Genomic DNA, 115,343 nt, shown 5'->3' with positions numbered 1-115,343 from the left:
GCATCACTTAACAATTTAGGAAACTTGTAAGGCATGTCATAGTCGGCATCATCTCTGGCTGGTAAATCGTGAACTCTACCTGCAAGAACTGGAATGTTCATCGCTACCAATTCTTTAGTCACGTTTTGAGCACCTTGAGCACCAACTAGAACGACTTTTTTTAAACCTTGTTCTTTTACAAATCCTAAAACGTCGCGTATCGCTTTTTCTCCATTCACATGTATATAAGCCGTTGCATTACCTGCAAGCACTGGTTTTAAAGAAGCATACTTTAAATCTTTCTTTCCACTTCCTGTATAAGCACGCGCAGCAGCTAAGAATTGAGTCAATTCATCTACTTCTTTATCGTAGTTTTTACTAGGGATAGTAGGTCCTGGCTCATACCAGCTACCAGATCTTCTAAAAGTTCTAGGCCAGTTGATATGTACACCATCATCCACTCGTACTGCGGCATCTTCCCAGTTCCATGCATCCATTTGCATCACACTACTCTGACCAGAAATACGACCACCACGTGGTACTACTTGCGCAATAAGAACACCATTTGGCCTCATGGTTTCAACCACACGACTCTCTGCATTATATGCAATTAAACTACGTATATGCGGATTATAAGTTCCTATTTCTCTATCATCATCACTCGCTTTTACCGCATCTATTTCTACTAGACCTAACGTTGTATTACAAGCGATTATTCCTGGATAAACATGCAATCCGCTGGCGTTAATGACTTCTCCTTTTGGTTGCATTTTTACAGTTGTAGCATCTGCAACTGTGGTAATTTTACCGTTTTCTATAACGATGACACTATTTTCTATAAGCTCTCCATTACCTATGTGTGCTGTAGCATTCATAATTGTATATGACTTGTTTGCTGCAGGTGCTGGAGTTTGTTGTGCTGCTGCGGTAAATCCTACTACAGCGCATAATATATATATGATTCTTTTCATGATTACCATTCTAGCGTGTTACACTCATAAAGAGTTTTAGTAGATTGTTTTGGCTCTTGTGTTTTGAGCCCTTTATTCTTTGCAGCGATCATCTCATTGATAAGCTGCTGGCGTTCTTCTTTTATGCTTTCGCGAAAGCGTAAATCACGTTCCTTATCAAAAAACACAATCCCATCAATCATAGTAACCTCTGCGGTTGCCGTAACAGATAAAGGATTATCTGACCAAAGAACCAGATCTGCATCTTTTCCTGTTTTAATACTTCCTGTACGATCATCGATATGTAAAAGTTTTGCAGGGTTTAAGGTTACAAATTTCCAAGCATCTTCTTCACTGACGTTTCCATATTTTACTGCTTTTGCCGCTTCTTGATTTAAACGTCTAGACATCTCAGCATCATCTGAATTGATAGCGGTTACAACACCTTGAGAATGCATAATGGCTGCGTTATAAGGTATCGCGTCGTTGACTTCATATTTATAAGCCCACCAATCAGAGAATGTAGATCCACCTACACCATGTTCTTTCATCTTATCGGCCATTTTATAACCTTCTAGAATATGTGTAAATGTATTGATACGGAAACCGTGTTTTTCAGCCACTTTCATTAACATGTTGATTTCTGTCTGCACATAAGAGTGACAAGAAACGAATCGCTCACTTTCAAGAATTTCTAGAATAACTTCCATTTCTTCATCATAGCGGAAGTTCTTTTTTCCTTTAGAATCTGCATATTCTCTTGCACGAGTAAAGTAGTCTTCAAATACTTGTTCTACACCCATACGAGTCTGTGGGAAACGCACACCATTCTGGTAACGCGATTGTTTTACGTTTTCTCCTAATGCAAATTTGATAAACTTGGGACTGTCAGAATAAATCATTTCTTCTGGAGAATAGCCCCATTTCAATTTAATAATCGCACTACGTCCACCTATAGGATTTGCAGAACCATGTAAAAGTTGTGAAGTAGTTACTCCACCAGCAAGATCTCTGTAAATATTTACATCTTCGTGATCTACTACGTCTTCAATAGTAACCTCGGCAGTAGAATTGTGTCCTGCTTCATTGACACCATTATCTATTGCGATGTGACTATGTTCATCTATAATACCGCTAGTTAGGTGTTTTCCTGTAGCATCGATTACTCTAGCGTTACTAGCACTAAGTTTTTTACCTATTTTAGATATTTTCCCATTTTTAACCAGAACATCTGTGTTTTCTAAAATTCCATCTTTCTCATTAGTCCATACAGTAGCGTTGCGATACAGTATAGTCTCTTCTTGAGGTTTTGTAGCACTTCCATAGCTTACATTTGGAAAGGTGAGTGGACCTAAAGTTTTAGTTTCCTTTTTCTTTTCATCCTTTTCTTTTTCATCCTTTTCTTTCTCAACATCTTTAGTTGCGGTAAAAGAAACTTCATTACCATTTGCTAGGTATGCAGTACCTGTCAAACGATCTTCTTTAGATACTTTACTGATCATTCTAGTGAAGGTCTTGTCATCTGCATTTTTTTGAGAAGCGGTAATAGTAATCCAATTACCATCATAAGCGATTTTCCCACCTAATTTAGTACTGTCTATTTTGATACTTACTTTTTTAGCATCTCCAGAGATATCCATTTTATATGTGTCTCCTGCGATAAGAGCCGTGTAAGATCCGTCGATATCTTTACGGTGACGGTCTTTAATCACATGTTTAGAACCTTGAACCCAATTTTCATAAATTTTAGTATCCTTCTCAAATAATGGCCCAGAAGTCATAATAAAGTTAGCGACTTTCCCTTTTTGAAGAGTTCCCACCATATCGCTTACGCCCAAAATCTGTGCAGGTTTTGTGGTTAATGCTGCAAGAGCTTGGTCTGCAGTAAGTCCGTATTCCATTGCCATTTTTAATTTCTCCATCAATTTATCTGGAGTTTTTAATCCTTGACTAGTGATGGCATAATTGATTCCAGCCTGTGATAATAAGTAAGGATTTGCTGGTGCTTGTTTCCATTCACGCATATCAGCTAGATTCACGTACCATTCTTGATATGGATTAGTCACATCATAGGCATCTGGGAAATTTATAGGTAGAATAAGAGAAGCCTTAGTTGCTTTAATATCGTCTATCATTTCATAAGCGTCTGCACCACCTACAATTACAAATTGTTTGCCGACACGATCACCCATTTTATCTACTCGCAATACATTCTTCTTATCACCAGCTTCAATAATTTGAACTAAGTTTTTATTTGCGACTAGAGCTTCAAGAGATAGATCGCGTGTAGCACTATTTCCTTTTGAGTACCAGTCTGCATCAAAATGAGTCTGACGCAATAATGCCAGTGTACCCATTAATGAAGTAGGATAAGATTGTCTAGTTTGAACACTACGTTTTAATGAGAAAAAGCTTCCACTTTCTTCTTTAAGAATTCTCATTCCGTCATCACCGTTATTATTAAGAGCTACTAGCATACCAGAACCGCGAGCAATACCGTCATTCATATGTGTTTGCACTGCACCATAACCAGCATCGATCATTTTTTTAGCTTCTTTCTCGTCATATTTATAGAAGTCTAGGGCATCTTGCTCTGCACGGATGTGGTCATTCCAGTAGTAACCTTGACGACTCTCATCATATTGCTGACCGCTACCTGAAGCACGTTTTGCTTTTTCCATTCCAAAATCTGCATAAGGCTCGATAAAAGATGGGTAGATGTAACTTCCATTTGCATCCTGAATAACTGCTCCTGTAGGAACGGTTATACCGCTTCCTATATTCGATATTTTACCATCCTTAAGGATGATAGTTCCATTATTAATAACGGTACCTGGTTGTGTCACTATAGTTGCATTTGTAATTGCAACTACCACCTCACCACGTGCAGAAATGTCGTCATTATTAGGGAAGTATTCCTGTGCACTGGCCATACCATATACAAGGAATAAGAGTAGTAGAACTCGTTTCATTAATAAAGTTTTTGAAATTAGCTTTTAAAGATAGGTATTCCATTAATCTACAATTCTTAAAAAGTGTTAAGAACTACAGAAAATTCACATCCACTTTTGGTAAATACGAGGATAAAAAATACCCTATATGGGGTATTACCTGCATAATCAATTCCATGTAGTTTTGAAAAACACTTTAAATCAGTTCATTATGAAAAACTTTACTTTAATTATTATGTTTTTGTTCAGCACCTTACTTGTTGCTCAAAACCAATTACTTTCATCTATAGATGAGTATTATGATACAGCGTCCAGCCAGTGGATAAATAGTTCGGGAAATAATTATGCCTACGACAGCAATGGTAATTTAACCTCTGAAGAATATTTGTTTTGGGACACATCTACATCTTTATGGCAACAAAGCTACCAGACTATTTATTCTTATAATGCTAACAGTCTTGCTACGATGGTTTTAGAGCAGAATTACAATAGTACAACCAGTCAGTATGAAGATAGCTATAGGATTACGTATTCTTATAACTCATCAAATCAATTGATTAGTCAGGTTTTTGAAGAATATGTAGGGTCTAATTGGGTACCTAGTGATCGATTTACTGTAACTTATACTAATGGTGTTTTAACTACTGCTATTATAGAGGTTTGGAACGGTTCACAGTACGATCTTGAAGAGCGATTTACTTTGTCTTATAGTGGTTCTAATATCACACAATTTCTAATAGAATACTGGGTAGGTTCTCAATGGGTATTAGGTGAACGCGATTTGATAAATTATAACGGAAGTAATCAACGCACTAATAGAATTTATGAGGAATGGGATGGTACTACTTGGAATGAAACAGATAGAGAAACCTATACCTCAGACACCTTTGGAAATAGAATTTCTACACTATCAACTTTTATAGGTAACCCATCTCAGGATTATAAGATCGATTTGAACTTTGATACTAGTATACAGCTTAGCACATTAGACCATCCTTTTAAAGATAAAACGGGTATCGATTTTATATATGATGAAAGTCCTTATGTCAGTAAAGTATTAACTTCAACAGAGTCTCAATATGACTCTGCAGCTATGATCTTTTCACCTAATTATCGTACTACCTTTAATTATAATAGCACTTTATCAAACAGTGATATAGCATTAGAAACTCTACCATTTAAAGTTTATCCCAATCCAACTAGTGAGTTCGTGTTTATTGAAGGACCAGAATTAATACATACGGTTGAATTATATGACATGATGGGAAGAAAAGTTATGGAATCTACAAATGAAAGAATATCGATTCATCATTTACCTAGCGGATTATATAATTTAATCATCGAAGATATTAATGGATTAAAAAGTGATTTTAAAATTATAAAGAACTAGCCATCTTTACTTTTTAGTATACTGCTTGAATTTTACTATTTATTTGAGCAGTATACTTTATCCATTCACGAGCAACGATACGACATAGCTATAGGTTTTCATCCCATCGGGTTGATTGTTAGCTTTTAAATACTGATTGTAAGTAGCTTGTGATACTTGCTCAATAACATTATCATCATATGGTGCCCAGAAGTCTCTCAGTTCTTGATAGTTTTTTAAAATACCTGGCCTTAGGTGATCTTTTATTTCTTCAAAAGCTTTAGGATCTTTAGTGTATAGATCGTTCAATAAATACTTCAACCCAAAAATGCTTGCGCTATACTGGAAATGTAAATCTTCGTGATTCTGACCAGCTTGAATGGCTACATAGTTAGCCTCATTTTCTTTTGCAAATCCCAATTGATGAGACATCTCATGCAAAATTAACACAGGTGTTTTATAGCAATTGATCCATGCATTAGCTTGAGCTTCTCCAGTAATAGGATTCAGGTATCCGCTATATCCCATATGGGTTAACGGCATGGTGAGTAAGGATTTTTTAATGCTATTTGGTTTTAATTTTTGTTTCAATTGCGGTTGTGGTAACTTTTCAAATCCGCTGGGTGCGATTTTGAATAGTTCTTTTTGTGTTCGATTAAAAGCAACAGGTAAACTATCTACAGGTTGTAGTTGAAGATGTAACTCGTTAGAAAAGTCAGCATATCTGGTAACTGTTTTCTTAAGTTGATCAACGGTATATTCTCGTTCAATGTTTAGTGTCACATTCAGCGGTTGTCGATAATAATTAAATCCCCATAAAACTTGAAAAGTGAATAAGATGATGTTTAATGAAAATAGGAGTTGCGTATAACGCTTCCGCGAAAGCGTAATTAAATCCTTCTTTGATATCCATAACCATCTTAATATCATTACAATTCCTGCGATGTACATCAGGTCACCAAAGGATATTGGAATCCAACCTAATCCAATGCGCATGGCTTTAGAGATATATGGATATATCCCATTACTGTAATATTTTTCAATAAATGATGGGAAATTTCTAAGATTATAATACGTCAGTATTTGTAGAGCCAGAAGACCTATCGCTATTACTACATGACGTTTTCTAGTTCCGAGCATGGTGCTAAGATACTTTTTAAACTTAAAACTAAATTTAAATCAAAACTTAAAATACCTAGTAACCCTACAACCTAAAAACCCAGTACCTAAACAAACCAAAATCTCTACCTTTGCACTCGCAAAACATTTCGTCCCATGAACTACATTCTAGCCGACTTTAATAAACATAAAGCTCTTTTACCTTTTACGTATACTAGACCGACCAGCGCCATACGTTGCGGTATTTTAACCTTAAAAGAAAAATGGGAGCAAAGGCTAAATACTAACGTTAGTCATCTGACAGAAGATTACCTACAGACTAAATATCCACTTACTGAAACTAATGATAACGTCGTTATTGCGGGAAATATCTTTGCGACAAATGAATTATGTGAAGCAATAAACGCACTGAAATTAGGACAAAAACTAATGTATAACGATACCGTTGTAGCTTATCGTGCCACAGCAGTTCATACACCAACCATTGAATTAACACAAGTCCTTTTTGAAGGTGATTGTGATGGGATTGATCATACCTGGGATATTTTCTCAAAAAATGGAAAAGCACTAGAAGCAGATTTTGAGCTGATTACAAAAGGAAGAACAAGCCAGCCTATACCAGATAACGTCCAAGTCATTCATCCAGAGCGTGTTTTTATAGAAGAAGGCGCCGTATTAAATTTTGCAATTCTTAATGCAAGTAGCGGTTCTATCTATATAGGTAAAAATGCTGAGGTGATGGAAGGTAGTATTATACGTGGTGGATTTGCATTATTAGAGCACAGTGCGACTAAATTAGGAACTAAAATTTATGGACCTACAACCGTTGGACCTCATTCTAAAGTTGGCGGCGAGTTAAATAACTCAGTCATCTTTGGGTATAGTAATAAAGGCCACGAAGGATTCTTAGGAAACAGTGTATTAGGCGAGTGGTGCAATATAGGTGCAGACTCTAACACGAGTAATCTCAAAAACAATTATGCTGAGGTGAAACTATGGGACTATGAATCTGGTCGTTTTGCAAAAACTGGTCTTCAATTCTGTGGTCTTATGTTAGGTGATCATTCAAAATGTGGAATCAATACCATGTTCAATACAGGTACTGTTGTAGGCGTGAGCGCTAACATCTATGGTGCAGGATATCCTCGCAATTTTATCCCATCTTTCAATTGGGGTGGACCGCAAGGTAATATGACTTACAAGACTAATAAGGCTTATGAAGTCGCAGACGTGGTGATGAAAAGGCGCGGTCTTACTCTAGAACAGGTAGATATTGATATTTTGGATGTAGTTTTTGAGAAAACTGCCGCTTATAGAAAAGACTAGTTAATCTTTCTATATCTAGACTGGCAAGCCTCTATGCAAAAATAGCTGATATCCATAGTAAGATTATCGATGGTGTAGGAGATAGGCAAGTTAGTAGTGCCGCAATTAGCGTTAATCGTTTTGTCAGTAGTGTTATAAGTACCGTTAGTATTTGTACTGGTCGTTATGGACATATCGCAAACGTCTCCATTTGATGTAAATGTACCATCTGCATTAAAGGTTATAGTTTTGTTACTACTAACCGATTGAAAACTACCACTTCCATCGCCAGGATCAGACAGATTTGCCGTTAATTGCCAGGTTCCTACAATGTCGCTTGTCAAAACATTTCCTGCATCATCGCTAGAGTCGCAACTGATCAAAAGAATTATTCCTATTAGGGTGAAAAGTATTTGTTTCATGGTCTTTTTTATTAAGATGCTACTATTCAAAAATAGTTGCTTTTAACTAGCAAAATACTCAAATCTCTTTTCTTAACTTACGGCTTTAATTCAAGAACATGAAAAGAATTCTATTTATAAGTACTTTAGTTTTGTTTTATTCCGCTTTCGCGAAAGCGCAATCACAATCATCCAAACAAGAATTTAAAGGCTACTATAATTTTACTTACTCAGAAGATAAAGGTAACATACTTCTAGAGGTCAAAGATTTAGATAAGGAGTTTCTATATGTTTATTCATTAAGTACTGGTCTAGGATCTAATGACATAGGTCTCGATAGAGGTAAGTTGGGTGATGGAGTTGTCGTAAAATGGGTGAAAAGTGGTCATAAATTACTACTCATGCAGCCCAACCTTAAATTCAGAGCGAGTAGTGATAATGATAATGAGCGTGCTTCTATCAATCAAGCATTTGCACAGTCGGTTTTATACGGGTTTGAAATAAAATCACAGAAAGATGGTGTTTATACGATTGATATAACGTCGTTTTTAATGCAGGATACATTTGGTGTAGCCGCAACACTCAAACGAAACAAAGAAGGTTCTTATAAGGTAGATAAATCTCGCAGCGCTTTGTGGATGGAAAACACAAAATCTTTCCCTGAAAATAGTGAGTTTGAAGCTATGCTCACTTTTACAGGAACACCGACTGGTCGCAACCTAAGAAGCGTCGCACCAGATGCAAAGTCCATTACGGTTATACAACATCATAGTTTTGTAAAATTACCAGATGCTGGATACGAGCCTCGAGTTTTTCATCCACGTAGTGGTTCTTTTTATGTGAGTTATATGGATTATAGCTCACCGGTTTATGAACCTATTCAAAAGCGTTTTATAACCAGACATCGATTAGAGAAGAAAAATCCTGATGCGGCTATTAGTGAAGTGGTAGAGCCTATTATTTATTATCTAGATCCTGGTACACCAGAACCAGTGCGTAGTGCCTTATTAGATGGAGCTGGCTGGTGGAATACCGCTTTTGAAAGTGCAGGATATAAAAATGCATTCCAAGTAAAAATGTTACCCGATGGCGCAGATCCTATGGATTTGAGATATAATGTCATTCAATGGGTACACCGCAGCACACGTGGATGGAGTTATGGAGCGAGTATCACAGATCCACGAACTGGCGAAATTATCAAAGGCCATGTAAGTCTAGGAAGTTTGCGAATAAGACAAGATTTTATGATCGCTCAAGGTTTACTTAAAGAACCTTTTAAAGAAAATGATGAGAACCACGATAAGATGATGGAACTAGCACTAGCACGTATCAGGCAATTAGGAGCTCATGAGGTAGGTCACACACTAGGATTTGCCCATAATTTTGCAGCTAGTACTAGTGATAGAGCTAGTGTGATGGATTATCCACATCCTAGATTAGAATTAGTTGATGGAGAAATAAGTCTTGATGATGCTTATGATGCAGGAATGGGCGCTTGGGATGATTTAACGGTTCAATATTCTTATGGAAACCCAGATAAGACTCAATCTGAAGAGCAATATTTAAAAGGTGTTATTGATAATGCTACTACTCAAAATTTAAGATTTATATCAGACAGCGATTCTAGAGCTGCTGGTGGCGCACATGCTCAGGCACATCTATGGGATAATGGAAGTCAACCTGGAGCAGAACTAGAGCGTATGCTAGAAATACGTCAAGTAGCGATGAATCAATTTAGTATTGATAACATCAGAACAGGTGAGCCGTTAAGTGTTCTGGAAGATGTTTTTGTGCCCGTTTATTATGGCCATCGTTATCAAGTAGAAGCTACTACAAAATGGATAGGTGGAATGGAATACAACTATGCTACAAAAGGTGATACTGTAGAAATGAGATATCTTTCAAAACAAGAACAAATGAGTGCTTTAAAAGCTCTTTTAAAAACTCTTAAGGTAGAACAATTAATGATACCGACTGATTTACTAGAATTATTTCCGCCTCGTGCTTATGGTTACTACCGTGGTAGAGAAAGTTTTAAAAGTGAAGTAGGCGTGGCATTTGACCCATTGCATGCTGCAGCGAGTAGTGCTGATATGACTTTGAGTTTCTTACTACATCCACAGCGTGTGAATCGAGTGGTTCAAATTAAAGCTATAGAGCAAGATAATCTAGGACTAGAAGAGTTATTAGAAAACATAACCGAAGTAGTTTTTGAAAGTAAAACTGATTCAAATTATCAAAAAACCATTCAGCAGCGCGTTCAAGAACGACTGGTCATGCAATTAATAAACGCTCATGCTAGTTCACGAACTAATGTCGCGGCTAAAGGTGCTATCAGAAATCAATTGTTAACCATCGACAAGAAACTGAAAAAGCTTAAAAATGCCACGGCTCTAGAATTACATTCTCAAATCGAGCAGTATTTTAAAGATCCAACTAAGTTTAAAGTGGTGAATTTACCTAGTTTACCGGATGGTAGTCCGATAGGTTGTGGTGAGTAGGTTTAATTTGTTTTGTTAACTCTCGTCAAATCCAACATATTCACAGCATTAGTTTCTAAACCACTGACTTTCTTGCTGATAAAACGTACACTTTCATCATAGTAAAGAGGAACGATAGGAGCTTCACTAACAATTATAGAATCCATTTTTATATAGAGTTCTTTACGATCTGTAGCGTTAGGCAAGGTGAGTGCTTGCTCGTAGAGCTGGTCGTAAGTTTCATTTTTAAAGTGCGTATAGTTAGGTCCGTTAGGAGAAAAGTTTTTAGAATATCCTAGCGATAAATAATTCTCGGCATCGGGATAATCGGCAATCCAGCTCGAGCGGAAGATATCTAGGTTTCCAGCGCTACGGGCTTGACGTAATGTAGATGGTGGCATAACTTCTACAATCGTTTTCACACCTATTTTTTCAAGTTCTTTCTGAATGAATTCACACAGATCTAGATAATTAGCACCAGTGGTAATCGTAATTTCGGGATTAATGTCACCAGTTTCCGTAATGTATTGTTGTACTAATCGTTGTGCTTCATGGATATCATATTCATATCCTTTTACCACGCCACCAGCTGGTAATCCGGCAGGAATGAGTCCGCTGGTTGCAGGAATACCTATATTGTTGCGCAAGTACTTGATCATCTTCTCTCTGTCAAATCCTTTATTAATCGCCTGTCTAAGCAGTTTGCTTTGCAGTTCTGGTGTGCTGCTGTCTAGGTATAAGCCTAGATATTCTGTGTTTAGAAATGGAGCTTTTACCAAATTTGTTGTGGAAACGTATTTAGCTTTTAAGTCTCCAGTTGTGGTCAGCAATTCATCTTTATAACTAGGATCTATAGCGTTTATAAAATCTAGATTCCCTTGAGCATATTCTAGAAATTCACTTTGTTTATCGCTTTTAAAAGTGATGGCGACCGCTTCTAGGTAAGGTAATGCTTTGCCAGTGCTGTCTTTTTCGTGATAGTTGTTATTCTTACGCAGTACCATTTTTACGTTTTCTTCCCATCGTTTTAAATAGAAAGGTCCAGTTCCCACAGGATTTGAACGGTATTCATTACCGTATTTTTCTACAGCTTCTGGTAGTACCACGCTGCAAAACTTCATGGTTAGTAATCCTAAAAAGGCTGGGAATGGCTTTTTTAAAGTAATTCTTAATTGATGCTCATCAATCGTATTTATTGCAGCAACATTAGACATAACCCAAGCACCAGGAGATGCTACCGCTGGATCTGTTAATCGTTCTAGGGAATATTTAAAATCCTGTGCGGTTACTTGTCTCGCTTTCGCGAAAGCGTCAAAGTCTTGAAAATAAATATCCTCTCTAAGTTGAAAAGTATACACCAGTCCATCTTCACTAATGTACCATTCACTAGCAAGGTCGGGAACTATCTCGAGGTTTTTATCCAGTTTTACTAAACCATTATAAATTAAATTGCAAGCCCATATATTGCGCTGATCTTTTGCAAATGCAGGATCTAGTGTAGTGATGTTTGCATGTTCATTATATCTAAAAACTGTTGTTTCATCAATAGTAATACTAGTATCACCGCAATTGATGAATAGGAGCGACAGTAATAGAAAACAGCAATTTTTAATCATGCTGTAAATATACTTTAACTCTTATTTTTTAATCAATTTTGAGTTACTAAATGAATGAGCGATGCGGCGTCTGGGATATGTAGACTTTCTTCTTCAGAATTTTTGGAATGTTCTTCTGGCTGGCAAGTGATGATATTCCACTGGTTATCTTGATATTCTAACGCGGTTAAATTTTCTACCCAATCACCACTATTAAGGTATAACGTGCTTCCTTTTGTATTAGTGATGACTCGTTTTTGAGGTTGATGTATGTGACCACAAATAACAGCGTCGTAACCATTTTCAATAGCTAAATCTGTAGCAGTTTCTTCAAAATTAGTGATGAATTTAACAGCACCTTTTACTGATTTTTTAATCTTTTTAGATAGTGAATATCTGTCTTTGCCCATTTTAAGTAAAAACCAATTGATCATTTGATTGATTAAAATCAGTAGGTCATAGCCCCAACCACCTAATTTTGCAAGCCACTTACTGTGTTGAATGGATGCGTCAAAAACATCGCCATGAAATATCCATATTTTTTGATGATTCAATTCTAGTACTAGCTTATCCACTAAGGTTATATTCCCTAAAATGGTAGGCGAGAATTTGCGCAACATCTCGTCATGATTACCAGTGATATAAGTGACTACAGTTCCTTTACTGGCCATGTTTATAATGGTTTTTAAAACCTTTAAATGCGACTGCGGGAAATATCTTTTTCTAAACTGCCAGATGTCAATGATATCACCATTTAGGATTAATTGCTCTGGTTTAATGGATTTTAAGTAAGCGTTAAGCTCTCTTGCATGACAACCATAGGTGCCTAGATGGACATCTGATATGACAACTATTTTAACGGGTCTTTTTTTCAAGGCTACTCTGTTTGTTCAAAGAAATTATTTCCTTAGCGATTCTGTATTAACCTAAGATTAAATGATAGTTAGCATTTAAAGATTAATTTATCGCAACAACTCAATAAGGCTAAGAGTATTAACAGATACCTAACGAATACTTCTTATCTTTGCCGGCCTATTTAATTACCTCTATGTCTACAGAAATCGCTACAAAATCTGTTGCTTTTTATACGCTAGGTTGTAAACTCAACTTTAGTGAAACCAGTACTATTGCTCGTAGTTTTGAGCAAGAAGGATTTGAGCGCGTTGATTTTGAAAAACGTGCAGATATCTATGTAATCAATACCTGTAGTGTTACAGAAAATGCAGATAAGCGTTTTAAATCTATCGTTAAGAAAGCACAACAAGTTAATGAAGATGCTTTTACTATTGCTGTAGGTTGCTATGCACAATTAAAGCCAGAAGAATTAGCAGCTGTAGACGGTGTAGATCTCGTTCTAGGAGCTACAGAAAAATTTAAAATTACAGATTATCTTAATCAGCTCAGTAAAGAAGAGCCTACTCAGGTTCATTCTTGTGAGATTGATGAGGCAGACTTTTACGTAGGGTCTTATTCTATAGGCGATCGTACTCGGGCTTTTCTAAAAGTACAAGATGGTTGTGATTATAAATGTACTTATTGTACTATTCCATTAGCTCGTGGTATATCAAGAAGTGATACACTAGAAAACGTGATGGAAAATGCTCGGTTAATATCTGAGCAAGGTATTAAAGAGATCGTGCTTACCGGAGTGAACATAGGAGATTATGGTAAAGGCGAGTTTGGGAATAAAAGACATGAGCACACTTTTCTAGATCTGGTTCACGCACTTGACACAGTCAACGGAATCGAGCGATTGCGTATTTCTTCAATAGAACCTAATCTTTTAAAGAACGAAACCATAGAATTTGTGTCTGGAGCAAATGCTTTTGTACCACACTTTCACATACCGCTACAAGCTGGTAATAACGAGTTGTTGGGTAAGATGAAACGTCGTTATAATCGCGAACTTTATGTAGATCGAGTTACTAAAATTAAAGAAGTCATGCCAGATTGCTGTATAGGTGTGGACGTAATTGTAGGTTTCCCTGGCGAGACTGACGACCATTTTCTAGATACCTATAACTTCTTAAGTAATTTGAATATTTCTTATTTACATGTCTTTACTTATTCTGAGCGTGATAACACTGAAGCTGCTACTATGGAAGGTGTTGTGCCTAAAAAAGTACGTGCAAAGCGTTCAAAGATGTTGCGTGGACTATCTGTAAAGAAACGTCGTGCGTTTTATGAAAGCCAGTTAGGTAAGACTAAAACGGTTCTTTGGGAAGCAGAGAATAAAGAAGGATTTATTCAAGGGTTTACAGAAAACTATGTAAAGGTAAAAACTTACTGGAACCCAGAATTAGTGAATGAACTTCAAACAGTAACGCTAGATGTTATAGATGAAGATGGACTGGTGAGAATCGTTTAGAATCTTTATGACGCTTTCGCGGAAGCGTAAAATCACAGATTTATTTGTTTACTTAAGAATCTTATGTATATTTACATAAGAACTTTAGGTATGTCTACATCACAATTGTATCGAGGAAGTCTCACCACCATAATTCTCAAGTTACTCGAAGAAAATGGAGAAATGTACGGTTATGAAATCACTCAACGAGTTAAAGAATTAACGCAAGGTGATTTAGAAATAAAAGAAGGAGCGCTGTATCCATCATTACATAAAATGGAAGCGGCAGGACATCTTACCGTTACTGCAAAGAAAGTAGATAATCGAGTACGCAAGTATTATGATATCACACCAGCAGGAAAAGAAGAGACCGTTAACAGGCTTGCAGAACTAGATGAGTTTCTAGCAAACATGCAACGTATTATTAATCCTAAACTAAGTTTTGAATGAAATTAAACGACTCTCAAATAGAAGATTTATATGCTTTTACTAGAAAGCACTATGTTGAGTATTATGATTTACAAACAGAGCTTGTGGATCATCTTGCAAATGCAATCGAAGACCAATGGGAATTAAAACCTCATTTATCCTTTGAAGATGCGCTGCAAATAGAGTTTAAGAAATTTGGTGTGTTCGGGTTTATGGAAGTCGTCGAAGAACGACAAAAAGTGCTATCCAAAAAATATTCTAAGTTGATTTGGAAACATTTAAAGGAGTATTTTAAGTTGCCCAAAATCATTCTACTTATAAGTTTGACCGTAGGGTTATACTACCTTATAGAACTGGCTATTGTGGACAGATCTGTATTAACAATTCTACTTGCATTATCCTTGATAGCTTATGTTGTAGATGCCATAATTCATATTAAAATAAATATGGCCAAAAAGAATAGTGGTGAAAAGAAATGGATGTTTGAAGAGATTATACGTCAGTATGGTAGTGGATTGTGGTTGTTTTTTGTTCCTATACAAGGAATCAATATTTTGAACTTAAGTGGTGTCGATTTTGTAGAAAAGAGTCCTGTATTTATTGCGGTCTTCAGTTTTGTTTTTGTTTTATTGCTCATGACTTGCTATATCATACAATTTGAAATTCCTAAAAAGGCAGAGCAGTACCTAGAAGAAACTTATCCAGAGTACAAACTTGTATAATAAAGACTATTGTTAAAGCATAAAAAAAGTCCTTTTCATTTTTTGAAAAGGACTTTTATATATGATAATAAGTTGAACTTAGTTTACAGTGTAAAGAGTCAAATCTTGAGTGGTTAAAACACTTGCACTTTGTGGTACAGGTAGATTAACACCTAATGAAGAAAAATCTTCAAGCATATAGTCTAATTGATTATCAGACTTTACTAGTCCTACATCTTGTGCCCAGTAATTATCTACTACCATGACATCTTGAGCGGCTAATAAAGTAATCGTCTGTGAAATAGGACCTATAGCAATATCAGTAGTGATGTTTACATTAATAATAAGTTGTGAATGTAGTAAATCTGTAAACGTTCCTGCAGGAACTGCAATACTAGATTGATCTGCTAGTTGAACTGTAGAAACTTCATAATTAATATCTAAATCATACCCATCTACCGTTTCTGTAAACGTACCAGAAGTTGTGTAAAGCTCTTCATTATTATTAGCGTTTTGATCATATAATATACCGTCTACGATATCAATAGAGAAATCACCAACACCTTGAAAATCAAAACCGATAGTTCCGTTACCGATTAATTGCCCATTTACAGCAGTTAATTCACCACTTGAAAGTACACCAGTCATTAGCCCAGCAGGAACTGCAGGATTTGCAGTTAGTGTATAATTTGAACCTGAAACAGAACTTACCGTCAGTTCATCACTAGAACTATCAGTTCCAGTAGCAACATCATAAGTCCATGTATTATTGGTTGCTAGTGGTAGATAACTAAAGTTATCATTGCTGCGTCCAGTATCATCACTTTCTGTACAGGAAATGACGGCAACACTAGCAATACAAATCAAAGCAATCTTCTTGAACATTTTTTAATTATTTTGTGGTTGAGAAGGAGCTATAAGAGTATTAGATATCTTCTTTTTTGCAGGCTCTACGATAAGAGGTAATGTATATGTAACTGCTTTAGATTCACCTTTCATAGTTCCTGGAGTCACTTTAGGTAATAAGGAAAAAATCCTTACAACTTCTTCTTTAATATCATCATTAAGAGCTTTAACTTTTACATCTGTAAAATCACCATCTGTAGTAATAGTAAATTGAACAACAACTTGTTGTTTACTCAGTAAACTAGAAGTAATTTTACTATTAAAGTTCTTAGTAATTGCTTCTTGTAATTTAGCCTGGAAACATTCCTTGTCACCATTATCGCAACCAGGATAAGTAGGTGCTTTTTCAATTACTGCATACGATACATCTTTAGCCTCTTGGACTTGAGCTGTAAGAGTAATACTTGAGAATACAGCTATAAAGAATATTATTTTTTTCATGTTATTTATTTATGGGATAAAGATATCATTTTTTGAAGGCTTTACTAGAGATTCAACTTTAAGCAATTATGATTAAGACGAACAGGCTTAATTAATCGTTTAAAAACTAATTTTTTTATTAATCAACAGTAAATCGTATAGGAATAGTATAAGATACAACAGTTTTTTCTCCATTTGTGTATCCAGGTGTTACCTGTGGTAACTGCGCCATAACTCGATGAGCTTCTAGATTTAAAAACTTATTTTTACCAGTAGCCCTAATCTTACTAATATGTCCAGTAGTGTCAATTTCATAATTAACATATGATCTTATAAATCCAGTATTAGAAGTCACTTGGGCAATATCCACATCTATAGTACGTACGATATGTTTTGCAACACCGCGAGACATACATTTGTTCCATGTTTCTTGTGGTAAAGTTTCGCAACCAGGAAACATAGGAGGAACTTCAATTACCTTAATTGCATTTTTAAATTCAGTAGAGTCTTTTAGCCGATTTATTTCGTTTAGTAACGGTGCTTTCTTCTCATTATTAATTAACATTAATTGTCGCGCTTTATTCTTTTCACTAGCACTAGCATCAGTAGCATTAATAATACTTTGATAAATGATGTTTGCTTCTTCTTTTTCACCAGTTACTTGCAATATCATTGCTTTGTAACGCTGTGGAGTATAGTCACCATTATTGAGTTGTAATGCTGTCATATGGTCAATGTTTAGGATAGCGCTAGAGTACTTTTCTCTTCCTATTAATTCTTTGGCATTTTGAAATCGATCACGATATTCTTTATCATCAGATTTTTCTGAATTCTTACCGTTTTGACTCATTCCAGATTTTTGAGAGCCACAAGCGATTGATAATATAATCAGAGCGGTTAGCAGTATCGTTTTTTTCATTGTATGAATTTGAACTCAAAGTTATGAATATGTCTGACTATATTTGCGCATATGGCAGGAAATACATTTGGTACTTTATTTAAACTTACTACTTATGGTGAGTCACACGGTATCGCAATAGGAGGAATTATAGACGGCTGTCCAGCTGGTTTAACACTAGATATGGAAGCTATTCAACGAGATCTGGATAGACGTAAACCAGGTCAAAGCAAAATCGTAACTCAGCGCAAAGAATCTGATACCGTACAGTTTATGTCTGGTATCTTTGAAGGTGTAACCACAGGTACACCTATAGGTTTTCAAATAGTTAATGAGAATCAAAAATCTAAAGATTACTCACATATTAAGGATACGTATAGACCTAGTCATGCAGATAAAGTGTATGATGATAAATACGGTGTGCGCGATTATCGTGGTGGTGGACGCAGTAGTGCTCGAGAAACTGCTAGTAGAGTAGTGGCTGGTGCTATAGCAAAACAGTTATTGAGTTCTTTTAAAATTAATGCTTTTACCAGTAGTGTTGGTGATTTATTTATTGATAAACCATACCAAGACCTTGATTTTAATGAGATTGAAAATAATGCAGTAAGATGTCCTGATTCCGCTTTCGCGAAAGCGTTTGAAGAAAAAATAATGCAAGTAAGAAAGGCAGGAGATACTATAGGCGGAACAATTACTTGTGTGATTCAAAACGTGCCAAGTGGTCTAGGAGAACCTGTGTTTGATAAACTCCATGCAGACCTTGCCAAAGCAATGTTATCCATCAATGCCGTGAAAGGATTTGAATATGGAAGTGGATTTTGTGGCGCTAAAATGAAAGGAAGTGATCATAATGATTTATATAATGAAGATGGTACGACTCAAACTAATTTAAGTGGTGGAATTCAAGGTGGTATTTCTAATGGTATGGATATCTATTTTAGAGTTGCCTTTAAACCAGTAGCCACTTTAATTCAAAATCAAGAAACAATTAATAGAGCTGGTGAAAAAGTGATGATGCAAGGTAAAGGTAGACACGATCCTTGTGTGGTGCCACGAGCTGTACCTATCGTTGAAGCGATGGCCGCACTGGTTATGGCAGATCATTTTTTAAGAGCAAGAACTACAAGATTATAAAATATTATATTCGAACAGAATTAAAAGAATACATGAAGAAACTAGCACTACACTGGCAAATCTTAATAGGAATGGTTCTCGGAATCGTTTTTGGTCTAATTATGACTCAAGTAGATTGGGGAAAAGAATTTGTAGGTGACTGGATCAATCCGTTTGGGACCATATTTGTTAATTTATTGAAACTTATTGCGGTACCATTAATTCTAGCTTCCTTAATCAAAGGAATCTCCGATTTAAAAGACATTGCAAAATTCCGTAATATGGGATTGCGTACGATAGTAATATATATATGTACAACCGTTATCGCAATTTCAGTAGGTCTAGGATTAGTCAATCTATTTGCACCTGGTGATGGTATCTCTAAAGAAACCATTACAAAACTAAGCTCTACCTATGAAGGTAATTCTAATATAGCAGGTAAACTAGCAACTGCTGCTCAGACTAAAGACTCAGGTCCTTTACAAGCGCTAGTAGATATGGTGCCTAGTAATGCAGTCGCAGCAATGTCTAATAATAGTTTAATGCTACAAGTTATTTTCTTCGCGATATTCTTAGGGATATCAATGCTGTTAATAGGAGAGAAGAAGGCAGAGCCTCTAAAAAACTTCTTTGATAGTTTAAATGATGTTGTCTTAAAAATGGTTGATTTGATCATGCTTTTTGCTCCATTTGCAGTATTTGCATTACTAGCAAATGTAGTTGTTAGTGCAGATGATCCAGAGGTATTGCTAGCACTTTTATTTTATGCACTTACTGTAGTAGCTGGGTTGCTTATTATGATTGTAATTTACTGTTTGATATTTGCTCTATATGTAAAAAAATCACCTTTTTGGTTTCTACAAAAAATTGCTCCAGCTCAATTACTAGCTTTTTCAACTAGTTCTAGTGCTGCAACGTTACCAGTAACCATGGAGCGTGTAGAAGAACATATGGGTGTAGAGAAAGAAGTATCCAGTTTTGTTTTACCAGTTGGTGCTACTATCAACATGGATGGTACCAGTTTATATCAAGCTGTAGCAGCTGTTTTCGTTTGTCAGGCTTTAGATATAGATTTAAGCTTCAGTGCTCAATTGACTATTATTTTAACAGCATTATTAGCATCAATAGGTAGTGCAGCAGTTCCTGGTGCAGGAATGGTGATGCTTGTAATTGTACTGGAGTCTATTGATTTTCCTAGTGAATTATTACCAGTAGCTCTTGCATTAATTTTTGCGGTAGATCGACCTTTAGATATGTTGCGAACTACAGTTAATGTGACTGGAGATGCGACAGTAGCCTCTATTGTTGCAAAATCTCTTGGGAAATTCGGTAAACCACATGTAGAGAATTGGGATGATAACCTAGACGATGTAACTTCTTAACGTTATGTTAATAAAAATTTAGGTATTTCACCGATTTGTTAAAGCCAAAATAACAATGAACTGAAACTAAATAGGTACTTTTAAAACACTAAAGCACCTATCTATGAAAGTTTTACGTATATTCCTATTGTGCTTATTTGCATTTAATTACGCCTATTCGCAGGTAGGTATAGGTACGGAAACACCTGACTCTGCAGCAATATTAGATGTACGTTCTGAAATCAGCCCAGGAGTTTATGGTGGATTAAAATTACCGACGCTTACTCTCGCTCAAAGAGCAACTATAACAGCACCAATACCAGATGGTTTAATGATTTACCTGAGCGATGGAAACAATCGTTGTTTGCAGGTTTATGATGGCACACGTAGTCAATGGATGGATTGGTATTGTATGAATGAATTGCCAGAGGTATCACTTGTAGATTTTACAGGTACATTAGAAGTAGATGAAACATTAACGAGTAGCTACACTTACACCGATGGTGAGAATGATACAGAATCTGGAACTTCTTATCAATGGTATCGTGCAGACGATGCAACTGGAACTAATGTTATCGCTATTTCAGGAGCAACCGCAGCTACTTATTTGACCACTATCGCAGATGGTAATTTTTATGTTGCGGTAGGAGTAACTCCTCGAGCAAGTAGTGGAGCTAGTCCAGGTATTGAAGTTTTAAGTCCTTATAGAGAAATAGAATTCAAACAGACAGAAATAGAGTTTGCTATAGCTTCTAGTACTATTCCAGAAGATGATGTGAGGACAATCAATATAAATGTTCTCAATCCTAGTCCGACAGTTGCAACAACTGTTGAAGTGAATATAAATGCTGCCAGTACCGTCGGTGTCTTAGGTACAGATTATGATATCGATAATAACAGTGTAGCGGTCACTGCTTTTCCTTTCACCATAACCATTCCTGCAGGAGCAACAACTGCTAGTTTTGATGTATACGCTTATGCAGATGATAATAACGCTGTAGATGAAATATTACAGTTAGATTTTCAAAACCCTAGTGGCGGAATTAACCCAATTATAGGTACGGTAGGTTCGCATTCAGTAACTTTTATAGATGATGATAGTGCTACTGAAGTTGTTTTTGATTCTATCACCTATTCAGAAGTAGAAAACGGATTAGTAGGTTCTATTAATATCAATATCAATAATCCATCTATGACAACAGCTACCACAGTTGAGGTAGCTCTTAATGCATCATCTACAGCAACTAATGGAGTTGATTATGACACGGATACTATAGGAACAGCACTAGCTTTTCCTATCACAATAACATTTCCTGCTAATACGAGTGCTTCACAACAAATAGATTTCTTCATTACAAATGATCTCATTTCTGAAGGTAACGAAACAATCGTACTTGATTTACAAAACATATCTGGTGGAATAAGTGCCGTTATAGGTACCAATGCATCTACTACATTTACTATAGTAGATGATGAGGTGCCATTAAGTCCTGTATTGTTAGGTATTCAAGATTTTGAAGTAACAGCAGCAACACCGACTTTAAATTATACTGTTAATACACCTGGAGTAATTAGAACTACCAATGGAACTAGTCCTAATACTCCTACATTTATAGATGCTAGAAGCTATGGTGTAATAAATGGAGATGCTGACTTAGATTTTGGTCCTGTTGATAGTTCGGGATATACAGATGCCACTTTAACATTTAGATTAGCAGCATTTTCAGTCAATTCTACCGGGAATGGATTAGATGGAGGCGATTATGTCGATATATATATAAGTGATGATAATGGGGCAACTTATTCTTATGAATTAGAAATAACGGGTAGTGGAAATAGACGTTACGATTTCTCTGCAACAGGTTCTTACAGCCATGTATATGATGGTAATAATACAGCAACAAGCGTGACAACACCAAATGGTTCAATGGGTTATTCTACCATTGAAATAACAGGACTGCCATCTACAGCAAATTTAGTTGTAGGCATAGTTTTATTCAATGATAATGCTAACGAGTTATGGGTAATCGATAATGTAGAAATCTATGGAAATCCATAATATCATGAAATATTTAATTCTACTCTTTCTTATTCTACCTATGATATCCGCTGCACAAGTTGGTATTAATACTGATTTGCCTAATGCAGCAGCGGCTCTAGATATTTATGGTCAGAATACCGTAGGATATGGTGGACTGTCTATACCTCTTGTGACAGAATCTCAGAGAGGTCTAATTACAACTACACTTCAATCTGAAGGAACCATCGTTTTTGTGTCTTATACCAGTGGCGTTCGATGTCTTGAGGTTTATGATGGTTTACAAGACGTCTGGCAAAAAATAAACTGTCTTAATTTAGATCCTATTATATTATACTCAGAGGATTTTGAAAGTTATTCTTCTGGTACTGGAATCAATGGTTCTGGAGATTCAGGAGATTATCCTGCGTCAGTTTCTAAATGGACTTTAAATGATATATACGGCTCACTAGCATCGTCAGATTATGTAGAGACACAATCAGGTGTATTGGAAATTAACGATACTAATGGACCTATTGAACTAGATACTCAATCCATTAACATTAGTGGTTACTCTAATATATCGTTTAGCATTGATTTAAGTGGAACAGGTGAGTTAGAATATAATCCATCTTTACATAGCACTGATGATACTAATACGGTTAACGATTATATAGATGTATCATATTCCATCGATGGCGGCGCATTTGTGACCATTACCGATTTTAATGGTAATGGTACTACTCATCACACATTAATACCTTATTATGTTAGTGGTGGAGCAGGAAGTGCACCTTTCTTCCCAGATGATACCGTAACCCAAACAGGTTTAAGTGGATCTACTCTAGTCATCAGGGTAAGGTTTCAAAACTGGTCTGGAGATGAATTTTTCTATGTTGACAATATCATCGTTACCGGTAATTAAGCTATAGGTTTTTTTAAGCTTAGATACTGCTGTTAAAAAAGCCTTATTATTCTATTACTACTCTGGTTACTATCAGATTTTCTTCTTAGTTTTAAACACTACCAACTAAAAATTAAAACATGAATATTTGTTTCATTATGTATCCGTGGGACGAGATACAACCAGAACACGATTCTACACTAGCAATAATTCATGAATGTGTAAAGCGTGGCCATAAAGTAGCCGTTGCCACACCTGCTAATCTTACCATTAGAGACAGTATTGCATATGCTTTTTCTAGTGTTATTAAGAAGATGGATAAGGTGCCTGCACAATTTAAGTCTTTTTATAAGCAAGTAGAGCTTAAAGAAAAAATGTTACCTCTCGCAGGCTTTGATATTATAATGATGAGAGCAAATCCACCGTTAGATCCGATAGCCTTAAACTTTTTAGACTCTGTTAAGGATGACGTGTTTATTGTTAACGATATAGAAGGACTAAGAGAAGCAAATAACAAATTATATACAGCTTGTTTTGAAGATCCTAATAATGAGATTATTCCAGCAACACATGTTTCAAAAAACAAAGAGTACCTAAAAAGTGTTATAAAAGACAATCCTAAAGAACGTATGATTATGAAACCTCTAAATGGTTTCGGTGGTAGTGGCGTTATTATGATCGAGAAAAATGCAATGCATAATGTAAACTCTTTGCTAGATTTTTATATAGATAATAAAGATGGCACCACTAATTATGTCATTCTTCAAGATTATATAGAAGGAGCAGATCAAGGAGATACACGTATTTTATTACTTAATGGTAAGCCTATAGGAGCTGTTAAGCGTGTGCCTGGAGACGAAGATCATCGCTCAAACATTAGCGCTGGTGGTACTTTTCAACGACATCAATTAACTAAAGCAGAAAAGAATTTATGTAATAAAATAGGCCGTAAACTTGTTAAGGATGGACTTTATTTTGTTGGTATAGATGTTATTAACGGTATGTTAGTAGAGGTAAATGTAATGTCACCAGGTGGTATTACCTATATTAATAAAGTTTCTAAAGTAAAACTTCAATGTAAAGTTGTAGACTTTTTTGAAGAAGTAGTCGGAGAAAAAATACTGGCTTCAGAGAGAAGAGATAAATTAAAAAGCTCTATACGCAATGCTTAAATTAAGTATCACTGAAATGCTCATGAAAATCGAGCGAGAAGAACGATTTCATGCTGTTGCTAGTGATTATTCTTTTTCTATCAAAATAGATAAGTATGTGCCCTTCGTTTGCGCTGCAGTGCATGATGGACATCACTTTAAAAAAGAACTATGGAAGGATTGTTTGCATACAGAATATGACCGCTGGTATGAAGAAGATCCTTGTACTGGTGACATGATTTCTGGATTGCCCATTACGCTCATAGCTCACGATTCTAGATTTGAATATGACTTAAATAGAGACCCGTTAGAGGCTGTTTATGACAGTGCTTGGGGCAAAGAGTTATGGAGAAAACCGCTTTCGCGAAAGCAGAAAGATCAAGCTATATTAAGACATAATAATTTTTATAGAGTGGTACTGTCTTTGATAGTAAAACTAGAAGAAATGTTTGGGTCTACCGTTTTTTATGACGTACACTCCTATAACTGGAAAAGATGGGATCGTAAGGTACCTGTGTTCAACTTAGGAACTAAAAATATAGATCAAGAACGGTTTGTGCATGACATACAGCAATGGAAGGATATATTAGATAAAATAGAATTACCCATTGAGCAAGAGGTTAGTTGTGGTATCAATGATGTTTTTCAAGGAAATGGATATTTTTTAAAATACGTTACGTCTAACTCATTGAATACACTGGTTCTAGCTACTGAAATTGCTAAAGTATATTGTGATGAAGAAACAGGTGTGATATATCCCGATGTGGTCCACGCAGTAAAAGATCAATTTAAATACTATATACAAGCGCACGCGCATAGATTTTATGAAAGACATGAACGTATCGTTTAAAGAAGAAAAGCTTAATCAAGCTGCCATCTATGATATAGATGCTAACGTTCATAGATTAGTACGTAATATAGAGCTGCTGGCCTACATTAATCCCTTAAATATCGCTCAAGAGCGTAAGAACTTCTTTAAAGAAAAATTTAATTACCAACCTGATTTTAAGTATCGTAAGGTAAAATTTAAACCTTATAAACTTCATAGACTATTCTTCTCTCAACGATTAGAACGTATTGAAAATGATCAAATTCAAAGTTTGTATAAAGATATTATATACACATATAGTGGTCTTGTACAATGCATTGAGACGATTAAAGAGCCAGGAAACAAATTTTATTTTAATAGTCTAAGATTCTTTGGAACGCCTACAGAAAAGATGGTAGATAATGCAAAGTTTATCTTGCATCATCAGGTGCCTGTTTCTGAAAAGGCCTTATTTGAAAAAACGTTATCTACTGAGGATGCGATTGAATATTTTAAAAACTTCAGAGACCAATACGGATTTGATTTTTCCATAAAAACTAGTACAGCGATGAGCGCTGCTGCTATGGTTTCTAACAACGAGCAAAGCTTATATCTCAAGAAAAATCAAAAATTTTCGCATCACGATCTTGAATTATTAGGTCATCATGAAATAGGAGTACACCTTGTCACAACATTTAATGCACTGGAACAACCGCTGAAAGTGTTTAGTAACGGTTTTCCTAATAATGTAGAAACTCAAGAAGGGCTTGCGGTCATGTCAGAATATTTAAGTGGTAATCTCACTATGACTCGATTACGTGAACTAGCATATCGAGTGATTGCGGTAGATTCTCTTACCAAAGGTTACTCTTTTGCAGATACCTTTGACCTTATACATAATCAATATAAGTTACATAAAGAAAAAGCTTTTAATATCACCTTACGCGTGCATCGTGGTGGTGGTTTTACTAAAGATGCCTTATACTTATCGGGTCTTAAGAAAATATATGATCTGTACAAAGGTGGAAACTCACTAGATCATTTGATGATGGGAAAATGCTCACTAGAGTATGCTCCAGTAGTTAATGAGTTGTTGAATCAAGGACTAGCCATACCATCAAAATATAAATCCCTATCCCTGCAATTAGAGCCTGTCATTGATCCAACCATTGATTTTATTTTAAAAAATCTTAAATAATGAGATATCTCATACTGCTTTTTACATGTTTTTGCTTTTTAATAGCTCAATCTCAAAAGAAAGTTCCTGTAAACTTAACCTTTGAGTATACAGATACACTTACTGTTAACGAATTTGTCTGGGTAGGACAACCAGGATTAGATTATGATGGTATCTCTCTAGAGGCTATGGAAAATGGCTATATACCCTATAAAAGTTTTCAATATTTAAACTGGCTGAATCATAAAGTCCAGTTACATCTAGAAGAGGAAGATACTTTTACCATTGTATTAGGTCAGGATTTTGATGAGTATAGTTTCTATTATGCAGGTGAGGTAGGAGCTATTAAAAACAATTATATTTTAGATAGAGTTCGATTATTACAAGAATTAGAAACAGATGCCTCTTTTCAAAAGTCAAATAGAGTACAGGCAAAGTTGTTATTAGAACAGAAGAAGGACAGTATGCTATCCATAGCAGGATCCTTAGGGCTTACAGATTCTTTTATAAAGGATGAAAAGAAATATTGGAAGTATTATATCAATTACCACTACGTTTTTCATGATGTACTACGTAATGAAGACTTAGATTTTACATCACTAGACATATCTGATTTTCCTGAAATGGATTATGACAATCAAGAAGATCATTTTAATTATAGAGATTATTTAAAATTAAGCCTGGCTTACCATTATCTAAAAATTAATTCGCTGCAGGATTATGATAGTATGAAAGATGCAGTAAAAGATATTGATTCACGGGTTCTTAAATTTAGTTTAATATCTACTTGGGCTGATCAGATTTATAAAAGAAATTCTCTTAGCGAGGATTACATGCGGTTAGTCAACAGATTTTCTAATTCACCTTCTCATTACCGATCTGTAAAGGATATCTATAATAAAAGAAATAGGTTAACGCTGGGAGATCCCTTTCCTTTTCCTGAAACGACTGATTTTTATGATAAACCCATTGTGCTAGAGAAGGCTAAAGGTAAGCCAGCTTATATACTAATATATGCGCCAGAAGATGAGTATATTGATAACAACTTCCTAAAGTGGAATCAATTTTATTTACAACATCGAGATGAAGATGCCCGTTTTATTACTATCGGTCTAGGGACTGATCGAGTTAAGGCAGTTTTTAAGGATGTTTTTTTAAATTCTCAAATTGCAGGATCTCATTTAAGCACCAGTCCCAGAGAAGCTAGAAATATTTTAGAAAATCTAAGTATAGGTTATGTGCCTACCGTTATAAAGATAGATGAAAGCGGTAATATTATAGATTTTAATGTAAATGCTAACTTAAAAAAACTAAACCCTTTTCAAAGTCGTCCCATTATTTTAAGATGGCGATCTGAACTAGGAAAAAGCTTTTAGTGACTAAATGCTACTTGTGTTTTATTTAGTTTTATCTGATCGTTAATCGCATCCCATAACAGTATTCTTTTTTCTAATGCGAGCTTTGCCACAGTTAAGGTTTCTTCCCATTTAGACTTATCTGTACCGCATAATTCCTTTATCATTAATAATGATAAAGGGCCATGTTCATCACCATCTAATTCGATATGTCTTTCTAGGTAATAGCGTAGTTTATTAAATTTATTATTATTTACATCGGCACTTTTAAGGATTTCAATAAACATATCAGGTATAACATCTTCTCTTCCAAAAGTGAAAGCAGATGCAATTAAGTGCACTTTACCAGTGTTAATAATGTCAAATGTAAATTTTACAAATTCAAATACTTTATCATCGATTTGAGCCATTTTTAAGGATGATTCTATAGATGTACCAGATTGAATAGAATCTATAAACTCTTTAATCGTGGTAGTATCTGCACCAACCTGTTTCATCGCATCTAGATACATCTCAAAATGACTTTTAGCTTCACCTAGTTCATTAATATCACTTTCTTCACCATGTACTATCTCATTAATAAATCGTGCTAGAGTAGGATTTTGAGCAGGTGTCCAAGGCGTAGAAACATTGGTAAGTTGAACCTGTAATGATTTCAATAATGACATAAAATCCCAAACAGCAAATACATGATTCTCCATAAAAGCTCTAACATCATCCATATCAGACAGATGGTTATAGAGTTGATGTTGTTGCAGTTGATTTCTCAACTCAGAAATTTCGTTTTCGATATGTTGTATATAGTTCATTTGATCACATTGAATAATTACAAGAAAGTAGTTGTAAAAGGTGGTAGCAACTTACGTCTCGAATTATTGAAAAGTTTTAAACTTTCCTTAAAAGTGATTTAGAAATAACTCAACATTTTCATGATAAGAACTATTGGCGCTATAATGACACCTATATAGAAGATTCTCTTACCGTGTTTTTTATCTTTTAAAGAGTAGGAATCAACTTTTTGACCATTGGGCAAAGTCTTCTTTGATGTCCATAAAAAATAACCGATGATTAGACCTAAAAAGCCACCTAAGATAGAAAAAATATAACCGGCAATAATCCATGCCTGTTGATTATCGTCAGGTTTTGCTAGTTCTTCTAATCGTTGTTTTTTTAAAGAAATGAGTAACTCTTTGTCTATAGATTTCCCACGTTCTTTCAATAACTTTTGAGCTAGTGTGTAATCTAGACTGCTCCATTCATCAGATTTTAAGAGAACGTCATATAATTCTTCATCTGTGAAACTAAATAAATAATAATCTTTATCTATTTCATCGAGCACAGCGTTTGAATGTTGTTCTAGAATATCTTCAGCCTTTTCAAAATCGGCTTCATTGATACGCAATTCTATTTTATGTTGTAGGGTACTGCCTGAAAATGTGACATCGACAGGTGGTACATTGTCATCGATTACGACGTCTATATCATTGTTTTCTAATAATTCCTTTATTTCTAGTGCTAGTTCTAAAGTTGGAAATCTTCTAAATATGGAGTATTCTTCTTGCATTGGTTAGGTTGTTTTTAAGATACGCTTTCGCGAAAGCGTAATTCTAAAAATAAAAAAAGAGGTTATGAATTCATAACCTCTTTTGTAATTAATAATTTATTGGACTATTACTTATAAGCGAGATATTGCTCTCTAGTTTCAATTACAGATTTTACAAAGTTTTTAAAGTCTGCATATTCAGAAGCTTTAATTACCTCTAAACTAGGTTTAGAAACAATTTTCACTTCTATTTTATTAGGTGCTAGTTCTTTATAAGTTATCGTATAGCTATGTTGCTTATAGCTTAATGATTTATTCTCTGGCACTTCAATAAACTTTTTACCTTCTTCTAATTCTATGGTAATAGACTCTGTATAAGATGATGTGTCTTCATAATCACGATATAAAATGTCATGTTTACGTTCATCCTCAGCAATAATACTTTGCGTGTATGGAACAGAGAATAGTGGTAGTTGGAAAGTCTTCATCTGTCCTATAGATCCAGGCTTAGAGAGTAGATTGAGTTCTGTCTCTACTTCAATACCATCTGATCCGTGATCATATGTTGCACTAACGATCTTTTCTACATCAAATGTTGCTGTAGAGCGATTTTCTAAGAAAGACTTTAGATTATCTTTTTTCAACTCTTCGTTTTCCTCGTCTGCTAGACTACGTAAGTATGATGAAGTACTTGCTTTAAGGTTAGTCGTTAATTTTGCTTTAAAAGCATCTTCTTTAACGGTTATATAAGCCGTAGTGTTGTATTGACTAGGTGCTGTCGCAGCATTTTGAAGAATGAATAAATCATTAGTCATTTTGTCATTTTTATCATATGGTATTTCAAGTCCAATAGCATGATTTAATGATCCAGGAACGGATTTATACGGTAGGTACTTATCTGTAAGTTCTAAAAATTGTTCTTTTCCATCAATTTTAGTTTTAACGATACAGTGGTTAAAATCTCTAGACGGTAATTTTAAAGCGTTTTCTCCATAATCTGAAGTAAGAATTAAAACAAGGTTAGCGTCTAGATCACTCATAGATGCTAACGTTACGAATAGAGTAGAGAAGTCCTTACAATCACCTAGTTTAGACTTGATTGTTTTAGACGGTTTTTGAGGTACATAGCCACTTTGCTTAAAGCTTACATAACTATATGTAAACTCATCTGTAATGTAATCATAAATAGCTTTTGCTTTTTCGTCATCTGATTTACCATCATGTCCATTAGGGAAAATGGTGTTATATGCGGCTGTAACTTCATCTTCAATTTCTATCTGACTGCGTACTAGATCTGAATACCATTCTGAAATATCTTTCCAGTCTTTTAAAGTACTGATGTGGATGTGCTCTGTCTGGTCTACTAGGTTTTTCATATAGTCCTCTGCTAGAGTAATAGCTGCTACATCTTTAACGCTCCACTCATAAGTTTGCATTCCATCAGTCTTATATTTTTTAACTGGTATTTCACCATTAACAACTTCGTGATATAAAGGTCTATCACTTTCAGTAATAACTCTTAGGTGATACTGCTTTATAGGATGATAGCCTTTCACATTATACACGTTATCATAATCTTTATAGAATCTACCGTAAGTGTAGTATTCAGTTTCATAGTCTAAGTAAACAACATCGCCTATTTCTAGGTTGTTAAAGACCATACTAGATCCACTACGTTCTGCTGGTTCTATACTTTTATCTTTCTTTACAATTTCTGACTTTGTGATCATATAATTACCACCTAGACCAAGATTGTATTCTTTAATAGACTCAATTCCATTAAGTGTTGTTACTTCATAAATCATGGTACCGTGATAACGTACACCACCACGACTATATAGCATCAGGTTGTTTTCTTCAAGTATGATGTTAAGACCGTAATTGTTCTCCATACCACTATCACGGTTCTTTTCAATGTACTTGTAATGATCTTTTGTTTTGATCTTTTCCATAGGATCTGTAATTCCTTTCAGATCATAAACTTTGCGTCGTAAGGATAAATCAGATAAACTGCGGTCTAATTTTTCTTCGTACCACTTAATAGCTTCTTTTTTATTTTCTAACTTTAAGTAGGTATCACCCATTAATGAGCGTAGTCTTAAGGCATCTGGATAGTTTTTCAATCCTTTATTGATCAACTTTAAAGACTCATCATATTTCTTATTTTCATTATACACATAAACCATTCTTTGTAAATAGTTATTGTAGAAATCATATCTCAATAGGTTGGTTTTCATGATATCTTCCCATTCTTGCTTACGATTCTCTCTACTATAAATCCCAGCAAGATTGTTTATGATATACCAAGAGTGATATTTTTTGTGAGCGTCAGTTAAGATTTGTTCATATCTCTTTTCATCATTAAGAATCGAGTTATAAAAACCAGCATAAGTGGCAAGGCCTTTAATCGTGGTTCTTTCATCTTTAACAAGCCTGTCTAGAATCTTTTCAGCTTCTTTTTCTTCTTCATTACGTAAAGCGATGAATAAATCACACATTTCATCAATGGTATTCAGGTTAGTTGCACCTTGAATAGCACTCATTTTCTTTCTGAATTCTTGTTGATCCAGATTCATCAGTTTATCCGTATCTGAAAATTCTAAAATTAACGATTGATAATAATCTGGGTCATTCTTCATTAAATTTTCCATTACTTTAAGTGCCTCGTCTCCTTGATCACTTTCAGTATATGCATTCATTAACATGGTATTCAATAAAGAACTCTGTGGATTTTTCTTTAATTGTTCTTTTACTAAATTAATAGTTTCTTTATATCTAGCATTATGCTGTAAACTGTGGTATAAACCATAAAAGCTTAAGAAGTCATTAGGATTACTTTTCAGTTTATTTCTGAAAAAGGCCTCCATAGGATGTTCTAAAGTTTTAGCATTAACGCTTGCTGTAGTTCCCTTTTTATAAGATTTATTATTAAGATCATTACCTAATTCAAGAAGGTTTCCATTAATATCCATAAACCTTGCGATGTAATAAGGAGTACCACTAGAAGCAGATTTAATAAGAAGTCTATTTGAACCTGCATTTAAGGTTACCTCAATCTGATGAGCATCGATTTCAGTACGTACATCTTCTTTATCTTCAAGAATCTCAACACCATTTAGAAAAACCTTAATAATACCACCACGTCCTAATTGTAATACAGCTCTTTGCTCTTTATCAGATTGAATAAACGTTTGAGCATAATTAATTTTATTTCCATACTCGTCGTGATTGATAAAATCTTTATAAGGACTCAATGGATTGTCTGGTGCAACATACCAATTCACAATTCCGTTACCATTAGTGTCAAAACCATTTGCAGCAGTAGCTTCATTTTCTGGTGCATAAGTAATGTTTAATCCACTATCATTTAAGTTTTCAAAAGGACCTACTAGTTCCCAGTTTTCTATGTTCTTGATAGAAGCAACAAGTTGTTTTTGTTTATCAAAATCTCTTGAGACCTCTGCATGAATGCTTTGCATATATGAATAAGCATCTCTAAGACTAGCATTTTGCAGTTGTGGAGTTTTAATTTCCTGTAATCTTCTTAGTTCTAAAGGAGCAAACCCTTGAGATTCGTAATCTGAGAATAAAAAAGTCTCATGCCACGAGGCAAATAAATAAGGTTCAAAATCTGCTTTATTAAGCAAACCTTCTAAGTAGTTATAACCATTTGCAATCTCTCCGTTTTCTTTTAGGACTATTTGCTTTAGGTAATAATTCTCTACGTTACTTTGATCTAGTTTTTCAACTAGTTTAAGGGCGTCAGCACGCTCATTGTTGAGCAATAGCTTTATAACCTTTTCTGATTTTTGAGCGCTTAATTGTATTGAAAACCCTAATAGAAAGACAATTATTAAGGATTTAAGCATAGTCATGTTCTTTTTCTGCATTTGTTATCGGTTAGTTGTTATTTAAGTCGCCTACAATATAGTTCATAATCTCATTTCTCAAAAATGGAATGAAAGAAGATTTTTACAAATTGTTATTTAAAGCGTTTAGGTTTTTTACCTTTGCCGTTCTTAAAAAATAAACATGTCAGACTTACTGAAACAATTAGAAGATCGATCTGGAAACGCTTGTGAACTTTGCTCGTCAACAGATACCCTAGAACAAAAAGTGGAACTTGCTGTTTATGAGGTGCCTGAGTCGCCTAAGAATGTGAAAGATATTTCGATATTAGCTTGTAAAGTCTGTCGTGAACAATTAGAGGATCACAGTAAGATCGATGTAAATCACTGGCGAGCACTTAATGATTCTATGTGGAGTACAATACCGGCAGTACAAGTGGTTGTTTATAGAATGTTAGATCAATTGAAGGTAGAAGGCTGGCCTCAAGATTTACTAGATATGATGTATTTAGAGGATGATACTAGAAACTGGGCAGAGGAAGGAATACAACGTGGTCCACAGATTATTCATAGAGATGTTAATGGTAATATTTTGAAAAGAGGTGATAGTGTTGTGATTATTAAAGATCTTGATGTAAAGGGATCAAGTCTTATCGCAAAACGTGGTACTGCTGTGCGCAATATCTCTTTAGTACACGATAATGCAGATCAAATTGAAGGCCGTGTAGGTCCTACACAAGTAGTGCTGTTAACCCAATATGTAAAGAAAACATCTGGAGAATAATTAAGAAGTGTTTTATATTAAAATATTCATTTTAAACCTGTTGAGATTCTAAGCAGAATACTTTTTCCTTCTTAAATAATTAAATACTAAACCAAATATTACTACTGTAATTAGTGGTAATAAAACATTAATTAATTGCCATTTTGTACGTTCATCATAACTCTTTTTGAGGTTTAGAAAAGGGACAGTTATATTCTTACTACGCAATTGTATTAATCCGGTATCGTCTAATAGGTAATTAACGGTATTCATTAAAAACTCTTTATTACCGTAAAGCGCTCCTGTACGCATATCATATCCTAGCTCTTGAGCTTTTCCACTGTCGATTTGATTTTTCAAAACGTCACCATCTGCAATTAAAACGATAGCACTTTCTTTACCTTCATCTATTGAATTAGTCATTTCAAAAGGCTTTACTCTATTTTTATAGGCACTAGTAAAACTACCTTCGGCAAGAACGGCCAGAGGCTTTTCACCTACTTTGGTTGCTAGTGGATCTATCGGTTGATCTAGTTCTGCTAGAGATATAGCGGCAGGTAATATTTTAATTTGAGTATCAGGTGATGTACTTAATAGTACTGTCTTTTTGATACTATTTTTAAGAGTATCAATGGTACCGGTATATTCAAATTTTACTTCTTCTAGATTTTTAGTAATAGGGTTATCGCTATCAGATTTTGAAATAGGGTAGTATGGCCAGTCAAAGGCTTCATATTGTGTATTACGACCTTGTCCAGTGGCTAGTGCAAGACCGCCAGCACGTTCATCTTTTACGATTCCGTTATTGAGTCTTAACCCATATTTAAATAGTAAATTGTCTAGATTTAAATCTCGTGGCATTCCATAACCTATAGATTGTGGATTTGCAAGACTATCATTTTCAAATATAATCGGATCTGCGGCTAGTAACATTTTTCCACCATCCATGATGTATTGGTCGATGATGTAATTCTTAGTCTCACTGAAAGCAACGGTAGGTTTAGGCTCAATGATTAAATCAAATTTATTGAGTTGATTTAAAACATCTACAGGAGTCACACTATCATTATCCTTTACAAATTCAATTCCAAAAGGAGCAACCCGATAATATTGCTGTAAGGTTTTAATAAAGTCTCTAATCTGTAAATCACTTAACTCACCACTATCTCTTAAAACGGCAATTGTTTTAGATTTTTCATTAATAACTTTACTCATTCCATCGGCAAACTGATATTCCAGCTGTTGTATAGATGAGTTTACTCGTTCTTCCATCGTGGCACGAGCAACTGTTTTTAGTAATGGTACAGCAGTAGTTTTACCATTGTAAACCATTATAGCCCATGGGAACACAACAACTTTTGTGCTTTTTCCTCCTTCCATAATTGTAGCCATGGCTGGTTTAATGCCATATTGAGCTAGACGCATCGTTATTTGCTCTACTGCTTCTGTGCTTTCATCCTCTGTCGGGTTAACAAAATTGAATTTTATATTCTTATTAACTGCAGCATACTCTTCCAGTAATTGCTGTGTCTCTGACTGTAGTTTACGGAATTCTGGTGGTAGCTCACCATCTAGAAATACATCTATAAGCATGGTGCTTTCCACACTTTCTGCCAGTTGTGTTGCGACAGGTGATAGTGTATAACGTTGGTCTTTGGTTAGGTCAAAACGTTCGTACCATTTACTAGCGCCATAATTTATAAGAACTAGCGCAGCAACAATAACGATAAGGGAAATAACAATCTTTTTCATTCTTATTGCTTCTGGGTGATTATTTTAAGACTCAATTCGCTTAAAGCGAAAAACAATACAGCAATGCTCAAGAAGTAAATGACATCTCTAGTATCTATAACGCCTCGTGCCATACTCTCGTAATGATATTTTAAGCCTAGAAAAGCCAGTCCATCATTTTCAATAACCGTAGAGAAACCTTCAAAACCAAAATACATTATAAAGCACAAAACGGCTGAGAGCAAAAAGGCTATAATTTGATTGGCAGTTAAAGAAGAACAAAATACACCTATTGCGACATAACATAAAACTAATAGCATTACACCAGCATAGCTACCGATGGTACTTCCTATATCTAGATTATTTAACGTTTCTCCTAACTGTGCTATGGTAAATACATATAACAAAGTAGGCAGCAAGGCAATAACGATAAGAGTGACACCAGCCAGGTATTTTCCAGCTATAATGCTTCTAAATGATATAGGTCGAGTAAAAATCATTTCTAGGGTTCCTAGATTGCGTTCAATAGTAAAACTGCGCATAGTAACCGCTGGAATAAGAAAAATAAATAACCATGGTATCAGTAAAAAGAAAGGCGATAAGTCTGCAAACCCATAATTAAGGATGTTAAATTCGCCATCAAATACAAAAAGGAAAAGACTGGTTACAAGTAAAAAAATAGCAATAACTAGGTAACCCGTTATGCTAGAAAAATAGCTTCTTAATTCTTTTAAATAAATTGCTTTCATAAAAGACTATGTATCTTATTTAAAGAGTTGGCTGATGGTTTTTGATCAAAAAGAGCTTTAGTAGCTGGCCATACCTCACTGAATAACGCAGAATGTCGATAATTATTAAGTGCCTCTTCATTTTCCCAATAGCTATAGGTATAAAAGCTGCATGAATCTTCTTTATCTTGATAAAGTTCTAGTAAACTACAACCATCTTGGTCGCGTATTTGCTCTTTATGAGTGTCGAACAATTTCTCAAAAGCAGCGACAGCGTCTGGTCTAAAATGCATTCTTACGATACGTACTATCATGTCTCGTTAAATTTTATGTTGATAGGAGTGTTGTCTTTAAGTCCAAAGAGACTACTGGCACTACCTATGGTAATCGGGTTAGATTTATAAGTTGCAATTTCTATATAACCAGAACTATTAAAAATCACTATAGCTCTACCATCGATATCACGTTTATAATCTTCTTTACTAAAATCTATGAAGCCAGAATAATGGTCATAGATTTTATAATGTTTCTCACTGCGTGCAGTAAGTGTAAACTCTCGTCCCTTTCCTGTGGATTTAAACAGATCTCTGGTAATATTTGTTACTGCATTACCATAGTTATCGATATAGATAACCTGACCATTAATAGAATTATTAGCAACGGCTGGTTGCATGCCAGATATATTTTTTAATCTTTCAATAGGTTTCCCAATTACTTCTAAGGTTCCTCCACGAGCTATATGACAAGCAGTTTGTACAAAAGCATCCATCACCGTAAAGTTTGAAGTAATACGATCGTGGATGTTAATTTCAACAATTTTATCTGCGTTAAATTTTGCTGTGAGTAAACACATAATTCCATTATCTGCACAGACAAAGTAATGACCATCCATATAAACTGCTACATGCTTATTATCTGGTGTATGCTCAGCATCTACACCTATGATATGAATTGTCCCTTTCGGAAAAGTGTAGTAGGCGTTTTTAATGATGTATGCCGCTTCGGCAATATGAAATGGAGTAACGAGATGCGAAATATCAACAATATTAATATCTAGCAATTCATTAAAGATCGCTCCTTTAACCGCGCCTACATAGGGATCTTTTAATCCAAAATCTGTGGTCAGTGTTATTATAGGCATAAAGGTGCTGGAAAGTTGTTAATTAAATAAGGATTAAATTTTTGTTACAATTGCTATTTTCCTGATTCAATTCTTTAAATTGTTACAAGTTTTGCAAGTGTTACATGCTCTAGCAAAATTATAAAATAATAAACGCAATCATTCATATAATTATACGCTTTTGAACGAACTTATCATTGACCTTTCAGAATCTAATCCTAGAGAGTTTTTTGGGGTTAGAAATAAAAATCTAGCTTTCTTAAAAAAGCACTTTCCTAAACTTAAAATAGTCGCGCGTGGCAGCACGATGAAAGTTTTTGGTGATGAAGAACAATTACAAGAATTTGATAAACGTATTCAGATGATGCTAGAGCATTACGGAAAGTATAATACGATGGATGAAAATATTATGGAACGAGTACTAACTAGCAATGGTAGAGAGGACTATGATAACGCAAAAGGCAGTGGTGATACTCTAGTACATGGCGTAAGTGGAAAGATAATTAAGGCCAAAACTCCTAATCAACGCAAACTAGTAGAACTTACTAAGAAGAATGATATGGTCTTTGCTATAGGACCTGCAGGAACAGGTAAGACATACATGGGTGTAGCAATGGCTGTAAGAGCACTTAAAGAGAAACAGGTTAAACGCATTATTATGACTAGACCGGCTGTAGAAGCTGGTGAGAATTTAGGTTTCCTACCAGGTGACCTTAAAGAAAAACTAGATCCATACATGCAGCCTATTTATGATGCCTTGCGAGATATGATTCCAGCCGAGAAGCTTTCTACTTATATAGAGAAAGGAATTATTCAAATTGCACCGCTCGCTTTTATGAGAGGTAGAACGCTAGATGGTGCTTTTGTGATTCTTGATGAAGCTCAAAACACGACACATGCACAGATGAAAATGTTCCTAACACGTATGGGGAAAGATGCAAAATTTTTCATTACTGGCGATCCTGGACAAATTGATTTACCGCGACGTGTTATTTCTGGACTTAAGGAGGCTTTATTGATCCTTAAAGATGTTGATGGAGTAGGTATGATGTACCTAGACGATAACGATGTGGTGCGTCATAGACTTGTAAAAAAGGTTATTGCCGCTTATAAGGATATTGAGAATAGAAATTAGTTGTATTTATTTGCTTTCGCGAAGGCGTAAGCATCAACATTATATATTTTTCATATCTAGTCAATAACTTATTAAAAATATCCTTCTATTTTTCTCTAAAATTTAAGAAGAATATTTGAAATTTGTAATTCACAGCACAAGCATTATGAATTTACCAAATACTATTACAGATATAGATTTTAATTTCCCTAACCAGACTCATGTCTATAAAGGTAAAGTACGCCAGGTGTATAGCGTTAATGATGACCTATTGATTATGGTAGCTAGTGATAGGTTAAGTGCTTTTGACGTAGTAATGCCTAGAGGTATACCTTATAAAGGTCAGATTCTTAATCAGATAGCTACACAAATGATGCAGGCTACTGAAGATATTGTTCCGAACTGGTTACTTGCAACTCCAGATCCCAATGTTGCTATAGGTTACCAGTGCGAACCATTTAAAGTAGAAATGGTAATACGTGGTTATATGAGTGGCCACGCTGCAAGAGAATACAAAGCTGGACGTAGAATGATTTGTGGAGTTGCCTTGCCAGAAGGTTTAAAGGAAAACGATCCATTTCCAGAGCCTATTATTACTCCTGCTACTAAAGCAGAAATGGGTGATCATGATGAAGATATATCAAGAGAAGACATCATATCTCGTGGTATTGTAAGTGAGCACGATTATGAAATTTTAGAAAAATATACGCGTGATTTATTTAAACGCGGTAGTCAACTCGCCAAAAAGAGAGGTTTAATACTGGTAGACACTAAGTATGAATTTGGTAAAACCAAAGACGGCAAAATAGTCTTAATAGATGAAATCCATACACCAGATTCTTCTCGATATTTTTATTCAGAAGGTTACCAAGCTCGTCAAGATAGGAGTGAACCTCAAAAACAGTTGAGTAAAGAATTTGTGCGTCAGTGGTTAATATCTCACAATTTTCAAGGATTAGAAGGTCAAACATTACCAGAAATGGATGATGATTACATTTTATCTGTAAGTGATCGTTACATCGAATTATATGAAAAAATCACTGGTAAAGAATTTGAAAAATCAGATACCAGTGATATTAAAAATCGTATCGAATCAAATGTTCAAGATTGGTTTGAAGCAAACTTTCTGTAGCAATTTGCTTTATTAATCTTTGAATCTATTGCTAGGTGCGTTGTGACTATCTATACTCTGGGTTGTCAAATTCCCATCGCTTGCCATCATCCCATTGCGCTCTAGAATTTCCATAACTAGGATATCCTCCATTTGCTTTAAGCATTGCGGCTAGATGTAATAGGTTATAGGTCATAAATGTGGTGTTTCTATTGGTAAAATCGCTTTTAAAACCTACTGGTGGATTGATTTTTTCACCTTGCCATTCTGTATCGCCATAACTAGGACCAGGACCTACTTCACCTATCCATCCACAGTCTGCTTGTGGTGGGATAGAATAACCTACATGTTGTAATGAATAGAGTATTCCCATGGCACAATGTTTAACGCCATCTTCATTACCAGTGACCATACAGCCGCCTACTTTACCATAGAATTTATATTGTCCTTTATCATTAGTCTGACCACTCATGGCATATAATCGTTCGATAAGCTTTTGAGCTTCTGATGATTTTTCTCCTAGCCATATAGGTGTTCCTACGATCAATATATCTGCGTTTATAATTTTTTTAAATATAGAAGGCCACTCATCCTTATCCCATCCATGTTCTGTCATATCTGGATAAACGCCACTTGCAACATCATGGTCGATGAACCTTATGGTTTCTACTTTTACATTTTCCTTTCTCATTATTTCTTGAGAAACATCAATTAAGGAGTCTGTATGACTATGTTGAGGAGATTTCTTTAAAGTACAGTTTACATATACAACACTTAAGTTGCTGAAATCATGTTTTTCCATAAAGCTTATTTAAATTTTGAACTGTTATGCGCTAATCGCTTAACTTGTTAGAAAGCTTAAGTTATTACTAATCATTGAGATATCGTCCTAATAAAAACTCAAAATGTATTATATAGGTAAACTAAACTTAAATGTACTTCCTTTATTAACTACACTTTCCACCCATAAGGTGCCATGCATTTTTTCTACAAACTCTTTGCAAAGAATTAGGCCTAATCCAGATCCTTTTTCACCTTCGGTACCTGGCTGTGATTTGTGTGTAGTTAAATTAAAGAGATCTGTCATATGTTCTGTAGACATTCCTACACCGGTATCAATCACGGCAATTTCTAGAAATTTATCTTTTTGTAGTGCAGTGATGTTAATAGATCCATTAGGATTTGTAAACTTGATGGCGTTAGAAATTAAGTTGCGTAGTACGGTCTTTAATAGATTGCTGTCGGTATAAAATTCTATGTCTTGTACAGCATTATATGTTATTGTAATATTTTTTGCTTGAGCGATTGATGTTTTAAAGTCAACGACTTGGGTAATGATGTTGGTAATATTTATGTTTTCTGGTCGATAACTAAGTTTACCAGTCTCAGTATATGCCCAATTTAATAGATTGTCTAATAGATTGAGCGTGTTTTTTGCCGTAGAATTTATAATCTTGATGCAATCACTATCTTGAGAATGATCTTTATTTGTACTATTTTCAAGCATTAGTTCAGAAAATCCTATGATATGATTAAAAGGGCTTCTTAAATCATGTGCTATGATTGAAAAGATTTTATCCTTGGTGGCATTAAGGTGTTTTAACTGTAGTTGATTTTCTTTTATAGATTCTTCCGCAATCTTACGATAAGTTATGTCAGTTGATACGCCGCATAAGCCTATAACTTTATTTTGGTGTTTATCGTCATAAATAGGTGTTTTGATTTCCCAATACACCTTGCGATTACCATTATGGTCAGTGGTATCTACTTCGTTTTCAGTGTCTTTACCATAATTAATAACTTCAGATTCAATAATTTTAATTTGATCGCATGTCGTTGGTGGAAAAAAATCTGCATCACTTAAAGATGATAGTTCATGAGCGCTGCAATTAAATAGTGTGAGGCATTTTTTATTTGCATATAAATATCTGCCGTTCATATCCTTTATATATACGTAGGTATTTAAATTATCTAAAGCAGTATTTAAATGAGTTAGTTTTAAATCAGCTTTAAGTACTTCGAGTTGAATTTCCTCACATTTTTTTTGATCACTGGTATTCTCTAATTTAAGTTGTTTCAACTCGTTGGATAGCTCTACATTTTGTTTTAATAACTCTTCATATGTAGGTTTTTTTAACATCTGTTATGTATATATAGCTGAAAAATAAAAAAAAGTAATCAATGTATGATTCATTTTTTACGAAAAATTCAAGAAAATTCTTATCATTTTTATCAATTCTTACATATAAAGTTAGAAATAAATGCCTAGTGGTAAATATCTGTTTTAAGAATTAAGTTTTTGATTGATAATATTTTATGAATTATATTTTTAATTTTCGTGATGCTATGGTTTTATGACCGTATGATTTAGAAGAAAAAATTACTGTCGAGTCAATAAATCTAGAACGATTTTCAAATCCAATTCTTTAGAATATCTGAAGAAATAGTTGAGTTGCCATTTTTGAGTTTTAATGCCTTGTGTGTTGGTGGTCTTATCCCAACTAGGATATACTCTGAAACCTCTTTTTCCTTCTTTGTAATTTGTTGAAAAGATTCCTTTTGCAATCAACACCGATTTAGGAAAAATAAATTGTCCATGTTGTTGATCTTTTTTAACATGAACGATTAGATAGTCTATGACATCATCTTGATGATATGGTTCAATAGGACCCAACTTACTACGTTTCCATATGGTAACAAATTGGCCTGTTTTTGTTGGAGTAATTTTGGCCGTTCTAAAAGCAATATGCAGATCGTTTAATTTATAGGTACAAGCCTCATATTTTATGCTTTCACTATCAACTTGAAATGAGCTTAAATTAAAGCCTAGTTGGGTGTAAATTTTATCGTTGATATAAGCTAGATTAGTATTCATGCAATTTATGGATAAGCTTAAAAAATTCTAATCACTGGTATTATTAGGTTTTGAAAAAAGGTTTTTAATCATTGATACATTAGAAAATAGTGCAGAAAATCCAAAACTGGTTAGTAAGGCAATGCCTGCTATTGTACCTAATGCTCCACCGTATCCACTAAAAACATCACCTTTATGAAGATATATCAAACTAAATAAGCATCCTGCTAGTATGAGTTGAAAGTAACTCACGTTAGTTTTAGAAGATACCATACCTATAAAAGAAGTTCCTATAAAAACGAAAGGTATATGTATCGTGAGATAGCTGTTTAAGATATTAGGGAAGAAGTAAAAAAATACGGCCACAATGAGAGATAATAATGCAGATGCTCTTACTGCGCCTTGCTTTAATGGTGTGCTTATAAAATACGTGAGTACACTACCTATAACTCCTGTCAATACTATTATTAAGTCATTCATGCTACCATCCAATTTAAAAAAGTGATGAATACGACACTTGCAAACGCTATGGTTCCTAATTTTCCGCCTATACCTAAAAAGAGGTTTTTAGATAACATTAGAAATAAAGCCGCAACTATACCTGCACTAATAACATAGCCTAATGAAGGTATAACAAAAACACTAGACATGCCCACAAATGTACCACAGTAGATAGGTACAGGCAATTGCTTTAAATAATTCGACTTGCTATTGATTGTAGGTAAATAAGATACCGCTGTACCAATAAAACCAGCTGCAATGACCGGTCCTAACTTTAAATGAATACTAATAAGATAACATAGTACAGCGCCTATGGGCACCCATATCACAACGATTAGTTTCTCGTATTCATAATTTTCATGATGTAAGTCTAGATATCGATAGCCAAAAAGTAGGAGTAAAGAAATACTAATGATACCAACTAACGCGATGAAATTACTGATTTCATATTTCTCTTTTATAATCCATGCTAGAAATAGGAGCTGCAATAGCATCACCATCATAATCATAAAAAATCTAATCGCTTTATGTCTCTTCATTAAAGAATTTTAGTAATTCAACAAATATAAAGCGATTAAAAAACAATAAGCTTTTAAGCATATCATGTATTTCAATTACTTGAATATGCGCCAGAAGAATAGGTCAACTCATAACTATGTGTGTAAATTTCAAAAACAATACCAAATGGGTCTTCAACATAGCACATTTTAAACGGTTTATGGTCTGGGTAATAAGACCTTATAGGCATTCTTTGTTTACCACCATAAGCTACTATTTGCTCAATAAGATTTTCAATTTCAGGATCTTGAACAGAAAAGTGAAATAAACCAGTATGAAATGGTTGAAATGCTGGAGCTTCTTTTACGCCTTGAGGAAATGAAAATAATTCTATACCTATACCGTCAGAAGTAGCAAGATGCGCAATTTCAAACTCTTCCCAGTCATCACCAAAGACATCAATACACATTTGACCTATAGCGGTTTCCTTTTCTTTCTTTACAATTGAAGGTTGCATAATAACGTACCATCCCATAACTTCAGAATAGAATTGAACTGCTTTATGAATATCAGGAACCGTTAGTCCTATATGAGAGAACGCTCTGGGATATTTTTTATCTGTTTTCATAGTTTAATAATTTTATCCAAAATTAATTTATATTTGCCTTATAGGCAATAACTTACTTTAAAGTAATATACACTACTAAAAGAGTTAATTGTTTGTTTTCAATACATTACAATTTTATTTTGAAGAAAGAAATTACATGTCCGTTACATTATACCATGACTTTAATAGGTACTAAATGGAAACCCTTAATTCTATTTCATTTAATAGAAGGACCTTTAAGATCTGGAGTATTACAAAAACATATTCCCGAGATTTCTAATAAGATGTTTACCCAATCGGTAAGAGAACTTGAGAAAGACGGATTAATTAATCGAAAAATATATCCAGTAGTTCCGCCTAAAGTAGAATATGAGTTAACTAAAAAAGGATTATCGTTAAAATCTATTTTAAAAAGCCTCGACCTATGGGGTAGTGAACATTTTAAATTATAGCATAAAAAAACCGCAGCCTAATGTCTTTTGAGCATCGGGCTGCGGTTTATTTTAAATTTTTAAGTAAGAGTATTATATTTTTGGCTCGCCTTTAATCAATCTTACTGTAACTAGTACTCCTATTAATACAGCGATAATAAGACCAGTATAAGGACTTTGATTTGCTTCCCAGCTTAGATCATTAAAGTTCATTCGAGAGACATGAACGCCTATCAGAACAACCACTACGACTAGCAATACATATGCAAAATTCTTTTTCATGATCTTTATTTTTTCTCTTCTCGATTGAAGTATACTAGATAATAATACATCTGTTTTTCTTCATCCCAACCTTTTTCAAGATATTTTTCTGCACTTTCTGGATTGGTAAAGTCCATTTTAATCTGTACTTGAGTATCTAGATTAATAACACTTTTAATTCCTTTACGAGCAGCACTTACAGCGGTATTTGAAATAGGAAAATTAGATACATCTTCAATACTGTATTTAGGTCCTTTCTCAACCTTATAATTCTTAAACTCTGGTATCAATTCTGGATTGTCCAGTGTTTCATTTAAAAAAGTACTTTCTTCAAAATCATCATTCTTTGCAAAATAGTTCATAGAACGATTCATAAACATGACTTCTTCCTTTTTATCTTCGGCAGGTAGAACGACTTCTTTTGCAAAATCCTGGCAGAATTTTAAGTACTTCTTAGTAAAAAAGTTTTCATCTTCAAAGACATCCACACCTAGAAAACTTTCTAACCAGTATTTTGCATCATAGCGATTAGAATCTACAGATAGGATTTTATAACCGGTCTCTTCTTCAGTATTAAAGATAATAGCGCCTTTATCGAGTTTGTTTAAGTTAACACCTTGTTGCAATAGGATTCTTAAATCATCTTCGCCTTCTTCAAACTGCAAGAAATCTTGTTTCAACTCACTTTTAAAGATACCTATAGCGTCTACTTTATTATTGTCTAGCATGACGTTATCAAGATAACAAACGTATAACTCACCACTTCTTATATGTGGATGCACACTTTGCTCATATAACTGTTTAGCAATCTTTTTAGAATTATCTAATAGGGAAGCAGGCGTGTTAAAAATGGACTTTGCAAACGCATACAACTCGTGGAACTCTAGATCTTGCTCGTGCGTGAAGCTGTAATAGGTTTCTTCTTTTGAGCGAAAAGGCTTTAAGAAAAATTCTTTCAATAAGGCATGTAGCTCATCATCTAGTGGAGTGGTCGCAGCAGATGTTAAAAGCAACTCGCCTTTATTTTTATTACCTACACGGTGCAGTGCCAGTTGTTCAATACGTGTGTTGAAAAGGTTGATCATAGTATTTTAGTATAGGTCGTAATCGTCAAAAGTTTGTTCATCATAAAAATCATCATCACCATCATCAATATCGCCGCGATATTCTTCATCACCATCAGTTTCATCTGCAAATCTTGGATCTGCTTCAAATTCTTTATCTGGCGCACTATCTGGCAGCTCTCCTATAGAGAATATTACCTGTGGATAAACGACGGCATCTTGCGGTCCAGCAACTTCGGCTAGCTCAATTAAGAAAGTCCACATGCTTAAAAAATCGTAGATGTAAACTAGTTGAGGTTGTGACTTGCTCACCACTTCTTCTATAGTAGTAGTTGCCATGGTACGAGAAGCACTACTGCCTTCACTCATGTCAAAAAGGCTGAACTCTTCATTCTGATTCCATTCCTCGTCACTGGCATAAAAACTAGCCATCTCATCTCCTGGTAATTGAAAACTCTGAGTAAGCACATTGTGAAAGTCTTCTAAACTAGCGCTACCTTCAATTTCTATATCACGGAAAACGTCTTGTGTCGCATCTAGAATAGCTCTAAATCTATAAATCATTTTTTACTTTTTAAGGTGGGCAAAGATACGTTTATCCTACTGTATGAGGAAAATGATGTATGGTAAATATAGATGTTTTTTACACGCTTTCGCGAAAGCGAATCCAACAATATTAATCTGTTTTATTCAAAACAAATCAACTATAATTTATGATTTTACAGCATTTTTTAAACGCATCATTAAATAAAACTGAAGTCCTAAAATTATCGAAGCTAGTACTAAGTGCGCTGCTTGAGAACCAAAAGGGAAATCAACATAATTCATTAATATACCAGTAAAAACAGTAATAAGAAACAAGGCTATCAACCATGCATAATAGGGTTGTGGATGCCCTAATACTTTTACAGCTTTGTAGACAAACCAAGCATGTATTGCTAGTAACAAAATAGAAAAAGACCTATGAATTAAAAATACTACTGGCGCGCTTTCTTCTAGCCATATCGATAGAAATGGATATCCCATTTCATCAATCATATGATCTAGATATTGTCTTACTTGGGTACCTAGGGCAACTTGCACTAGCGTTAAGATAATAAGCAGTATAGATATTTTATAGAATGATTTGCTGGATTGATATCTATGATCTGTAGGTTGTACTTCATGTAATAAATAAATCAAAAGACCTACTATCAGCAAGGCAACAATCATGTGAATGGTAATCAATACCGGTGATAATAAAGTGTCTACTACGATTTTACCTATTACCGCTTGGATTAACATGGCTAGTAATGCTACAATACTTAATATGGTTATCTTCTTTCGGTTTTTCCAGTATTTTAGTGAAAAAACGCACATGATAAGAACGACTAATCCACCTAAAGCGCCTATCAGTCTGTTGACATATTCTGTCCAGGTATGATAGACATTAAAAACGGCATAGTTATGTTTAGTATACGGTTTCCAGTCTGCTGAGTTATAAGTGCTTTGTGCCATAAAATCTGTCACAGCAACTCTTAATTCTTCTTCATGTATAATCACCATACCTTTTTTATATGGTGTATCTGGTGAGAACTCTAGTTGGCTTTCCTCAGTAGGTGGTATGTAATAGCCAAAACACTTAGGCCAGTCGGGACATCCCATTCCAGATCCAGTCATGCGCACCACAGCACCAGCAATGATAATAAGATATATAACGGCGATACTCCATCGCAATGCGACGCGGTAATTTCTATCTGAAAAAAAGGTGGTTGTACTCAATTTTATATTATTCTATTATTGTGGTCGCACGGTATTTAAAACCTTGCGTTTTTGTAACTCGATTAAGATGTGCGATATATGGCGACTAATGAATATTAATGCAGTCGATCACCACGTACTTCTAGGTCACCTATAAAGCTCGCTTCATAATCCAGCCAGTAGTTCCATCGTTCCATGACATCATCTTCTGGGAAGTGTGTTTTAGCAAGTTGTAGAAATAGTTTGTAGTGAGAAGCCTCTGCCACCATAAATTTATAATAGAACTCTTGTAGTTCTTCATCATCTAGATTTTGCCATAAGGTTTTAAAACGTTCACAGCTGCGCGCTTCTATCATCGCACAAATAAGGAGTTGATCTAGAAAGTAACCATCACGGCTTTGACCTTTTTTCTTTCCTTTTACGAGTTTTTTTACATATTCATCCTGACGCTGCAAGCCTAGTTCTAGACCACGTTTTTTAAGCATCGCAATAACCATTCTAAAATGTCCCCATTCTTCAGTCACTACAGGAGATAGGTGTTCTACAATCCCTTCACGTTCAGAATATTGCTGGATTAAGGAAATAATATTACTGGTTGCCTTTTGTTCACAAAAAGCATGATCGGTAAGTATATCTTGTAAGCTGATGGTAGAAATGTCTGCCCATCGTGGATCAGTAGGTAGTTTAAGACCTAAAGTAAATTTCTTTTCGGCTGTCATTTTCATATCACAAAGGTCGTTCATGCGTTCTAGATGAGCAAGAATCCTTTAATGATTTCATAACCTACACGATAGAATTTATTTCATGAAATTTTATAACTTTAAGGAATCAACCAAATAATTAAATTATGACTACAGAGCAAGTTGCAAATCAACTGGTGGCCTATTGCCGCAATAACGAAGAATCTAAGGCTTATCAAGAATTATACAGCCCAGAAATTACCAGTATCGAGATGGTAGAGCCTATGAAAGAAGTTCAAGGTTTTGAAGGTCTGGCAAAAAAAGGTCAGTGGTGGAAAGAGAACTTTGAGGTACACGCAAACAAGGTATCAGAACCACTTATTGCAGATAATCATTTTACGGTACGTTTCTGGATGGATACGACACATAAACCTAGCGGACAACGCACTCAAATGAATGAGTTAGCCGTTTATGAGGTGAAGGATGGTAAAATATGGAGAGAACAGTTTTTCTATAACACTGGAGAATAAATACAGTATCATATAAAGTTCTAGAGTTTTGAAAGAAATTCTAGAACTTGTTTTACTTGATCTTCATCTAAATTGTTGATTAAAGATAGCTCTCTTGCATCTATATCGGCATCTAGATTCTCCAGAACTTGTAAACCTTTTTTAGTAATTTTAAGCTCGATCTGTCTGCGGTCAGATGGACATTGCTTGCGTTCTACATAATCCTTACTAATCAACTTATCGATAACTCTAGTAGTATTACTGTTGGAGTGAATCATCTTGCGGCTTACATCCTGTAGATTTGCCGCTTTCCCTTTACGACCTCTTAAAATACGTAAAACATTAAACTGCTGTATAGTAAGACCTTCTTTCTTTACGATCTCACTTACAGATTCTGTCATTTCTGTACCTTTTTTTATTAATGTGGTTACTAAACGTCTTGCAATCGGCATCTCAGAATCTTTCATACACGTACAATATTAATATAGGGAATAATTGTCTTAACAAACTTAAGGTTGTAGGACATAAAATTGTGTTAAGGTCTTACAAAAAAGTACACTTTTGTTAACCTTAAATTCAACTGTAACAATGAAGAGAATAAAGTATCTTTATTATGCGTTTTAATAAAAGAGTATGAACTTAAATAGACTAATTATGAAAAAGGTATTTATTGCAATTATGTTTTTAACAGCAGCTATGGTACAGGCTCAAGAAGATGGTGGTTTTGGTATTAAGGCAGGATTAAACTATGGTTCTAATGGTGATTTATCTCAAAACGGTCAGACAATCATTGATAATCCAGATGAGAATTTTGGGTATCACTTTGGTGTTTTCGGTAAAATAGACTTAGGACCTATTTATTTAAGACCAGAGTTATCTTATACGGTACTTAATAGTGATTATGACAGTAGTGCGCTAGAGGTTAAAAAACTAGATGCACCAGTACTCGTTGGTTTTCAAGTGATAGGACCGTTGCATGTGTTTGCTGGCCCATCATTTCAATATATTCTAGACACAGAATTAGAAGATGTCGATTTACAAGACGTGCAAGAAGAATTTAGTATCGGATTGCAAATAGGTGTTGGTGTTAATATTGGTAATTTAGGTATCGATGTACGTTATGAAAGAGGCCTTTCTGAAAATGAAGCCGAATTCTCTAATCTAGGTCAATTGGGGACTTTAGACACAAGACCACAGCAAATTATTGTAGGCCTGAGTTTAAATTTATAGATAAATTTGATTCTCATTACGCTTTCGCGAAAGCGTAATGAGAATCATTCATTGAGCCAGAATAACTTTACAGGTACATTATAATATCTTGCTAGATGTTTTGAGAAGCAACTTTAAGCAACCTCTGTACCTAAAGAAGCGGTATAAATATCAAACCATTGCTCTAGACTCAACGTAGTATCTAAAGCGTCTACAGCTGTTTTTAAACGCTCAATTTTACCAGTTCCTATAACAGGAATAATATGTGAAGGATGCATTAAGGTCCATGCATAGATAACTTTAGATAAATCGGTTTCTTCAATTTGTGATGCTACACGTGCAATCGCATCATGTATGTTTTTAGATTTTTCATCTTTGGGTTGTAGTAAAGATCCACCTGCTAGCGGTGACCATGCCATAGGTGAAACTCTTTTCTCTATTAAATAATCTAGATTACCATTTTCAAAATGCTCGAGCTGCGCTGGCGAGATTTCAATCTGGTTGGTCACTAGTGGTTCATTAAGATAAGATTGAAGTGATTCAAACTGTACTGGTGTAAAATTAGAAACGCCTAAGTGATTTACTTTACCGCTCGTTTTTAATTCATCAAAAGCGGCAGTCACTTCAGCTGGATTAAAAAATGGAGATGGTCTATGCAGTAAAAGAACGTCTATGTAATCTGTGTTTAGATTTTTAAGAGATTGTTCTGCCTGCTGTATGATATATTCTTTACTATAGTCATAGTATTTAACACGACGATCTGGGAATTTTGAGCTTTTCAACTTGATACCACATTTAGTAATCAATTGCATCTGGGAACGCAAAGAAGGTTCTAATTGCAACGCTTTCCCAAAACCAGCCTCACATTCATAATCTCCATAAATATCTGCATGATCAAAGGTGGTCACGCCAGCTTCTATAGATTGTTTTAAGTAAGTCAGCAATTGCTGGTCAGACATATTCCAATCCAACAATCTCCATATCCCTAAAACGATTCTAGAAATTTCTAACTGCGGTGCTATTTTAACGGTATTCATCAATGATATTTTTTAAGATTTACAAAGATAAGAAGTAGTTCCCGTAGGCTACGTAGGATAAGGTCTTATAAAGCCTTGTTAATTACTACTAAACTAGAGTTAAACGAGCTTAAAAGCTTTGTATAGGCTTAAAACAGTAGTAAATTGAAGCATGGAAAATATATTAATAGCAGGTGCACATGGTACCACAGGAAAAAAAATAGTAAACCTTTTAAATCAATCTTCTCAATACAATCCTATCGCAATGGTAAGAAAACGAGAGCAAGTGGATTATTTTAAATCGCAAGGTATCGATACGGTATTAGCAGATTTAGAGAAGGACGTTTCTCCAGCTTTTGATAATTCGATAGATAAAGTATTATTTGCCGCAGGATCTGGCGGAAAAAAAGTTGTTGAAGTAGATCAAGAAGGTGCAAAGAAACTAGTTGACGCTTCAAAAAATAATGGAGTCAAGAAATTTGTCATGCTTAGTTCGCTAGGAGCAGAAAACCCAGAAGAAGCGACAGAACTAAAAGAATATTTAAAAGCAAAACATAATGCAGATGAGTATTTGAAGAGTAGTGGTCTTAACTATACCATTGTAAGACCAGGATCATTGACTAACGACTCATTAACAAATCACATTACATTAGAAAAGAGTCTAAGTAAGAGAGGCGAAATAAGTCGTAACGATGTCGCAATGACATTAACCACTTGTTTAACAGATCATCTAGCCAGCAATCAGACATTTGAGATTATCAATGGTGATACACTCATTAATGAAGCTCTAGATAATATATCTGCGACACACGCATAGTAAGTCTAGTATATAAATTATTGAAATCCAGTTGTTGATTAAACAGCTGGATTTTTTTATGCTCTATTTTTGTACAATCTGCCGCCTTTTAAAATTGAAAATCTAGCTTAAATCATCGATATTTACATAAGATAAAACGCATAGTAGCGTCTATCGATAAAGTGAGAAATTATGCAAGATCAAGATAGAATAGCCGAGTTTAAAAAATCTGTTCAAAACAAGTTCAATATTTATAACAGCCTGTTTTTAAACTTGCCTTATAGCAATATAGAAAATGTAGGGATGTTAATTCCATTACTGATGGAACAATCTCAAAAAGGCCTGAAAGATGGACTTAATCCCAAAGAGATTATAGAAGCATTCTTTAATGGATTTGCAGACTTGCATACAGAGCAAGACCGCATCGATTTTATGTTTAGAATCATTCAGTATGTAGAGCGACAGGTGGTTTTATATGATAGTGTAGAAGATGCCGCTTTTCCTAAACTACAACAACACAGCAGTTCTTTATCTCTTAAGGACTATTTTCAACTAGTTGAAAAAAATAACTCTTGGGACGCGATAGAAAAGCAGCTCAATAACTTTAGTGCACGTATTGTATTAACCGCACATCCTACACAATTTTATACACCAGCGGTTTTAGATATCATCACTAACCTTAGAACGCTTATCAATGAAAATAATATAGATGAGATTGATGTCGCTTTACAACAGCTAGGACTTACATCTTTAGTGAATTCTAAAAAGCCTACACCACTAGACGAGGCAAAAAATATCATTCACACCTTAAGACATGTCTATTATGATGCGATAGGCGAGATGTATACCCATATAAAATCTAGTGTTGGAAATGCACAATTTGATAATCACGACATTGTAAAACTAGGTTTCTGGCCAGGTGGTGATCGTGATGGAAACCCATTTGTCACCGCATCGATTACAAAAGAGGTTATGAATGAACTGCGCGTGACACTTATGAAATGCTATTATAACGAGCTTAAAGAATTACAACGCAAGCTCAGTTTTAAAGAAATACTAGAACCTATAACCAATTTAAGAAACACACTCTATGAAGCCATGTTTGATGCAACCGTGCATGTGGCTTATCAAGATATTATAGAACCGTTAATACATATTAGGCAACTATTAGTAGCAAATTATCACGGACTTTATTTAAAAGATCTAGACCTGTTTATTAATAAAGTAAAGATTTTTAAAACCCATTTTGCCACCATAGACATACGTCAGGATCACAGTATGCATACGGTAGTGATGCAAGCCGTACTTAAAAAGTATGGATACATTAAAGAATCTATAGAAGAACTTACCCAGCAACAGTTGATTGATATCTTACTACAAGAATCAATTTCGCTAGATTCTAATGATTTTGAAGAAGACATTGTAAAAGATACCATTGTCAATATCTCACAGCTGTCCACCATTCAAGAAAATAATGGCGAACAAGGCTGTAATCGCTATATCATCAGTAATTCTGAAGATGTGTACAGCGTTCTTTATGTATTTGCACTTTTTAGATGGTGTGGATGGGAAAATAGAGACATCACCTTTGACATTATTCCATTATTTGAGACCATGAAAGGAATGGACGACTCTCGAGCAACTATGGAGCAGTTATTTGAACTAGAAGCCTATAGAAAACATGTTGCTTTTAGAAACAATAAACAAACCATCATGTTAGGATTCTCTGATGGTACAAAAGATGGAGGCTATTTAAAAGCAAACTGGTCTATTTTAAAAACTAAAGAAACCCTATCAGAAGTATGCAGTCAACATGATGTAGCAGCGATATTCTTTGATGGTAGAGGTGGACCACCAGCACGTGGTGGTGGTAAAACACATCGCTTCTATGCCGCACAAACCAGTAAGGTGGCAAATAACGAGATACAGCTTACCATTCAAGGGCAAACCATCACCAGTACCTATGGAACTAAAGAGCAATTTAAACACAACAGCGAGCAACTTTTAACCGCAGGATTGTCTAATTCTATACTCGATAAAGAGATTACCATATCGCAGGATTCTAGATCATTAATAGAAGAGCTATCAGAATTGAGTTTTAAAAAATACGATGCCCTTAAACACCACGATAAGTTCATGCCATATCTAGAAAATATGAGCACGCTTAAATATTATACAAAGGCAAACATAGGCAGTCGACCTGGTAAACGTGGTCACAAGGCAAAACTAGAATTAACAGACCTTAGAGCCATATCATTTGTAGGATCTTGGAGCCAGTTAAAGCAGAACGTGCCAGGATATTTCGGTATCGGTACGGCACTACAGACCATGCAACAGCAAGGTCGTTTTGATGAGGTAAAACAACTCTATAATGACGTGCCATTCTTTAAAGCACTGATGTTAAATAGTATGATGAGTTTATCAAAATGCTATTTTGAACTGACCAGTTATATGAAAGAAAATGAAGAATATGGTGCATTCTGGCAAATTCTAGAAGATGAATATCTACTGTCTAAACGCATGTTGCTAGAACTATCTGGTATGGAAATCCTTATGGAAAAAGAGACCATTTCTAGAGAGTCCATTAAAATAAGAGAAAATATTGTCTTGCCACTATTGGTCATTCAACAGTATGCATTACAGATGATTGCACAGCACAACGAGCATCAACCGCAATATGAAAAAATTGTAACACGTTCTCTTTATGGTAATATCAACGCGAGTAGAAACTCTGCTTAAAAGGGTAGGATAGATGGTTATGGATACGCTTTCGCGAAAGCGTAATTAAAAAAACAAGATTGCTCATCATAGAGTAAGTGGTAGATACTATTTAAATACTATTTGCAAATGCCTGCTAACATGATGAGGTTAAGAACGGTCGAGAATTTAAAAATCGATTCTAGGAGTCTAGAATAACAGTGTTTTAAATTATTGAAAAGACATCGTAGTTTTTTCACCTCAATTCCTTGTTTATTTAACGACTTATTTCTTTGGCCCAATCGCCTCTATAAATTATTTTTTGGTCATGAATTTTGAAGGTGAATTTACCATACCTAACAGATATTCCTGCCGATGCATTTACAACCCAGCTATTATCTGGGATAAAAAAGGAATTTTCTGATGTAATTATTTTTTTTTCTAATTGATCTTTTACTGGAACCGAAACTTGTTGACCTACATCCCATCCCAGGTGTGTATTATAGCTTACAATTAAATCACTAATCAATTTAAAATTTTCATTAGTTACAATTTCGGTTTTTATACTGGCATTTTTGCTTTCGTTTAAATCATTTCCAGGTGTGACTTCTATAGTTAATTTGGGCAATTCTATGGCTGTTTTAGAAGCTAGAATTATAATAGATTCATTTTTAACAAGCTTATCTTCTGCATCAAAAAACTCAAAAGCAAGTTCCATAGCTTCCATACCAACTGGATTAATTGTTAATTGGTCTGCAAAATATCCTGCGCTTGTTATGTTCTTAGAATAGATAACTTCATCACGATTTTTCACTATTACTTTTTTAATAGTCTCATTATTATATAACTCTAATGGTATCGTCGTTGTGTTGGTGTGTATTGTTTTGTTTTTAGGACTTATAATAAGCCCTTTCATATAATCTCGCATGGCAAACCAAACTGGTCTTGGTGAACCGTATTTGTCGTTCACATCTTTATAACCCCAGAAACCAAACCACTCTTCTGGTTGCTCTTTGTTGTGGATGCCTTTTTCGCCACCTTTCCACCAACCGTCAGCATAATAAAATGGGCACATACCTACAGCTCCAGCATCGATAAGATCTCGGTAATTAGAGACCAGTCCTTCACTTTGTTCTTTTAACGTTCGTGATCCAAAACTACCGAAGCCACCTTTTGGTGAGACGGAATGTCCAAATTCTGTAATTATAAATGGTTTATCTAATCCATTTAATTCATTTAAACCTTTAATATAATCTCTAAAACCCATTGTTGCCGTTTGCCCTTCATTGTAGCCATAACAATTGTAAGCGTATACATCATACATACTTTCATCCATCCAATCGCTAATCATAGCATTTGCAGAAAGTGTTACAGGTACATTAGGATGGCCTTCATGAATCATATCTATCATCATTTTCATCAGGTTTTTAAACGCCGTGGCCGAAACTTCATGAATGTGATCTGTTTGAGGTTCATTGATAACTAGATATGTAATGATGCAATCATATTTAGGCGCATATTTCAATATATTTTCAAGCTGTGTCTTGCAATGATTTATAAATTTAGGATCTCCATAATCTTCTTCTGGATTAACTTCTAATCCCATAATAAGTTTTAAACCTGATTCTTGCACCAATTGTAGTTGAGCTTCAGAAAATTGACTCCAAGTTCTTATGGTGTTATAACCGCCTTTTTTAATGTTCTCGAGATCAAATTTCATTAATTCCAAATGATCTTTCTTTTCATCTTCATAAGGATGTTGCCCTGGACGTGCACCTATTTCATAGCCTATAGCTTTAATAAAAAACTTTTCTCCATTAATATAATACCAATTGTCTTTTAGTTCAATTTTTGTTGCTGTTGCTTCTTTAATCGCTGCCGGTTCAGATTGAGAACATTTGTAAATTATTTGTGCAAGACATACCATTAATATTAATACAATTGTTTTTTTCATTTACTTCTTTTTTGATTGCACACAACGTTGTTAGCTACCGTTATTTATTCTGCCGCTGTGAATCCAGCCTTTGTTTTCAATTTCAATGGTTCAAACATAAATGAAATTCCGTTAATGTTTAAATCGGTTAATTCATCAAGTTTTTTATAATCTGTAAAAATTAAGCAAGAGACAGTTGTAAAATCAAATTTATTATTCACCGAATAGAAAAATAATTAAATTCCTCCATCATATGTAGTATCCCTTAATTCAACCTTTGGGAATAAGTCCGTTAGATATTCTAATTTTAGGTTCAGATTTTTATTTCTTAGAATTTAGAATTTTGAGTTTCGTTCTGCTCTTTTATATTTTGGATTTTCAATGCCAACTAAATTAGAAATGGTTCTTGTTGATTGAGTATTTTCATTTGACAATAATTCAGAAATGGAATCCAACCATTCTTTTGATATTGTGTTATTAATGTTTTTCAATTCAGTCACGATGTTTTCTCAAATTGCTGCAAACGTGATTGTGTATGGTTAGTTGCGTCGTTTAATTACGGATTTAGTAAACAAAAACAAATGCGAGAAAATTCCGAAGGAATGTTCGTAAGTACGCTAGAACTAGCAATTAATTATACACGGAGAGACTATTCTATCACGTTATCATTTACATCATATTTAGTGATTTTTGTAGAAGCGACGCTACCGTCTGAATTATAGGTAGTTACGGTTTCTTCTTTAATGTTTGTATATTTATATGTAGATTTTTTAATGAGTTTATGGTTTACATACTCTTCAATCTCTAAGGGGTACTTACCGTTAAGTTTAGATTTTTTTACCAAAACATCATCCTTAAATATTTTTTCAAGAATGTAATTAGATCTTCGGGTCAACTCTTTTACTTTTTTGCCGTTTTCATATGCTACTTTACTTGAAGCATCACCATATTCATCAAAAAATGTTTCTTCAGTTATTTGCCCTTTGCTGTAATAAGTTGCTTTTAAGTTTATTCCGTTTTTAATGTTCTTTTTTAACACTATCTCTCCCTCATCATTATATTCTTGTAAAATCCCATTACCATTGCTTAAGGTCCCTGCGTCTAGTGCAGTACCATCTGTAGCCTGCATTACAGCTACATTCATTATTTTATTATCTTGTATATTGATTGTTTTATAAAGCTTACCAGAAGCATAATAAGAAGACTCACTTCTATCTTCAAAATTATTACTTGCTTTTACATAATTTGTAATCACACCTGCTTCTGTATATTGAAATACCTCTGTAGGATATTTAGAGTCACCAGGAAAAATAGATTTTTCTATTACCACTCCTTTATCATTATACAGCAATTGGGTTCCCTTTAAAAAACCATTCTCATAATGAGAAGATTTTACTAAAAACTCTTCGCCATCATCTGGTATAATGATGATAGATTCCATTCCTTGTTTTTTGTTGTCCTTATAAATATTGATCGTTTTTATATTATACCTGCTCTTTTGTTCTGTGATCATTTGAGGTCCTTCTTTTTTACCATATTCATAAGTTTCATTAGACAACACAGCGCCGTCTGCATCATAGCTTATAATGTTACCGTTTTTTTGCTCTCCGCTGGTATAATTGATTTTTGTAAATACCTGACCATTGGGATGGTAGTATGTCCAAGTACCTATCATTTTTCCATCTACATAATCTCCTGTTCTTTCTACCAACTTTGCATTTGCAACATTATGATAATAGGTCCAAGTGCCAGATTTTTTAAAGTCTTCATTTAATTTTCCTGTTTCTTCTAGCATAAGCGCCTTTCCATTTACTAAGCCATCTAGATAATAAGATCTATACACTCTAGTATCATAATTAAAATAGTCTAATGGGGTTTCTCTAGAAAAAGTGCTAAAGAGTTTCCACTCGCCTATGGGGTCGCCGTTGCTATCTCTTTCACCTTCTTGATGCTTGAAGTATCCTGGCTTGTAATCTGTTATTTGCGAAAACGCGGTGGCAGTAATAAAAAAGCTCAGTAAAAAGAGACAGTAGGTATTAAAAGATTGTGACATTTTTAATCATTGTATTTACTTGGTTCTATTATAAAGGATAAATATATCATTTTCTATACGTCAAATAAAATAGATTTTTTGTCTGCTTCTGAAATAGTCTAACATTAAAGTAATGAACACCCTAAATACCTTAGTACTCTCAAAAACAAAAAAACCAAACTTGTGGGTTTGGGTTTTGAAAAATCTAAAAATTTGGTAACTTTCCAAATACGCCTTAATTTCGATTAATTAACTGACTAGATATGAGTTATAACGTTGTTGTGCATAGTGTTTTATTCATCACAATTCGGCACTAAATACTTAATTTCGTTATTATTTTTTATGCTAAATATTGATCTATTTGCTCTTTTTATTATCGTATCTCCAACTTTCACATTTTTTAATAAATCGCTAAAATATTCAATTTCAAATTGGTAATCTAAAATCGTATCGTTAGGTTCGTGCACTTTGATTTCAAGTCCAAAATATCTTTCATTCATATAGTCATAATATTCGTAGCGGTCAATTCTTGATATAATTCCAACAAACATTTCGGTTTTCTCAAAATCACATTGTCGCATTTTGCTTTCGTGGTTCATTTCACGTATTGACATTAAATATGAGACTATAATCCAAATCACGAACGAAATGCCTGCAAAAAGAAATATTCCAAATATTTTCCAAACAGTATTCATTTTCAATTCGTTTTTCTCTTTTAATATTATTTCTGGAAACAATCTTTTTTCGCTTGCACGATTGTTTATTTACATTATTGTCTCCGACGAGCGCAGCGAGAGGAAGACAGTTGAGTAGGTTGGGAGACTTTTGATTTATAATTACTAAAGCTGGTTGATCTTTTGCAGCGTTATTGCAGCATGATAGTTTCTAATCCCAAGAGTGTAATAATAAATTACAAAAGCGAAAACCTACGGCCGCAGGCAATGGACTAGAACGTTTATGTATATGAGAAGTTGCGTGTTTGTGTGCGAGGATTTTCCTAAGTAAAATCAGACCTTACAAACACACAACATCCTTTGATTAAGCACAAACCGCAATTATTTTTATACATTGTTGTAACCAGTTTTTATCAGTTTCTTCTTGTTATTTCATTTTGTGTGATATAACCATCATTGTTTTTGTCTCTATTCTGAAAATTTTCTTTTATGTTTCCTTTAGCTTCAGATTTTGATATTTTCCCGTCATTGTTTGCGTCCATTCTTTTTAGCATATTCGCGAAACTTGGAGGCGTGTTTTCATTTGGTTTTTCTTCCCTTTGTGGTGATTGGTTTTGCATTTGCTGTGTTTGGTTTCTTCCTCCGCCAATTTTAAAATCGTTACTTGGTGTTCCCATAAAACATCTGCTTGCAGAAGGAAACTCATCAGAAACCACATAATAATACGTCCCATTTGGAAATTCAGGTGTTACTCCAGATCTTCCGTTACATTCATCTAAATCACCATAGTTATTTTGATATTCGTAATCACGCACATATTTTCCAGAATAAATTCCGTTTGGTGCAGAAACTCCATTTCCTGGTCTTTCGCCTTGTTTTAAAGTATAACTAGATTTTAACTGAATAACGCCACTATTTGCATCCATTGGATCTTTATATCCCATTTTATAGTACATAGGGAATCCGTCTGCTGCCCAACCCACTAAAGTCATTTTGTTTTTATCAAAATTAGCAACCAATCCTGATGGTGTACCGTGATAGTGATACTCGCCATTTGGTTGAACATGAGCGTTGTTATAGTCTTCACCTAAGTTCACTTCTTCACTTAAAGGTTCAAGTGTCCATTCATAATTAGGTTCATTTGTTTCTATGTTTCTAAAATATTCGTTGGCAGAAGGCTCAAATTTCACTCCATTAACAGCAACACCAAATACATAACTTGGTCTTCCTTTATCAATTCCTAAATCATAAACAAAGGTGATTTTGTTCGCTAATGTTGGTGTTAAATCAATAGAATATTCTTTGTTTTGTTCTGTAATTGTGTTTGGATTTCCTTTTGTGGGAAATTGACCGACAGTATGATTTGGAATAGCATTGGATTTTATTATACGAACACCATTCTTTTTATCTTCTGTAATAGAAACTTCGTTTTGAAGTGATAGTTTTTCCTTGGAAGAGTTCTTTATTTCTGGCAAGTGTTCATTATTGTGCGAATGAGATATGCTATTATGACTATGAACCTCATTTTCTAGCGGTAATACCATCAAATCTTCAGCGTATAAAATTTTACCAATATATTTTTTGCGAATTTCTGCAGATGTAGCATCTTCATCAACATTTGTAAAGTTGAAATGCGTTAGCACTAAATTTTTAACATTGGCTTCTTTTGCCATTTGTGAACTTTCCGTTAAATTAACGTGTGCTTTTTCTTTAGTTGTAGCACCGCTTCTATTGTTGTTACTTCTTGTAGCATTTCTTTTTTTTCCTAATTCAATAGCTCCACCAGAATCCATTATTAAATAATCGGCGTTGTTAGCCAAAATAGGTAAGGATTTGGAGTATGTTAAATCTCCAGAAATTACAATAGATTCACCACCTGCATCAAAACGATAGGCTAAGGTTTCAATCGTATGGTTTACAGAAGTATATGTGATTTTTATATCTCCAATATAAAGTGGAGAGTTTCCTGTCAAGTTTTTAGCGATGAAGTTAGTTTTAACGTTACTTAAACTTCTCCCTGATTTTGAGAGTCTATACTCAATATCTTCTTCATAAATTTCAAGAATATTATCAATTATTAACGTTGTTTGTTTTGGACCAGCAATAGTTGTTTTATTTCTACCAAGTAGCGACTGAATAAAAATAGGGGCAAACTCCTCGTTGTGATCTAAATGATGATGTGTAAAAAGCAAACCATCAAGGTCTTTAACTTTTAGGTTCAATTTGTTGAGATTGGCTTGAGTACCATTCCCCATATCTATCAAAATATTCGTGTCTTTATAGGATATTAATACCGCAGGTCCAGAACGTTCTGTATTAAATTTAGGTGAACCAGATCCAATTATGATAGCGGTTAATTGGTTGTTGTTTTCTTGAGCAAAGAGCTGTTGACATAAACAAATGAGTATTAAAACTAGGTAATTTTTCATTATAAACATTTTGTTTATTCGACACTTTTTTTTCTAAATAGTTTAATTTAAAAAAAGATGTAAATTCAGACAGGTTCAGTTAAATTGTTTACAACGGACTTGTGTATGGAACGTAGTGTGCAAATAGACGCTAACATTTCGGATAAACACAGAGCCGAATTTTTATATTTTGTTTTTAATTTTTCTGTTTTAAAAAGCCAAATTAAAAATTTGGCGGACTTTATCAGTATACACTAATCTTTCGATTTAGCACTTATTAGCTATGTTTTATACACCGTGTTGTGCATAGTTTTTTATCCATATTCAAACCAAATTGTTTCAGAATTTCGCTCAATCGCATAGTCAATAAATCTTTTGAAATTCCTCAAGTCTTGTCCAAAGTTATTTCTAATATAACCTTCTCCTTTGTCTTTGTTGAAGTCAGAAAAATAGTATTCAGAGTTCATAGAGTCAAAATCAGTTTTTATTAGTCTTTCGTATAAATTATCAATTTTTTCAAGACTATTTATTAACTTTTCTACGAGAATTTTTACTTGGTTTATATTTCCATTTAAGTCCTGTTTTCTTTTTTTAAAGTCAGCCTTTAAACGATCCTTTTCTTCTTCGTTTTCCGCAAACTCAATCATATCTAATTCTTCCTCTTCGCTTGGGTATTCAGTCATTTTATACAAATGAGATATATCGATATTCGTTATTTCTCCAATTTGTTCAAATTCAGGTGTGTGTTCAACTACTCCTGGTCTACACATTAGATTGCAAAATTCTGTACTCAAAGAATAAAGCTTACTATTTTCAAAGTATTCAGGCATGATTATTTCACTATCGTTATTTACTCTTAAATTAATGTCTAAACCCATTTCTCAAATTATGCACAATGGCAAAGGTATAAGGCGAGTGAGGCGTTTTAGCCGGTACGCGTAGACCTTTTGTATGTTGGTTATTGGTTGGTGAAGTTACTGAATTTATGAATGATCACAGCCTCGCTATAAGCCTTTAAAACGTCTCAATCGCCATTATACAACGTTCTTGTTTGTTTCCTAGCGGCTGGCGATAATTGGGTAAGTACAAGCTGACTATTGCTCAAGAGGTTTTACAGCTTTGCCATTATTGTCTCCGACGAGCACAGCGAGAGGAAGACAGTTGAGTAGGTTGGGAGACTTGTGATTTATAATTACTAAAGCTGGTTGATCTATTGTAGCGTTATTGCAGTGCTATAGTTTCTAATCCCAAGAGCGTAATTATAAATTACAAAAGCGAAAACCTACGGCCGCAGGCAATGGACTAGAACGTGTTTGTGTATGGTTAGTTGCGTGGTTAAACAACTAAGTTAGCAAACTTTTACGAACCCGTGAATATTCCGCAGGAATATTCGCAAGTAGAGAAGAATACAGCAATTAATTATACACGGTGTTAGCAACTGGTTTTTAATAATATTTCCAGTAATCTATTTTTGAAGAAGCTGTTGAACTCATTTCTCCATTGATTAATCTTTTTAAAAGAACAAAAGAATGTTGGTATCTATCTTTAACATCTGAAATACCATTGGATTCATTCCACCTTGAATCACTGACAGTTTTTTCGAATTCTTTTTCATCTTTAAATTCTGTTTTTCCAGTTTCAGATAATATTGTCATTGCTCTTTTCCTCATTTCGTGCATATTCGAGCCTGTTATATAACTATTTGACGAATCAATTTTTATAATTATTTCGTCTAACATTTCGATAATTTGAGTTTTTCGCTCATCAGTGTCAAGAAATTCATTAAGTCTCATTGACATTCCGCCATATATCATCGGCAAAGCTTGTAATGCTAATTCACTCTTGAATTCATTAATCCATTCTATAGAGTCAAGATTCCGATTTTCAATTTCATTTATCAGACAGAGTTGCATAGCTTCCACAAAACCATCTTTTGCCCAAAATCCAATGTCGTTAATATCAATGAAACTACTTGCCATATTTTGTGTTCAGTTCTTGGTTCAACTTGTTGCTAACGTTAAGTATAAGAATAGTTGCGGGTTTACGTGCGAGGATTTTCCGCAGGAAAATCAGACGTAGTAAACTTGCAACGACAATTGGTTAAGCCTAAAATTGAGCAATTATTTTTATACATTGTTAGCACCAGTTTTTATTTTTTACCGCTCCAACGTTCATTCAGTCGGTCTTTTACAGATTTTATTTTTTCGTCCAAATAAGCTTCTCCTTTTTCAGTCAATTCGATTGAAAGTATCTCGTTACAAGGATACCACCAAAATGGATTATTTAGCAAAGATTCAAATTGTTCCGACTTTATAGTCTCAATTTTATTAGAGTGAGTTAAGTCCGAATATTTTTCCAATGTCACAAGTTCCTCAGATAAAATTTCAGTCAAAATTTGTTTTGAAATCCGATATTTCTCTTCGATTGTTATTTCATAATATCCCAATTCCCAAGTCAATTCATAAATACCTGGGTTTCCTTCTTCTGCATTATAGAGGAAAACAATTTTCTCTAATTCTAAATCAATTATTTTAGATTTCGACATTTTTTTCAAATTGGTGCTAATGGCAAAGGTATAAGGCGAGTGAGGCGTTTTAGCCGGTACGCGTAGACCTTTTGTATGTTGGTTATTGGTTGTGAAGTTACTGAATTTATGAAAGATCACAGCCTCGCTATAAGCCTTTAAAACGTCTCAATCGCCATTATACAACGTTCTTGTTTGTTTCCTAGCGGCTGGCGTGTATTGGGTAAGTACAAGAATACGTTTGCTCAAGAGGTTTTACAGCTTTGCCATTATTGTCTCCGACGAGCACAGCGAGAGGAAGACAGTTGAGTAGGTTGGGAGACTTGTGATTTATAATTACTAAAGTTGGTTGATCTTTTGCAGCGTTATTGCAGCATGATAGTTTCTAATCCCAAGAGCGTAATTATAAATTACAAAAGCGAAAACCTACGGCCGCAGGCAATGGACTAGAACGGTTTGTGTATGGTTAGTTGCGTGTTTAAGCAACTAATTTAATAAACAAAAACGAACGCGAGAAAATTCCGAAGGAATTTTCCAAATAAGCAACGACCAAAGCAATTAATTATACACGTTGTTAGGTGCAGTTTTATTTCCAATCACCATTTTCGTCATTCCATTCCAAAATAAACATAAGTTGCTCAATTTCAAAAATAGCTTTATCTAAAGTCCTAGCTCCTTTAGAATAATGATCTGGTTTGCTACCAGCAAGAGATATCCAAATCGCTTCATTTGATATTAATTCGTGTGCTATATAATTTCTAGCATCTTTAACAGAATCTGCAAAAAAGAAAAAGTCTTCTCTCATTCCTTCTTCTTTTAATTTATTGAGAGTACGTCCTAAAGTCCATCTTTCAATATTGTCAAAATTTTCATCAAATTCGTTTACCAATATTTGTTTTAATCGCATCTCAAGAATTTGTGCAACTCCCATATACATCGAGTACTTTTCAAGGAAGTTGAGTTTCTCATACTTTTTTAATCCAGTTTGAGTACCTTTTCTAATTTGATTTTGGTCGAGACCTTCAATATTTTCCTCCATATATTAATTATTTAAAACAGATTTTAAGCCATTCTAGTCCATCCTTTGGTGCTATCTATTGGTTTTCCACTAGAATCTTTTAGAGTGCCTTTAAAATAAGCTTCTTCTTCAATGTAATAATTATACTTATCAACTTTATCAATCAATTGAAATGCGGATTTACATTCTTCCAAATCGTCGAATTCGGAAATAGTTTCTTTTGTACCTCCTTGACCAGTTATATCTCGACATATTCTGTATTTACCAGTATTAACTTTTTCTCCCATAATTTTGTTTTAATTGGACCTAATCAGCGTTAGGTGTAGTTATTTAAATATTCTGTCCATAAAGCTTGAAATTAATTTTCTTTTATCATCAAAAGGAATATCATATTTAGATAGTTCAGATGAGTTAAGTAAATCCCAAGCATATTCGATTACTTCAGATCTCATTTTTTTATATTTTTCAAGATCTTTCTTTTGAATTTCTCTCTTTGCTTTAGCGTTAATTACATTCTTTGTCAAATGGTTTATAGCAATATCTACAATATCATCCGATAATGAATTATATTGAAATGTCATTTGTCTTTCCGCATCCCAATCTTCTTCACTTGGATATAATTTCTTAAGCGCTTTATGTGTTCCTTCAAGACTTTTGAAGCAATCTTCGAAAGTTTTACATTTCCAATTATGTAAAAATTGATTTCTTATTTCGAGATAAAAGAATAATTTAGGTTTTTGTTTTTTATCAAGACTTTTTAAATCTATCAGAAGATTTATTTTTGAAGCCAAACTTAAAGCACTTCCTTTATCACTTAACGAATATGAACTTTGGATATCAATTTCCAAAATATCTCCTAATGATTGGGTAATTAAGTATTCGTGAAAAAGACTGTTCTCTAAGATGGTTAATCTTAAATCATTTGTGTATTTTTCTTTCTCTTCTTTTAATTGTTTTTCGTTCATTTTTAAGATAAACTTGATTTTTTGCTAATTGCACCTAATGGCAAAGGTATAAGGCGAGTGAGGCGTTTTAGCCGGTACGCGTAGACCTTTTGTATGTTGGTTATTGGTTGGTGAAGTTACTGAATTTATGAATGATCACAGCCTCGCTATAAGCCTTTAAAACGTCTCAATCGCCATTATACAACGTTCTTGTTTGTTTCCTAGCGGCTGGCGTGTATTGGGTAAGTACAAGAATACATTTGCTCAAGAGGTTTTACAGCTTTGCCATTCTAGTCCATTGAGTAGGTTGGGAGACTTGTGATTTATAATTACTAAAGTTGGTTGATCTTTTGCAGCGTTATTGCAGTCTCATTGTTTCTAATCCCAAGAGCGTAATTATAAATTACAAAAGCGAAAACCTACGGCCGCAGGCAATGGACTAGAACGGTCTTGTATATGGCTCGTAGCGTGTAAATTAGAAAATTATTTTCGGATTAAGCACAAGCCAGATTTTTAAATTTTACTATTTATCTTTTTTTATTGGAAATCGTCAATTTTAAAAATTTGGCGACTCTCCAAATATACCTTAACTTTGAATTAAGCAACTAATTAGCTATGAGCTATATACGTTGTTGTACAACGTTATTTTATTTTCTCCAAAGCTTTTAAAATCCGCTTTTCCATTTTGTTGGTTTCGAGTGGACTATTAGTATATTGATATCTTTCAATCATTTTCCATTTTTTATCTTGATTGTCGATAATATATAGCATCATTACACCTCGATTTAAATCTCCAAAATAACCATTAATAGAAATAAATATTGAATTCTTATTTTTATCAGAAACCAATTCATTCGGAACATTTTTTTCATTCAAAGATGCTCGTCCTTCAATTTTCGAGTTTATCGTTCCGTAATCGCCAAATAGAAATGGAATTTCAACATATTCAGCATTAGGGTATTGAGATTTCAAAAGGTCAACTGTGAATTCGGTCAATGCCTTTCGCTTGTCTGGATGATTAATAAATGACAAGTTCGACTTTTCTTTTATTTCTATGTATGGTGTGATAATACTGACATTATCTTCATCAATTTTGTAATTTCCAGTATCACTTATTGATTCAACAGTCGATTTTGATGACGAACAAGAAATCAAAATTAAAAATGTAAATATTGAGAGTGCTTTTTTCATAATGTTGTACAATGGCAAAGGTATAAGGCGAGTGAGGCGTTTTAGCCGGTACGCGTAGACCTTTTGTTTGTTGGTTATAGGTTGGTGAAGTTACTAAATTTATGAATGATCACAGCCTCGCTATAAGCCTTTAAAACGTCTCAATCGCCATTATACAACGTTCTTGTTTGTTTCCTAGCGGCTGGCGTGTATTAGGTAAGTACAAGAATACATTTGCTCAAGAGGTTTTACAGCTTTGCCATTCTAGTCCATTGAGTAGGTTGGGAGACTTGTGATTTATAATTACTAAAGTTGGTTGATCTTTTGCAGCGTTATAGCAGTTCTATAGTTTCTAATCCCAAGAGCGTAATTATAAATTACAAAAGCGAATAAGTACTTGCCCAAGCAATGAATTATACATGCTGTTAGCAACAGTTTTAATTATTCAGGTTACAGTATGTGGTTTAAATCTTGTCTTCCGACAATTGCCATTATTTCAACGACGTCGTTATTTATTTTATAGTAAATACTATCTATTCCGCAAACACATCTTCTGTAGTCCTTTTTTATATGATCAACTGACTCAAATGAAAAAGGTCTTTGGGTAATAATTTCAAAATATTCAAAGAATGATTCAAAATATTTATCCGCTTGAGTCATTCCAATTTTTTTAACTCCATAGTGATGAATTCGGATTAAGTCATTTTTAGCTTCATTACTTAACCGATATTTAGCCATTCAGTAGAGTTTTTGATTGGGCTAAAATTTCATTTTTTGATTCGCTTGTAAATCCGCTATTTTCAGCTTTTTCCAATTTAGTTCGTACCCAATCAATTTCGACTTGTTGTTTTCTAGCTTGTCTAATTAGATCGTTTACTAATTCGCTTTTGCTTGAATATTCTTTTCCATTGACTTGGGCTTTAAGCCATTCGTCGTTAGGTTCTGTAAATGATATACTTTGTCTTGACATAATTTAATTGCTTGGTGTAATTATACATCAATTTCGAATCACATCCAAATTATTGTCTCCGACGAGCGCAGCGAGAGGAAGACAGTTGAGTAGGTTGGGAGACTTGTGATTTATAATTACTAAAGTGGCTAGTTGTTATGGATAAATGCAACATGTAAAACGTTTCATTACTCTTAGACTTTCTATATGAGTAGGGTTAGTCGTGTATTCGCTTTCGCGGAAGCGTATAAAAAAAGCCCTGATACATATCAAGGCTTGTTCTTTTAAAATAGAGTAGGTGTTTACATTTTATCAATGTCGCCGCTACCGGTTACTTTTTTATCTACATTTCTAGTAGTTCCCTTATAACGTATGTCGCCGCTACCGGTTACACGTGCTTTAAGATCACCACCGTTAATATAAACGGCTAGATCGCCACTACCGGTTACTGAGGCTTCTACATGGTTAGCCTTTAATTTATAAGTATTTAAATCACCACTACCTGTAACGCTTGCGTCTAGATTTTCGGCACGACCAGCGATGTTCATATCGCCGCTACCAGTGACAGAGGCTTTTAGATTTTCGGCTTCGATGGTTAAATTCATATCTCCAGATCCAGATACTTTTAAGCGCATGTTGCGTGCTTTAAGTGTCATGTCGCTTTTAATCTCACCACTACCAGACACACTAGCATAGTCTATGGACTTTACCGGTACAGTCACGGTTATAGGTTTTCTAGGGTTGATGTTGGTATTATTTTTAGTACCTATGATTAGTTTGCCACCACTTACTTCAACCTTAAGATGTTCCATGATGTTAGATTCTGCCTCAACTTTTATCTTACCTTCAGTTCCTGGGACTAAGACCACATCCATAGAGCCTGCAACTGCAACACCATCATAGTCGCTGGTGTTAAAAGTCTTTGTAGTTAAATCACCGTTACCTTTTACAGATCTATTGCCAAACCATTGTGCTGTGGCCATTTGTGTGCTGCATATCACAATGCATAATAGAAGTATCTTTTTCATAATTTTTGTTTTAGCTTGTTTCTTGATGGTTCAAATATGACCGATTATTGATTTTTATAAAATATAGTGTGACTGAGTTGTCGATTCCTATGATTCAGTTGTTTGTAATCAATACTGTTTCTAGCGTCTAAGATGACTACAACGATGATCTTGTATTATTGTTTAATCTATTGCTCTCAACTTTACACCACCATAAGAGGTGCGTATGTTGATGGTATTACCACTGTTTTCTGTACCGTTATATCCAGACTTTAATTTATCAGTATAATCACTGTCTGATCTGGTTATAGTTGCCGCATCACTTATAGAGATACCTGCAAACTCTGTGTCTATGGTAAAGTCAAAACGGGCACTAGCATCATACCTAAGGTTCACTCCTGTAAAATCACTACGTATCGTGACTTCTTTAAATCCTGCCTGTAGACGTGCGACACTTATAGATCCATAATCCGTGTTTAAATCTAGCATATGGGTAATGGTACCTATTTTAAAGCTTACATAATCACCACGACCTACAAAGTCTGCCGCTTCACCTATGGTAATGCTACCATAGTCTGTATTGATATTAAGATCTGTAACTTTCTTAAACTCGCTGTGTGAGTAGTCAGCTTTTAACTCAATCTTTTCAGATTCGCCCAGTGTAAAGCTGCTGTAATCTGCATTGATACTGGCAGATTTTACATAGTCTATGGTAGACTTATTGGTATAGTCCATTTTAATATAATTATCTGCATGCCATAACTCACCGATATCCATTCTACCATAATCGCAATTCAATCGTGCGTGACCTAGTAGTTTATCTAGGGATAGTGTACCATAATCATTACGAGCATCTAGGTCGTTAGTCACGGGCATTTTAACCACATAGTTAATTTCTACACTCACGTTATTACTAGAGCCAAACCAGCTGCTCCAGCTCCAGTTCTTGCGTCTAGCATCTACCATCGTTTTTGCACTCACACGACTAGCGCTAGATTCAAAGTTAACGTCGATCTCACGCAGTTTTTCTTCTACATCTTCTTGATCATCACCAGTAACCTCTACATAAACCTCAATGGATACCGTAGGTTGATCCCATGTGGTAATGGTCATGCTACCATATTTATTATCTAGTAAAAGCATGGCGTCTTTATTTACCGTGTAGGACTTTTTGAGACTTTTCTTTTTAGTGTATTTACCTTTTACAGGACCAGCGACTACTGCCAGTGGCAATAAAAAAGCTAGTAATAGTATTTTATAATATGGTTGCATCTGTATTCAGTTTAAGTTGTTTAAGAGATTCTATATGTTCTAGTGCTGCTTCCAGCAGTGCTATTCTGTTTTGAAAATTCTGTATCATCGCTGCAATTACCTTGCGACTGTTACCGCTATTATCTAAGTCTAGTTTTAATTGTTGATAATCATTTTCTAGTTCTAGTAACTGTACTTTAGTGTCAGCGATCAATCGTTCCGTCTCTGGACTGCTTTCAGACTCTAGTTGCTTCAACTCTTCGGCAATGGTGCTCGAGAAAAAGTCTTGAGCATTGGCCATTTCTGGTGATACACTAGCCAGGTCTGTATCATTACTAGATCCTAGATTAAAACCAGCCAGTCCCATTAATAGCGCTAGTCCTGCGACCAGTGACCATTTAAACCATGGGTTTTTCCTTGCATCTGCATGACCTTCGGCCTTACCATCTCGATCTATAGAGACGACTTTTTCATCTTCTTGAGCCGCTTGTAAACGTTCTAGAAATCTATTGCGGTGACCGCTAGGTAATTCTGTGGTATTAAAGTCTTGCTCTTTAAACCAGTCTTCCATTGATTTACTCATGAGCTTTAATTTTAGTTCTTAAACTTTCCTTGGCACGTGAGATCGTCGTGCGACACATCGCATTTGATATCTTCATGATCTCACATATTTCTTCATTATCCATACCTTCTATAAGATGCAGCGTTAAAATCTGCTTGTAATTATCTTTTAATTTGTTCATGACCAGCAGTACTTTTTTTGCCGTCATTCCAGCATTTTCCATATCGATTTGTTGGTCATCTGCTTGCGATTCTAGATGATATGCTACATCATCATAGGATACGGTTTCCATTTTTTTAGTCTTGCGCAATCGTGATAGACTGTTATTAATCACAATGCGTTTTAACCAGCTGCCAAAGGTTGCCTCTCTATTCCACTGGCTCATTTTATGAAAAGCCGCAATCATGCTTTCTTGCATGACGTCTTCTGCCTCGCCACTGTCTTTAAGGATGCGCAATGCCACGTGATACATGCCACGTGAGTAGCTGTCATACACTTTCATTTGTGCCCTTTGATCGCCTTGCTCGCACAAGTCGTATACGGATATTTCAGTTTCTGTTAATGTCACTTGGTTAGTGTTACGTCTTAAAGATGCAGCTTTTTTCAACTTGTTACAGTGGACTGGCACTGAATTTGAAAAACTAATGATAGCAATATACTTTGTTTAAAGTAGACCAGTACATTAGCCTTGTGTTGTAAGGTGTTTAAGATATTGATTTAAAGTGTTTTAATGCTGGTTATTCCGCTTTCGCGAAAGCGTAACAACAACCATCTATTGCTATAAAATAAAAATAAAATAATTGAAAAGCTGCTGTGTTTTGTGACATAGTGGCGAGAAGAAAGCATATGTTCAATCCAAAGAAGATTAAAATAGACAACTTGTCACTAGGTGATCTAGATCACGAGGCAGAGTTGATTCCATTATTAAGTACAGAAGATGAGGAAGAGATGAATAATGAGTCTGTTCCTGAAGAGTTGCCCATATTACCATTGCGCAACATGGTACTTTTCCCAGGTGTGGTTATTCCTATCACTGCTGGTAGAGATCGCTCTATTAAATTATTACAAGAGGCTAATGCAGCCAATAAGGTCATAGGTATCGTCGCTCAAAAAGATGAATCTATTGAAGAGCCTGGTGCAGACGACTTGCACAAAATAGGAGTGGTAGCTCGCATCTTACGTATTTTAAAAATGCCTGATGGAAATACGACAGTGATTATACAAGGTAAGAAGCGTTTCCAGATGGGCGAAATCCTGACCGAGCAGCCTTATATCACCGCTAAAACCACAGACATACCAGAGGCAAGACCACTACCAGATAATACAGAGTTTAATGCCATCATTGATAGTATTAAAGAACTGTCTCTAGAGATTATAAAGCAAAGTCCTAATATTCCAAGTGAGGCGAGTTTTGCGATTAAAAATATAGAGTCCAACTCTTTCTTAGTAAACTTTGTGTCGTCTAACATGAACCTTAAGGTGTCAGAAAAGCAACAGTTGCTAGAAATGAATGACCTTAAAGATCGCGCATTAGAGACCTTGCGTTTTATGAATATCGAGCAACAAAAACTGGAGCTTAAAAATGATATTCAGTCTAAGGTGCACTCAGACATAAATAAGCAGCAGCGTGAGTATTTCTTACACCAGCAAATGAAAACCATACAGGATGAGCTAGGTGGTGGCGTGTCTTCTCATCAAGAGCTGGATGAAATGCGCACTCGTGCCAAGTCTAAGAAATGGGATGATAAGGTAAAAGAACACTTTGAGAAAGAGCTTGCCAAGATGCAACGCATGAATCCGCAAGTGGCAGAGTATTCTATACAACGCAACTATCTAGATTTATTCCTAGATCTACCGTGGAATGTGTTTTCAAAAGATAACTTTGACCTTAAACGTGCTAAAAAGATCTTAGATCGTGATCACTACGGTCTAGATGAAGTTAAGAAACGTATTATAGAATATCTAGCGGTTTTAAAACTGCGTAATGATATGAAATCACCTATTCTATGTCTTTATGGACCACCTGGAGTAGGGAAGACCTCTCTAGGAAAATCTATGGCCGAGGCACTAGGACGTGAATATGTTCGTATCTCGCTAGGTGGATTGCGTGATGAGGCAGAGATTCGTGGACATCGTAAAACCTATATAGGTGCGATGCCGGGTCGTATTATACAAAGTATTAAAAAGGCAAAAACATCTAATCCGGTTTTTGTACTGGATGAGATCGATAAGCTCAGTTCATCACATAACGGTGACCCATCAAGTGCGATGCTAGAAGTACTGGATCCAGAGCAGAATAATGCGTTCTATGATAACTTCCTAGAAATGGGCTTTGACTTAAGTAAAGTCATGTTTGTCGCGACCTGTAACTCTTTAAATACGATTCAGCCAGCGCTGCGTGATCGTATGGAGATTATTAATGTGACCGGTTATACCATAGAAGAAAAAGTAGAGATAGGGAAACAACATTTGTTGCCTAAGCAGTTGAAAGAACATGGTCTTACTAAAGAGCATTTAAAAATAGCTAAGCCACAGATTGAAAAAATAGTAGAAGGTTATACTCGCGAGAGTGGTGTTCGCTCGCTAGATAAGCAAATGGCAAAAATGGTGCGTTATGCAGCAAAAAGTATAGCCATGGAAGAACCTTATGATCTTAAGGTGACTAATGAAACAGTTGTAGAAGTTTTAGGCGCACCACGTATGGAACGTGATAAGTATGAGAATAATGATGTGGCTGGTGTAGTAACCGGACTAGCATGGACTCGTGTAGGTGGTGATATCCTTTTTATAGAATCCATTCTTTCTAAAGGAAAAGGGAACTTAACCATCACAGGTAACCTAGGTAAAGTGATGAAAGAAAGTGCTACTATAGCCATGCAGTACATTAAGGCAAATGCAGAAGAGTTAGGTATATCTACAGATATATTTGATCAATATAACGTACACATTCACGTGCCAGAAGGAGCAACACCTAAAGATGGTCCTAGTGCTGGTATCACCATGTTAACTTCGCTTGTTTCTTTATTTACACAACGCAAAGTGAAGAAAAGTATCGCTATGACTGGAGAAATTACCCTACGTGGTAAAGTACTACCTGTAGGCGGAATCAAAGAAAAGATTCTTGCGGCTAAGCGTGCACGTATTAAGGAAATTTTACTGTGTGAGCAAAACAGACGTGATATCGAAGAGATCAAACCAGAATACTTAAAAGGTCTGACATTCCATTACGTTAGTGATATGAGTGACGTGCTAGAACTAGCGCTTACTAAGCAAAAAGTAAAGAATGCTAAGAAGTTGAGTTAATTTGTTTTAGTATTTTAAATTTAAAAATCCTCAGTTTGCGCTGAGGATTTTTTGTTTTGAATTGTCAATCAGATTTTGTCGTAGTTGGCTTTACGCTATGGAAAACGACTTCGACAAGCTCAGCCTGACATTCGAGCTTTTATAAAAAATAAGACAAGCACTTTTCCTAGGAATAGGAAAGGTGTGCAAAGTGAGCGATACCGATCTTTGGTCGAATGGGTTGAAAACACTACCTCATTTAAAAGACCTTATCTAATAAACAACAATAGATTTTGAGAATGAGCAGTAATATTGGCATCAATTATGGCGCTTAGGATTTTTTTATCCTTATCATAAATAAGGACGTCAGGTATCTGAGAATTGATTTTACGCGTCGGTAGCTTGTTAAGCTTTATATCCACATGAATAGGAGTTTTTAGTTCTTTTTCAGGTTCATTGAATTTAAAATGAAAGTAGTTTTCTCTCTTATTTTGTACAGTTGGACCTAATTCTAGTTCATAAGTGAGTTCAAAAGTTGAGGTTGCAGTATTAGTATTACTAAATTCATTTTTGATTTTTAAAATGTACCATGGGTAAAGACCGCTTAGGACTTTATTATCAAACTCCTCGGATAATTCAAATTGATTGAATTCTTCTAATTGCTTTCTGTCTACTCTCGAACTACTATTTAGATTTTGTAAAGAATCAATCTTTAAATATTTGTTTCTAAGATTTACAAGACTATCGTGAACGGTAAATTCATATTGAGAAGTTAACTCACGACCATTAATCTTCCAACTAAATTGCTCAAAATCATTGCTGCGGTAACGAGTCCATCCATCATTACTATATGCACCTTTTTTCATACCATTGTTAAAAGCGATATGTGGAATGTGTATTTCAATATATTCTTGACCTTCAGTTAGTTTAATCTCTAATGTATTATAAACAACAGCAGTTGATTTACTGAGATCAATTTCTAGATTATATTGTTTTAGACAACTTTCTGCTTTAGGAACAGATAGTAAGCTTCCATAAACTTCTTGTTCTAGAATCATGCCTTGGAGCATTATCAAAGGCATAAATACGGTAAAGAGAAAATTTAAGTTCATAATTTAATGTTAGCCAACTTACGAAATGTACCAAATTCCTTATTCAATAACTAGTAACACGCTCAAAAATAAATTAAACTTGCAGTCGTTAGAATAGAAGTGAAAAGATCTCAATCCCATATATCGATTTTATTGGTGCTGATTTTGTCTGCTGCTTTCGCGCAAGCGCAAATAGGAGGAAGAACCACGTACCAATTTCTCAATCTACCAGCAGGAACAAAACAGGCTGCTCTAGGTGGACGAGTACTTACCGGTGTTGATTATGATCCTACCTCTGGAATATTTAATCCAGCGACGATTAATCCTAAAATGGATAATCAGTTACAAGTGAATTATGCCAACTATCTAGGTGATGTTAATTATGGTACTGCGGCATATGCTTATACATGGGATCGACATGTACAGACTTTTCATGTAGGTGTGACTTATTTAGATTACGGAACTTTTGATGGCTACAACGAGCAAGGAGTTTCTACAGGTGAATTTGGCGGTAATGAAGTAGCGATATCTGCTGGATATGCTTATAATATTCCGTTTTCAGATATTTATCTAGGCGCAAATGTAAAAGTCATCTCTTCAAAGCTAGAGCAATATACCTCATTAGGTGGCGCGATTGACTTTGGTGCACTTTACTATAATGAAGATAAAGATATCAGAGTGGCTTTAGTCGTGCGCAACATCGGTACGCAGTTTACACCTTATAATGAGGTTTATGAAAAACTACCATTAGAGGTTGCATTAGGATTTTCAAATAACATGAGAAACCTACCACTACGTCTACACGTGACTTTAGAAAATTTACAGCAATGGAATATTGCTTTCTCAAATGATGCCAATGCTCAAACTGATCTAGACGGTAATGTCATTGAAGATAAACCTGGATTTTTCAATAATGCATTGCGTCATACTGTATTTGGAGTAGAAATTTTTCCAGAACAAGCCTTTCAAGTGCGACTTGGGTATAATTTTCGCAGGGCACAAGAGTTGAGTATTCAAGACACCAGAGCATTTTCTGGTGTAAGTGCAGGATTCTCTTTAAAAATTAATAAAATGCGATTCAGTTATACACATGCACGATATACACTGGCGTCACATACCAGCCTTTTTGGGGTTAATATAAATTTACAATAATGAGTGATAAGATTACGATAGCGATAGATGGACATTCTAGTACCGGTAAGAGTACTGCTGCAAAACAACTTGCGCAGCGATTAAAGTACATTTATGTAGATACTGGTGCCATGTATAGAGCTATTTCTTATTACGCTTTAAGCGAAAACATCTATCGAGATAATCAACTGCATGCACAAGAACTTATCGATTCCTTAGATAAAATTAAGGTATCATTCCAACGCAATGAAGAAACAGATCGCGCAGATGTTTATTTAAATGGTAAAAACATTGAAAAGCAAATACGCACACTCGAGGTAAGCTCTATAGTAAGTTTAGTAGCATCAGTATCTGAAGTTCGTGCTAAACTGGTTGCACAACAACAAGAAATGGGAAAAGAAAAAGGTGTGGTCATGGATGGTCGTGATATAGGAACCGTTGTTTTCCCAGATGCAGAATTAAAAGTATTTATGACCGCAGCACCAGAAGTGCGTGCGCAGCGACGTTATGATGAACTTATAGGTCGTGGTGATGAGGTTGTTTATGAAGAAGTTCTTAAGAATGTCATAGAACGTGATCATATCGATTCTACAAGAGAAGATAGTCCGCTAACACAAACAGCAGACGCAAAATTATTGGACACTAGCGAGATGAACAGAGAACAGCAGTTTGAACAACTGGTTCAATGGGCTGAAGAGGCGATGCGATAGTTAAATAATGTCATTCCGAGAGCAACGAAGGAATCTGCTTTGTTTAACCGATTAGATTATTAAAATCTTGTCATTCCGCACTTGTTTGCGCTGAGCTGGTCGAAGTGATGCGGAATCTGCTGGTTCTATAAAAAAGGTAGCTTAAATCAACTTTACAAAAGGATCTGCAGGAACTGTCATATGTAAATATGCAGATTCGGTTTTATCATATTTTTGATCCAGTTCAATCATATACTTGATAAAGAATATCAAACCAATTATAACAGCGATACTACCAATAACTAGTATGAAGTTATTAATAACAAGTAATGGTTTAGGAATTTTATCTTCTTTCCCTTTTTTCATTATTTACTTCTTGATGTTCTCTTCATAAATCCCAATCCATTGATCAACGCTCATTTTAGTACACAACTCTGCAATCAACTCTAGCGGAATATCATTCACCTTTTTAAAACGGATACAGCTTTTTCCCATATCTAGTTTATACTTAGAGTGTTTTGGGTATTGCTCTTTGAACCATTCCATTAGAGGTTGGTGAGCATAAATTCCAGAGTGATACAGTGCTATAAAATTCTTTTGTGAAGCAACATTAATAAATGGTAATGGTGAATAGTCCTTACCTACATGATATCCTGGTTCATAAACAGATTGAGGTACATAATAACCTAACATACCATATAACATACCTTCTTCTAATTCTGCCGGCATATTTTTAAGAATAACACTTCTCAAGTCAGAAATAGGCTTTTTACGGTCTTCAGGAAGCTGATCGATATATTCTTGTGGAGTAGTGGCTTTTGAGGTCATAATCAGTATCAATGGTTTTATCAATAATACGATTATTTAAGAGTATTAAAAAAACCTCGCAGATAATGAAAAGTACTTTTGGCTTATAAGTCTTCTCATGGTCCAATCTGCGAGGTTACTGAGCATCTGTCGTTAAATTTTCATTTAATAACACGATGATTTATATTTTTCAATATTTGGGTGGGCGAATGTAAGGTTGAATTTCTGTAAATTCAAATAGGAATGAGTAAAAGATACTATTGATTGAGTCTATAATAGGTAACTGTCTAGACTACAGATATACATTACGCTTTCGCGAAAGCGAGAACAACAAGCATCACACACAGATAATTAGATCTAAAAAGGGCTATGATTTTATTAAAAAGTATTGTACTTTTGCAAACCCAAATCGAGAATAAGGAAACCGGTTGGGAATCAAAACTTTATAAATAATTCTTCTAAAAAAGTTCTATTAGTTTCCACGCCTTTTTAGAATACAAATTTTAATCAGCAAACAAACATGGCTGAAGACAACAAAAAAGTAGCAGAAGTTTCTACTGAAGAAACACAGGCGCACACTGCACCAACCGCTACAGCACAACAAACTAACCCAACTGAATTTTTAGACACTTTTGATTGGGAACGTTACAGCGAAGGAATCGAAAAAGTTGATGAAGATCAATTGAAAGCTTTTGAAAAGCTTGTAGAAGATAACTTTGTAGACACAATCGATAATGATGTAATGACTGGTGTTGTTATCAAGATCACAGATCGCGATGCAATTATCGACATTAACGCAAAGTCTGAAGGTGTTATCTCTTTAAATGAGTTCCGTTACAACCCAAACCTTAAAGAAGGTGATAAAGTTGAGGTTCTTGTAGATGTTCGTGAAGATGCGACAGGACAATTAGTTCTTTCTCACCGTAAGGCACGTCTTATCAAGGCTTGGGAACGCGTTAACAATGCACACGATACAGGAGAAATCGTTAACGGTTACGTAAAATGTCGTACTAAAGGTGGTATGATTGTAGACGTATTCGGTATTGAGGCATTCTTACCAGGTTCACAAATTGATGTGAAGCCTATCCGTGATTATGACGCTTATGTTGATAAGACTATGGAATTTAAGGTTGTAAAAATCAACCACGAATTTAAAAACGTAGTAGTATCTCACAAAGCTCTTATTGAAGCAGATATTGAAGAGCAGAAAAAAGAAATTATCTCTCGTCTAGAAAAAGGACAAGTACTAGAAGGTGTTGTGAAAAACATTACTTCTTATGGTGTATTTGTAGATCTAGGTGGTGTAGATGGATTAGTTCACATTACAGACCTTTCTTGGTCACGTATCAACCACCCTAATGAGGTTGTAGAACTAGATCAAACACTTAACGTAGTAATCCTAGACTTTGATGAAGATAAGTCTCGTATCCAGTTAGGTCTTAAGCAATTAGAGCCACACCCATGGGAAGCTCTATCTGACAAGATCAAGCCAGGTGACAACGTAAAAGGTAAAGTAGTCGTTATTGCTGACTATGGTGCTTTTGTTGAAATCGAAGAAGGTGTTGAAGGATTAATCCACGTTTCTGAAATGTCATGGTCTACACACTTAAGAAGTGCTGGTGACTTTGTAAAAGTAGGAGATACGGTTGATGCACAAGTTCTTACTATTGATAGAGAAGATCGTAAGATGTCTCTAGGTATGAAGCAACTTCACCCAGATCCATGGACAGACATTACTACTAAGTATCCTGTAGGTTCTCGTCACACTGGTGTGGTAAGAAACTTCACAAACTTTGGTGTATTTGTTGAGTTAGAAGAAGGAGTAGATGGATTAATCTACATCTCTGACTTATCATGGACTAAGAAGATCAAGCATCCAAGCGAATTCTGCGCAGTTGGAGATAAACTAGATATAGTTGTTCTTGAATTAGATGTAGAAGGACGTAAATTATCACTAGGTCACAAACAAACTATGGATAACCCATGGGATAAGTATGAGGCTGAATTTGGAATAGGAACAACTCACGACGTTACTATTACTGATATGGTTGATAAAGGTGCAGTAGTTGAATTTAATGAAGACATCACTGCTTTCATTCCAACTCGTCACTTAGAAAAAGAAGATGGTACTAAATTGAAGAAAGGTGAGTCTGCTCAAATCCAGATCATCGAATTCAATAAAGAATTTAAGAGAGTAGTTGCTTCTCACATGGTTATCCATAAAGAAGAAGAAGCTAAGATTGTTAAGCAGGCAGCTGCAAAATCTCAAGAGTCAACTGATAAGCCTACATTAGGTGATGCAAACTCAAAGCTTCAAGCTCTTAAAGATCGTATGGAAGGTAAAGTAGCAGCTCCAGCAGCGTCTACTGAAGAAGAGTAATCTTTTACTTCTAGTATATTTAATAAATCCCTTGTCTGTTAGACAAGGGATTTTTTTATGCTCAAGATGCGAGGATAGGAGTCTGTTTTCAGGATACAATCAATAGGACCATTTTATGTTCCTAGTTTTTCTTTTTAAGTGTATCTTTGCTTTTAAGCAGCAGCAATTAATGAGTCAAAAATTACTTCTCAACGCGCAAGAACTGGATATTATTCTTCACAGACTGGCTTGCCAATTAATTGAAAATCATAATCGTTTTGAAAATACAGCACTTATAGGTCTACAACCTAGAGGTAGATTTTTATTAAATAGATTATCCGTTATGCTACAAGAGCATTATGGTATTAAGGAGTTAAACACAGGTTTACTAGATATTACGTTCTATAGAGATGATTTCCGTCGTGGTGAAGAGCCACTCAAGGCAAATTCTACAGACATACAATTTTTAGTAGAAGGTAAAAAGGTCGTTATAGTAGATGATGTACTTTATACTGGTCGCAGTATAAGAGCTGCACTTACTGCATTACAGTCCTTTGGTAGACCAGCTTCTATTGAGTTATTAACTCTTATCGATCGCAGGTTCTCAAGGCATTTACCTATTCAACCAGATTATAATGGTAGACAAGTAGATGCGATAGGTGATCAAAAGGTAAAAGTAATGTGGACTGAAAATGCTGGTGAAGATGCCGTTTACCTATTAAAAAATGAAAACTAATGAGTGAATTAAGTGTGGACCATTTATTAGGAATAAAAGACCTCACTAAAGAGGATATCCAGCTCATTCATACCACTGCAGATCAGTTTAAAGAAGTGATTAATAGGCCTATTAAAAAGGTACCGTCGCTTAGAGACATCACAATTGCTAATTTGTTTTTTGAAAACTCTACCAGAACTAAACTATCCTTTGAACTTGCAGAAAAACGTCTCAGTGCAGATGTCATCAACTTTAGTGCAGCACAAAGCTCTGTAAAAAAAGGAGAAACGCTGGTCGACACTGTTAATAATATTCTAGCCATGAAGGTGGATATCGTGGTAATGCGTCATCCTAATCCTGGTGCAGGTGTGTTTTTATCTAAACATGTAGATGCACGTATAGTAAACGCTGGTGATGGTGCCCATGAGCATCCTACACAGGCTTTACTCGATTCTTATAGTATAAGAGAAAAACTAGGCACGTTAGAAGGTAAGAAGATTGTAATTGTAGGTGATATTTTACACAGTCGTGTAGCACTTTCTAATATTTACTGTCTTCAAAAACTAGGTGCCGAGGTCATGGTATGTGGTCCGGCCACTTTAATCCCTACGCATATTGCCTCGCTAGGTGTTAAGGTAGAGTACAATCTACGCAAGGCGCTAGAATGGTGTGATGTGGCAAACATGTTACGTGTTCAAAACGAGCGTATGGATATATCTTATTTCCCTAGTGTACGTGAGTATGTACAACAATATGGAGTGAATAAAGAGTTGCTGGACAGTCTTAAAAAGAAGATCGTCATCATGCATCCAGGCCCTATAAATAGAGGTGTGGAGATTACCAGTGATGTAGCAGATTCTGACCAGGCTATAATATTAAATCAAGTAGAAAATGGTGTAGCCGTGCGTATGGCTGTACTGTACTTAATTGCTTCAAAAATTCAACGCAATGATTAGTGAAACGCACGATAATTATATATTACTGAGAGATGAGTATGATGACATCAACGGATTTGCTCAGTTTTTACCTACTATATTTGATCAGTTTGAAGGTAAAAATGTGATCGTAGATTTGATACAATATACGGATGCTACTTTAGCAGACTTACTACTATTTCTTGCTTTAAGTAATCAACATAGATCTACAAAACAATCGTTTGTGATGGTGAATGCCGCGTTATCAATCGACGAGATTCCTGAAGAATTAATGGTGGTGCCTACTTTGCAAGAAGCCCAAGACGTGATTGAGATGGAAGAAATTGAACGCGATTTAGGATTTTAAGCATCTAAGTCTATAAATAACCTTATCTATTGAAGTTAACCATTCTAGGTTGTCATAGTGCAACACCTACCGCATCAACCCGACCTACATCTCAAGTTCTTGAGATAAGAGGTAATCTATTCTTAATTGATTGTGGTGAAGGTACGCAAATGGCAATGCGCACTAGTCGGGTAAAGTTTTCACGCATTAAAAACATCTTTATATCTCACCTGCATGGTGATCATTTCTTTGGATTGATTGGTATGATATCCACCTTTTGCTTATTAGGAAGAGATACGCCATTGACCATTTATGGTCCTAAAGGAATCAGAGAAATCATCTTATTACAACTTAAGCTTACTAAGAGCTATACTACTTTTGATTTACGCTTTCGCGAAAGCGAGTCCAAAGAATCTCAACTCATCTATGAAGATGATAAGGTAACGGTGACCACCATACCGCTGGATCATCGTGTATATACCAATGGTTATCTGTTTGAAGAGAAACCGTTAGATCGTAAATTAGATGTTGTAGCATGTGAAGAATATGGTGTGGATCAAGCCTATTATCGCAAGGTTAAACAAGGTCACGATATTGAATTAGCGAGTGGTGAGGTAATATCTAACGATCTATTAACTTTTAATCCTGTAGCGGCAAAGAGTTATGCTTTTTGTAGTGATACGATGTACAAGCCAGATATTGTACCGATTATTAAAAATGCGACAGTGTTATATCACGAATCTACTTTTTTAAAATCACATGAAGATCTTTGTGAACGTACTAAACACAGTACAGCAGCACAAGCAGCAGATATAGCAAAACAAGCAAACGTAGTAACACTTATACTAGGTCACTATTCTACACGCTATGGCGACTATGAATTGTTTAGAAAAGAAGCGCAAGAAATTTTCCCAACTGTAGAACTCGCAGCAGATGGTAAGGTATTTGAGTTTTAAATGCTTATGATTAATTGTCATTCCGAATTTATTTCGGAATCTGATCATTATGAAATTCGATCATTGTTAGATAAGAAGAAGCTGAAATAAATTGATGTTGATTGCATTGTCATTAATTTGACCAAACAACAAAGCCCAATCTCAAGATTGGGCTTTGTTATAAATTTAAGGTTATAAACTTAAATTTTCTTCATTTGCTGTTTCATCATTTTGATTTGATCACCCAGCATGTTGTGCTTATCTAATTTTTTAGCCTCAGTAAGTAGGGTAGTAGCTTCACGTTTTCTACGCTTGGTCATAGCGATACCTGCCAGATTAAGTTTTGCTACAGCAAGATCTTGATCCATACTAAGTCCTAGACTTATAGCTTTCTTAAAATATTTCTCTGCTTTGGTCATGTTTGTTTGTGAGATCATTAAGCCCTGCAAATAGTTATAGTAACCTTGTTGCTTAGTAACTAGTGCTGCTTCAGGATCTTTAATCTTCTCTAGCCATTTCATGGCGCCAGGAAAATCTTGTTTTCTAAGCTTTAAAAAAGCGAGTAAGATCATCTCATTTTTAAAATATAAGAAGATGAATATTCCAGCAAGTAGTATCAAGAAGATACCATTCATGATTTCGTTTAAAGTAAATTGATATACGGCAAACGCTACGATTAATACAGCGATGACGATTTTAATGTTTTTGTTAAACATGGTTGTTTTTAATTTGAGAATGCAAAGATATAGATTTAAAGAGCAATTGGGGAATCTGAAGATTGGAGATTTTGATTATTCCTTAGGTATAGTGAAAGGTAAAATCATGAATTTTATTTTCAAAAATTATTTCAAAAAAAATCACATCACCTATTGTCCGAGTAAAAAGACTTCTTATATTTGCACCCGATTAAAAATGGAGGTTAAAACCTCATTACTATATAGAGTTACAGAATATAAGCTATGGCACAAAAAAGAACATACCAACCGTCAAAGAGAAAAAGAAGAAACAAACATGGTTTCAGAGAGCGTATGGCTTCTGCAAACGGTCGTAAGGTTCTTGCGCGTCGTAGAGCTAAAGGACGTAAGAAACTATCTGTATCTACTGAATTAAGACACAAGAGATAATGATTCTCTAATTAATATATATAAGGCGTTACTTTTTATAGAAGTAACGCCTTTTTTTATGTCTCGTCGGGAAATGAGTAACACCTTAGTAATTAGTAGAAAACCTGTTTATTACTTCTCATATCTTACAGCATAACCATAAGTAAAACTGATTTTTATCAACGATATTTAAGCCACCTAAAAAAGCACCTTTATCATGCCTAAAAGAACCGATCTCAAATCCATACTTATCATAGGAAGTGGACCTATTGTTATAGGTCAAGCCTGTGAGTTTGATTATTCTGGGACACAAGCCCTACGTTCCTTAAGAGAAGATGGAATAGAAACTATTTTGATCAATTCAAATCCAGCTACGATCATGACAGATCCTAGCATGGCAGATCATGTTTATCTATTACCATTAAACACTAATTCCATACGCAAGATTTTAAAAGAACATCCACAAATTGACGCGGTATTACCTACTATGGGTGGTCAGACCGCTCTTAACTTGTGTATAGAAGCTCAAGAAAAAGGAATCTGGGAAGATCATAATGTAGATTTAATAGGTGTTAATATAGACGCTATTAATGTTACAGAAGATCGTGAACAATTTAGAAACCTGATGGGTAAGATAGGCGTAGGGATGGCTCCACAAGCTACTGCTACTTCATTCTTAAAAGGTAAAGAGATTGCACAAGAGTTCGGTTTCCCATTATGTATACGTTCTTCATTTACATTAGGTGGTGCTGGTGCAGCCATCGTTTATAAAGAAGAAGATTATGATGAGTTATTAACTCGTGGTTTAGAAGCTTCTCCTATTCATGAAGTAATGATTGATAAAGCATTACTAGGTTGGAAAGAATATGAACTAGAGTTATTACGTGATGATAATGATAACGTCGTTATTATTTGTAGTATAGAAAATATGGATCCTATGGGAATCCATACAGGTGATTCTATTACAGTAGCACCAGCCATGACACTATCAGACCGCACGTATCAAAAAATGCGTGATATGGCTATTCATATGATGCGCAGTATCGGTGCGTTTGCTGGTGGATGTAACGTGCAATTTGCGGTTAGTCCAGATGAAAAAGAAGAAATCATCGCTATTGAGATCAATCCGCGTGTAAGTCGTTCTAGTGCACTAGCATCAAAAGCAACAGGTTATCCTATTGCAAAAATTGCAGCAAAACTAGCGATAGGTTATACATTAGATGAACTAGATAACCAGATTACAAAATCTACTAGCGCTCTTTTTGAGCCTACATTAGATTATGTCATTGTAAAAATACCACGATGGAATTTTGACAAATTTGAAGGCTCTGACCGCACCTTAGGCTTACAAATGAAGTCTGTAGGAGAAGTGATGGGAATAGGACGTTCTTTTCAAGAAGCATTGCACAAAGCAACACAGTCGCTTGAAATTAAACGTAATGGTCTAGGAGCAGATGGTAAAGGTTATAAGGATTACAATCAGGTAATTGACAAACTAACACACGCTAGCTGGGATAGAGTATTTGCTCTATACGATGCCATTGCGATGGGAATTTCTTTAGAGCGCATTCATGAGATCACAAAAATCGATATGTGGTACCTCAAGCAGTTTGAAGAATTACACTCACTAGAAATTGAAATCTCTAAGTTTGATATCAACACGCTTTCACGAAAGCTACTTCTAGAAGCAAAACAAAAAGGATTTGCAGATCGTCAGATAGCACACATGCTGGGCTGTTTAGAAAGTGAAGTATACACTAAGCGTGACGAATTAAACATCAACCGTGTTTATAAACTAGTTGATACCTGTGCGGCAGAGTTTCCTGCGCAAACACCATATTATTACTCGACTTTTGAGGCAGAAATGGAAACCGCAGATGGAAAACGATATGCAGAAAATGAAAGTATCGTATCTGATAAGAAAAAGGTAATCGTACTAGGTTCAGGACCTAACCGTATAGGGCAAGGTATTGAATTTGACTACTGTTGTGTGCATGGTGTTTATGCCGCACAAGAATGCGGTTATGAAACCATCATGATTAACTGTAATCCTGAGACGGTTTCTACAGATTTTGACACAGCAGATAAGTTGTATTTTGAACCAGTATTCTGGGAGCATATTTATGATATTATACGTCATGAAAAGCCTGAAGGTGTTATTGTTCAATTAGGTGGTCAGACAGCCTTAAAGCTTGCAGAAAAGTTAGAACGATACGGCATTAAAATTATGGGAACGAGTTATAAAGCACTGGATCTAGCAGAGGATCGTGGTCTGTTCTCAAAAATGTTACAAGAAAACGATATTCCTTATCCAGAGTTTGCAACGGCGACGACACCTGCTGAAGCACTTCAAGCTGCAGAGCAATTAGACTTTCCTATATTAGTAAGACCATCCTATGTATTAGGTGGTCAAGGAATGAAAATCGTTATTAATAAAGAAGAACTAGAAGAGCACGTCGTGGACATTCTACGTAAAATTCCTAATAACGTATTATTACTAGATCACTATCTAGATGGTGCCATAGAGGCAGAGGCTGATGCGATTTGTGATGGTGAGAATGTTTACATCATAGGTATCATGGAGCATATAGAACCTTGTGGAGTGCATTCTGGAGATTCAAACGCATTGCTACCACCATTTACTCTAGGTGATTTAGTCATGCAACAAATTAAAGATCATACTAAGAAGATTGCACTAGCACTGGACACTGTAGGTTTAATCAATATACAGTTTGCTATTAAAGATGATAAAGTTTACATCATTGAGGCTAATCCACGTGCTTCACGTACGGTTCCTTTTATCGCAAAAGCTTATGGTGAGCCTTATGTAAATTATGCTACTAAGGTCATGTTAGGACACAATAAAGTAACAGATTTTGATTTCAATCCTCAACTAGATGGATATGCAATTAAACAACCTGTTTTCTCTTTTAATAAGTTCCCTAATGTTGATAAACGTTTAGGACCAGAGATGAAGTCTACAGGTGAAAGTATCTTATTTATAGACAGTTTAAAGGATGATGACTTTTATGAACTGTATGCTCGTAGAAGAATGTACTTGAGTAAATAAATACTAGATTCTTAAACAATTTTAAAAACCTTGCTTCATGAAGCAAGGTTTTTTATTTTAGAATAATTGTTAGAGGTTATGGAAAAAGAAAATATACATAAAGTTTTAAGGCACGCTAGAAACCTGAGAATTTTAATTATTCTTTACAGTTTAGTGTACTTGGTGTTTGCCGTTTGGGACATATATTTAAAAGACTTTTTTTCTACTAATTTCGAATTGAAAATTTATCATATATTGGTTTTAGGCCTACCTATTAAAGCATATGCCATATGGTATGTCCTCAATATGGCGCCCAACAGAGAACAAAACAAAACAAATAATGTATTAGGATTATTATTTTTTGGCGTTATCGGTATGTGGATGACTTATCCTCGTAAAAAGAGACTCATCAATAGACTTAAAGCTAATAACTCTATGTTTAGTTTAAAATCTTAACATGTGGCTTTCTATATTTAGGAGGCTTTTTTAGGTTACGCTTTCGCGAAAGCATAACAACCACTATCTTTCTATCACATTAAATTTATTGAAATGAAAAAACTATTCATTCTACTGTTTTTATTGACAGTATCCACGTCTATTGCGCAAGATGTAGACTTACAAGAACTTGATACCTACATATCAAAAACAGTTAAAGATTGGGGAATTCCTGGTGTGAGCGTAGGTATTGTCAAAGATGGTGAGATTGTTTTTGAGAAAGGATATGGAGTCATGGAAGTAGGCAAGCGCAAATCACCGGACGAGCATACCTTATATGCTATAGCTAGTAACACAAAAGCATTTACAGCGGCTATCATCGCTCAATTAGTAGAAGAAGGAAAGTTGAATTGGGATGATAAAGTGCAGCGTTATTTACCCTATTTTGAAGTTTATGATCCTAATATAAGTGGTATGATAACAGTTGAAGATTTATTAAGTCATAACGTTGGATTGGGAACTTTTTCTGGTGATGGAATATGGTATAAGTCTGAGCTAAGTACAGAAGAAGTGGTACGTCGTATTAAGTTTGTACCACAGGCTTATGAATTCAGAGACGGATATGGTTATTCAAATTTAATGTTTATCACTGCCGGTGATTTAATAGAAAAAATTACTGGAAAGTCTTTTAAAGAAAATGTGACCGAACGCTTATTGAATCCTGTAGGTATGGATGATACGGTGGTTAGTGTTCAAGATTTTGGTAATAATAAAAACGTTGCTAGTCCACACGCAATGAATGATAAAAATGAGAATTATGTCATTCCATGGGTAGCCTGGGACAATGTTCAGTCTACTGGTGGAATTATTTCTAGTGTTCACGACATGAGTAAATGGATGATTACTAATATGAATCATGGCGTCACTGCATCAAACGATACTTTATTTAGTGTTCAAAACAGAAATAATATGTGGAACTTACATAACAGTTTTGGTGTTAATCAGGTTAAGAGAAACAGTACTGGTTCTCAGTATGCAGGATATGGTCTGGGATGGTTTTTGGGAGATTATCATGGTCATTTCAGAGTACGACATGGTGGTGGATATGATGGAATGATTTCTACAGTACAAATGTTGCCTGATGAAAAGCTAGGAGTAGTAGTATTAACTAATGGTCCTAAAGCGCCTACTAATGCTATTGCATATGCTGTTTTTGATCGTTTTTTAAGTAGAGATAAGAAAGACTGGAGTACTGAGATGCTAGAAGGTTATGACAACTGGAAAAAATCAGATACTCGAATTGCAGATCGTAAAGAAAAACAAATAAAAGGAACGCAGCCTATTTTAGAAAGGTCTGAAATAGTAGGAACTTATCATGCTGATATTTATGGAAACTTTTATGTAAAGCAAGAAGGAAAAAATCTTGTATTAGAATGGGAACACACGCCGCTATTGAATAGCCGTCTAACTCATTTTAATTATGATTCTTATGAAATCAATTGGGACGAGCCGCAAGCTTGGTATTCTTTTGGTACTGTAACCTTTGAGAAGGACGCCTATGGTACCGTTACAGGAATTTCATTTGATGTACCTAACGATGACTTTTTCTTTTATGAAATGAATGCTAAAAAAGTAGAGTAATCATCATTAAATTAGAATTTAAAAAGGACTTGCCATCAAATGTTTGCTAGTCCTTTTTTTAAACCGATAGTATTTACTTTTTGTTTAAAATCGCCTTTACTGATATCTGAACCTCTTGTGCTATTTTATTAGAAACCACAGATGGGATTTCAATATTGAAATCAGCTGGTTTCAAATTAAAATTAGATTCTAACTGTATGTTTTCACCAGATTGACTTAGAAGAACGGGAATAGAAATCATTTTTTTCTGTCCATGTAATTCAAGAGTTCCGTTAAGAATAAATGTTGTTGAAGTGTTTTGTGAAAATCCATTAGCGTCAAAGTTTGAAAGAGTTCCTTTAAGAACGGCTTTAGGGTAATCATCACTTTCTATATAGTTTTCATTAAAGTGTTCTTGCATTAAGGCAATAGGAAATCTAAATCCTTTTACTAGAGCAAGTGCAGCGATATTACCCGTTTTCATATCTAATACGACTGTGGTACTCTTATTTACTGCTCGTATAGGCTCAAATGTAGGTACAGATGCTTCAAAGCTTATGGATCCGGTTCTAGTTTGATATCGATCGGTTTGTGTTGAGCTTATAGATGATATACTAACTAAGGCTAAAAACGCAAGACATATAATTTTCATATTAATTTTCTAAATAACCATCAGTTTGCCACTGTGTGATCAGGTTTATACTGGTAGGTGGTAACTGACCATTCTGAGGCATGATCAATGGATCACCTATGTTTCTTGTAATTCTATCAATTAATGAGCCAGTCTCTGTACTCATACGTACATCATCATAGTTTTCTAATACTAATCCACCAGAAGGGTTGGTTGTATTATGGCACTGAGTACATTGATTTTGTATGATAGGTGCTATATCCATATTGTAGGTTACTAGCTCTGTAATAGGCTCATTATCTGTAAGATCATCTGTGCTTGTATTTGTACAAGAAATAAGGATAAAAGCGGGAATAATGTATAACAGATTGTATTTCATGCAGTTAAATTTTGAGCTAAATATATACTCTTGTGATTTAATTGTTATAAATTTAAACAATATTTGTTTCAACAAATGATTAAAAAATTACTTTTTGGGTTTTTATTAATTGGTTTTATCGCCATTATCGGATATAATTATTTGTATCAAGATCATGTTGATGTTGAGCAAAGTAAATCATCAGCCTCTTTTACATCTCAAGTATTAATAGAGTTATTTACAGATCAAGATTTACAAAATGATCAAAGAGCTTTAGATCAAATAATAGAAGTAAAAGGTAAAGTAACTAATGTAGAAAAGAATACTATTATACTAGATGAGCAAATTTTTATTGAAATGGTTGCTGATCAAAAACTAAAAGAAAACCAATTAATAATAATTAAAGGTAGATGCTTAGGCTATGATGAACTTCTTGAAGAAGTAAAAATCGATCAAGCAATACTGTCGAACTAAATTAAAAAGCTATGAAAAAAAATTACTCTTTTTACAGTCTATTAACTGCACTACCAATAGCGCTGCTGGTTTTAGTAGGATTCACAAGTGGTCAAGGTGGTAACTTTTCTGGATCACCAGGAGATTCAAACGCAAACTGTACCTCTTGTCATGCACCAGGCGCAAACCATGGTGGAACACCTGTATTAACTGGTGTGCCCACGAGTTATACTGCAGGTACTACCTATAATTTAACCTTAGCTATAAATGGATCATCCGTTAATAAATTTGGTTTTAATATCACCGCCGAAGATCAAAATGGTGTGAAAGTAGGGAACTGGACTGCTGGTACTGGTAGTCAATTGCGCAATGGTGGTACTACAGATGGATTAACCCATTCAGCCACTAATAGTTCTACATGGACTTTTTCATGGAGAGCACCTAATATGAGCGTTGGACCAGTAACTTTTTATTATGCTACCATACAAGCTAATAATGCTTCTGGAAATAGTGGAGATCAAATGGTTTCAGGTAATTCTATGCAAGTTCTTTCTAATGATATAGATTTATCGATTACTAGTTTTAACATGTATCCTACCGAAGCTGATGATGTTTTAAATATCGATCTTAACCAATTAGACCAAGGTCAGCTAGAAATATATAATATGAATGGTTCACTTATTAAGCAAGTGAATTTAATTCAAGAAAATCAGCTGGATGTTTCTAATTTAAAATCTGGTATTTATCTAGCAAATGTTACTGTAAATGGCGCTGTTACAACAGAGCGATTTATAAAAAAATAATTCTTCCCCTTTAATCCGAGCCGCTTTTTAGTTGATAAAAAGCGGCTTTTTACCGTTATGAAAAACCTAACCTACCTTTTCTATTTACTACCTATTCTTTTCTATGCTCAGGATGATTTACTAGATGGACTTGAGCCAGATCAAAGTACTACGGTCACATCTACCTGGAAATCTCTTAAAGTGGTCAATTTTGAAACGACAAAACTGGTTGCAAAAAATGAATTTCAATTAATCATTTCACATCGTTTTGGTAGTGTAGAGAATGGTTTTGATGATCTATTTGGATTGGACCAAGCGGTGACTCGTTTTCAATTTGTATATGGCTTAACAGACTGGATGCATATAGAAGCCAGCCGTAGTTCTTTTAATAAAACATATCAATTAGCCAGTAAATTTAAACTCAAAGAGCAAGAAACAACGGGTTTTCCTTTCAGTATATCTGCTTTTACAGCTGTTGATATTAATACGGGATTAGATAAAGAAGTGTTGCCTAAAATTGAATTTGAAAATAGACTGGGCTATACAGCGCAAGTGATTATTGCTCGTAAGATATCTAAGAAATTATCTGCTCAAATTAGCCCAACACTTTTTCATGAAAACTTTGTGAGTTATGATCCTCAAGACAATACGCAATATGCTCTAGGATTAGGTGCACGCTATAAATTGACTAATCGATGGTCAATTAATGCAGACTATGGATATCATCTAAATAGGGCAGACGGTAGTCCTTTTGTTAACCCATTGAGTATTGGGTTTGATCTAGAGACTGGTGGCCATGTTTTCCAATTACATTTTACAAATTCTCAACCTATGTTAACTAATGGCTTTTTAAGTCAGGGAACTGGAGATTGGACTGATGGTAGGTTTTTCTTTGGCTTTAATCTCGTACGTGTATTTTAAAAAAAAGTAATTGTTGTTGTTTTTCACTTTTCCCAAAGCTTAATAGTCATCAAAATATTATAACATGGTGAATTATTTTAATATGATTAAATCATTAATGTCCTAACTTTTTAATTGCCGAAAAAGCCTTATCTACCGTATCGTTTTCTACAAGTACACTGAACTCGTTTGTGGTAGAAATAACCTCATGCAACGAGATGCCTTCCCAAGCAAAACGTTTAAATATTTGATAATATAATCCTGGGACTTGGGTATTGTTTTCTGGTAATGCGATACTTATGGCGCTTAAATTGTCTTGTGTGCTGGTCATAATTTCATTGGCAAATTGAGTTTGTATTTTTTCTTTCTCACTCATGGATATAACTAGGTTACTTTCATGAATCCCTTTAGAAAGTCCATAAAAAATAGTTGTGTTAATCGATTCTAAAATCTTACTATGACTTAAGAATAAAGTACTAGAATTTTTAAAAGTAAAATCCACAAGATTAGATCGTACCGTTATATCACCTAGATTTTTTAAAATAGACTTTAAGTTATTAGAATGCCTCAAATCTTTGGGCGGATTGTAACGTCTCAATGCCATCATAATGGCACCAGTTTTCACTGGTTTTCTAAGCATACCACTTATAGGTTCTTGTAACTCTTCTGCTAGGGCAGAGAAATTAATGATGCGTCTAGATAATGCTTCTTCTAGAAATGGTTGAGTGACTAAAATCTCTTCTACACAATCTGCTACAGTTTTCATATTGTTAATTATTTAACAGCTTGTGTAAAATTAAACTAATTTTGTTATATTTTTTATATTAGGTTAGGACTAGGTGTATTTTTGCCTAAAATTAAATAAAATGCTAGTTCTAAAATTTGGTGGTACTTCAGTAGGTTCTGTAGAAAACATGACTCATGTGAAAAATATCATTAATGATGGTACTAAGAAAGTGGTGGTGCTATCTGCCATGTCTGGTACTACAAATGCTTTGGTTGAAATATCTGAACAAATACGTTTAAAAGAAAGGGATTCTGCATTTGTACTTATAAAACGACTGGCTAGTAGTTATCAAAATACTATAGATCAATTGTTAAACGATAGTGCGCTTGTTAACGAATCTCAAAAATACGTCAATAAGGTTTTTACAGGCTTAATAGAGCTTGTAGATTTAGATCATACCACATTGATTTATAATCAAATTGTTGCTCAAGGAGAACTATTGTCTACCTTTCTATTCAGTAGATTTTTAATGCAAGAAGGTATTAACGCTGCATTATTACCTGCTTTAGATTTTATGCGTATCGATAATAATGACGAGCCAGATTCTTTTTATATCAAACAAAATCTAGATAGGATTTTAAATGAAAATAGTGAGGCAGATATTTATATTACTCAAGGTTTTATATGTCTAGATGTTCAGGGAAATGTATCTAACCTACAACGTGGTGGTAGTGATTATACAGCTTCTATAGTGGGAGCAGCCATAGAGGCAGACGAAGTGCAAATATGGACAGACATTGATGGCTTTCATAATAATGATCCTCGTTTTGTAGAAAACACGACTGCTATTTCAAATATATCTTTTGATGAAGCGGCAGAGCTTGCTTATTTCGGTGCTAAAATTTTACATCCTCAAACGGTTATACCTGTAAAAGATCTCAATATTCCTGTACGTTTAAAAAATACCATGTCTCCAGATTCTTATGGTACTTTAATAACACATCATGTCCATGGAGAAGGAATCAAGGCTATCGCGGCAAAAGACGGTATTTATGCTATTAAGATAAAATCTGCAAGAATGTTACAGGCGCATGGATTTCTTAAAAAAGTATTTGAAATTTTTGAGAAATACGAGACTTCTATCGATATGATCACCACTTCAGAAATAGCTGTTTCTCTTACCATAGATAACCCATTACATCTAGATGCTATAGTAGAAGAACTAGAGAAGGTAGCTAGTGTAGATGTAGATCAAGGTATGAGTATCGTATGTCTGGTAGGTAATAATATTATTTATCATCAAGACACTCCACATTTATTTCAAGTATTACAAGATGTACCTGTGCGCATGATCTCTTATGGAGGTAGTAATAATAATATATCATTATTGATCAATACAGATCAAAAATTAAATACTTTACAAAAGTTACAGGGCTATGTATTTGAATTCCAACAGGAAAAAGCTGTTGCTTATTAATTACTTAAAAGTAAGAACACATGAAAAATAGTAATTAAGTAGCTATTCTTTTAAAGAGATATCTGCACGTTATAATTTTTTAATTCCTCTTTATAACTAGCGTCTGAGAAATTTGCCTGTGCAATTTCAAGGGCGCTTTTCTTTTTAATTTGTTTTCTTTTAATCGCTCTTGCAAATCGACGTACATGAGTTTCATTACTTATTTTAAGACCAGGAACGGCGACTGTATTCCCTTCTTCATCTTTTGCAACCATAGTTAGAAATGAAGAATTACAATGTTTAGATTCACCAGTTTGAATATTTTCTGCATCTACTCGTATCCCTACGACCATAGATGATTTACCTACATAATTTACTGACGCTTTCAACGTCACCATTTCTCCTACTTCTATAGGCGCCTTAAAATCCACCACATCCACACTAGCTGTTACACAATATACACCACTGTGTTTAGAGGCACATGCAAACGCAATCTGGTCAATTAATGATAGGACATAACCACCATGAATCTTTCCTGAAAAGTTGGCATGCGATGGTAACATCAATAAAGAAAGCATCACTCTAGATTGCTCAGGCGATTTGAAAAGGTCTTTCATAGTGGATATGTTTATGGTTCACGCTTTCGCGAAAGCGGAATCTAAAAAGTTTTATTTATTAAAATGAGGAGAGTTTTCTAAGGTAGCCTCAGTGATAAAGTACTTAGTATCACCCCAAAAGAAAAAGGTTCCGAATTTCTCTTCGTATTTTAATTTCACATATTTACCTTGATACTCTTGTAATTTTTCAATCACTTCAGGTTCACTGTCCATTACAGAAAACGAGAAGATTTGAGCACCGCTGATACCTTGAGAAATTTCGCCTTCCCAAGTTTTAACTAGATAACCTTTACTAGAAAATTTAATTAATTCGCCAGACCTGTACCCATCAGAATAACTAGCAAAATATAGAAAGCTGTACCATAAAACGGCCATTATAAGAATGGTTGCGAGTATTACACCTAAAATCTTTTTCATATCATTAAACTATTAAAGAGCAAACCTACAAGGATTGCGATACCAAAACTAAGCAATGTGCCTATTAAAACGTACTCTGTTAGCTTCATATTTTTTGCTTTACTTAAATCACCAAATCTAAATACGGATTTTGCAGTTAGTAAAAAGCCTACCGCGCTAAAATTGCCCGAGATGATAAATATAAATACTAGTAGTCTTTCAATCATTCCTATCCATTTCCCAGCATTTTTTAAAGAGTCAATACCAGTATCTTTCTCATCTAGTTTCCATCTTGTAAAAAACACTTTGAGCATGATCCCTACAGGACTAGTAAGGAATATGGAACATAATATAAATAACCAAGTGTGCTCTGATAGTTGAAACGTGTTTATTAGGTCAACCTGTTCTATTAATAAGTAAAGTCCAATAATGACTAGGATGTGTAATAACTGATCGATAAGAAATAACGATCTACTATTCTTTTTTGTAGTTAGCTTCAACTTACCAGCATCAATGATAAGATGTGTAATAGTTATGATTAATGCAGCCCACCACAATTCTATTTCATTTAAAAACAGTAGTGCTAATAGCCCGTGTATGATGGCATGAATGTATAAATGTGGAGATTTGAGTTGATGTTTTTCTTTTTTCTTAGTAAAGGAATTGGTCTGTAATATAAAATCACCTAGAAAATGAGCAATAAGTAGTTTAATGAGTAGTAGCATCGTGGACGTCTTTATAGTATTGATGAAATAGGTGTAGTAGTTCTTGAGTTTCTTTCCAGTGTGCTCGATCTAGTCTTCTACTGGCTGTAGCTTGCTTAATACCTAATTGCTGGCCTAGCTCTTCTTGTGTGATGTTAGGTTTGCTCATGATTAAGTTAATCACTGAGGCTCCGTTTGCGGTCCAATGGTTTAATGATAAAAGTGCCATTTTTAAGGCGGTATTCATATAGAAATCTAATGGATTACCACTGTTGACCATTAAGTTTTGATCTTTATCTTTTAAGGAATCTAGCAGTTCTCCAGATCGGGTTAATGCACTACCTGTAGATAATGCTATGTTTTGCTCTATAAGATTGATATGACCTAAACCTATGGCAATACGTACGTCTAGTGTTTCTTTTACTTTAAGCGCCGCTTTTATTTGTAGGCTAGCATATAGGGCTAGTTCTGGTGTATTAATCCATCCTTGAAAACTATCACCTCTATATATTTGATACATACCTTCTTTACAATAATGCTTAAGAATAGGTTCTATAACGCTGAGATAATCATCTGGGATATTTTTCTTTGATCCTATAATATCACCTGCAATTACTACTTCCATATCGTTTCATTAAAATTATTACCTGATGATGTAATAATTCAAATATATTACATTATTGTGTAATATTATTAATTATTACGTAAAAGTGTAATAATGTAGTAGTATTACATAAATGAGTAATAAAAATTAATTTAAGCGAGGCTCTTCATCACTGCCTTCTAGAAAGTCTGGATCATTATCGATAGCGCGATTTAGTAATTTTTCATTTAGGTTTTTATTTGCTTTTGCTCCTAACTTTTTTAAACGTTCTACACGACCTATCAAATTACCAGAGCCTTCTGTTAGTTTATTCATACTTGAAGAATAACTTTTCTTAACGGTATCTAATTGACTACCTACTTTAATAAGGTCTTCTGTAAGAAGTACAAATTTATCATACAATCCACCTGCTGCGTTTGCAATGTCTAATGCGTTTTTTTGTTGTTTTTCATTTTGCCACATTGTATCAATGGTACGTAATGTGGCCAGTAGAGTAGTAGGTGTTACAATAACGATATTCTTATCAAATGCCTCGCTATATAAATTACTATCTGCGTTGAGCGCCATGGCAAATGCTGGTTCTATAGGTACAAAGAGTAATACAAAGTCTGGACTTTCAATCTGATATAACTCGTGATAATTTTTACCAGATAGATCATTTACGTGTTTTTTAAGAGCGTTAACATGTTCTTTTAAATGACGATCTTGAATTTCTTCATTTTCTTCATTTACAAAACGTTCATAAGCATTTAGTGATACTTTTGAATCTATAATCATTTTTTTACCACCAGGAAGATTAATAACCACATCTGGGAAAACAGTCTTTCCTTCTTCTGTTTTAAAACTTTGCTGCACTTCATATTCAGAACCTTTTTCAAGTCCAGATTTCTCAAGAACTCTTTCTAATACCAGCTCACCCCAATTACCTCGCATTTTAGCATCTCCTTTTAAGGCTTTAGTAAGGTTAGTTGTTTCCTTACTCATTTGTTCATTAAGCTCTTTAAGTCCTATGATTTGTTGTTTAAGAATACTTTGTCTTTCAATCGTGTCTTTATGAGTGTCTTCAACTCGTTTTTCAAACATTAATATTTTCTCTTGTAAAGGATTTAATATTTGCTCGATGTTTTTCTTATTCTGATCAGTGAACTTTGAACTTTTTTCATCTAAAATTTTATTAGCTAAATTTTCAAATTCTTTGGTGAATTTTTCATTCAGCTTTTCGATTTCTTGTTGCGCTTCGGCGTGTTTCTCATTTGCTTTTTCAAACGACGTACGCTGTTCAGCAAGAAGTATTTCTAGGCTGTTTTTTTCACGATTAACTTCTATATATTGTTTTTCAAGCTTATCAAGCCTTTGATTCAAGTCTTGCTGTGTTTCAAGCTTAGAAGCGATTTGAGCTTTAAGATTACTAGATTCTAATCTTAATTGGTCACGTTCAATAAGAGCTTCTTTTTGATGTTGAAGCTGAGACGATAACTGAGATTTTTCAGATTCAAGAAGATTTAAAGAACCCGAGAAACGCGTTTTCATAAATAACCAGGTTACTACAGCACCTAAGATGACACCTAGCAAAACAAATAACAAAACAGAAAGCTCTGAAGACATAAATAATGAATTTATGTAAAGGTAAAAAGGAAGTCTAGAGCTTAAAAATGAAAGAAGAAGAAGTTATTAAAAAGCCCAAACTATCTATACAGATAATTTGGGCTATCATTTAAACTTATTGAATAATCTTAAATACTCTCGATAACTTGATCTAGAGCAATTCTAGATTTAGGATTTTTACTAGGTTGATTGAAATCATCTTGATCTCTATAACCTATAGCAACAGCAACTAAAGTTGCGTAGTCACTTTGCCCTAAAATCTTATCATAATTTTTAGGCTCAAGCCCTTCCATAGGTGTAGCGTCTATTCCCATGTCTGCACAAGCGCTAAGAAAAACACCTAACGCCAGATATACTTGCTTATCAAACCAAGCCTTAGTTTGTTCTACCGGTTGCGACTTTACGTTTTCTTTATAGTAATCTACTGCACCTTTAGGCAGTTCTGATTCGATTTGCTTTTCGAATAGATCTAGATTATCAATTCTACTAAAAATGACAAGCGTATCACAATCAACAACTTTGCTAGTATTGATCCAGGATACTTTAGATAGTTGTTCCTTAGTATCTTGATCAGAAACAAATGTGAATTTCCATGGTTGACTATTAATAGAAGACGGACTTAATCTTAAAATTTCTTTTAACTGATTTATTGTATCTCCATCTATTTTTTTTGAACTATCATACTGCTTGGTCGTATAACGTTCTTGCATTGCATTTATAAAACTCATTATGCTATTTTTAAACTATAATTATTATAGCTACAAAAGTATGTATAGTATTATATCTTTGCAATGATGATGAAACAAGATTGTTTAATTTTTAGAAAAGTTTATGTATTCATTTAAAGGGAAAGAATATCCATGTTGTGCTAGTCTTACAATGGGAATTATAGGAGGAAAATGGAAAACTGTTATTATATATCATCTTATTGAAGGTCCATTGCGATATAATGAATTAAGAAAAGAAATGCCTACGGTAACCGAGAGAACACTAAGTCTGCAGCTTAAAACTCTTGAAGAAGATGGTATCGTAGAACGTAAAGTTTATACTACTAAACCACCATTAAAGGTGGAGTATTCGCTAACCGAATTTGGTAAAACTCTTATACCTTTAATTAAATCTATCGCAGATTGGGGAAATACTGTTTCAAAGTAAATAAGATTTATTATCAAATTAAAAGCTCTTACAGTTAAAAGTTAGATTGTTCTGCTTAGTGAAGTTACTGAATTTATGAATGATCACAGCCTCGCTATAAGCCATTAAAACGTCACAATCGCCATTATAAAACGTTCTTGTTTGTTTCCTAGCGGCGGCTGGCGTGTATTGGGTAAGTACAAGCTGACTATTGCTCAAGAGGTTTTACAGCTTTGCCATTATTGTCTCCGACGAGTGCAGCGAGAGGAAGACAGTTGAGTAGGTTGGGAGACTTGTGATTTATAATTACTAAAGCTGGTTGATCTTATGCAGCGTTATTGCAGTTCTACAGTTTCTAATCCCAAGAGCGTAATTATAAATTACAAAAGCGAAAACCTACGGCCGCAGGCAATGGACTAGAACGTGTTTGTGTATGATTTCGTTGCGTGGTTTAAGTACTAAAGTTAGCAAATAAATCACAGATAGAAAGTCCGCGAGGACTTTCGTAAGTAGGCTATAACCAGCAATGAATTATACACGGTGTTAGCAAACGTTTTTATTTCAGATACTCAATTTTTATTTCAGAAATATTTGTCGGTTTATTTAATTCAATTCCATGTTCAACTCTTATAGGATTTCCAAAATCGTCACGAGTCCATTTTACATATTCTGTAGAATTTCCTTTATCATCTCTCCTTATATAAGAAATTTCATTTCCGTTTTTATCTAAAATTCTTTCTTCTATTTTGGCAATTTTACCATCTACAACAAGTGTCCATTTTTCGGTTTGGTCAATATATTCATAAATGTCTTCTTGGGTTACTTTTCCTTTTCTATCTAAAGTTTTTCGGTTAGTAATTCGATTGTTTTTGTCAAACTCTTCTATAATTTCTGCGTACATATTTCCGGCAGAATCGTATCTTTTCTGAACTCCTAAATTTTTATTTTCAACAGTTTTATGTTGTATAATTCCATCTTTGTCTTTTGCTAAATAGACAACTATATTTTCATCTAAATACTGATTTTCATTCCAATCCCAAATTTCATTTTCCGCTGTTCGTTCGATTTGTTCAATTTGGCGATTTTCTTTATCAAATTTCCATTCGAGTGAACCTACAAAATTGTTTTCAGAATCATATTGTTTTTCAGAAATACAGTTTTCATTTGAGTCATATTCAAAAAAGACAGTATATCTTATATCTCCGTTTTCTTCAAAAAACACTGTTTTCTTTATAAGTCCGTTCACATTGAATTCGTTGATAATGTGCTCTCGCACTTTACCATTTCCTCCAATTATTTTTCTTGACTTAATGTTCATCTCAAATGTTGGCTAATGGCAAAGGTATAAGGCGAGTGAGGCGTTTTAGCCGGTACGCGTAGACCTTTTGTATGTTGGTTATTGGTTGGTGAAGTTACTGAATTTATGAATGATCACAGCCTCGCTATAAGCCTTTAAAACGTCTCAATCGCCATTATACGACGTTCTTGTTTGTTTCCTAGCGGCTGGCGTTAATTGTGTAAGTACAAGCTGACTATAGCTCAAGAGGTTTTACAGCTTTGCCATTCTAGTCCATTGAGTAGGTTGGGAGACTTGTGATTTATAATTACTAAAGCTGGTTGATCTTTTGCAGCGTTATTGCAGCATGATAGTTTCTAATCCCAAGAGCGTAATTATAAATTACAAAAGCGAAAACCTACGGCCGCAGGCAATGGACTAGAACGGTTTTGTATATGGCTCGTAGCGTGCAAATTAGAAAATTATTTTCGGTTGAGCACAAGCCGAATTTTTTAATTTTTCTTATTATCTTTTTTACTCAATAAGCCAAATAAAAAAAATTGGCGACTTTCCAAATATGCCTTAACTTCGTTCAAGCAACTAACTAGCTATGAGCTATATACGTTGTTGGGTACAGTTATTTTTATTCGTTCAATATTTTTATAAGGTTCCTTTTCCTCCATATATTCTAATAAATCAAAAGCAATTCCTGTTTTTCCTTTTTCAATTTCAGAGTTAACTATTTGTTCTAATTTTTTAATTCCGATAGCACTTACTCCGTAATAATCTATAATAATCGAGTTGCTTTTTTCAAAATGAGCTTTTATTATTAATGCTTTTCGATTTATGAAACCTATTCGTTCAAACTTATCATTTAATCCAACTTCAAGTTCATCCGCAATTCTTGATGCGTTTTGTTCATCAATTTTCATTTTTTTGATTAAATATTTTTTCACTGTGAGAGGAAATAAACGTTCAGAAAATGAATTTTGAGAGTAGTTTTTTGCCCAAGGTAAATTCGCATTGATTTTTTGTAAATGCTTTATTGATTCAATTGTTAAGTCAAATTTAATAATCCGAACACTTGGAATATATATTCGGATTAGATTTCCACTTTTCAGTTCAAAATCAGGTACAGAAATTCCGTTTATTTCAAACTCTTTGTTATGAAAAATAGTGTTCGTCATAATTGTACCCAATGGCAAAGGTATAAGGCGATTGAGGCGTTTTAGCCGGTACGCGTAGACCTTTTGTATGTTGGTTATTGGTTGGTGAAGTTACTGAATTTATGAATGATCACAGCCTCGCTATAAGCCTTTAAAACGTCTCAATCGCCATTATACAACGTTCTTGTTTGTTTCCTAGCGGCTGGCGTGTATAGGGTAAGTACAAGCAGACTATTGCTCAAGAGGTTTTACAGCTTTGCCATTCTAGTCCATTGAGTAGGTTGGGAGACTTGTGATTTATAATTACTAAAGTTGGTTGATCTTTTGCAGCGTTATTGCAGCATGATAGTTTCTAATCCCAAGAGCGTAATTATAAATTACAAAAGCGAAACGCAGGCAATGGACTAGAACGTTTATGTATAAGAATAGTGCGGTTTTGTGTGCGAGGATTTTCCGCAGGAAAATCAGATGTAACAAAAGTGCACTGTTCTTTGTTTAAGCACTAATCTACGCATTATTTTTATGCGATGTTGTAACACGTTATTTTTCCATTATATATTTTTCGAAAGTTTCAAATTCAACACTATCAATTTCTTTTTTTGAAGGATAGCTGTGTCCATATAATCCTGCAAAGAGTGGAATGGGCTTTTCGGCTTTTTTTCCGTTTTCGGTAGTTTTTATATCGATTGGTAATAAAACTTCTCTTTCTACAGCAATGCTAAAATCCGACCAACCAAAATTAAATTGAGATTTACACTTTTTACAAGTCCATTTTTCGTTTGAGTTTTCAGGACCTTTTTCCAGAGTTTCAATCTCAAAGTTCTTTTTGACTTTTGAGATTAATAATGTTGTTTCCCAAGCTTTAAAAGATTTTCCGAAGTCGACACAATTTATTCCAACTATTTGGATAAATCTCGGATGTTGGCAAGCACAAGAATCGCCTTGATAATATTTTTCAGTTACTTTTTCAAGCAATTCAGATGTTCTATTATACCTAATTTGGAAATCTTCCACTGGTTTTGTTTTCAAATTACATACAATGGCAAAGGTATAAGGCGAGTGAGGCGTTTTAGCCGGTACGCGTAGACCTTTTTTTGTTGGTTATTGGTTGGTGAAGTTACTGAATTTATGAATGATCACAGCCTCGCTATAAGCCTTTAAAACGTCTCAATCGCCATTATACGACGTTCTTGTTTGTTTCCTAGCGGCTGGCGTGAATTGGGTAAGTAAAAGCTGACTATTGCTCAAGAGGTTTTACAGCTTTGCCATTATTGTCTCCGACGAGCGCAGCGAGAGGAAGACAGTTGAGTAGGTTGGGAGACTTGTGATTTATAATTACTAAAGTTGGTTGATCTATTGCAGCGTTATTGCAGTTCTATAGTTTCTAATCCCAAGAGCGTAATTATAAATTACAAAAGCGAAAACCTACGGCCGCAGGCAATGGACTAGAACGGTTAGGCTATGGTTAGTACGGGAATTAAAAGTAGTGAACTTTCGATTAAGTACTTAGCCAAAACTTTTTATTTTGTTTTATCTTTTTTATTATAAAGCCAAATCAAAAAGATTTGGCGGACTTGGTTAAAAGCTCTAAACTTTGGGTTAAGAACCAAAACCCGTATTAACTATAGCCATTGTTATGGGCTGCCTCTTTTTATCCGACTTGTGATTCTGGATATTGATTTTTAATTTCTCTATGAAAGAATTTACCTTGAGATTCAGCGTTCTCAAATATATACCATTCAGATTCTGGAAAATCAGAATATTGCCAGACGGCACCACTATTAAATTCAATTTCTAAAATCGAACTATTAGCATCAAAACCAATACTTCTAATCATTGATGATTCTATACTTTTTCTTTCCATTATACTATGATTTTTGTTCTCTTATTTTTTTAACAACTGATTTGTAGTTTTCATCATTTTGTTCAAACTCTTTACTCCAACTTTCTACAAGTTTAGGGTCTTCACTAGATGGTCTTGGATTGTTTAATTTAATTCTTACTCTTGAAGGTATTTTAATGGATTCGCCAACAATTACCGCTTCTCCAATCCTAAGAGAAGGTAATAAATCAATGAGACTATTTAAATTGTCAGGTGCAGTAGATTTAACTATTCCTTGGTCACTTGAATTGGTTAACCTTAAAGCAACTAAAGTTCCTACTTGAGCTAAAATAGTTTCAGAAATTTCTGAAGGTCTTTGAGTAATGACCATTGCGCCAACACCAAACTTACGTCCTTCTTTAAATATTTTTTCTACAGCTTTTTTTGAATAACTATTATTATCGTTTTTATTTAAATAAGTGTGTGCTTCTTCATAAGCTAGCAGCAAAGGACGATTTCTACCTGTATATTTCTCAAACTTACCCCAAAACATACTATCGTAAATAAATCTAGTTATTAATCCTATTGTTATATCTAGAACTTCAAAAGGCACACCACTTAAATCTAGAATTGTTAATTTTTCATTACTCCCAATCCATTCATTTAATAGGTCACTTAAATCTTTTGGTGAATTTTCATCTTTATAATCACCAGAGTTAAAAAGAAAATCATAACGTGTATCCTTTATCCTAGATAATATCTTTTTTTCATAAGCATAGTATTCTGTATGTTTTGTTACGTACGGTGGATTTGCATTTGTTGTTGATTGGTGAGAAGTAAATTTAGCCCTTTTAAGATTATTGAAATCTCCTTCTACCTCTTCATAAATTGTAGTTCTTTTTTGTTCATCTTTTTTTGTTGAATCAAAACTCGCATTTAGCCACCAATTCATTTCATACCACACTTTTCGAACGTTGAAAGGTATAGGTGAATCTGCTGTTATTAAATCTTTATCAACATTACCAGCTTTTAATTTATTATAATTTTCTTTTTTAAATTTTTCAATCATCCCTCTAAACAGTCGATATTCTGGCCTTTGGTCATCTGTTGGTTTTGCACCAACTAGGAAGAAAGCCAATTCATCAAAATTCATTAACCAAAAAGGTATATTTAAAGGATTATTATTATCATTTATTTTAAAGACTTTTGCTTCTGGAAATGCAGAAGCATACTCTCCGTGTGGGTCAACTAAAACTATTCTTGAACCATTATAATCATATAACATTGATTTCAAAACGCTAACGGTAGTATTTGATTTACCACTTCCAGTAGAGCCTAATATTGCACAATGTCTTAATATAAGTTTGTGAATGTCAACATAAACTGCTAAGTTTTCGGATGATGAATGTTTTCCTATTTCAATTGAATCTGAGTCTTTTTGACCATAAATTTCAAATAAATCTTTTTCAATAACTAAGTGAACTTCATCATTAATTGTTGGATAAGTTCCTATACCTTTTTCAAAATCTTTGTCTCCAATTTTTTCACCAACCAATTGAACGGTTAAAAAACGAGAACCAATTATTTGTTTAATACTATTATCATCAACTTTACTCGGTGTATTACTTACAGAAGATACAATGCCATAAATTGAAATATTACCAATAGGCATTTTAACAAAAGTTCCAATTTGTCCAATTTTATATACTCGTCCATTGATTATTGGTGCAGAAGACGGTATTTGGTCAGATATTTCAATTTCAACTGTACTTGAATCCACACGGATAATAGTACCTAGATATGTGATTTCATTATTCATTAGCAAGTTTCTCAATTGTTTCTTTTTTTCCAGAATTGGTTACAATAAAATCAATTAATTTATTGAAATCACCTATAATAAGTTCTTTAGAATCATCTTTCCAATAATAACTACTTTTTTTATCATCTTTTAATTCTTCTTCATCTGCCGTCCATTCGATTAACTCTCCATTTACAATTCCGTTTTTTGGACCAAATGCACCAATATTCAAATATGAAGAAGATAACTTGTATAACTCCTTAACTGTTTCATCTGAATAAGCAAAAACTACAATATGTAATCTATTATTCTGTCTCAAGCTATTAAAAATCACTTCATTTATGTGTTGGTCTGAAAAAGAATAACCTGAAATGATAAAAAGTAGTTCGCCATTGGTTAGAAATGTTTTTAGTCTATCGAAATACGATATAAAAGGTTGCTTTCTTGATGAATCATATTTTTCTTTTGATGGATAAATTACAACTTCATTCCCTTCTTTTTCAATGTTGTCAATTTTACCTAATCGCACAATTCTATACGAATTTTTGGTAATATCTTTTTTCCAAAACCAACTTAACGAACCGTGAATTTTCCATAACCTTATCCAAGATTTTGTGATGTCATTATTGTCAACAAATCTTTCAACATTTTCCGCTAAAAAAAATGGTTCATATGAACCAACAAAACCATCAAAATATGGGATTTGAGTTTCTTCTAATGATTTTTCAAAAATCAAGTCATAGTTGGATGTGAAAATTTCTTTTGAGAAATCTCGATTTTGCATATTCATCCAAGCCATTAACTTCTTTGTGTTTTTGATGTCAGCAGTCTTTTCTTTTTCACTTAAAATATTGTGTATCTTATTACAAATTTCAATGTCTAATGATTTTGCTGATTCGCCATCAATTTCTAAATATCTTTTATCCTTTTTTTCTCCAGTAATTTCTCTAATTCTTCTAATTTGATTTAGAATATCTTCAATATTAATTGTCTTATCTGTGAAAGTTGTTTCTAGATCCTTTTTAACAATTATATAATTTTGTAATAATTCTTCTACTAATGCATCTTCAACGCCTTTTGTTAATTGAGCAATATTTGGAATTCCTAAAGCTGTTGAAGTTCCAGCTCCAAAGAAAAAACCAACATTTTTTGAATATGAAAGTTGATTTTTCAATTCTTGAATTTCACGTATGATATTTGATTTATTCATTCAATTTCATTTTTTTTGCAGTCAGTTATTCGGTTGCCCATAATGGCAAAGGTATAAGGCGAGTGAGGCGTTTTAGCCGGTACGCGTAGACCTTTTGTATTTTGGTTATTGGTTGTGAAGTTACTAAATTTTGGAATGATCACAGCCTCGCTATAAGCCTTTAAAACGTCTCAATCGCCATTATACAACGTTCTTGTTTGTTTCCTAGCGGCTGGCGTGAATTGGGTAAGTACAAGCTGACTATTGCTCAAGAGGTTTTACAGCTTTGCCATTCTAGTCCATTGAGTAGGTTGGGAGACTTGTAATTTATAATTGCTATAGCTGGTTGATCCTAAAGGATGTCATTGAAGTGCTATAATTTTAGTTACCTAAACAGTAATTATAAATTACAAAAGCGAAGACCTACGGCCGCAGGCAATTGGCCAGAACGGTTTTGTATGTGGCTCGTAGCGTGCAAATTATAAGAATATTTTCGGATGAAGCACGAGCCAATTTTTTTAATTTTTCTTATTACCTTTTCTCAATAAGCCAAATTAAAAAATTTGGCAGACTAGCAAATATACCTTAACTTCAACTAAGCAACTCACTAGCTATGAGCTATATATGTTGTTTTAAAACGTTTTTTATTCGCTGTCAAAAACTCCTCGCGCAGATAAATATCCGTTTTTTTGTTCAGTAAATAGCTTTTTTATACTTTCTCCTTTTAAACCTCTCCAATTACCATTTTTATCTTTTTCTATTGGGTCAAAAATATATTTTTGGTGATAGTATTTATTTTTCTCTTCGTTATAAGATAAGTAGAGTAGAACGTTTTTGTAATCTTCAAATGCAGGTCTTCCGTAATGGTCGTAAGCCTCGAATTCAATCGTGTCTGTTTTTAGTTCGTTATATACATTGCGTATTACCTTGTACTTATTTTTAAATCCGTTGTCCATCGAATATGATGTAAATATCAATGTATCTCCAGTTATAGAGTCAATTTCAATCCGCTTATTATTTTCGTTTGGGTCGAATTCAATAACAGATATTTTTTCTCCGATGAAAGCGAATAGATTTACAGAGTTATTCGCCACCTTGAATTCAGATTCTTGGTTGGTTTTAGTCGATTTACAACTAATCAACAATATTAAAATCCCTAAAATTGGTAGGATGCGATTCATTTCGGCAAATGTTTTACAACGTTTATGTATAAGAATAGTTGTGGGTTTGTATGCGAGGATTTTCCGAAGGAAAATCAGACGTTACAAACACGCAACGACCTTTGATTAAGCACTAAACCGCAATTATTTTTATACTGTGTTGTAGGTAGTTTTTTATTCAGTTTTCGGAAATTCAATTCCTGTTATTTTCGCTTCTCCGATTTTTATTGGTCCTTCGTGAATCCACCATTTTCGTCCGATATCCATATATTCATCAATCGGTTGTCTTGATAAAAACCTAACTAAAACTTCTTTAGTTTCTCCAGGCAATATCCGCTCGACTTGCTCGAATTGAATATCTCCCATATATGCGTATTTAAATTGTCCATTTGTTTGATATTCAAAAACGTGATTTGGTCGGTATCCACTTGCAATTCCAGTTTTTCTTCCGCCTTGTTCAGTTGTAACGAGAGTTAATTTCGCTTTTACGTGAATTAATTCAGGTGTTTCTTCAAGGTCAAAATCCGTAATGCTATAATCTGTATATTTTCCGAAAGCGTGCGTGTCAAAAACTTTTCCGTAGCCTAAATTCAGCCATCTTTTGTAAATCAATTTTCCATTGAAATACAAGTAAAGTTCATTGTCGTCTTTTATTTCCTTTCGTATTATCACAGTTCGTTTAAATTACCTACAACGTTAGTAAATACAAACCTAAGCAAAATCTTACAACATTATGGTACTCTATGTGACTTAAAGCAAACCTTTTAGCACTATCGATCATAACTCAAAAAAGGTAGTAAATGCAAACCTTTTCGTTTTAAACGTTTAATATCGGCTTTTTCAACACTCTAAAATTTCACGTTTCGTTTTGGTATAAAATCATACCTTTATTAGTGCAATAGGATGATGCTTTTTACACTTTCGCGCAAGCGGTATTAAAAAATATAATGTAGTGAGATGCTGCAGTGTGTGCATAGATTAATTTTCTATAGCTCATTTTTATCGCATAAAAAAAGCCCAACCTTGCGGTTGGACTTCTCTATGATATAACTGCAATGGCAGTATTCCCGATTTTAAACCAGTTCTTCTAGTGCTAGTTCTACAGGTACCTGATGTTTTAAAATGTCTTCCATGGTCTCGCGTTCTCTTATTAAATGCGCCTGGCCGTTGTACCACAGCACCTCTGCCGGACGGTATCTACTGTTATAGTTACTGGTCATAGAGTAGCAGTAGGCACCAGCGTTTGCAAATGCGAGTATGTCACCTTCTGTGATCTCGCTGATCTGGCGGTTTTGTGCAAAGGTGTCGGTCTCACAGATATAACCTACCACGCTGTAAAAACGATTGCGGCCAGTCTCATTAGATATATTTTTAATACCGTGGTACGATCCATATAACATAGGACGTATCAGGTGATTAAATCCACTATCGATACCAGCAAAAACGGTAGACGTGGTTTGTTTTACGACATTCACTTTGGCAAGAAAATATCCTGCCTCACTTACTAGAAACTTTCCTGGTTCAAAGGCTAGTGTGATATCACGTCCATAATCTTTACAAAATTTATTGAAACGCTCGCTTAATTGCTCACCTAGATCCTCGATGTCTGTAGAAACGTCACCTTCTTTATAAGGTACTTTAAAACCACTACCAAAATCGATAAACTCCAGGTCCTTAAATTTTGCTGCGGTCTCAAAAAGGATTTCTGTTGCATATAAAAACACGCCTATGTCTAGAATGTCACTACCCGTATGCATGTGCACACCGTTAACGGTCATTTTAGTATTTTCTACAATGCGCAGTAAATGCGGTATCTGGTGAATAGAGATCCCAAACTTTGAATCGATGTGTCCTACAGATATGTTTGCATTACCACCAGCCATAACGTGTGGATTAATACGCACACATACCGGTATGGTAGGATGCTTAGAGCCAAATTGTTCAAGGATCGATAAATTATCAATATTGATTTGCACGCCCATGGCCGCGACTTGTTCAATCTCTTCTAGCGACACACCATTAGGCGTGTAAATGATCTTGTGCGGTTCTACACCAGCAGCAAGACCCAACTGTACTTCTTGTAGACTCACGGTATCGAGTCCAGCGCCTAACTGTTTAAACAGCTTCAAGATGGATAAGTTTGATAATGCTTTAACGGCATAATGTATTCTCAGTGATTTCGCTTGCGCGAAAGCCGAGGTCAAACGTTCATACTGCGACACGATACGATGCGCGTCGTACACATAGACAGGACTACCGTGTTCCTGTGCAATGTTCAATAAATCTTGTGATTGCATGCTTAAAAATTAAGCCTACAAAATTACTAGGTTAGGACTAATATTTATTAATAAAATGATAAATCTTTCTTATGAGCTGGTATAATGATGGCGCCATCGGTTTATGGGTAGCATTAATTTATAGAAATAGGGATATAAATTACCTTTCTGTATCATAGAAAAAGCATGCCTGTGGTGCAGCGTTAATTATCTGGCTATGGCTTTTAAACACAACGGTTGTTATAGAATGATGTTCATAAGATCAATTCTGATTCTATAGAAGTGGGAACTATAAATTCATCACTTAAAGTCTAAATTTTTGGCTTACTCATAACCTGTTCTTAAAAAATATATTTTTATTTCAAATTCAAGGTTCACTTTCTTATTTTTGCTGTACTTAAAATTGAACCTTAAAGAACATTTATGAATCTTCACGAATATCAAGGAAAAGAAATATTAGCTAGTTATGGTGTAACTATACAGCGAGGTAAAGTAGCAACTACTGCTGCAGAAGCTGTAGCGGCTGCAAAAGAATTAACTGAAGAAACTGGTACTGGATGGCACGTTATAAAAGCCCAAGTACACGCCGGTGGACGTGGTAAAGGTGGTGGAGTAAAACTTGCCAAAAACCTTGAACAAGTTGAAGAAATAGCTGGACAGATCATAGGTATGGACCTAGTAACACCACAGACGAGTGCTGAGGGAAAACGTGTTCACCAAGTTCTAGTGGCTGAAGATGTATATGAGCCAGGTGAAGTAGAGGTAGAAGAATTCTACATGTCTGTACTTCTAGACCGTGCACAAGGAAAAAACATGATCATGTATTCTACAGAAGGTGGAATGGATATCGAGACTGTTGCAGAGGAGACTCCGCATTTAATCTTTACAGAGACGATAGACGCATCACATGGTTTACAAGGTTTTCAAGCAAGACGTATCGCGTTTAACTTAGGTTTAAGCGGTAAGGCATTTAAAGAAATGACAAAGTTTGTTGCTGCTTTATACAATGCATATGTAGGATCTGATTCTGCTTTATTTGAAATCAATCCAGTATTAAAAGCTAGTGATAACCGCATCATCGCAGTAGATTGTAAAATCACACTAGATGAAAACGCATTATTCCGTCATAAAGATCTTGAAGCAATGAGAGATACTCGTGAGGAAAACGCTACTGAGGTAGAAGCAAAAGCGGTAGGATTAAACTATGTAGATCTAGATGGTAATGTAGGTTGTATGGTAAACGGTGCAGGACTTGCTATGGCAACGATGGACCTTATCAAGCAAGCTGGTGGAGAACCTGCTAACTTCCTAGATGTAGGTGGTACTGCAGATGCAAAACGTGTTGAAGAAGCTTTTAAAATTATCCTTAAAGATAAAGGCGTGAAAGCAATTCTTGTAAACATCTTTGGCGGTATCGTACGTTGTGATCGTGTAGCACAAGGTATTATAGATGCAAAGAAAAGTATGGGTGATGCAATGAATGTACCATTGATTGTAAGATTACAAGGAACTAATGCAGAGATTGCAAAGGATCTTATCGACAACTCTGGAATGGATGTTCAAAGTGCTACAGAATTTCAAGAAGCTGCAGATAAAGTACAAGCGGTAATCGCTTAATACTGATCTAGAGAATAAATTCTCGATTAAATATATAAAACCACGTTGAAGTTTATCAACGTGGTTTTTTTATGTGTTGAAAGTTTTAAATCAAATCAGTTTATTAAATTTGAGTATAAACCAACACATTATGAAACACTTATACTCTTTTTTAATTTTTGCCATTTTTACGATAACAGCCCAAGCTCAATATATCGAGTTTGATTTTGATAATGCAACCATTAATGGGAATACGGTGACACAAGATGTAACTGTCAATGGGATAGGTTATCGTTTAACAGCGGTACATGGCTCTAATAGTACAGCAGCGTTATTTGATGATGGAACAGGTGATCTCTCTTTAAGAGGTACCGGTGGCTCTAGACCAGAACAAAACTGGACCATTTCATTAATAAAAGCCGGATCTGCAGAGAATTTTGATTTTGTAAGTGTGGACTATTTTAATAATAGTGGTTCAACACATACCTTTATTGTAGGTGATAGTAATAATAATGCCATATCTGCACAGACTAACATTCCGCCTAGCGATGTAGGAACGATACTAGTGGCCACGCCAGCAAATGCGACTAACTTACCATCGTGTTTGATATTTGGTTTGACATTTTTTGCGACTACAGACACTTATTTTGATAACTTACTTATCAGACCGGTTTCTTTATTATCTAATGAAGATGAAACACTAGAAAGTGTGCAGTATTTTCAAAACAGTCAACAAAACTTAGTTTTATCACATCGCGAGTTAGAAGGAGCAACGATAGAAATCATGAATCTTAACGGACAGCTGTTAACCAGTACAACGGCAGATGCGATAGATTATGTAGTGGATGTTGCAAATCTAGCAAGTGGATTATATATCGCACGAGTTACCTTAGGCAATCAAGTAGAAACGATTAAGTTCATGAAATGATAATCAAGCATTACAAAAAAAAGCCTCTTTTTAAAGAGGCTTTTTTTATTTGATATTATCGTTAATCTTCAGTATCGTTTTCAGATTCTACATCTTTAGGTTGTTCTAGATCCATATCTGGTAAAGCATCTGGATCATTCATTTCCTTCTCATCATAGTCGTCTTCATCAAAGGCTTCCATTTGCATCGACAGGCGTTTAGATATTTTAACCAGATACTTAGTATCTTCTGTTTTTACCTCTACAGCTTCAATTAATTCATTTTTATGGTTTTTAAATGATATGATATCATCATCGCCATAACCATCTGGATATCTTTCTACTAAAAGTGATAACACATCAGGTGTAAGTTTCTTATAATCTACAATTACATTTTTCATAATAACATTTAGAGATAAACTAATGTATATAAAAAACTGATATCACCCAATGGGTTTGTGTAAACTATTGATTATTTTTTTAGCTCTTTAAAAGCTGTTATAATGTCTTCATTAGCAACAACTTGATTGGTCACAAAAGAACCGATGCTTTCTAGTAATACAAATTTAATCTCGCCATTAGTATTCTTTTTATCGTATTTCATAAGGTCAATCATCTCCATCACTTCATCATCAGTAAATGAAAATGTGAAATTTAAAGAAGTGTACCAGTCTTTAATCTCTTGATAAGCATCCATCGATAAACTAGCATATTGAACACTTAAGAAAGATTCAACCACTATCCCAGCAGCAATAGCCTCACCGTGTAGAACCGCTTCACGTTCCTCATGATCCATTAAAAAAGATTCTATAGCGTGACCTGCGGTATGTCCATAGTTAAGAGCCTTGCGTGCTCCTTTCTCAAATGGGTCCATGGTAACAATATCACTTTTAATAATCGCACTTTGATAGATTAGGGAATTAAAGGTTTCATTTAAATAGTCAGTAACCTTAAGCATGTCTTTCCAGTACACACGATCACTAATTAAACCATGTTTAAACATTTCAATACTACCGTTAACTAAATGTTGCTGTGGTAACGTTTTTAAAAATGCAGGATCTATTATGGTCATGATAGGTGGATTGATCACACCTATTTGATTTTTAAGATGGCCTAGGTCTACACCATTTTTACCACCTATAGCAGCATCTACCATACCTAATAAACTAGTAGGAACGTGTATAAACGGAATACCTCTTTTAATAGTAGAAGCTACAAAACCACCTAGATCAGTAATCACGCCACCACCTAGATTAATCATCAAGCTGTTGCGGTCACATCCCAGTTCAACTAGTGCACTCCATACACCAGCACAGGTATCGATATTTTTGAATTCCTCGCCATGATCGATTTCTATCACTTCTATAATTGCCGTTGTTTCAATCTGTGGCATTAAGTAAGGATAGCAGTTTTCCATCGTCTTATCGTCTACAAGAATAAAAATAGTAGATGGTTTATTTTCTTTAATCCATTTGTTGATGGCCTCAAAGCCTTGGTTTTCAAAGTAAATGGTAAAGTCTTTAATAGTAATAGGGTTCATGTTTTGTAAGCTTTCGCGGAAGCGTTAAAAGTACAATCTATGTAGCTATTATTTAACTCCTTTGCTACTATATTTGCGACATGAATATGGAAAATCCTTTTAACAACACAGAGATTGCTTTTTCATTAAAGAGTAATCGAGAGCTACGCAAAGCTCATTTTCTATTTAAGATGATGGGTTACCCGTCATTGATCAATTTTGGGTCTGCTGTGATGATGAAATCGTTGCAGTGGAGACTGCCAGTTAAAGGGTTGATTAAACACACCGTTTTTGAACATTTTTGCGGTGGTACCACAGAAGAAGAGTGCAAGTCTGTAGTGGATAATATGTACTTAAAAGGTGTGAGTAGTATCCTAGACTATTCTGTAGAAGGAAAAGAAGATGAGGCAGATTTTAATGCTGTAGTGGATAAGAAATTGAAACTTATTAAACATGCTGCTCATTCTGATGCCTTACCATTTGAAGTAGTGAAACCTACTGGTATTGGTAGATTTTATATCTGGCAAAAAGTTACCGAGAAAAAAGAACTGACTGCTGCAGAACAAGCAGAATGGCAACGTATTAAAGATAGAGTATTGCTACTTTCTCAAACGGCATATGATAATGATATCGCTTTACTCTTTGATGGTGAAGAAAGCTGGATGCAGGATGCGGCAGATGAATTGATACGTGACATGATGTTACAATTCAATAAAGAAAAAGCCATTATTTATAACACATTGCAATGTTATAGGCATGA

At 34.7% G+C, this 115,343-nt stretch carries 113 protein-coding genes (2 of these 113 running past the window's edge); 43 read left to right on the top strand and 70 right to left on the bottom strand.

Features of this window, described 5'->3' with window-relative positions; translation table 11 throughout:
* Positions 1-950 carry the 5' portion of an amidohydrolase family protein gene (locus tag ACJJVI_RS11945; protein WP_036582003.1) on the bottom strand. It extends 337 nt beyond the left edge of the window, so only the first 950 of its 1,287 coding nucleotides appear in the window; it begins with the start codon at positions 948-950; the stop codon falls past the left edge of the window.
* Between the two features lie 2 nt (positions 951-952).
* On the bottom strand, positions 953-3,901 hold the full coding sequence (locus ACJJVI_RS11940) for an amidohydrolase family protein (protein ID WP_405352125.1): 2,949 nt from the start codon (positions 3,899-3,901) through the stop codon (positions 953-955).
* Positions 3,902-4,091: 190 nt separating this feature from the next.
* On the opposite strand from ACJJVI_RS11940, the gene ACJJVI_RS11935 reads away from it, so the two are divergent.
* Complete coding sequence (locus ACJJVI_RS11935; RefSeq protein WP_042248846.1) at positions 4,092-5,270, top strand: T9SS type A sorting domain-containing protein; 1,179 nt, start codon at positions 4,092-4,094, stop codon at positions 5,268-5,270.
* 57 nt (positions 5,271-5,327) lie between these two features.
* Here ACJJVI_RS11935 and ACJJVI_RS11930 read toward each other — a convergent pair whose 3' ends face one another.
* Positions 5,328-6,389, bottom strand: coding sequence for a DUF3810 domain-containing protein (locus tag ACJJVI_RS11930; protein WP_405352123.1), 1,062 nt, complete (start codon positions 6,387-6,389; stop codon positions 5,328-5,330).
* 135 nt (positions 6,390-6,524) lie between these two features.
* On the opposite strand from ACJJVI_RS11930, the gene ACJJVI_RS11925 reads away from it, so the two are divergent.
* Complete coding sequence (locus ACJJVI_RS11925) at positions 6,525-7,694, top strand: GlmU family protein (protein ID WP_405352121.1); 1,170 nt, start codon at positions 6,525-6,527, stop codon at positions 7,692-7,694.
* On the opposite strand, the gene ACJJVI_RS11920 is transcribed toward ACJJVI_RS11925, so the two are convergent.
* Complete coding sequence (locus tag ACJJVI_RS11920; RefSeq protein WP_052408566.1) at positions 7,691-8,095, bottom strand: lipocalin family protein; 405 nt, start codon at positions 8,093-8,095, stop codon at positions 7,691-7,693. The two genes, ACJJVI_RS11925 and ACJJVI_RS11920, sit on opposite strands and share 4 nt — an antisense overlap.
* A 98-nt stretch (positions 8,096-8,193) precedes the next feature.
* Between ACJJVI_RS11920 and ACJJVI_RS11915 the strand changes: the two genes are divergently transcribed.
* Complete coding sequence (locus tag ACJJVI_RS11915; RefSeq protein WP_405352119.1) at positions 8,194-10,575, top strand: zinc-dependent metalloprotease; 2,382 nt, start codon at positions 8,194-8,196, stop codon at positions 10,573-10,575.
* Between the two features lie 2 nt (positions 10,576-10,577).
* On the opposite strand, the gene ACJJVI_RS11910 is transcribed toward ACJJVI_RS11915, so the two are convergent.
* On the bottom strand, positions 10,578-12,170 hold the full coding sequence (locus tag ACJJVI_RS11910) for an ABC transporter substrate-binding protein (protein ID WP_405352117.1): 1,593 nt from the start codon (positions 12,168-12,170) through the stop codon (positions 10,578-10,580).
* Positions 12,171-12,202: 32 nt separating this feature from the next.
* Positions 12,203-13,024, bottom strand: coding sequence for a UDP-2,3-diacylglucosamine diphosphatase (locus tag ACJJVI_RS11905; protein ID WP_042272162.1), 822 nt, complete (start codon positions 13,022-13,024; stop codon positions 12,203-12,205).
* Between the two features lie 173 nt (positions 13,025-13,197).
* Here ACJJVI_RS11905 and mtaB point away from each other — a divergent pair, with 173 nt between their 5' ends.
* The 3 genes from mtaB (at position 13,198) to ACJJVI_RS11890 (ending at position 15,647) form a co-directional block, all read left to right on the top strand.
* The gene (gene mtaB / locus ACJJVI_RS11900) at positions 13,198-14,517 is read left to right on the top strand and encodes a tRNA (N(6)-L-threonylcarbamoyladenosine(37)-C(2))-methylthiotransferase MtaB (RefSeq protein WP_036580723.1); all 1,320 of its coding nucleotides are present in this window, start codon (positions 13,198-13,200) and stop codon (positions 14,515-14,517) included.
* Between the two features lie 90 nt (positions 14,518-14,607).
* The gene (locus tag ACJJVI_RS11895) at positions 14,608-14,946 is read left to right on the top strand and encodes a PadR family transcriptional regulator (protein ID WP_042272165.1); all 339 of its coding nucleotides are present in this window, start codon (positions 14,608-14,610) and stop codon (positions 14,944-14,946) included.
* Positions 14,943-15,647 carry a hypothetical protein gene (locus ACJJVI_RS11890; protein ID WP_405352115.1) on the top strand — a complete coding sequence of 235 codons (705 nt, stop codon included), beginning with the start codon at positions 14,943-14,945 and terminating at the stop codon, positions 15,645-15,647. Before ACJJVI_RS11895 ends, ACJJVI_RS11890 begins: the two co-directional genes overlap by 4 nt.
* A gap of 78 nt (positions 15,648-15,725) precedes the next feature.
* On the opposite strand, the gene ACJJVI_RS11885 is transcribed toward ACJJVI_RS11890, so the two are convergent.
* The 3 genes from ACJJVI_RS11885 to ACJJVI_RS11875 form a co-directional block, all read right to left on the bottom strand.
* Positions 15,726-16,511 (bottom strand): chorismate synthase, encoded by a 786-nt coding sequence (locus ACJJVI_RS11885; protein WP_405352113.1) that lies wholly within the window; start codon positions 16,509-16,511, stop codon positions 15,726-15,728.
* 3 nt (positions 16,512-16,514) lie between these two features.
* Positions 16,515-16,973: a hypothetical protein gene (locus tag ACJJVI_RS11880; RefSeq protein WP_042272174.1), complete on the bottom strand. Its 459-nt coding sequence runs from the start codon at positions 16,971-16,973 to the stop codon at positions 16,515-16,517.
* 118 nt (positions 16,974-17,091) lie between these two features.
* Complete coding sequence (locus tag ACJJVI_RS11875; RefSeq protein ID WP_042272176.1) at positions 17,092-17,871, bottom strand: hypothetical protein; 780 nt, start codon at positions 17,869-17,871, stop codon at positions 17,092-17,094.
* 51 nt (positions 17,872-17,922) lie between these two features.
* On the opposite strand from ACJJVI_RS11875, the gene aroC reads away from it, so the two are divergent.
* From aroC to ACJJVI_RS11835, 8 genes are all read left to right on the top strand, one after another.
* Positions 17,923-18,987 (top strand): chorismate synthase, encoded by a 1,065-nt coding sequence (gene aroC, locus ACJJVI_RS11870; RefSeq protein WP_042272178.1) that lies wholly within the window; start codon positions 17,923-17,925, stop codon positions 18,985-18,987.
* Positions 18,988-19,019: 32 nt separating this feature from the next.
* A complete protein-coding gene (locus tag ACJJVI_RS11865; protein ID WP_036580708.1) occupies positions 19,020-20,348 on the top strand; it encodes a dicarboxylate/amino acid:cation symporter in 1,329 nt (442 codons plus the stop codon).
* 103 nt (positions 20,349-20,451) lie between these two features.
* On the top strand, positions 20,452-22,386 hold the full coding sequence (locus ACJJVI_RS11860) for a hypothetical protein (RefSeq protein ID WP_405352110.1): 1,935 nt from the start codon (positions 20,452-20,454) through the stop codon (positions 22,384-22,386).
* Between the two features lie 4 nt (positions 22,387-22,390).
* On the top strand, positions 22,391-23,269 hold the full coding sequence (locus tag ACJJVI_RS11855) for a hypothetical protein (RefSeq protein ID WP_405352108.1): 879 nt from the start codon (positions 22,391-22,393) through the stop codon (positions 23,267-23,269).
* A gap of 119 nt (positions 23,270-23,388) precedes the next feature.
* Positions 23,389-24,420 carry a glutathione synthase gene (gshB, locus tag ACJJVI_RS11850; protein WP_317291247.1) on the top strand — a complete coding sequence of 344 codons (1,032 nt, stop codon included), beginning with the start codon at positions 23,389-23,391 and terminating at the stop codon, positions 24,418-24,420.
* Between the two features lie 16 nt (positions 24,421-24,436).
* Positions 24,437-25,249 (top strand): N-formylglutamate amidohydrolase, encoded by an 813-nt coding sequence (locus ACJJVI_RS11845; protein ID WP_348022510.1) that lies wholly within the window; start codon positions 24,437-24,439, stop codon positions 25,247-25,249.
* The gene (locus tag ACJJVI_RS11840) at positions 25,224-26,405 is read left to right on the top strand and encodes a flavohemoglobin expression-modulating QEGLA motif protein (RefSeq protein ID WP_405352104.1); all 1,182 of its coding nucleotides are present in this window, start codon (positions 25,224-25,226) and stop codon (positions 26,403-26,405) included. Before ACJJVI_RS11845 ends, ACJJVI_RS11840 begins: the two co-directional genes overlap by 26 nt.
* A complete protein-coding gene (locus ACJJVI_RS11835) occupies positions 26,405-27,760 on the top strand; it encodes a hypothetical protein (RefSeq protein ID WP_405352102.1) in 1,356 nt (451 codons plus the stop codon). Before ACJJVI_RS11840 ends, ACJJVI_RS11835 begins: the two co-directional genes overlap by 1 nt.
* On the opposite strand, the gene ACJJVI_RS11830 is transcribed toward ACJJVI_RS11835, so the two are convergent.
* The 3 genes from ACJJVI_RS11830 to ACJJVI_RS11820 form a co-directional block, all read right to left on the bottom strand.
* Complete coding sequence (locus ACJJVI_RS11830; RefSeq protein WP_405352100.1) at positions 27,757-28,548, bottom strand: DUF3050 domain-containing protein; 792 nt, start codon at positions 28,546-28,548, stop codon at positions 27,757-27,759. The genes ACJJVI_RS11835 and ACJJVI_RS11830 overlap by 4 nt on opposite strands.
* A 98-nt stretch (positions 28,549-28,646) precedes the next feature.
* Positions 28,647-29,303, bottom strand: coding sequence for a DUF2007 domain-containing protein (locus ACJJVI_RS11825; RefSeq protein ID WP_042248897.1), 657 nt, complete (start codon positions 29,301-29,303; stop codon positions 28,647-28,649).
* 107 nt (positions 29,304-29,410) lie between these two features.
* A complete protein-coding gene (locus ACJJVI_RS11820) occupies positions 29,411-33,172 on the bottom strand; it encodes a tetratricopeptide repeat protein (RefSeq protein WP_405352097.1) in 3,762 nt (1,253 codons plus the stop codon).
* A 142-nt stretch (positions 33,173-33,314) separates the two neighbouring features.
* Here ACJJVI_RS11820 and ACJJVI_RS11815 point away from each other — a divergent pair, with 142 nt between their 5' ends.
* Positions 33,315-33,914: a PhnA domain-containing protein gene (locus ACJJVI_RS11815; RefSeq protein ID WP_405352096.1), complete on the top strand. Its 600-nt coding sequence runs from the start codon at positions 33,315-33,317 to the stop codon at positions 33,912-33,914.
* 48 nt (positions 33,915-33,962) lie between these two features.
* Here the strand turns inward: ACJJVI_RS11815 and gldG are convergent, their stop codons facing one another.
* From gldG to ACJJVI_RS11795, 4 genes are read right to left on the bottom strand one after another with little or no spacing between them, the layout of a single operon-like run.
* Positions 33,963-35,645 carry a gliding motility-associated ABC transporter substrate-binding protein GldG gene (gene gldG / locus ACJJVI_RS11810; protein WP_405352094.1) on the bottom strand — a complete coding sequence of 561 codons (1,683 nt, stop codon included), beginning with the start codon at positions 35,643-35,645 and terminating at the stop codon, positions 33,963-33,965.
* Between the two features lie 2 nt (positions 35,646-35,647).
* Complete coding sequence (gene gldF, locus ACJJVI_RS11805) at positions 35,648-36,373, bottom strand: gliding motility-associated ABC transporter permease subunit GldF (protein ID WP_405352092.1); 726 nt, start codon at positions 36,371-36,373, stop codon at positions 35,648-35,650.
* Positions 36,370-36,666, bottom strand: coding sequence for a putative quinol monooxygenase (locus ACJJVI_RS11800; protein WP_036580676.1), 297 nt, complete (start codon positions 36,664-36,666; stop codon positions 36,370-36,372). Before ACJJVI_RS11800 ends, gldF begins: the two co-directional genes overlap by 4 nt.
* A complete protein-coding gene (locus ACJJVI_RS11795; protein ID WP_036580673.1) occupies positions 36,663-37,493 on the bottom strand; it encodes an S-adenosyl-l-methionine hydroxide adenosyltransferase family protein in 831 nt (276 codons plus the stop codon). The genes ACJJVI_RS11800 and ACJJVI_RS11795 overlap by 4 nt, the downstream gene beginning before the upstream one ends.
* Before the next feature lie 160 nt (positions 37,494-37,653).
* Between ACJJVI_RS11795 and ACJJVI_RS11790 the strand changes: the two genes are divergently transcribed.
* A complete protein-coding gene (locus ACJJVI_RS11790; protein ID WP_348020950.1) occupies positions 37,654-38,607 on the top strand; it encodes a PhoH family protein in 954 nt (317 codons plus the stop codon).
* 145 nt (positions 38,608-38,752) lie between these two features.
* Positions 38,753-39,718 (top strand): phosphoribosylaminoimidazolesuccinocarboxamide synthase, encoded by a 966-nt coding sequence (locus ACJJVI_RS11785; RefSeq protein ID WP_405352089.1) that lies wholly within the window; start codon positions 38,753-38,755, stop codon positions 39,716-39,718.
* A gap of 46 nt (positions 39,719-39,764) precedes the next feature.
* Here the strand turns inward: ACJJVI_RS11785 and ACJJVI_RS11780 are convergent, their stop codons facing one another.
* The 6 genes from ACJJVI_RS11780 to ACJJVI_RS11755 form a co-directional block, all read right to left on the bottom strand.
* Positions 39,765-40,499, bottom strand: a complete 735-nt coding sequence (locus tag ACJJVI_RS11780) for a flavodoxin family protein (protein WP_042272213.1) — start codon at positions 40,497-40,499, stop codon at positions 39,765-39,767.
* Positions 40,500-40,607: 108 nt separating this feature from the next.
* Entirely contained in the window at positions 40,608-41,837 is a 1,230-nt protein-coding gene (locus ACJJVI_RS11775; protein ID WP_405352086.1) for an ATP-binding protein, read from the bottom strand.
* A gap of 240 nt (positions 41,838-42,077) precedes the next feature.
* A complete protein-coding gene (locus ACJJVI_RS11770; RefSeq protein WP_405352085.1) occupies positions 42,078-42,572 on the bottom strand; it encodes a MepB family protein in 495 nt (164 codons plus the stop codon).
* 27 nt (positions 42,573-42,599) lie between these two features.
* Positions 42,600-43,031, bottom strand: a complete 432-nt coding sequence (locus tag ACJJVI_RS11765; RefSeq protein ID WP_042297128.1) for a hypothetical protein — start codon at positions 43,029-43,031, stop codon at positions 42,600-42,602.
* Positions 43,028-43,591 (bottom strand): hypothetical protein, encoded by a 564-nt coding sequence (locus tag ACJJVI_RS11760; RefSeq protein ID WP_042297129.1) that lies wholly within the window; start codon positions 43,589-43,591, stop codon positions 43,028-43,030. Before ACJJVI_RS11760 ends, ACJJVI_RS11765 begins: the two co-directional genes overlap by 4 nt.
* A gap of 71 nt (positions 43,592-43,662) precedes the next feature.
* Entirely contained in the window at positions 43,663-44,178 is a 516-nt protein-coding gene (locus ACJJVI_RS11755; protein WP_348020945.1) for a VOC family protein, read from the bottom strand.
* Between the two features lie 119 nt (positions 44,179-44,297).
* Between ACJJVI_RS11755 and ACJJVI_RS11750 the strand changes: the two genes are divergently transcribed.
* Positions 44,298-44,609 carry a helix-turn-helix domain-containing protein gene (locus ACJJVI_RS11750; protein ID WP_348020944.1) on the top strand — a complete coding sequence of 104 codons (312 nt, stop codon included), beginning with the start codon at positions 44,298-44,300 and terminating at the stop codon, positions 44,607-44,609.
* A gap of 72 nt (positions 44,610-44,681) precedes the next feature.
* On the opposite strand, the gene ACJJVI_RS11745 is transcribed toward ACJJVI_RS11750, so the two are convergent.
* The 5 genes from ACJJVI_RS11745 to ACJJVI_RS11725 form a co-directional block, all read right to left on the bottom strand.
* Positions 44,682-44,870, bottom strand: coding sequence for a hypothetical protein (locus ACJJVI_RS11745; RefSeq protein WP_152556326.1), 189 nt, complete (start codon positions 44,868-44,870; stop codon positions 44,682-44,684).
* A 5-nt stretch (positions 44,871-44,875) separates the two neighbouring features.
* Entirely contained in the window at positions 44,876-45,934 is a 1,059-nt protein-coding gene (locus tag ACJJVI_RS11740; RefSeq protein WP_036579104.1) for a nucleoid-associated protein, read from the bottom strand.
* A gap of 6 nt (positions 45,935-45,940) precedes the next feature.
* Complete coding sequence (locus ACJJVI_RS11735) at positions 45,941-46,477, bottom strand: IS1096 element passenger TnpR family protein (RefSeq protein WP_036579106.1); 537 nt, start codon at positions 46,475-46,477, stop codon at positions 45,941-45,943.
* A gap of 147 nt (positions 46,478-46,624) precedes the next feature.
* Complete coding sequence (locus ACJJVI_RS11730) at positions 46,625-47,674, bottom strand: COX15/CtaA family protein (protein ID WP_405352081.1); 1,050 nt, start codon at positions 47,672-47,674, stop codon at positions 46,625-46,627.
* A 95-nt stretch (positions 47,675-47,769) separates the two neighbouring features.
* Positions 47,770-48,396, bottom strand: coding sequence for a tRNA-(ms[2]io[6]A)-hydroxylase (locus ACJJVI_RS11725; protein ID WP_235183303.1), 627 nt, complete (start codon positions 48,394-48,396; stop codon positions 47,770-47,772).
* 104 nt (positions 48,397-48,500) lie between these two features.
* On the opposite strand from ACJJVI_RS11725, the gene ACJJVI_RS11720 reads away from it, so the two are divergent.
* On the top strand, positions 48,501-48,863 hold the full coding sequence (locus ACJJVI_RS11720; protein WP_405352079.1) for a SnoaL-like domain-containing protein: 363 nt from the start codon (positions 48,501-48,503) through the stop codon (positions 48,861-48,863).
* Between the two features lie 20 nt (positions 48,864-48,883).
* Here the strand turns inward: ACJJVI_RS11720 and ACJJVI_RS11715 are convergent, their stop codons facing one another.
* Positions 48,884-49,309 carry a MarR family winged helix-turn-helix transcriptional regulator gene (locus tag ACJJVI_RS11715; protein ID WP_036579111.1) on the bottom strand — a complete coding sequence of 142 codons (426 nt, stop codon included), beginning with the start codon at positions 49,307-49,309 and terminating at the stop codon, positions 48,884-48,886.
* A 187-nt stretch (positions 49,310-49,496) separates the two neighbouring features.
* On the opposite strand from ACJJVI_RS11715, the gene ACJJVI_RS11710 reads away from it, so the two are divergent.
* On the top strand, positions 49,497-50,072 hold the full coding sequence (locus tag ACJJVI_RS11710) for a porin family protein (protein WP_036579113.1): 576 nt from the start codon (positions 49,497-49,499) through the stop codon (positions 50,070-50,072).
* Between the two features lie 113 nt (positions 50,073-50,185).
* On the opposite strand, the gene ACJJVI_RS11705 is transcribed toward ACJJVI_RS11710, so the two are convergent.
* Positions 50,186-51,088, bottom strand: coding sequence for an aldo/keto reductase family oxidoreductase (locus tag ACJJVI_RS11705; protein WP_405352077.1), 903 nt, complete (start codon positions 51,086-51,088; stop codon positions 50,186-50,188).
* 151 nt (positions 51,089-51,239) lie between these two features.
* Between ACJJVI_RS11705 and ACJJVI_RS11700 the strand changes: the two genes are divergently transcribed.
* Together ACJJVI_RS11700 and ACJJVI_RS11695 are read left to right on the top strand one after the other, a co-directional pair.
* Positions 51,240-51,884: an SDR family oxidoreductase gene (locus ACJJVI_RS11700; RefSeq protein ID WP_405352075.1), complete on the top strand. Its 645-nt coding sequence runs from the start codon at positions 51,240-51,242 to the stop codon at positions 51,882-51,884.
* Between the two features lie 171 nt (positions 51,885-52,055).
* Positions 52,056-54,602, top strand: a complete 2,547-nt coding sequence (locus ACJJVI_RS11695; RefSeq protein WP_405352073.1) for a phosphoenolpyruvate carboxylase — start codon at positions 52,056-52,058, stop codon at positions 54,600-54,602.
* A gap of 235 nt (positions 54,603-54,837) precedes the next feature.
* Here the strand turns inward: ACJJVI_RS11695 and ACJJVI_RS11690 are convergent, their stop codons facing one another.
* The 17 genes from ACJJVI_RS11690 to ACJJVI_RS11610 all read right to left on the bottom strand — a co-directional run bounded on the left by ACJJVI_RS11690 (position 54,838) and on the right by ACJJVI_RS11610 (position 71,639).
* On the bottom strand, positions 54,838-56,514 hold the full coding sequence (locus ACJJVI_RS11690; RefSeq protein ID WP_405352072.1) for a glycoside hydrolase family 2 TIM barrel-domain containing protein: 1,677 nt from the start codon (positions 56,512-56,514) through the stop codon (positions 54,838-54,840).
* A 628-nt stretch (positions 56,515-57,142) separates the two neighbouring features.
* The gene (locus tag ACJJVI_RS11685; protein WP_405352071.1) at positions 57,143-58,546 is read right to left on the bottom strand and encodes a toxin-antitoxin system YwqK family antitoxin; all 1,404 of its coding nucleotides are present in this window, start codon (positions 58,544-58,546) and stop codon (positions 57,143-57,145) included.
* A 272-nt stretch (positions 58,547-58,818) separates the two neighbouring features.
* A complete protein-coding gene (locus ACJJVI_RS11680; RefSeq protein ID WP_405352069.1) occupies positions 58,819-59,262 on the bottom strand; it encodes a hypothetical protein in 444 nt (147 codons plus the stop codon).
* 350 nt (positions 59,263-59,612) lie between these two features.
* Positions 59,613-61,628 carry a YHYH protein gene (locus ACJJVI_RS11675; RefSeq protein ID WP_405352067.1) on the bottom strand — a complete coding sequence of 672 codons (2,016 nt, stop codon included), beginning with the start codon at positions 61,626-61,628 and terminating at the stop codon, positions 59,613-59,615.
* A gap of 293 nt (positions 61,629-61,921) precedes the next feature.
* Positions 61,922-62,485 carry a hypothetical protein gene (locus tag ACJJVI_RS11670; protein WP_405352065.1) on the bottom strand — a complete coding sequence of 188 codons (564 nt, stop codon included), beginning with the start codon at positions 62,483-62,485 and terminating at the stop codon, positions 61,922-61,924.
* A gap of 567 nt (positions 62,486-63,052) precedes the next feature.
* Positions 63,053-63,586, bottom strand: a complete 534-nt coding sequence (locus tag ACJJVI_RS11665; protein ID WP_405352063.1) for a hypothetical protein — start codon at positions 63,584-63,586, stop codon at positions 63,053-63,055.
* 170 nt (positions 63,587-63,756) lie between these two features.
* A complete protein-coding gene (locus tag ACJJVI_RS11660) occupies positions 63,757-64,152 on the bottom strand; it encodes a hypothetical protein (RefSeq protein WP_405352061.1) in 396 nt (131 codons plus the stop codon).
* A 565-nt stretch (positions 64,153-64,717) separates the two neighbouring features.
* Entirely contained in the window at positions 64,718-65,170 is a 453-nt protein-coding gene (locus ACJJVI_RS11655) for a hypothetical protein (RefSeq protein WP_405352059.1), read from the bottom strand.
* A gap of 23 nt (positions 65,171-65,193) precedes the next feature.
* Positions 65,194-65,436, bottom strand: a complete 243-nt coding sequence (locus tag ACJJVI_RS11650) for a hypothetical protein (RefSeq protein ID WP_405352058.1) — start codon at positions 65,434-65,436, stop codon at positions 65,194-65,196.
* A 39-nt stretch (positions 65,437-65,475) separates the two neighbouring features.
* On the bottom strand, positions 65,476-66,114 hold the full coding sequence (locus ACJJVI_RS11645; protein ID WP_405352056.1) for a hypothetical protein: 639 nt from the start codon (positions 66,112-66,114) through the stop codon (positions 65,476-65,478).
* Between the two features lie 621 nt (positions 66,115-66,735).
* A complete protein-coding gene (locus ACJJVI_RS11640; protein WP_405352054.1) occupies positions 66,736-67,284 on the bottom strand; it encodes a hypothetical protein in 549 nt (182 codons plus the stop codon).
* A gap of 429 nt (positions 67,285-67,713) precedes the next feature.
* Positions 67,714-68,001 (bottom strand): type II toxin-antitoxin system RelE/ParE family toxin, encoded by a 288-nt coding sequence (locus ACJJVI_RS11635; protein ID WP_405352052.1) that lies wholly within the window; start codon positions 67,999-68,001, stop codon positions 67,714-67,716.
* Positions 67,994-68,233: a CopG family transcriptional regulator gene (locus tag ACJJVI_RS11630; RefSeq protein ID WP_036578964.1), complete on the bottom strand. Its 240-nt coding sequence runs from the start codon at positions 68,231-68,233 to the stop codon at positions 67,994-67,996. Before ACJJVI_RS11630 ends, ACJJVI_RS11635 begins: the two co-directional genes overlap by 8 nt.
* 281 nt (positions 68,234-68,514) lie before the next feature.
* Positions 68,515-69,240, bottom strand: coding sequence for a head GIN domain-containing protein (locus ACJJVI_RS11625; RefSeq protein ID WP_405352049.1), 726 nt, complete (start codon positions 69,238-69,240; stop codon positions 68,515-68,517).
* 162 nt (positions 69,241-69,402) lie between these two features.
* Positions 69,403-70,491: a hypothetical protein gene (locus ACJJVI_RS11620; protein WP_405352048.1), complete on the bottom strand. Its 1,089-nt coding sequence runs from the start codon at positions 70,489-70,491 to the stop codon at positions 69,403-69,405.
* Positions 70,475-71,053 carry a hypothetical protein gene (locus ACJJVI_RS11615; protein ID WP_317291389.1) on the bottom strand — a complete coding sequence of 193 codons (579 nt, stop codon included), beginning with the start codon at positions 71,051-71,053 and terminating at the stop codon, positions 70,475-70,477. The genes ACJJVI_RS11620 and ACJJVI_RS11615 overlap by 17 nt, the downstream gene beginning before the upstream one ends.
* The gene (locus ACJJVI_RS11610) at positions 71,046-71,639 is read right to left on the bottom strand and encodes an RNA polymerase sigma factor (protein WP_316930393.1); all 594 of its coding nucleotides are present in this window, start codon (positions 71,637-71,639) and stop codon (positions 71,046-71,048) included. Before ACJJVI_RS11610 ends, ACJJVI_RS11615 begins: the two co-directional genes overlap by 8 nt.
* Before the next feature lie 239 nt (positions 71,640-71,878).
* Between ACJJVI_RS11610 and lon the strand changes: the two genes are divergently transcribed.
* Entirely contained in the window at positions 71,879-74,335 is a 2,457-nt protein-coding gene (gene lon / locus ACJJVI_RS11605) for an endopeptidase La (protein ID WP_036578957.1), read from the top strand.
* Positions 74,336-74,583: 248 nt separating this feature from the next.
* On the opposite strand, the gene ACJJVI_RS11600 is transcribed toward lon, so the two are convergent.
* The gene (locus ACJJVI_RS11600) at positions 74,584-75,426 is read right to left on the bottom strand and encodes a hypothetical protein (RefSeq protein WP_152556332.1); all 843 of its coding nucleotides are present in this window, start codon (positions 75,424-75,426) and stop codon (positions 74,584-74,586) included.
* A gap of 99 nt (positions 75,427-75,525) precedes the next feature.
* Here ACJJVI_RS11600 and porQ point away from each other — a divergent pair, with 99 nt between their 5' ends.
* Together porQ and cmk are read left to right on the top strand one after the other, a co-directional pair.
* Positions 75,526-76,557 carry a type IX secretion system protein PorQ gene (porQ, locus tag ACJJVI_RS11595; protein WP_397299244.1) on the top strand — a complete coding sequence of 344 codons (1,032 nt, stop codon included), beginning with the start codon at positions 75,526-75,528 and terminating at the stop codon, positions 76,555-76,557.
* The gene (gene cmk / locus ACJJVI_RS11590) at positions 76,557-77,246 is read left to right on the top strand and encodes a (d)CMP kinase (protein ID WP_042272486.1); all 690 of its coding nucleotides are present in this window, start codon (positions 76,557-76,559) and stop codon (positions 77,244-77,246) included. The genes porQ and cmk overlap by 1 nt, the downstream gene beginning before the upstream one ends.
* 141 nt (positions 77,247-77,387) lie before the next feature.
* Here cmk and ACJJVI_RS11585 read toward each other — a convergent pair whose 3' ends face one another.
* Together ACJJVI_RS11585 and ACJJVI_RS11580 are read right to left on the bottom strand one after the other, a co-directional pair.
* Positions 77,388-77,591 carry a hypothetical protein gene (locus tag ACJJVI_RS11585; RefSeq protein ID WP_348021817.1) on the bottom strand — a complete coding sequence of 68 codons (204 nt, stop codon included), beginning with the start codon at positions 77,589-77,591 and terminating at the stop codon, positions 77,388-77,390.
* Between the two features lie 3 nt (positions 77,592-77,594).
* Positions 77,595-78,053 (bottom strand): DUF1801 domain-containing protein, encoded by a 459-nt coding sequence (locus ACJJVI_RS11580; protein ID WP_405352044.1) that lies wholly within the window; start codon positions 78,051-78,053, stop codon positions 77,595-77,597.
* 239 nt (positions 78,054-78,292) lie between these two features.
* Between ACJJVI_RS11580 and ACJJVI_RS11575 the strand changes: the two genes are divergently transcribed.
* The 6 genes from ACJJVI_RS11575 (at position 78,293) to ACJJVI_RS11550 (ending at position 83,322) form a co-directional block, all read left to right on the top strand.
* Entirely contained in the window at positions 78,293-78,451 is a 159-nt protein-coding gene (locus ACJJVI_RS11575) for a hypothetical protein (RefSeq protein ID WP_193743801.1), read from the top strand.
* A gap of 101 nt (positions 78,452-78,552) precedes the next feature.
* Complete coding sequence (rpsA, locus tag ACJJVI_RS11570) at positions 78,553-80,412, top strand: 30S ribosomal protein S1 (RefSeq protein WP_006795042.1); 1,860 nt, start codon at positions 78,553-78,555, stop codon at positions 80,410-80,412.
* Positions 80,413-80,581: 169 nt separating this feature from the next.
* Entirely contained in the window at positions 80,582-81,127 is a 546-nt protein-coding gene (pyrR, locus tag ACJJVI_RS11565) for a bifunctional pyr operon transcriptional regulator/uracil phosphoribosyltransferase PyrR (RefSeq protein ID WP_006795043.1), read from the top strand.
* The gene (locus ACJJVI_RS11560) at positions 81,127-82,062 is read left to right on the top strand and encodes an aspartate carbamoyltransferase catalytic subunit (RefSeq protein ID WP_405352041.1); all 936 of its coding nucleotides are present in this window, start codon (positions 81,127-81,129) and stop codon (positions 82,060-82,062) included. The genes pyrR and ACJJVI_RS11560 overlap by 1 nt, the downstream gene beginning before the upstream one ends.
* The gene (locus ACJJVI_RS11555; RefSeq protein ID WP_405352039.1) at positions 82,055-82,387 is read left to right on the top strand and encodes a ribonuclease Z; all 333 of its coding nucleotides are present in this window, start codon (positions 82,055-82,057) and stop codon (positions 82,385-82,387) included. Before ACJJVI_RS11560 ends, ACJJVI_RS11555 begins: the two co-directional genes overlap by 8 nt.
* 29 nt (positions 82,388-82,416) lie before the next feature.
* A complete protein-coding gene (locus ACJJVI_RS11550; RefSeq protein WP_405352037.1) occupies positions 82,417-83,322 on the top strand; it encodes a ribonuclease Z in 906 nt (301 codons plus the stop codon).
* Between the two features lie 179 nt (positions 83,323-83,501).
* On the opposite strand, the gene ACJJVI_RS11545 is transcribed toward ACJJVI_RS11550, so the two are convergent.
* Positions 83,502-84,017, bottom strand: a complete 516-nt coding sequence (locus ACJJVI_RS11545; RefSeq protein WP_006795047.1) for a hypothetical protein — start codon at positions 84,015-84,017, stop codon at positions 83,502-83,504.
* A gap of 243 nt (positions 84,018-84,260) precedes the next feature.
* Between ACJJVI_RS11545 and rpmH the strand changes: the two genes are divergently transcribed.
* The 4 genes from rpmH (at position 84,261) to ACJJVI_RS11525 (ending at position 89,529) form a co-directional block, all read left to right on the top strand.
* On the top strand, positions 84,261-84,425 hold the full coding sequence (rpmH, locus tag ACJJVI_RS11540) for a 50S ribosomal protein L34 (protein WP_042249657.1): 165 nt from the start codon (positions 84,261-84,263) through the stop codon (positions 84,423-84,425).
* A gap of 196 nt (positions 84,426-84,621) precedes the next feature.
* Positions 84,622-87,474: a carbamoyl-phosphate synthase large subunit gene (gene carB, locus ACJJVI_RS11535; protein ID WP_036578944.1), complete on the top strand. Its 2,853-nt coding sequence runs from the start codon at positions 84,622-84,624 to the stop codon at positions 87,472-87,474.
* 216 nt (positions 87,475-87,690) lie between these two features.
* The gene (locus tag ACJJVI_RS11530) at positions 87,691-87,909 is read left to right on the top strand and encodes a hypothetical protein (RefSeq protein ID WP_405352035.1); all 219 of its coding nucleotides are present in this window, start codon (positions 87,691-87,693) and stop codon (positions 87,907-87,909) included.
* Between the two features lie 93 nt (positions 87,910-88,002).
* Positions 88,003-89,529, top strand: coding sequence for a serine hydrolase (locus ACJJVI_RS11525; RefSeq protein ID WP_405352033.1), 1,527 nt, complete (start codon positions 88,003-88,005; stop codon positions 89,527-89,529).
* 73 nt (positions 89,530-89,602) lie between these two features.
* On the opposite strand, the gene ACJJVI_RS11520 is transcribed toward ACJJVI_RS11525, so the two are convergent.
* Positions 89,603-90,160: a YceI family protein gene (locus tag ACJJVI_RS11520; protein ID WP_036578940.1), complete on the bottom strand. Its 558-nt coding sequence runs from the start codon at positions 90,158-90,160 to the stop codon at positions 89,603-89,605.
* Between the two features lies 1 nt (position 90,161).
* The gene (locus tag ACJJVI_RS11515) at positions 90,162-90,518 is read right to left on the bottom strand and encodes a hypothetical protein (protein WP_238566715.1); all 357 of its coding nucleotides are present in this window, start codon (positions 90,516-90,518) and stop codon (positions 90,162-90,164) included.
* Between the two features lie 75 nt (positions 90,519-90,593).
* On the opposite strand from ACJJVI_RS11515, the gene ACJJVI_RS11510 reads away from it, so the two are divergent.
* From ACJJVI_RS11510 to ACJJVI_RS11500, 3 genes are read left to right on the top strand one after another with little or no spacing between them, the layout of a single operon-like run.
* On the top strand, positions 90,594-90,971 hold the full coding sequence (locus ACJJVI_RS11510; RefSeq protein ID WP_405352030.1) for a hypothetical protein: 378 nt from the start codon (positions 90,594-90,596) through the stop codon (positions 90,969-90,971).
* Between the two features lie 11 nt (positions 90,972-90,982).
* Positions 90,983-91,753 carry a choice-of-anchor V domain-containing protein gene (locus tag ACJJVI_RS11505; protein ID WP_042297302.1) on the top strand — a complete coding sequence of 257 codons (771 nt, stop codon included), beginning with the start codon at positions 90,983-90,985 and terminating at the stop codon, positions 91,751-91,753.
* A gap of 57 nt (positions 91,754-91,810) precedes the next feature.
* Positions 91,811-92,653 carry a DUF5777 family beta-barrel protein gene (locus ACJJVI_RS11500; protein WP_042297303.1) on the top strand — a complete coding sequence of 281 codons (843 nt, stop codon included), beginning with the start codon at positions 91,811-91,813 and terminating at the stop codon, positions 92,651-92,653.
* Between the two features lie 94 nt (positions 92,654-92,747).
* On the opposite strand, the gene ACJJVI_RS11495 is transcribed toward ACJJVI_RS11500, so the two are convergent.
* Positions 92,748-93,398, bottom strand: coding sequence for a hypothetical protein (locus tag ACJJVI_RS11495; protein ID WP_405352028.1), 651 nt, complete (start codon positions 93,396-93,398; stop codon positions 92,748-92,750).
* A 100-nt stretch (positions 93,399-93,498) separates the two neighbouring features.
* On the opposite strand from ACJJVI_RS11495, the gene ACJJVI_RS11490 reads away from it, so the two are divergent.
* Positions 93,499-94,836, top strand: a complete 1,338-nt coding sequence (locus ACJJVI_RS11490) for an aspartate kinase (protein WP_405352026.1) — start codon at positions 93,499-93,501, stop codon at positions 94,834-94,836.
* Positions 94,837-94,886: 50 nt separating this feature from the next.
* On the opposite strand, the gene ACJJVI_RS11485 is transcribed toward ACJJVI_RS11490, so the two are convergent.
* From ACJJVI_RS11485 to ACJJVI_RS11460, 6 genes are all read right to left on the bottom strand, one after another.
* A complete protein-coding gene (locus ACJJVI_RS11485; protein WP_036578930.1) occupies positions 94,887-95,432 on the bottom strand; it encodes an acyl-CoA thioesterase in 546 nt (181 codons plus the stop codon).
* Positions 95,433-95,483: 51 nt separating this feature from the next.
* The gene (locus ACJJVI_RS11480; protein WP_036578928.1) at positions 95,484-95,849 is read right to left on the bottom strand and encodes a hypothetical protein; all 366 of its coding nucleotides are present in this window, start codon (positions 95,847-95,849) and stop codon (positions 95,484-95,486) included.
* Positions 95,846-96,553 (bottom strand): DUF3307 domain-containing protein, encoded by a 708-nt coding sequence (locus tag ACJJVI_RS11475; RefSeq protein WP_042297306.1) that lies wholly within the window; start codon positions 96,551-96,553, stop codon positions 95,846-95,848. Before ACJJVI_RS11475 ends, ACJJVI_RS11480 begins: the two co-directional genes overlap by 4 nt.
* Positions 96,537-97,157, bottom strand: a complete 621-nt coding sequence (locus ACJJVI_RS11470) for a helix-turn-helix domain-containing protein (protein ID WP_317291404.1) — start codon at positions 97,155-97,157, stop codon at positions 96,537-96,539. The genes ACJJVI_RS11475 and ACJJVI_RS11470 overlap by 17 nt, the downstream gene beginning before the upstream one ends.
* Before the next feature lie 126 nt (positions 97,158-97,283).
* A complete protein-coding gene (gene rmuC / locus ACJJVI_RS11465) occupies positions 97,284-98,741 on the bottom strand; it encodes a DNA recombination protein RmuC (protein WP_405352023.1) in 1,458 nt (485 codons plus the stop codon).
* 128 nt (positions 98,742-98,869) lie between these two features.
* Positions 98,870-99,469: a nitroreductase family protein gene (locus tag ACJJVI_RS11460; protein WP_405352022.1), complete on the bottom strand. Its 600-nt coding sequence runs from the start codon at positions 99,467-99,469 to the stop codon at positions 98,870-98,872.
* A 103-nt stretch (positions 99,470-99,572) separates the two neighbouring features.
* Between ACJJVI_RS11460 and ACJJVI_RS11455 the strand changes: the two genes are divergently transcribed.
* A complete protein-coding gene (locus ACJJVI_RS11455) occupies positions 99,573-99,896 on the top strand; it encodes a helix-turn-helix domain-containing protein (protein ID WP_348021804.1) in 324 nt (107 codons plus the stop codon).
* Between the two features lie 535 nt (positions 99,897-100,431).
* Here the strand turns inward: ACJJVI_RS11455 and ACJJVI_RS11450 are convergent.
* The 9 genes from ACJJVI_RS11450 to lysA all read right to left on the bottom strand — a co-directional run bounded on the left by ACJJVI_RS11450 (position 100,432) and on the right by lysA (position 110,583).
* Positions 100,432-101,193 (bottom strand): hypothetical protein, encoded by a 762-nt coding sequence (locus tag ACJJVI_RS11450; RefSeq protein WP_405352020.1) that lies wholly within the window; start codon positions 101,191-101,193, stop codon positions 100,432-100,434.
* 566 nt (positions 101,194-101,759) lie between these two features.
* On the bottom strand, positions 101,760-102,338 hold the full coding sequence (locus ACJJVI_RS11445) for a hypothetical protein (protein ID WP_405352019.1): 579 nt from the start codon (positions 102,336-102,338) through the stop codon (positions 101,760-101,762).
* 519 nt (positions 102,339-102,857) lie between these two features.
* A complete protein-coding gene (locus ACJJVI_RS11440) occupies positions 102,858-103,331 on the bottom strand; it encodes a hypothetical protein (RefSeq protein WP_405352017.1) in 474 nt (157 codons plus the stop codon).
* A 637-nt stretch (positions 103,332-103,968) separates the two neighbouring features.
* Entirely contained in the window at positions 103,969-104,181 is a 213-nt protein-coding gene (locus tag ACJJVI_RS11435; RefSeq protein WP_405352016.1) for a KTSC domain-containing protein, read from the bottom strand.
* Positions 104,182-104,185: 4 nt separating this feature from the next.
* Complete coding sequence (locus ACJJVI_RS11430) at positions 104,186-105,958, bottom strand: ATP-binding protein (RefSeq protein WP_405352014.1); 1,773 nt, start codon at positions 105,956-105,958, stop codon at positions 104,186-104,188.
* Complete coding sequence (locus ACJJVI_RS11425; RefSeq protein WP_405352012.1) at positions 105,951-107,147, bottom strand: SIR2 family protein; 1,197 nt, start codon at positions 107,145-107,147, stop codon at positions 105,951-105,953. Before ACJJVI_RS11425 ends, ACJJVI_RS11430 begins: the two co-directional genes overlap by 8 nt.
* 623 nt (positions 107,148-107,770) lie before the next feature.
* Complete coding sequence (locus ACJJVI_RS11420) at positions 107,771-108,307, bottom strand: hypothetical protein (protein WP_405352010.1); 537 nt, start codon at positions 108,305-108,307, stop codon at positions 107,771-107,773.
* Positions 108,308-108,460: 153 nt separating this feature from the next.
* Positions 108,461-108,916, bottom strand: a complete 456-nt coding sequence (locus tag ACJJVI_RS11415) for a hypothetical protein (protein WP_405352008.1) — start codon at positions 108,914-108,916, stop codon at positions 108,461-108,463.
* A gap of 443 nt (positions 108,917-109,359) precedes the next feature.
* Positions 109,360-110,583, bottom strand: coding sequence for a diaminopimelate decarboxylase (lysA, locus tag ACJJVI_RS11410; protein WP_405352006.1), 1,224 nt, complete (start codon positions 110,581-110,583; stop codon positions 109,360-109,362).
* Positions 110,584-110,985: 402 nt separating this feature from the next.
* Between lysA and sucC the strand changes: the two genes are divergently transcribed.
* Both sucC and ACJJVI_RS11400 read left to right on the top strand, forming a co-directional pair.
* Complete coding sequence (gene sucC / locus ACJJVI_RS11405; protein WP_036578987.1) at positions 110,986-112,179, top strand: ADP-forming succinate--CoA ligase subunit beta; 1,194 nt, start codon at positions 110,986-110,988, stop codon at positions 112,177-112,179.
* 130 nt (positions 112,180-112,309) lie between these two features.
* On the top strand, positions 112,310-113,086 hold the full coding sequence (locus ACJJVI_RS11400; protein ID WP_405352004.1) for a T9SS type A sorting domain-containing protein: 777 nt from the start codon (positions 112,310-112,312) through the stop codon (positions 113,084-113,086).
* A gap of 61 nt (positions 113,087-113,147) precedes the next feature.
* Here the strand turns inward: ACJJVI_RS11400 and ACJJVI_RS11395 are convergent, their stop codons facing one another.
* Entirely contained in the window at positions 113,148-113,465 is a 318-nt protein-coding gene (locus tag ACJJVI_RS11395; RefSeq protein WP_405352002.1) for a hypothetical protein, read from the bottom strand.
* Positions 113,466-113,536: 71 nt separating this feature from the next.
* Entirely contained in the window at positions 113,537-114,604 is a 1,068-nt protein-coding gene (gene aroB, locus ACJJVI_RS11390) for a 3-dehydroquinate synthase (protein ID WP_405352000.1), read from the bottom strand.
* An 86-nt stretch (positions 114,605-114,690) separates the two neighbouring features.
* Between aroB and ACJJVI_RS11385 the strand changes: the two genes are divergently transcribed.
* Positions 114,691-115,343, top strand: partial view of a proline dehydrogenase family protein gene (locus ACJJVI_RS11385; protein ID WP_036579125.1) — the 5' portion only. 514 nt of this gene lie beyond the right edge of the window; only the first 653 of its 1,167 coding nucleotides appear in the window; the start codon lies at positions 114,691-114,693; its stop codon lies off the right edge, out of view.

It is taken from the genome of Nonlabens sp. Asnod3-H03 (assembly GCF_045063665.1).
Lineage (GTDB): Bacteria > Bacteroidota > Bacteroidia > Flavobacteriales > Flavobacteriaceae > Nonlabens > Nonlabens ulvanivorans.
This window is presented reverse-complemented; position numbering and strand designations above follow the sequence as displayed.

Coding starts and splice junctions, on each gene's coding strand:
- ACJJVI_RS11585 (WP_348021817.1), bottom strand. CDS start 77,591: ATGAAAAAAGGGAAAGAAGATAAAATTCCTAAACCATTACTTGTTATT.
- ACJJVI_RS11650 (WP_405352058.1), bottom strand. CDS start 65,436: ATGGGAGAAAAAGTTAATACTGGTAAATACAGAATATGTCGAGATATA.
- ACJJVI_RS11710 (WP_036579113.1), top strand. CDS start 49,497: ATGAAAAAGGTATTTATTGCAATTATGTTTTTAACAGCAGCTATGGTA.
- ACJJVI_RS11785 (WP_405352089.1), top strand. CDS start 38,753: ATGAATTTACCAAATACTATTACAGATATAGATTTTAATTTCCCTAAC.
- ACJJVI_RS11795 (WP_036580673.1), bottom strand. CDS start 37,493: ATGCCTATAATAACACTGACCACAGATTTTGGATTAAAAGATCCCTAT.
- ACJJVI_RS11690 (WP_405352072.1), bottom strand. CDS start 56,514: ATGAAAAAAACAATTGTATTAATATTAATGGTATGTCTTGCACAAATA.
- ACJJVI_RS11505 (WP_042297302.1), top strand. CDS start 90,983: ATGAAAAAAAATTACTCTTTTTACAGTCTATTAACTGCACTACCAATA.
- ACJJVI_RS11845 (WP_348022510.1), top strand. CDS start 24,437: ATGCTCATGAAAATCGAGCGAGAAGAACGATTTCATGCTGTTGCTAGT.
- ACJJVI_RS11645 (WP_405352056.1), bottom strand. CDS start 66,114: ATGAACGAAAAACAATTAAAAGAAGAGAAAGAAAAATACACAAATGAT.
- ACJJVI_RS11820 (WP_405352097.1), bottom strand. CDS start 33,172: ATGCAGAAAAAGAACATGACTATGCTTAAATCCTTAATAATTGTCTTT.
- ACJJVI_RS11800 (WP_036580676.1), bottom strand. CDS start 36,666: ATGATAGTACGTATCGTAAGAATGCATTTTAGACCAGACGCTGTCGCT.
- sucC (WP_036578987.1), top strand. CDS start 110,986: ATGAATCTTCACGAATATCAAGGAAAAGAAATATTAGCTAGTTATGGT.
- ACJJVI_RS11885 (WP_405352113.1), bottom strand. CDS start 16,511: ATGTTCAAGAAGATTGCTTTGATTTGTATTGCTAGTGTTGCCGTCATT.
- ACJJVI_RS11450 (WP_405352020.1), bottom strand. CDS start 101,193: ATGAACATTAAGTCAAGAAAAATAATTGGAGGAAATGGTAAAGTGCGA.
- ACJJVI_RS11930 (WP_405352123.1), bottom strand. CDS start 6,389: ATGCTCGGAACTAGAAAACGTCATGTAGTAATAGCGATAGGTCTTCTG.
- ACJJVI_RS11880 (WP_042272174.1), bottom strand. CDS start 16,973: ATGAAAAAAATAATATTCTTTATAGCTGTATTCTCAAGTATTACTCTT.
- ACJJVI_RS11925 (WP_405352121.1), top strand. CDS start 6,525: ATGAACTACATTCTAGCCGACTTTAATAAACATAAAGCTCTTTTACCT.
- ACJJVI_RS11770 (WP_405352085.1), bottom strand. CDS start 42,572: ATGAATACTAATCTAGCTTATATCAACGATAAAATTTACACCCAACTA.
- ACJJVI_RS11660 (WP_405352061.1), bottom strand. CDS start 64,152: ATGTCGAAATCTAAAATAATTGATTTAGAATTAGAGAAAATTGTTTTC.
- ACJJVI_RS11435 (WP_405352016.1), bottom strand. CDS start 104,181: ATGGAAAGAAAAAGTATAGAATCATCAATGATTAGAAGTATTGGTTTT.
- ACJJVI_RS11915 (WP_405352119.1), top strand. CDS start 8,194: ATGAAAAGAATTCTATTTATAAGTACTTTAGTTTTGTTTTATTCCGCT.
- ACJJVI_RS11470 (WP_317291404.1), bottom strand. CDS start 97,157: ATGGAAGTAGTAATTGCAGGTGATATTATAGGATCAAAGAAAAATATC.
- ACJJVI_RS11400 (WP_405352004.1), top strand. CDS start 112,310: ATGAAACACTTATACTCTTTTTTAATTTTTGCCATTTTTACGATAACA.
- ACJJVI_RS11620 (WP_405352048.1), bottom strand. CDS start 70,491: ATGCAACCATATTATAAAATACTATTACTAGCTTTTTTATTGCCACTG.
- ACJJVI_RS11525 (WP_405352033.1), top strand. CDS start 88,003: ATGAAAAAACTATTCATTCTACTGTTTTTATTGACAGTATCCACGTCT.
- rpsA (WP_006795042.1), top strand. CDS start 78,553: ATGGCTGAAGACAACAAAAAAGTAGCAGAAGTTTCTACTGAAGAAACA.
- ACJJVI_RS11555 (WP_405352039.1), top strand. CDS start 82,055: ATGATTAGTGAAACGCACGATAATTATATATTACTGAGAGATGAGTAT.
- ACJJVI_RS11735 (WP_036579106.1), bottom strand. CDS start 46,477: ATGATTTATAGATTTAGAGCTATTCTAGATGCGACACAAGACGTTTTC.
- ACJJVI_RS11780 (WP_042272213.1), bottom strand. CDS start 40,499: ATGGAAAAACATGATTTCAGCAACTTAAGTGTTGTATATGTAAACTGT.
- aroB (WP_405352000.1), bottom strand. CDS start 114,604: ATGAACCCTATTACTATTAAAGACTTTACCATTTACTTTGAAAACCAA.
- ACJJVI_RS11495 (WP_405352028.1), bottom strand. CDS start 93,398: ATGAAAACTGTAGCAGATTGTGTAGAAGAGATTTTAGTCACTCAACCA.
- ACJJVI_RS11670 (WP_405352065.1), bottom strand. CDS start 62,485: ATGGGTTTAGACATTAATTTAAGAGTAAATAACGATAGTGAAATAATC.
- lysA (WP_405352006.1), bottom strand. CDS start 110,583: ATGCAATCACAAGATTTATTGAACATTGCACAGGAACACGGTAGTCCT.
- gldF (WP_405352092.1), bottom strand. CDS start 36,373: ATGAAAGCAATTTATTTAAAAGAATTAAGAAGCTATTTTTCTAGCATA.
- cmk (WP_042272486.1), top strand. CDS start 76,557: ATGAGTGATAAGATTACGATAGCGATAGATGGACATTCTAGTACCGGT.
- ACJJVI_RS11815 (WP_405352096.1), top strand. CDS start 33,315: ATGTCAGACTTACTGAAACAATTAGAAGATCGATCTGGAAACGCTTGT.
- ACJJVI_RS11430 (WP_405352014.1), bottom strand. CDS start 105,958: ATGAATAATGAAATCACATATCTAGGTACTATTATCCGTGTGGATTCA.
- ACJJVI_RS11855 (WP_405352108.1), top strand. CDS start 22,391: ATGAAATATTTAATTCTACTCTTTCTTATTCTACCTATGATATCCGCT.
- ACJJVI_RS11515 (WP_238566715.1), bottom strand. CDS start 90,518: ATGAAATACAATCTGTTATACATTATTCCCGCTTTTATCCTTATTTCT.
- carB (WP_036578944.1), top strand. CDS start 84,622: ATGCCTAAAAGAACCGATCTCAAATCCATACTTATCATAGGAAGTGGA.
- ACJJVI_RS11545 (WP_006795047.1), bottom strand. CDS start 84,017: ATGTTTAACAAAAACATTAAAATCGTCATCGCTGTATTAATCGTAGCG.
- ACJJVI_RS11910 (WP_405352117.1), bottom strand. CDS start 12,170: ATGATTAAAAATTGCTGTTTTCTATTACTGTCGCTCCTATTCATCAAT.
- ACJJVI_RS11715 (WP_036579111.1), bottom strand. CDS start 49,309: ATGAAAGATTCTGAGATGCCGATTGCAAGACGTTTAGTAACCACATTA.
- ACJJVI_RS11830 (WP_405352100.1), bottom strand. CDS start 28,548: ATGAACTATATACAACATATCGAAAACGAAATTTCTGAGTTGAGAAAT.
- ACJJVI_RS11895 (WP_042272165.1), top strand. CDS start 14,608: ATGTCTACATCACAATTGTATCGAGGAAGTCTCACCACCATAATTCTC.
- ACJJVI_RS11860 (WP_405352110.1), top strand. CDS start 20,452: ATGAAAGTTTTACGTATATTCCTATTGTGCTTATTTGCATTTAATTAC.
- ACJJVI_RS11420 (WP_405352010.1), bottom strand. CDS start 108,307: ATGAATCGCATCCTACCAATTTTAGGGATTTTAATATTGTTGATTAGT.
- mtaB (WP_036580723.1), top strand. CDS start 13,198: ATGTCTACAGAAATCGCTACAAAATCTGTTGCTTTTTATACGCTAGGT.
- ACJJVI_RS11460 (WP_405352022.1), bottom strand. CDS start 99,469: ATGAGTTTTATAAATGCAATGCAAGAACGTTATACGACCAAGCAGTAT.
- rmuC (WP_405352023.1), bottom strand. CDS start 98,741: ATGTCTTCAGAGCTTTCTGTTTTGTTATTTGTTTTGCTAGGTGTCATC.
- ACJJVI_RS11580 (WP_405352044.1), bottom strand. CDS start 78,053: ATGACCTCAAAAGCCACTACTCCACAAGAATATATCGATCAGCTTCCT.
- ACJJVI_RS11475 (WP_042297306.1), bottom strand. CDS start 96,553: ATGCTACTACTCATTAAACTACTTATTGCTCATTTTCTAGGTGATTTT.
- ACJJVI_RS11875 (WP_042272176.1), bottom strand. CDS start 17,871: ATGAAAAAAACGATACTGCTAACCGCTCTGATTATATTATCAATCGCT.
- ACJJVI_RS11635 (WP_405352052.1), bottom strand. CDS start 68,001: ATGGCTAAATATCGGTTAAGTAATGAAGCTAAAAATGACTTAATCCGA.
- ACJJVI_RS11840 (WP_405352104.1), top strand. CDS start 25,224: ATGAAAGACATGAACGTATCGTTTAAAGAAGAAAAGCTTAATCAAGCT.
- ACJJVI_RS11890 (WP_405352115.1), top strand. CDS start 14,943: ATGAAATTAAACGACTCTCAAATAGAAGATTTATATGCTTTTACTAGA.
- ACJJVI_RS11455 (WP_348021804.1), top strand. CDS start 99,573: ATGTATTCATTTAAAGGGAAAGAATATCCATGTTGTGCTAGTCTTACA.
- ACJJVI_RS11630 (WP_036578964.1), bottom strand. CDS start 68,233: ATGTCAAGACAAAGTATATCATTTACAGAACCTAACGACGAATGGCTT.
- ACJJVI_RS11425 (WP_405352012.1), bottom strand. CDS start 107,147: ATGAATAAATCAAATATCATACGTGAAATTCAAGAATTGAAAAATCAA.
- ACJJVI_RS11865 (WP_036580708.1), top strand. CDS start 19,020: ATGAAGAAACTAGCACTACACTGGCAAATCTTAATAGGAATGGTTCTC.
- pyrR (WP_006795043.1), top strand. CDS start 80,582: ATGAGTCAAAAATTACTTCTCAACGCGCAAGAACTGGATATTATTCTT.
- ACJJVI_RS11675 (WP_405352067.1), bottom strand. CDS start 61,628: ATGAAAAATTACCTAGTTTTAATACTCATTTGTTTATGTCAACAGCTC.
- ACJJVI_RS11560 (WP_405352041.1), top strand. CDS start 81,127: ATGAGTGAATTAAGTGTGGACCATTTATTAGGAATAAAAGACCTCACT.
- ACJJVI_RS11740 (WP_036579104.1), bottom strand. CDS start 45,934: ATGATCAACCTTTTCAACACACGTATTGAACAACTGGCACTGCACCGT.
- gldG (WP_405352094.1), bottom strand. CDS start 35,645: ATGAAAAAGATTGTTATTTCCCTTATCGTTATTGTTGCTGCGCTAGTT.
- ACJJVI_RS11520 (WP_036578940.1), bottom strand. CDS start 90,160: ATGAAAATTATATGTCTTGCGTTTTTAGCCTTAGTTAGTATATCATCT.
- ACJJVI_RS11625 (WP_405352049.1), bottom strand. CDS start 69,240: ATGAAAAAGATACTTCTATTATGCATTGTGATATGCAGCACACAAATG.
- ACJJVI_RS11500 (WP_042297303.1), top strand. CDS start 91,811: ATGAAAAACCTAACCTACCTTTTCTATTTACTACCTATTCTTTTCTAT.
- ACJJVI_RS11685 (WP_405352071.1), bottom strand. CDS start 58,546: ATGTCACAATCTTTTAATACCTACTGTCTCTTTTTACTGAGCTTTTTT.
- ACJJVI_RS11935 (WP_042248846.1), top strand. CDS start 4,092: ATGAAAAACTTTACTTTAATTATTATGTTTTTGTTCAGCACCTTACTT.
- ACJJVI_RS11615 (WP_317291389.1), bottom strand. CDS start 71,053: ATGAGTAAATCAATGGAAGACTGGTTTAAAGAGCAAGACTTTAATACC.
- ACJJVI_RS11395 (WP_405352002.1), bottom strand. CDS start 113,465: ATGAAAAATGTAATTGTAGATTATAAGAAACTTACACCTGATGTGTTA.
- ACJJVI_RS11940 (WP_405352125.1), bottom strand. CDS start 3,901: ATGAAACGAGTTCTACTACTCTTATTCCTTGTATATGGTATGGCCAGT.
- lon (WP_036578957.1), top strand. CDS start 71,879: ATGTTCAATCCAAAGAAGATTAAAATAGACAACTTGTCACTAGGTGAT.
- ACJJVI_RS11445 (WP_405352019.1), bottom strand. CDS start 102,338: ATGACGAACACTATTTTTCATAACAAAGAGTTTGAAATAAACGGAATT.
- ACJJVI_RS11760 (WP_042297129.1), bottom strand. CDS start 43,591: ATGAAGAGACATAAAGCGATTAGATTTTTTATGATTATGATGGTGATG.
- ACJJVI_RS11485 (WP_036578930.1), bottom strand. CDS start 95,432: ATGAAAGACCTTTTCAAATCGCCTGAGCAATCTAGAGTGATGCTTTCT.
- ACJJVI_RS11655 (WP_405352059.1), bottom strand. CDS start 65,170: ATGGAGGAAAATATTGAAGGTCTCGACCAAAATCAAATTAGAAAAGGT.
- ACJJVI_RS11720 (WP_405352079.1), top strand. CDS start 48,501: ATGACTACAGAGCAAGTTGCAAATCAACTGGTGGCCTATTGCCGCAAT.
- ACJJVI_RS11695 (WP_405352073.1), top strand. CDS start 52,056: ATGCAAGATCAAGATAGAATAGCCGAGTTTAAAAAATCTGTTCAAAAC.
- ACJJVI_RS11510 (WP_405352030.1), top strand. CDS start 90,594: ATGATTAAAAAATTACTTTTTGGGTTTTTATTAATTGGTTTTATCGCC.
- ACJJVI_RS11700 (WP_405352075.1), top strand. CDS start 51,240: ATGGAAAATATATTAATAGCAGGTGCACATGGTACCACAGGAAAAAAA.
- ACJJVI_RS11765 (WP_042297128.1), bottom strand. CDS start 43,031: ATGAATGACTTAATAATAGTATTGACAGGAGTTATAGGTAGTGTACTC.
- ACJJVI_RS11725 (WP_235183303.1), bottom strand. CDS start 48,396: ATGAACGACCTTTGTGATATGAAAATGACAGCCGAAAAGAAATTTACT.
- ACJJVI_RS11480 (WP_036578928.1), bottom strand. CDS start 95,849: ATGAAAAAGATTTTAGGTGTAATACTCGCAACCATTCTTATAATGGCC.
- ACJJVI_RS11705 (WP_405352077.1), bottom strand. CDS start 51,088: ATGAATACCGTTAAAATAGCACCGCAGTTAGAAATTTCTAGAATCGTT.
- ACJJVI_RS11825 (WP_042248897.1), bottom strand. CDS start 29,303: ATGCAAGAAGAATACTCCATATTTAGAAGATTTCCAACTTTAGAACTA.
- ACJJVI_RS11920 (WP_052408566.1), bottom strand. CDS start 8,095: ATGAAACAAATACTTTTCACCCTAATAGGAATAATTCTTTTGATCAGT.
- ACJJVI_RS11640 (WP_405352054.1), bottom strand. CDS start 67,284: ATGAAAAAAGCACTCTCAATATTTACATTTTTAATTTTGATTTCTTGT.
- ACJJVI_RS11490 (WP_405352026.1), top strand. CDS start 93,499: ATGCTAGTTCTAAAATTTGGTGGTACTTCAGTAGGTTCTGTAGAAAAC.
- rpmH (WP_042249657.1), top strand. CDS start 84,261: ATGGCACAAAAAAGAACATACCAACCGTCAAAGAGAAAAAGAAGAAAC.
- ACJJVI_RS11775 (WP_405352086.1), bottom strand. CDS start 41,837: ATGTTAAAAAAACCTACATATGAAGAGTTATTAAAACAAAATGTAGAG.
- aroC (WP_042272178.1), top strand. CDS start 17,923: ATGGCAGGAAATACATTTGGTACTTTATTTAAACTTACTACTTATGGT.
- ACJJVI_RS11745 (WP_152556326.1), bottom strand. CDS start 44,870: ATGAAAAAGAATTTTGCATATGTATTGCTAGTCGTAGTGGTTGTTCTG.
- ACJJVI_RS11835 (WP_405352102.1), top strand. CDS start 26,405: ATGAGATATCTCATACTGCTTTTTACATGTTTTTGCTTTTTAATAGCT.
- ACJJVI_RS11755 (WP_348020945.1), bottom strand. CDS start 44,178: ATGAAAACAGATAAAAAATATCCCAGAGCGTTCTCTCATATAGGACTA.
- ACJJVI_RS11665 (WP_405352063.1), bottom strand. CDS start 63,586: ATGGCAAGTAGTTTCATTGATATTAACGACATTGGATTTTGGGCAAAA.
- gshB (WP_317291247.1), top strand. CDS start 23,389: ATGAATATTTGTTTCATTATGTATCCGTGGGACGAGATACAACCAGAA.
- ACJJVI_RS11600 (WP_152556332.1), bottom strand. CDS start 75,426: ATGAACTTAAATTTTCTCTTTACCGTATTTATGCCTTTGATAATGCTC.